The following is a 110,944-nucleotide window of genomic DNA, read 5'->3' as shown; positions in this document are numbered from 1 at the left end:
CTCCCATCTATGGTTGTTCTTATATGAAACATAGCATATTTGCTTAGTTTTGTCAAGATAATCTAAGCAAATTTATTTAACAATATTTCTTCTAAAAGGCTTGAACTAAGCTTATATGTATAGTATTATAAGAATACTAAGCGGATAAGTTTAGATAATATAGCAAATCAAATGGCCCGTCAGATTTTTGGTTGCGAAACCGAGAAAAAGTGGCGGACATAAGTAAGGAGGCATTTATGAAACACGAAAACCACAGGCAGCAGTCACCAACAACGAAGAAAGGAAGGTATTTACCATGGCAAACCAGATTTTTATGCGCGTCAATGAAGTGGCCGAGGAGCTGGGCGTATCCGTGCCTTATGCCTATAAGCTCATCCGGCAGATGAATGAGGAACTGGCGAAAACCGGCTGCATCACGATTTCCGGCCGGATCGACCGCAAGTTCTTCCACGAGAAGTTCTACGGCACGAGAACCGAGACGGCGAGAAAGGGGGAGTAATCATGGCAGCGTTTAAGAACAAGGACAACGGCACCTGGTATGTGCAGTTTCGCTACACCGACTGGAAGGGTGAGCGCCAGCAGAAGCTCAAAAGGGGCTTTGCAACTAAGCGAGAGGCGCTGGAATGGGAACGGGAGTTCCTGATGGAGAAACAGGCCGATGTAAACATGACCTTTGAGAGCTTCGTTGCTCTTTATGAGAGGGATATTAAACCCAAGCTGAAGCTCAATACCTGGCTTACCAAGGAGAGCATCATAAAAAAGAAGATCCTGCCCTATTTTGCCAAGCGGAAGCTGTCGGAGATCGCGGCCAAGGACATTATGCGCTGGCAGAACGAGATTCGGGAGATGCGGGACTGTCACGGCAAGCCCCTGTCCAAAACTTACCTTAAAACCGTTCACAATCAACTTAGCGCCATTTTCAACCATGCTGCCCGATTTTACGGTCTGAATATCAACCCGGCCCGGCAGGCGGGCAACATGGGGGCGGAGGAACGAAAGGAGATGCTGTTCTGGACCCGTGAAGAGTATACCAAGTTTTCCGAGGCCATGATGGATAAGCCGCTGTCTTTCTACGCCTTTGAGGTTCTGTACTGGTGCGGCATCCGGGAGGGAGAGCTGCTGGCCCTGACCCCGGCAGACTTCGACTTTGAGAAGCGTACCCTCACCATCAACAAGTCGTACCAGCGGATCAACAAACAGGATGTCATTACCACGCCCAAGACGCCCAAGAGCAATCGAGTGATTCAGATGCCCCAGTTTCTGTGTGACGAGTTGCAGGACTACCTCAAGCAGCTCTACGGCGTGGAGCCGGACAGCCGGATGTTTCCCATCAGCAAAAGCTATCTTCACCGGGAAATGGACCGTGGCTGCAAGCAAACAGGGGTGAAAAGGATTCGCATACACGATTTGAGACATAGCCACATCAGTTTGTTGATCGACATGGGCTTTACCGCTCTGGCCATCGCGGAGCGTGTGGGGCATGAGAGTATCGACATCACCTACCGCTACGCTCATTTGTTCCCCACCCGTCAGGTGGAAATGGCCGACAAGCTGGATTCACTGAAAAATGAGAAGGGAGTGTAAGAAAATGTCCAAGAAGAACTATGACAACCACAACCGTTGGAGGAACAAGACGGTGGCCTTCCGGGTGTCGGCGGAGGAAGATCTCCAGCTGGAAACCCTAGTGAAGCTCACCGGCCTGACCAAGCAGGACTACATCATCCGGCGGCTGCTGGAACGGGATGTGGTGGTCCAGGGCAATCCCAGGGTCTACAAGGCCCTGCGGGATCAGCTGGCCGCCGTGCTGGACGAACTGCGCCGGATCGAGGCTGGGCAGGGCGTGAACGATGAGCTGCTGGACACCATCCGTATGATTGCAACCATTATGAACGGGATGCAGCAGGAGGATTTTGCCTATGACCGATGAGAAAAAGAAAATGACCGCCCATGGCTCATCTGTTGGCGCAGATGATGGGCAGTCAATCTCTCAAAATTACAAGATTACTATACCAGACCCGGACGAAAAAAGCAATTCCCCCGAAAGAGATTTGGAGGAACTTTACCGGAAAATGCGCCGCATGAGCGACCCGGCTTACCTGCATACTATGACCTTGGACGAGCTGATGGACAATGTGTTCGAGGGCAAGTCTGCGGTGATTGAGAACTTGCTCTACACGGGAGCGTACATCCTTGCCGGAGCGCCCAAAATCGGTAAGTCCTTTCTGGTGGCGCAGATCGCCCACCATGTCAGTACCGGGCAGGACTTGTGGGGCTACAAAGTCCACCAAGGAACCGTCCTTTATCTTGCTCTGGAAGATGACGAGAGCCGCTTACAGCGCCGGATGTTCCGAATGTTCGGAGTGGAGGGGACAAGCTCCCTCCACTTCGCCACCAACGCTAAAATGATCGGCGGTGGCCTGGATGAACAGCTGGAAAAGTTCGTCCGGGAACACAGTGACACCAAACTGATTATTGTGGATACCCTGCAAAAAGTTCGGGAAGCGGTGAGCGACAGCTACAGCTATTCCAGCGACTATGAGGTAATCGGCAAGCTGAAACAATTTGCTGACCGATATGGCATCTGCGTCCTGATCGTTCACCACACCAGAAAGCAGCCTGCAGGAGACAGCTTTGAGATGATCTCGGGCACCACCGGCTTGCTGGGCTGTGCGGATGGTGCGCTCCTGATGCAGAAGGAGAAACGGACGGATAGCAAGGCCACTCTGGAGGTGGTGGGCAGAGACCAGCCGGATCAGCGGCTGTATCTGAGCAAGGAGCAGGAGAACCTAATTTGGAGCCTCGACCATGCAGAGAATGAGCTTTGGAAGCAGCCCAAGGACCCGGTACTGGAAGCCGTGGCAAAGATCGTATCCTCCGAGAACCGCGAATGGGAAGGGAGTCCTACGGAGCTGGCCCAAGCGATTCAGACTGATATGGCGGTAAACCGGCTCACCAAGCATCTGAATGTGAATGCCAGCCGCCTGTTGGAAGAACATCAGGTAAAGTATGAGAACAAAACCAAGCACGCCGGGCGGCGTATCCGGCTGACCTACATGGTGGTGGAAGCACCTGCGTTTGAAGTAATCGAGTAAAGCGCGACGCTCGCAACGGTCGCGACGGTGTTTTGAGGGGTACTCTCAGCACCGTTGCGACCGTCGCCACCGTCGCGGAACGAAAAAACTGGGGTGGTATTTTACCACCCCATCTTCCAGGAGGTGCCCCATTTTAGGGCACTCTAAAAGCAACTACCATGTCGCGTTTCACGACACCCTATGCCCCGAAACAGGGTACCGGGTACAGGGGCAAAAAGCGTTCGGAGAACGCGCAGCCACAGAATGAAATTCTGTGTTCAAAAGGGGCTTGGGGGCGCTGCCCTCAACAAGCAGACGGCAGGAAATGTGAGTGTGTATTAACACTCGCATTGCTTGCCGGATTTGTGTGTGGCTATCCACACGCATTGCTTGCCTGTATCTAAAACAACCGAAACGGCCCTTATGCCGCTGCGGAAAATCAACTGAAATACAAGTATTGGGAGGTAATGAGTATGAGAAAAATTTTGTCCTGTGAGTTCAACCCGGACACTGCCTGCGTGGAGCTGTGCATGGAAGATGGAACCCTGTTGTCCATCGACTGCACCGCCGTGGAGAACGAGGTGGCAAACAGTATGTACCAGCGGTCAGAACTGGACTGGCTGATCTATAATGATCCACTGTCCTATGCCGAACTGATTTTGAATGGGGACCCTGAATTATATCTAAAAGCAGTAACACAGAAAACTCCGTTAGATTGATGGCAAAGAAAATCCGCCAGAAGCAGCACTCTAAAGAGTGCGTCTCTGACGGATTTTTTACATCTTATCGATCAAAGCAAATACAACAGCCTGCTGTTCTTCACTTAGCCTTGACCAGCGTTCCAGAAGCTTTTTCTGCGCCTCAGTCAAGGAAACAGGTGCATCTTCTTCGGCAAATAGTTGAGATAGCGTAATGCCAAAGGCTGTGCAGATTTTCTCCAGGGATGGAATAGTCGGAACCATGTTCTTGCGATACCATGAGGAGATCGTGGATTGCGGCAAACCAGAGCGTTCTGCAAGCTGATACTCTGTCCAGCCCCGCTCCTCTCGATACGCGGTTATAACCGAGAGAATATCCTTCACCTGCATCACTCCTTTGCTTGTGTTCTTCGTAAATTATACTTTGATAAATCGTTGTGATTTAATCATTTATATCGTATAATTTTAACGATAAACACAACTACAAAGGAGGGAAAACTTTGGAAGGAAAAAGCTGTTTTTTCATCGGGCACAGAGAGGCTTCAGAAGAGATTTATCCGGCATTATATGCTGCTGTGGAGCAGCACATTTTGGAATATGGCGTCACAGAATTTATCGTTGGTCACTACGGCGGATTTGACCACCTTGCAGCATCGGCAGTCAAAGAAGCCAAGCGTTTTTACCCAGAGGTAAGGCTCACTTTACTGTTGCCATATCATCCGGCAGAGCAGCCGATACCGACACCCAATGGATTTAATGGAACATTCTATCCGCCAGGGATGGAAAGCGTTCCGCGCAAGGCTGCAATTATAAGAGCAAACCGCTATGTTGTGGATCATGTAGACTACCTCATCGCCTATGCCTGGCATCCCGCGAGTAATGCAAGAGATTTAGTAGAGTATGCACGGACGAAAGCCTCGCAGAGAAAATTGCAAATATTCCTACTTTGAGAGATGTTCTTATGATTAAGCGAAACTTTATTGTGATAGATGCCGAAATATGGTATAATAACACAATACTACTCTATGCGGAGGTGAAGCTTGTGAGTGTTTCATATAGTAAACTTTGGAAAGTGTTAATTGATAAGAAAATGAGTAAAGCAGACTTACGAAAAGCGGCAGGTCTTGCGCCAAATACTATGACCAAATTACGAAGAGATGAAGAAGTGAAACTAAGTATTCTTTGCCGTATTTGTGCTGTGCTCCATGTAAACTTTGGAGATATTATTGATTTTGTACCATCTGATGCTGAGAAAGAAAACCGCGATATTATTGCGGAACAGAGTGAGGCTTAAAAGTATATGACACAAAACTTTTACTGTAACTTTTTGGAGTATCTAAGTCCAAAAGAAAAGTCCGTCTTACTTGGACATATTCAAAAACATAAGGTCAGAATTGATGGTTTTCGTACTATAAAAGATGTTCCTTCTAGGTTGCTTGCGTTACATTTTTCCAAAAATGAGAAAGTACTTTTTGACATATTAAAGGAATGTTATTCTACAACATACGTTGATGAAGAAGATGCAATTAATAATTTTTCGCCGGATTCAGCGGTTACCTGCTTTGCATATTTAATCCAAGTAAACAAAGCAGATGAAACTAAATTGATGCCATTAATGGAAAGCAATCAAATTGAAATACCGACAAAAAATATAGTTATAGCTGATGGGAAAAGTAAAAAGAAATCTGATGAATTCCGAAAAAAATACCTTACAACGTATAAAGAATTGGAACAGGCAAAAGAGCAACTAAGAGATTTAAACAAAGAAAATCAAAGCCTACGTATAGAATTAGAATCACAAAAGCAGAAGGTAACTTTACTAGAAAAAGATGTGGAACGTAGCGATAAAGAGCACAAAGAAATAGTATCTTCTATGCAGGAAAAAATAGATAAGTTAGAAACAGAATGTAGCAGACTGAGCCGTATAACCTATATGCAAAGCAGAAAAATTTTAGTCATTTCTAATTCGCTCCAACAGTCCTTTGCAGGGGTTATGGTATTGCCATATGACCAGATCACGGAATTGAATCACATGGTCGGTGATTATTCTGAAATTTTATATGTACCAAATGATATGCCATTTCCAAGTAGAAGATATATTCAAAAGTTAGACTATATTCAAGAAAAACTGCACGTATTCTGTACTCATGCAGAACTAATAGATTATCTGGAAAATGGGAGGTAACGATTATGCCTATTGAATTTAAACATATAGAAATGGTTGGTCGTTTGGCCAAAGATGAAGAAATTAAAGGATTTGAGGACTACGGAAGAACAGCAGTTTTTATTAACAAGCCTGGCGATATTCAATATAAGATAAAATCTCTTTCAACTAAAAACGATGTAGCTGAGGAGCAGTTCACAGGATATATTAGTTCGATTCGTAATTTAGAATTCGTCGATGATCAGTATAGTGCGCCGGAAGATCGTGTAAAGGCTTTTTCTGATTTCTATTCAAAATCCTTATTTGTATTCTCTCATAAGATTGATTCAATGGGGAATGTAAAGGTAGATGTTGCAGATGTACTTACTCGGCCATTGGTGATTGATGAAAATACGAAATTTGTTGCAATTCCTTGTTTTTCTGGGAAAACGCAGTGTGATAAAATCGATGCAAATGGTAGCTGGCCCTTATTTAGAGAATATGATAACTTTGGGGAGTTCTTTCAGCGTTTAGTAGAGAACAAAACAGTTGGACGCATCTATAATTTCCAGATTAATGATGCTACCAGCTTCCCTGAATTTATTGTGTGGAGCGACAGCCGAAAGATGTGTGCAATTGGTCCTATAAAGTCAGCATCTCGCACTGCTATGGACAGTTTAATGATTCAAATTAACATTGAGAATTACTGCGAGATTAATTTGGATGATGAAGATGATGACATACTTGAATATATCGTTCAAAGTCCAAGTAACCCATCTGTTATTCACATTGCTGAGAAAAAATATCTTGATATTATTAATAGAATAGCTCAAAAAGTAGAAGAAAATAATGCTGCCCATGTAGCGCAAGAAGCTTCAACTGCAAATTTACCTAAGCAGGAAGAAAGCGATAGCGATCAACAAAATAAAGTTTCTCAAGGTGCACCTGTTGCGCAAGAACCACCGAGTGACGATCTTCGCGAGCTGCCTACTGAAAAGTCTGAGACTGCAATCTTTAAATTTTTCCGCTATCATAGCCAAAAGAATAAGTTGTTCTATTCCCCAAAGGATATAGTTAATTTTCACACAGCAATTAAGACGGGAAATTTAGTTATACTTTCTGGCATGAGTGGAACAGGAAAATCTGCGCTTGTAGATACCTATGCCAAAGCGTTAGGTATTGGTAAAAGCAATGTGTTAATAATCCCAGTTCGTCCTTCTTGGAATGATGATTCCGATCTGCTGGGGTATGTTGACTTAGTTCATATGGTGTATAGACCTAGTGACACAGGGTTTATTAATAAAATTGTTGAAGCATCAAGGCCTGAAAATAAAGATAAACTATACCTTATTTGCTTGGATGAAATGAATCTCGCGCGAGTAGAGCACTATTTTAGCCAGTTCTTATCAATTCTTGAGAGACCCGTTGGCGCGAGAGAACTTGTACTTTATGATGAACAATATGCAAACCAACTTTACAACTCTTCAAAGTACCCGCAACAGGTTTCAATAGGTGATAATGTAAAATTTGTTGGAACTGTAAATATTGATGAATCTACATATCATTTTTCAGATAAGGTATTAGACCGCGCAAATGTCATTTCTTTGGAGGTATTGGATTACTCTCAACCCAATAATTGGAAAGAAGATAAATATCGTGCAGCCAATACCCCAGAGTGGTCAAATGAGGACTTTGGAAAGCTTATCAAGAAAGATGATGCTCAGCTCCAAAATCAGACTAGAATCCGCGAATTCTTATGGGAAATGCATACGCTTTTGCATGGAACCAATGCAAATTTAGGCGTAGGACCACGTATTGTCAAAAGTATTGAGATGTATTTAAGAAATTTACCTGAAGGCGATACAGAATATGTACTTTCTGAAGCTGAAGGGCTGGACTACCAAGTTGCACAAAGAATCTTAACGAAGATCAGAGGGCCTGAAGAACAACTCAAAGAATTGTTTCAAACGCAGGAGCAAAAGAATGCATTAATTACGCTTCTTGATAAGTTTGATGATATTTCAAAGTTTGAACGTTGTAGGCAAGCAATTACTCAGAAAGAAAAAGAGTTGAAGGTATATGGATACTGCTTATAATCTGCCATTTCAGGCATATCTTATTGTAAATCCTAATACAAGCGCCCAAAAAATTGATTTTGGTCCATGGGGTGACATACAATTATCCCATGAACCTGAGGAAGATTGTGCTACAATTAAAGAAAATGATGAAATGGATCTGTACTTTAATAGCACAGATAAAGAGGCTCGCCTGTATCTGGATGCACTAGAGTGCTGTCCCTCATCGAATAGGATAATGGTTGATGATGAGGGATTCGTTTACTGCACGCCTGGAGAAGAGGTTATCAAGCTTTATAGAAGTGACTCTAGTTATGATGCGCTTCGGGTTGATGTGCTTCAAATATCTGTAATGTGCGGCTTAAATTCCTACTTTTCATTTCTGAAAATTGCACCAAAGCAATTATCACTTGAAGAGTGGAAAATTATGCGTGATGATCTTGAAACAGAAATTCAAGGATTAGCACAAGATATTGTTAGAAGAAACATTGGATTAGGAGATGAAGTTAAAGGCCTACTTCCACCAGATGACTTGTATGCATTTCTAATCATTAACAAAAATGCTCATGCAATTATGAGTGCCTTGCTAGATATAAAAGATAAGCCGAAATACAAACTAAAAAAAAGATATGAAGAAGTAGACGAATCCAAAAACAGAGAAATTGATACCGAAACAGTAAAGAAATATTTGCAGAGAGGAGCATTAAACCATACACTATTGGTTCCGCGGCGTGATATTGTGTATGATATTCAAGAGAACAGGCTACTAAAAAAAATCGTAAAGGCGTACGATGAAAAACTCGCTCACTTTATTGATGTAATATACTCTACTTTAAATTATCGCAAACAGAGGCTTACAAGGTACCCTAAACATAGTTTATATGATGAAAAATATATCCAAGGACTTGAATCTTATTTGGCAACCGCCGAGAAATTAAAGAAAATAACTAATATTATTAAAAGCGCAGAGTGGTTCCAAACAGTGAAAAATCCAGAAGATATGTTTATACCACATTCTTTTGCTGTGGATTCCAGATATGGTAGCCTATATAGAATGTACTCAGAGATGAACAAGCGCAATTTTTCTGTACAACTGGATCCTCAATACTCTTATTCGTGGAAGAAGAGTAGCTCGCTTTATGAAATGTGGTGCTATATTTGTATATGCAGATCCTTTTTGCAGGAATACACAGAAGTGGGGTTGAGGGTTCAAGACATTTTTATGAAAGATCATTTGTTCCCGTTTTTAAAATCAGGAACAAAGATATTGTTGGAGAACGAAGATAGTGCTGTTGAAATTATATATGATTCTGTCCTACCCAAAAAATCCGAGCAAGTGAAGCTTTATGGACATCCTTTATATATTACAGGAAAGCATACACGTCCTGATATATGTATTAATATGTATTCTAAAAAATCGGGATGGTATGTAGGATCGTTTATAATAGAATGCAAATATCGAAGTTTGAAGGCATTTTGGTATGGCAATACATGGTCAAGCCGTGAACAAATAAAAGCATATCATAATGATTCTAAATCCCCACTGTTTTTTAATGGATTTTTGGATCTATTTACCTCAAGTCGGCCAGTACTTCATGTCTTTACTTTTACGCCTGATATATTTGATGAAAGAGAATATTCTGATGATCAAGTAACCCTCTTGACATTTAGACCGACGAGAGATAGAAATATAGTTGAGAAAGTATGTGAAAGGTTGATCGATGAGGTAAGTAATGCAGTTAAACTTGCAGATCAATTTTACATTAAAATTAATCCGGGCCCTTAATTTTTAATTGCAGAATCTGTTGAGGAGTAAATTTATTTGTGTTATAATACTCCTAAGCCACCCAATCGTCCGTCTCAAGTAAAACCCCTGATAGGATGGCCTGGATAGATTTTTGATAGCAAAAGTCCGAATAGACCTTATGATAAGGATAATCTGCATCAAATAAAACCACGTCGAATCAAATCCTCTATACAAAAAAGTTTAGAAATGGATTTAACTCGGCGAGTGGGAATGATTTCAGAGACCCGGAAAAGTTTGATATAACTGGGTTTTGAGGGGTTAAGGCCCTTCGTGGCAACGATTTGGCAACGCTTTTTCATTATTCATAAAAAGAGAGCTAACTGATTTTGATTCGTCAGTTAGCTCTCTTTTTCTTTTTATTATTCTGTGCAACAAACGGCCTCTCCTATGGCCCACAAGTGAGAGAATCAAAAGAGATCCTGGGGCGGCGCCTTCAAGTCTTCTGCCAGTACCGCGCGCCGCCAGGCAGCCTGGTACCCCGTCATTCAGAACCGGCAGCGCAGCAATCAAATTTTCACGCGGCTATTGACAAATCAGCCGTCTCTTCATATACTATTTATGTCAAAAGTTTTTGATATGAGGTGAACCAATGGGATCCCATCAAGAAGATGCCAGGGTGTTCAAAGCGCTGTGTGACCCAAAGCGCCTTGCCATTTTGGAGCAATTACGCAGCGGAGAGAAATGTGCCTGCGTTTTGCTGGAGCCGATGGATCTGACACAATCCGGACTTTCCTACCACATGAAAATCTTGTGTGATTCCGGTATTGTGACCAGCCGGCAGGAGGGCAAATGGACTCATTACCGCTTGAGCGCAGCCGGAGGCGCATGGGCGCTGGATCGACTGCGGGCCATCCTTACACCCAACGCTGAACAAGATGATCCCTGCCCTTCCTGCGGCAGATAAACGCCATCGATACGAGATGGCGTTTATTCCGGTGGAAAACATCAAAATTTTTTGATATGTTCTCTACTTTATACAAAGAGAGGTCTCTGTTATGGGTATATGGCAATTTGTCCAGGAACAGGTCTTAGGGATGCAATGGTTGAACGGGCTTATCGGCAAAGCGCTGTCTAAGTTCGGATTGGATACAAGCGAACCGCTAGGCGGCAGTGTTCAGTTCTTTCTCTATGATGTCATCAAAATCACGATCCTCCTTTGTATCCTGATTTTTGCGATTTCTTATATCCAAAGTTACTTTCCTCCCGAGCGCAGCAGGAAGATTTTAGGACGGTTCCACGGGATCGGCGCAAACACCATTTCGGCTCTGCTGGGGACGGTGACGCCGTTTTGCTCCTGTTCCTCCATCCCGCTGTTCATCGGCTTCACCAGTGCAGGACTTCCCTTGGGGGTGACGTTCTCATTCTTGATCTCCTCTCCCATGGTGGATTTGGGGAGCCTGGTGCTGCTGATGAGCATTTTCGGAGCAAAGGTCGCAGTGATCTATGTGCTGGTGGGATTGGTGATTGCTGTTGCGGGCGGCACTATTATTGAAAGGCTGCACATGGAGAAGTATGTGGAGCGGTTTATTCTGTCTGCCCGCAGCGCAGACATCGATGCGCCTGCCTTGAGCAAGATAGAACGTCTGAGGTACGCAAAGGAGCAGGTCTCCTCCACATTCAAAAAAGTATTCCCCTATATTCTGGTGGGCGTGGGGATCGGTGCGGTGATCCACAACTGGATCCCGGAAAGCTGGATCGAGACACTCCTCGGCAGCAGCAATCCCTTCGGGGTGGTGCTGGCAGTGCTGGTCGGTGTTCCCATGTATGCCGATATCTTCGGAACGATCCCGGTGGCGGAGGCCCTGCTGGCAAAAGGCGCGCAGCTCGGTACGATCCTGGCCTTCATGATGGCGGTTACAACGCTGAGTCTGCCGTCTATGATCATGCTGCGCAAGGCCGTCAAACCCAAGTTGCTGGCTCTGTTTATCGGTATCTGCATAGTCGGTATCATCTTGGTAGGCTACCTGTTCAATGCATTTCAATTTTTCTTGATTTAATTCAGGAGGTATGAACCATAGGACTTTTCAGCAGAAACAAGAAAGAGAAAACGGCTTCCTGCTGCTGCGGCAGCTGCACACCTGAGGCCATGGCCCGGGCGGAGGCCGGTAAGACCTCTGGCGGAGTCAAAGTGCTGGGCTCCGGCTGCGCCAAATGCAGCGCCCTGGAACAGGCAGCCCGGGAGGCGCTGGCAGAGCTGGGCATGGAGACTGCGATCGACCATGTGACAGATTTTACACAGATTGCCGCTTACGGGGTGATGACGACTCCCGCACTGGTGGTGGACGGCAAAGTCGTGTCCTACGGCAAGGTTTTGAAAAAAGAAGAGGTCAAGGCGCTGATTCAAAAAGTGCGGGGATAACCCGCGTCTCCCCCCTGACAAAGCAACCCTGTGTGTCCGCAATTTCTGCCGCAGTCAGATGGCGGCCGCTCTCAGCAAACCGTCTCCCATATGCCTTTTCCGCAGGGATCAGACCGCATCCCATACTCTTTTGCGGAGAACTTCAAAGCGGCTGACCGCTTTATGGTCAGCCGTTTTTCCTTTTGTGCAGGCGCTCGGCCCCGGCCGGAAGCCTTGACAACACAAGCCTCCTTTGTTATCATCCTTACGTTATTACATAGTCTGCACGCCTGCTGGAAAGCGTACCGGCAGGCGCATACCTTTTCCTGGGAAAGCGGCGAAAACAGCGTGAAACAGCAGGTGAGATCCTATGCAGTGCTGATGCTGGGCGTGATTGCCCTGTCCACATCAGCAATTTTTGTCAAGCTGGCTGACGCTCCATCCGCTGTGACTGCCTTTTACCGGCTGCTGTTCACCGCCTTGGCGCTGGCTCCGTTCTTGGCGCTTGACCGGAAAAAGCGGGAGCAGCTGTATGCTCTGCGGTACAAACAGGCTGCCCTCATCATATTGTCCGGCCTGCTGCTGGCCATCCATTATGTGATGTGGTTTGAATCCCTACGCTACACCTCTGTGTCCAGCTCCACGGTGCTGGTGGCCCTTCAGCCCCTGTTTTCCCTGCTCTTCAGTTTTCTCTTTTTCCATGAGCGGCCTCAAAAAAGTGCAGTGGCCGGATGTTTTATTGCCTTCGCCGGCAGCGCCATAATCGGATGGGGCGATTTTCAGATCAGCGCAGGCGCACTGCTGGGGGATACCCTGGCGTTGGCTGCCGCCGGAGTAATCAGCCTGTACTTTTTGATCGGACAGGTGGTACGAAAAGAGATCGATGCCGTTACTTACTCCGTACCCGGATATTTCAGCAGTGCTGCGTTTCTGCTGGTCTACGCGCTGATAAAAGGCGACCCGCTGGGCGGATATTCCAATGCAACCTGGGGCGCCTTCCTGGGCCTGGCCTTCATCTCCACCATCGGGGGACAGTTTATCTTCAATCTGCTGTTAAAGAATATCTCCGCCACGGCGGTCACCATGGGTATTCTGGGCGAACCGGTGGGAACCTGTATCCTGGCTTACTTTATTCTGGGGGAGCGGATTGCTTCGCAGCAGTTCCTGGGAATTGCTGTGATTCTGCTGGGCTTATCTGTGTTCTTTTTCTTTCCCATTTGGGCGGCACGGCAACCTCCCCGGGATACCGCCCCCTAAGCGCGGCTGCCTGCATTTCCTTTCGCAAAAGAGGACGGACTGATTTACCATCAGTCCGTCCTCTTTTCATTTTCCCAGGAATGCACCTATAAACCATTTCGTTCAAGCAGATGCGGCCGCAGACAGCAGCGCCCATATATGCTGAACTTTTGCAGAAAACGTCAGAACCTTTGTGTTCCAAAATCCAGGCGACGGCAAGCAAAAAAGCAGTTCTCTCACGCCTCCGCCGGAGGCCCTGAAAACCAGGCCAGGCTCATAGGCCGGTCTGCCACCAACTCCATATCCGGGCAGCTCGCCGGCACGAAAAACTGGTCTCCCGGTGAAACCGGAAAATACTGATTCCCACAACAGATTTCTCCCTGCCCCGCCAACGCAAACAATCCATAAAACTGCTCCGGGGCAGGCAGCTTCAGCCGCGTGGTCACTTCTATCCGCTCCAACTGGAAATAGGAGCAGAACTTCCTATCAATCAGCCGCTCTATGTAACCGCCGGCATTTTCCACACATCTTCGGGGCGGGACAGTATATTTCTGAAGAGTATCCTCTCTGGTAAGCCCCTCATACCGGACCATTGAGAACATCGCATCATAGCCAATCCCCATATGACAGATATCGTCGGGGACTTCACTGCCGGAAGCCGTCCTTCGTTCTAAGCGCAGGGTCAGGTCACTGGGCTCCTGAATCTCGAGGGCAAAGCAGCCGGCGCCCAGTGCATGCGGCACACCGCTGTCCACCAGGATCATCCGGCCGGGTTCCGCATCAAATGCATGCATGCACGCCAGCAGCTGTGCGGAATCTCCGCTTTCAAAAGCTGTCCGCAAAATGGACGGCGTCACGTATTCTTTCAGCCCCAGGTAAAATACCGGCTTGCAGTCCGGCCTTTTACTGGGCAGGAAATACCACCCCTCCGTCTTTCCATACGGACTATTCCACAAACGCCTTGCTGCAAGGCGGTCAGGATGCACCTGCACATTCAATCGTTCTGCGGCGTCCAACAGCTTCAGCAATACTCCGGGGTCGCTCCCGCGCGTTCGGCAGAAGGCGCGGCCCAAAAACTGCTCCGGCGCAGCGGCAATCAGATCCCGCAGGAAACAGTGCGGATCTCCGGCAGCCCGACTCAGGCCCGCGCCGGCAACCGCCCCCATGCCGGCAGCCGGCGTCACAGAGGCGATCCACTCCTCAGGATAGTGATTATCCTCTGTGCCGGTTATGCCGCGCAGAGCCCGGATCTGGCTGCCGCCCAAATAGACACGCCAGGCCCCCGCATGATCCAATCGGATCGGATATCCGCTCATGACACACCGTCCCCCATCATTTTTCCCTATCATAACATTCTCCTCAGTTGATTACAATTTGCCAAACGCGACAATTTTTTGTTTTCATTTTATGCAATTAATCAAAATTTGATTTTTTAATCATCTTTATATTGATTGTAAAGTCACTTTGTGATAACTTGTCTTTGCCAAATCATTTCAAATCAACTACGAAGGATGGTAATTTTCATGGCACTAGCAACGTTGCATGAAGTTCTTGCGACTGCGGTAAAAACCAATACCGCAATTCCGGGCTTCAACATTGATAACATTGAGGGAACAGAAGCCATTATGGATGCGGCAGAAGCGGAGCAGTGCCCTGTTATCCTGACTGTGGGACAAGGTGCAATCAAGGCCGGGCAGCTGCGTCATCTGGCAGACCTGGTAAAGCGGATCGCACAGGAGAGCACCGTACCGGTGGTTCTGCATCTGGACCACGGCATCAGTTATGAGCAGACGATTCAGTGCCTGCGGCTGGGTTTTACTTCAGTGATGTATGACGGGTCCCATTTCCCCTTGGAGGAAAACATTCGGGAAAGCCGCTCTGTGGTCCGGAGCGCACATGCAGTTGGTGTATCTGTCGAGTGCGAATTGGGGGCTATTTCCGGCGTAGAAGACGGAATATCTCACAAAAATGTAAATTTGGTGGACGTGGAGGAGGTCCGTCGCTTTATCGGCGAAGTGGATTGTGACGCTCTGGCAATCGGCATCGGAAATGCCCACGGCATGTATCAGGGAACTCCACACTTCGACTTTGACCGCTTGCGGGCCTGTAAAAATTTAGGAACACCTCCTCTGGTCCTTCACGGCGGTTCCGGCACGCCGGACGAGATGATCCGTCAGGCCATCCAGCTGGGTATCCGGAAAGTCAATGTAGCAACAGAGCTTCGTATGGCATTTATGGCCGGATTGGAACGCACGGTTGGGCAGCGTGATTTCTATGAGATGTACCGGACCGCCAAGGAAAATGTCACCGCGCTTGCCCGACACAAAATCCAGCTGTTCCAGGGAAAGCTCTGAGACAGCTTCCATCATTGTGATTGTAATTGTTAAAAACAACAAAAACGTTGTTTTTTGTTTGTTATTGTTTATAATTTACAAGCAAAAATGATTGTATTATAATATGTAAAAAATCATTTTACAATCATTTTATGATTATTTGTTGAGGCTTTACACAGGAACAGGAGATTGCTGATGGGAAAGATACTTTGTGTGGGCGAGATGATGGCGGACCTGGTGGCATATCCAATCGGCCAGGTTCTGCTGGAAAGCGACTATCATCCCATGGACAGTTTCTGGGTCAAAACCGGAGGCGACGCCCATAACAACGCCGTAGACATGGCTCGGCTGGGAAATGATGTCATCTATATTGGACGGATCGGCAATGACTTGTTTGCACAGAACTGTCTGAACTCTCTTCGGCAGGCAGGGGTAAATACGGATTACGTGATATTTTCCCAAACCGCGGAACAGGCCAAATCCCTGATTCTCATGGGAGAGGGCGGTACGCGGACATTCTATCAGAACTTCGGCAGCAGCGCGGAACTGTGCTTCGAGGACATTGACCTCAATGTACTGGATGAGGTCTCCCTCCTTCAGATCGGCGGAACCTTCCACATGGAGCGCTTTGACGGCGACGGCGCGGTACGCCTGCTGCGCGAAGCCAAAAGCCGCGGGATCACAACTTCTCTGGATGTGACCATGGACCGGACCGGCCGGTGGAACAGCCTGCTGGAACCGTATTACCCGTATCTGGACTATTTCATGCCCAGTATTGAACAGGCAGTCGAAATCACAAAGGAGACGGATTTCTCCCGCATGGCGGACTTCCTGCTGGACCGCGGCGTGAAAAATGTAATCATCAAGGCCGGCAGTGACGGCGCTTATTTCAAAAACCGGGACGAATCGCTTTCCTGCGGTTGCTACAAAGTCCCCGTGGTAGATACCACCGGTGCCGGAGATGCCTTTGTTTCCGGCTTTCTGTCCGCCAGAGAGCGGGGATTTTCTCCTGAGCAGTGCATGGAATTTGCCACCGCCTGCTCGGCTCAAGTGATCCAGCAAGTTGGGGCCGCCGCAGGGCTGAAGAGCTTCCAACAGGTCTTGGACTTCATCGCCCAGGCTCCCAAGCTGACAATTCAGCGCGTCTGATTGCCGTGCATTCCTCCCAGGAGGGAGAAACAAATATCCAACACGAATGCTAGAAAGGAAGATCCACATGAAAAAGCAACTGACCTCTCTGTTATTGGCAGCCCTGATGGTCTGCGGAAGCCTTACCGGCTGCGGCGGAAATACCGCGGCAGAGGAGGACACTGCCGAGTCTTCCGGTGAGGGCGCAGAAGTCGTCACCGAGAGCTCCTACCCCGAAAAGGACATTACCGCACTGGTCTATTGGGCTGCGGGCGGCACCACGGATACCTGCGTGCGCAGTGCCATCAATGCCATCCCCGACGACATGCTCTCCAAAAACATCATCGTTTCCAACGTGGCAGGCGGCTCTGGTCTGGTCGGTGCAACGCAGTTCGTCAACAGCACCGCCGACGGCTATACCATCGGTGTTCTCAACTGTGACCTGGTGCTCAACCATGCGCTGGGCAATACCGATATCAGCTCCGATCAGTTCATTCCTCTGGCCTGCATCGAGCAGGACCCCTATCTGTTCCTGGTCCCGGCTGATGCTCCCTATGACACCTTTGAGGAGTTTGTGGATTATGTGAAGGCCAACCCCGGCACCCTCTCCGTGGGTGATACCGGCAGCGGCGCCGTTCCTCATCTGGTTTACACGGTCCTCAATAAGCAGCTGGGTCTGGATCTGAAGACAGTGGCTTATGACTCCTCCGCGGACAGCGTGATCGCGACCGTCAGCGGTGAGTGCGACGCCACCATCACCGCCCCCGGCGCCGCGGCGGGCCAGCTGGAGGCCGGAACGCTCAAGGCCATCGCCTGCTCCGGCGCTGAGCGCCTCACCGCCTATCCCGATGTCCCCTGCATGAGCGAGAGCTATGAGGAGCTGGCGGACATGAACATCCTCAGCTGGATCATGGTCGTGGCGCTGAAGGATACGCCCGCTGACGCCGTTGCTTATCTGCAGGAGATCTTTACGGCCGCCGCCACCTCTGATGAGTACCGTGAGACGCTGGAGAGCCTCAGCTTCCAGGCTGTTCCCGCTATGAACAACGACGAAATGCTGCAGTTTGTTGCGGATCAGGCGGAGTATTACGCCAGCGTTCTGGCCTAACCGGCACCTTTTGCGCATAATCAGCTATTGGAGCCTCCATGAATAGCTCATGGAGGCTCCCTTGATAAAACCAATCCACCGAATGTAGAGATGAAGAGGATCCTATGAAAAAGTATGATATTACCATTTCCGCGATCTTAATGGTGGCTGCGGCAGCACTTTTTCTATCCGCCTCCAATTTGCCGGAGGTAGAGGGCGCGATCGGCGCCGGCACATGGCCGCAAGTTCTGGCAGTCCTTCTGTTCTTATTGTCCGCTCTGCTGATGGGACAGGCCCTTACCGGCCATTCTTCCAAGGAGGAACCCTTTGATATCCACTCCCCTGGATTCAAGCGGGTCCTGATCGGCGGCGGGATCATTGTGGTGTTCTGCGTGCTGCTGAAATTCCTCGGTTTCATACTGGCATCCGCCTTTATGATCCCTGCGATCATGCGCCTGATGGGTGAAAAGCGCATCAAGGTGCTGGTTGGCCTCACCGTAGGAGTTCTTGTGGCCGTCTACCTGATTTTCACTGTGGCGCTGCGCCTGCCTCTGCTGCAGGGAAGCCTGTTCTGAGCGTAAGGAGGGATCATAATGATGGAAAGTCTGCTGGCTGCTTTGATGACTGTCGTGCAGCCATATAACATCGCTGTCATGTTTTTCGGCACCCTGATCGGTATACTGGTGGGCGCCATGCCCGGTTTGTCCTCCGTAATGGGACTGAGCATCATGATGCCTCTGACGCTTTCCATGGAAGGCAACTCCGGCATGCTGATGCTGCTGGGCATCTTCTGCGGCGCTATCTACGGCGGCTCAATCACGGCCATTCTGATCAAAACCCCGGGAACCGCCAACTCCGCCGCCACCTGCCTGGACGGATACCCCATGGCCACCAAACTGGGCCAGCCTGGCCGGGCTCTGAGCATTTCCACCATGGCCTCCACTTTTGGCGGACTGTTCAGCGCCGTGATGCTCTTGTGGACCGCGCCTATGCTCAGCAAAGTCGCCCTGAAATTCGGGGCAGCGGAATACTTTGCCTTGGCGATCTTCGGATTGAGCATGGTCACCAGCATCTCCGGAAAAAGCGTCGTCAAGGGCCTGATCGGCGCAGTTTTGGGCCTGATCATGGCGACCATCGGCATGAATGCTCTCACCGGCTCTCCCCGATTCACTTTCGGCACGGTCTACCTGATGGGCGGCATCGCCATGATTCCCACCCTCATTGCCCTGTACGCATTTTCTCAGGGTCTGAACAACATTGAGGGCGGCGGTGGAACCAGCAGCCTTCACTCCAAGGCAAAGCTGGAACGTGTGCTGCCCACCTGGCAGGATGTCAAAACGACCTTCCCCACCATGCTCCGCTCCAGCATCATCGGCACCATCATCGGCGCCATTCCCGGCACAGGCGGAGACATTGCTTCCTGGGTGGGATATAACGAAGCCAAACGCTGGTCCAAGCATCCTGAAAAATTCGGAGAGGGCGCGCCGGAGGGTATCGCCGCTCCGGAATCCGCCAATAACGCCATTTCCGGCGGCGCACTGATCCCGCTGCTGACCCTGGGCATCCCCGGCGACGCAGGCACCGCTGTTATGCTCAGCGCATTGATGATGCAGGGCGTTGTTCCGGGCCCCATGCTGTTCACAGAGCAGACCGGAACGGTGTATACCATTATTGTCGGCCTGTTTTTCGCCAACCTCTGGATGTGCCTGCTGGGATACAGCGCCATCCGCGGTTTTGCCAAAATCGGAAATGTCTCCAACACGTATCTCACACCCATTGTGTTTGTTTTCTGTGTTGTGGGCACTTATGCGCTGAACAATAACATTCTCGACATTTTCATGATGATGATTTTCGGCGTGATCGCGTATATTCTCATCAAATGCGACTTCCCCATGCCGCCGATCATCCTGGGATTGATCCTCGGTTCCCTGGCTGAGAAGAACCTTCAAAGAGCCCTGATCATATCCGACGGCAGCATCTCCGTATTCTTTACCCGTCCCATTTCCCTGGTGCTCATCGTGATCTCTGTCCTGTCCCTGCTGTGGCCCGTGGTAGGTCCTGTGATCAAAAAGCGCCGGGCAAAGTAATTATTTTATGCGCCAAGCGTCTAAAAATGATTGTAAGTGTTTGGAAAGACGAGTATAATTATCTTCAATCACCGAGAGTTTCGAAAGAAATGGGAGGATCGACTTGAAAGGACTTGAACGCCAACAAATCATTTTAGAAACGCTGAGCACGCGCAGCAGCATTGAAGTTAAAGAACTTTTAGCGACCATTCCTGCTTCTCCCGCAACCATTCGGCGTGACCTGACAGAATTGGAGACCGCCGGAAAAATCCGCAAAGCGCGGGGGCGGATCTTCTCAGTCAATGGGCGAAAGCTGCCCGCGTTTGAGTTCCGCAATACCATGCATGACGAGGAAAAAAAGCGGATCGGACGCGCTGCGGTGGAATTGATCAATGACGGGGACACCATTATTCTGGACTCCGGCACCACGATCCAGGCCATGGCTGAAAATCTGCGCAATTTTCAAAAGCTCACTGTTATCACAAACTCCATCTCCATCGCGTACATCCTCAACGGCACTTCTGTAAATGTGTTTCTCACCGGCGGATTTCTTGACGACATGGGCCTGGTGGGAGAGGACGCCGCGCAATTCATTGAGAAGCATCCGGTCGAAAAGGCGTTCATCAGCGCCAGCAGTACCCGCGGCACCGTTGGTCTGACAGTGATCTCCCCCTTGCAGCTTCCCATTAAACGGCAGATGGTCACATCTGCAAAGGAAGTCTATGCGTTGCTGGACGAGAGCAAGTTCCACAGCATGGGCGTGAGCTTATTTGCTGATTTTAAGGATTTGACAGGTTTGATCACTTCAAAGCCCATTACCGACCCCGATCTTTTGAAGCGTTTGGAAGAGGAGCATGTGCGCGTGATTTACGCAGAAGAGGAAAAAAAGCCCACGGAATAACTGCCCTTTCTCCGTTGAAAAGAGGCTGGCAAGCATCTGCTGCCAGCCTCTTCTCTATCAGCAGCACTCCCTCCCTTGCTATTTTTCCGGTGCTGTGCTATGCTTTTCCCAAAGGACCCGCCGGCGGGCGGGTCCTGCGGTTTTCCGGAAAGGAGGTGCCGCTGTGGGCACCCTTGCAAAATTTATCGCCGCCATGCTGATCTTCGGCACCAACGGCCTGCTGGCCCGGCGGATCTCCCTGGGTGGCGCGGAGATCGTGCTGCTGCGGACGCTGCTGGGCTCCTGCTTCCTCATCGGACTGGGCCTGCTGCGGCGGGACCTCCGCCTCGTCGGCCTGCGGGCGGACAAGGTGCCCGCCACCCTGGGCGGCGCGGCCCTGGGGCTCAACTGGGTGTGTCTGTTCATCGCCTACCAGACCGCAGGCGTGAGCCTTTCCACTCTGGTCTACTACTGCGGGCCCATGCTGGTGCTGGCCCTGTCTCCCCTCCTGTTCCGGGAAAAACTCACCTGGAACAAGATCGCCGCTATCGCCGCGGTGGCCCTGGGCATGGTCTTTATCAGCGGGGAGATCGACCGTGGGTCCGATTTGGCCGTGGGGCTGCTGTGGGCCGCCGGGGCGGCGGGCTTCTACGCTCTGGTCATCATCGCCAACAAGCGGGTACAGCACCTCTCCGGCATCCACTGCGCCATGTACGAGCTGATCGTCTCCTTCTTCGTGGTGCTGGCCTTCCTGGCCGTTACCGGGGCCCGGCTGCCTGTGATCCCCGCCGGAAGCGAGCTGCCCTGGGTGCTGGTCCTGGGCCTGGTCAACACGGGCCTTGCCTACTACCTCTACTTCTCCGCCATGCAGTGCCTGTCTGGCCAGACGGTGGCGCTGCTGTGCTACATCGATCCCCTGACAGCGCTGGTTCTGTCGGCGCTGGTCCTGCACGAGCGTCTGCTGCCCCTCCAGATCGCCGGGGCGGCGCTGATCCTGGGCGGCGCCTGCCTGGGCGAGCTGCGGCTGCGGCGGCGCGGCACCTGAAACCAAAGGAGGTCCTCTCATGGAAACCGTCTATATGCAGTTCTTCCTGACCGTCAACGAGGGCAAGTGGCTCATCGCCCGGGCGGTGGCGGGGATGGAGCGGGTCCAGCGGGCCCTGCGCTCCGGCAAGGTCATCCTCAAGGGCGGCACCACCGTCTCCTGCATCTCAGAGCTGCTGGTGGGCTATCCTCTGAAGATCTCCGGCCGGATGACCCCGGAGGGGGCCATGCCCAACCGGACCTACACGGAGCAGGCCTACGGCATCCTCATCGAAAACGGGCAGATCCGGGGCATCGACGCCGAGGTGGACACCCTGATGCCCGACATGGGGCCCGGGGACGTGGTGATTGCCGGTGCCAACCTCTTCGACGTCCACGGCGCCGCCGCCATCCTGGCCGGCAGCCCCGGGGGCTTCCGCTGGGGCCGGGCCACCGCCGCCATGATCTCCGAGGGCGCCGACGTCATCATCCCCGTGGGCCTGGAGAAGCTGATCCCGGGTTCCGTGAACGAGGCCATGAAAACCGCCCGGCGCCAGGGCATCCGCTACCATGACGGCATGGCCTGCGGCCTGTTCCCCCTGGTGGGGGACATCGTCACGGAGATCGAAGCGGTTAAGCTCCTGGCGGATGTGGAGCCCTGCGTCATCGGCCGGGGCGGCATCCAGGGGGCCGAGGGCGGCACCCTCTTCCAGGTCTCCGGACCGGAGGCGGAGGTGGAGCGCCTGCGGGAGATCGTCTCCCTTTGCAAAAACCAGAAGATCGGCGGCGATCCCGCCTCCTTGCAGTGATTGGAGGATTCTATGGAACATCCTTACAGCGACGCCCTGGTGCGCTTCATCCAGGACCATCCCAGCGTCTACCATGTGATTGAAGGCCAGCGCCGGCAGCTGCAGGCGGCGGGCTATGAGCAGCTGCTGGAGAGCCGCCCCTGGCGGCTCCGGCCCGGCGGGCGGTACTTCGTCACCCGGAACGGCTCCGCCCTCATCGCCTTCCGCATCCCGGAGGGGGACTTCCGGGGCTTTATGATGATGGCCAGCCACAGCGACTCCCCGGCGCTGAAGATCAAGGAGCAGCCGGAGATCACCGTGGAGGGCGCGTACAAGAAGCTGAATGTGGAGGTCTACGGCGGCGCCCTGCTGGCCCCCTGGTTCGACCGGCCGCTGTCCGTGGCGGGCCGCCTCTACCTCCGGGAGGGCGGCGCGGTCCGGATGCAGCTGGTGGACTTCCGGCGGGACCTGGTGCTGATCCCGAGCCTTGCCATCCACATGGAGCCCGCCGCCAACAAGGGCCTGGAATGGAAGGCCCAGCGGGACCTGCTGCCCCTGTACGGCCTGGCCGACGCCCAGGACCTGCTGGCCCTGGCGGCCCGGGAGGCAGGGGCAGAACCGGACGCCGCGGCGGGCCATGACCTCTTCGTCTACAACCGGCAGGCCCACAGCGTCTGGGGCGAAGGCGGCGTGTTTCTCTCCAGCCCCCGGCTGGACGACCTCCAGTGTGCCTTCGCCTCCCTCCAGGGCTTTCTGGAGAGCGGGGAGAGCGCCAGCATCCCGGTCCACGTGGTCTTTGACAACGAGGAGATCGGCTCCTCCACCCGGCAGGGGGCGGCCTCGCCCTTCCTGCGGGACACCCTGCGGCGGCTGACGGAGAGCCTGGGCCTCTCCGAGAGCGAGTACCTGGCAAAGCTGCCCCAGAGCTTCCTGCTGTCGGCAGACAACGTCCACGCCCTGCACCCCAACCGGCCGGACAAGAGCGACCCGGTGAACCGGCCCCGGCTGGGCGGCGGCGTGGTGGTCAAGTACAGCGGCAGCCAGAAGTACACCACCGACGCCGCCTCCGCCGCCATCGTGTCCGTGCTGGCGGAACGGGCGGGCATCTCCCTCCAGACCTTTGCCAACCACTCCGACATCCCCGGCGGGTCCACCCTGGGCAACCTCTCCGCCCGGCAGGTGGCAGTGAAGGCCGCCGACGTGGGCGTGGCCCAGCTGGCCATGCACTCCCCCTACGAGACCTGCGGCAGCGGCGACACGGAGGATCTGGTGGCCCTGGCCCGGGCGCTGTTCTCCGCCTCTTTGGAGGAGACAGGAAGCGACTGCTGGGCGGTGCGCTGAGCGTTTCGTAGAAAAAGAGCGTCCCGGCACCTTTTGGTGCTGGGACGCTCTTCCATTTTTTCAGGGTCTCAGCAGGGCGCCCAGCAGGGCGTAGTAGCTCTCGCAGGCCTGCTCCAGCTGGCTCAGCTCCACGTACTCGTCCACAGTGTGGGCCAGGTCCTCCCGGGAGGGGCCCAGTCCCACGGTGGGGATGCCCGCCTCTCCGGCGTAATGGCTGCCGTTGGTGCAGAAGCTGTACTGGGTCACCGCCGGGGTCAGCCCCGCGGCCTCCAGGCCGGCGAGGATGTCCCGGATGAAGGGCTCCTCCCGGTCCCGGAGCCAGCCGGGGAAGAACCGCTGGGCCTGGATGGGATTGCCCGTGTAGCAGCGGGCCTCGCCCCGGGCGAAGGATACCCGGGCCCGGAAGGACGGGTCCTCCGCCGCCAGGCGGTCCAGCTCCGCCTGGATGGGGGCCAGGACGCTCTCCGGCGTCTCCCCCACCAGCAGACGCCGGTCGTAGGTGGCCCGGCAATAGGCCGGCACCACCGAGGCGCCGGGATAGGGCTCCGAGCGGATGTCCGTCAGCTCCAGGATGCCCCGGCCCAGGACCGGCTGCTCCGGCGGCGGCAGGTGCCGCAAGGCCTCGGTCACCTTCCCCATGGCGTACACGGCGTTGACGCCCTTGTCGGGGTTGGCGGAGTGGGCGGGAACGCCGAAGGTCTCCACCACGATCTCCGCCCGGCCCCGCTGGCCGATCTTCAGATCGCACTGGGAGGCCTCGCCGATGACCACGTAGTCCGGCCGGACGGCCCGGCTGACGGCCCGGGCGGCCACACCCTCGAAGCACTCCTCCTGGACCACGCCGGCCACCCAGATCTCCCCGGGAAAGTCCCCGCCCCGGTCGGCGGCATAAAAGCCCGCGGCGGCGGTGAAGGCCGCCACGGCGGCCTTCATGTCGGAGGCGCCCCGGCCGTAGAGCCGCCCGCCGTCGATCTCTCCGCCGAAGGGGTCATGGCTCCAGGCGGAGCGGTCCCCCACCGGAACGGTGTCGATGTGTCCGTCCAGCAGCACCCGCTTTCCCGGGCGGCCGCCCCGCAGACAGCCCAGCACATTCCCGTATTCGTCCGCTGTCACCTGGGTGAAGCCCGCACCCTCCATGTACCGCCGCAGCACACCGGCGGCGCCGTCCTCCTGTCCGGACTCGCTGCTCTGGGCGATCAGGGCCCGCGTCAGCTCCACCACCGTCTCCATCCGCTCCCGGCTCAGCATAGGATCCTCCCCCTTTCGTTTCTGCTCTCATTATAGGCCCGGCGGCAGAGGCCGTCAACCGCCCCGAAGCACAGAGAGACCGGGACTCCGCGGAAACCCGCGAAGCCCCGGTCCGCGCCCTTCGGGCGTTTTCCAATGGCCGTATGGAAGATCGTCAGAGCGTTTCCAGGCACCGCCCCGGCAGCACCGCCGCCAGGGCCCGGGCGGCCTCCTCCGCCTCCCGGGCGGTGAGGTCCAGGCCCAGTGCCGGAAGCCGCAGGGCCAGCAGACGGACGCAGTCCAGCTGCCGGCGGGCCAGGGCGGCGCCCCGATCCGTCAGGGCCAGCTTTCCGTAGCGCTCCTTGGTGACCAGATCCTTTTCCGCCAGGATGCCCAACATCCGGGTGACGGAGGGGCGGGACACGCCCAGCGCGCCCGCCACGGCGGCGGAGCTGATCTCCGGCCGGACCCGCGAGAGCTGATAGATGGTCAGCAGATACCGAAGGTGCGTGCTGGTCAGTTCCATGGTGCCTCCTCCTTCTGCCCGGGCCGCTCACCGGCGGGACGCCGGGTCCTTGTGCCCGCCGCAGCTGCCGCAGTGGGCGCAGTCGCCGCTGCAGTGTCCGCCGGACTTGCGGCTTTTCCAGATGGAGCGGACGGCCAGCCCCACCACCAGCGCCAGAACGGCGCAGACGATCACATACCCCCAGATGTCAGACATCAGCGGCCTCCTTTCCTGTTTCGGGTCACTTCATGGCCGCCGCAGAGACGGAGGTCAGGTGACGGATCTCGCCCTCGGGCTGGTAGCCCTTGCGCAGCAGCAAATACACGATCCCCACCAGCGCGGCAGCGGCCACCACAGTGAACACACCGAAAGTTGCCTCGCCAGTGAAGAGGCCGCCCAACTGGTAGACGATCATGGCGAGCACATAGGCAAAGCCGCACATATAGGCGATGGCGCCCACGGCCCACTTGGGATTGTTCATCTCCCGCTTGATGGCACCCATAGCGGCGAAACAGGGGGCGCACAGCAGATTGAAGATCATGAAGGAATAGGCGCTGAGAGCGGTGAAGTCCGCCGCCACCAGGGCCCAGATGGGGCTGGAGTCATCCATCAGATCCGTTTCCCCGGCGTAGTGGTACAGCACGCCGAAGGTGTTGACCACTTCCTCCTTGGCGATCAGGCCGGTAAAGGTAGCCACGGCGGCCTTCCAGGCCGTGCCGCTGTGCCAGCCCAGGGGATAGAAGATCCAGGCGATGGCGTTGCCGATGGCGGCCAGCAGGGAGTCGTTGTTGTCCTCCACAGCCTGGAATACGCCGTCCACGAAGCCATAGCCCTGAAGGAACCACAGCACAATGGAGCTCAGCAGGATCACCGTGCCGGCCCGCTTGATGAAGCTCCAGCCCCGCTCCCAGGTGGCCCGCAGCACGTTGCCGGGTGCGGGTGCGTGGTATGCGGGCAGCTCCATAACAAAGGGCGCGGGCTCCCCGGCAAAGGCCTTGAACTTCTTGAGCATGATGCCGGAAATCACCACGGCGGCCACACCGATGAAGTAGGCGGAGGTCGCCACCCAGGCGGAGGAGCCGAACACGGCGCCGGCGAAAAGGCCGATGATGGGCATTTTTGCGCCGCAGGGAATGAAACCGGTGGTCATGACGGTCATCTTCCGGTCCCGGTCCTGCTCAATGGTCCGGGAGGCCATGATACCGGGCACGCCGCAGCCGGTAGCCACCAGCATGGGGATGAAGCTCTTGCCGGAGAGGCCGAAGCGGCGGAAGATCCGATCCATGATGAAGGCAATGCGGGCCATATAGCCCACGTCCTCCAGGATCGCCAGCAGCACAAACAGCACCAGCATCTGGGGCACAAAGCCCAGCACCGCGCCTACGCCGGCCACGATACCGTCCTGAATCAGCCCGTACAGCCAGCTGCCCTCAGCGATATGCAGCGCCCCCAGAATGCTGCCGAACACTCCCGGCACCCATTCGCCAAAGAGGACGTCATTGGTCCAATCGGTGGCCCGGGTACCGATGGAGACCGGCCAACCGCCCATGGCAATGGCGTACACCAGGAACATGATGCCCGCGAAAATGGGCAGGGCCAGGATGCGGTTGGTAACGATCCGGTCGATCTTGTCGGAGACGGAGAGGCTGCCTCTGACCGCCTTTTTCTTCACAGCCTTCCCCACCACACCGCTGATGTAGGCATAGCGCTGGTTGGTGATGATGCTCTCGGCGTCGTCGTCCAGCTCCCGCTCACAGTCGGCGATGTGCTCTTCCAGATGGGTCCTCAGGGCTTCGTCCAGCGCCAGGGCCTCCAGCACCTTCTCGTCCCGCTCAAAGATCTTGATGGCGTACCAGCGCAGATACTGGCTCTCCACCTTGCCCTGGATGGACTCCTCGATGTGGGCGATGGCGTGCTCTACGCTGCCGGTAAACACGTGGGGCAGCTCTCCGACCTTGAGGGACCGAGCCGCGGCCATGGCCTGCTCGGCGGCCGCCATGCCGCCCTCGCCCTTCAGAGCGCTCATCTCCACCACCTGGCAGCCCAGGGCCTGCCCCAGCTTGGAAAGGTCAATCTGATCGCCGTTGCGGCGGACCAGGTCGATCATATTGACCGCCACCACCACCGGCAGCCCCAGCTCGATCAGCTGGGTGGTGAGGTACAGGTTCCGTTCGATGTTGGTGCCGTCCACGATGTTCAAGATGGCGTCCGGCTTTTCATGGACCAGATAATTCCGGGCCACCACTTCCTCCAATGTGTAGGGGGACAGGGAGTAGATGCCGGGCAGGTCCTGAATGACCACATCCCTGTGGCCCTTGAGCCGGCCCTCCTTCTTTTCCACGGTAACGCCGGGCCAGTTGCCTACATACTGATTGGAGCCGGTCAGGGCGTTGAACAGCGTGGTCTTGCCGCAGTTCGGGTTGCCGGCCAGTGCGATCTTGATGTCCATTGCGCTCTCCTTCCTAAAATGTTAGCAAAGACTAACTCTTGTTCTGAAAAACAGCGGCTGCCGCCGCTTCCACTGCATGTCTCTCAGTTCACCTCGATCTGCCCGGCGTCGGACTTGCGGACGCTGAGCTCATACCCCCGGACATTCAGTTCCATGGGGTCCCCCAAAGGCGCCACCTTCCGCACGTAGACCTCCACGCCGCGGGTCAATCCCATATCCATGATACGGCGCTTGACGGCGCCCTCGCCGTGGAGTTTCACCACAACAGCGGTCTGTCCGACCTTAACATCTTTCAAGGTCTTCATCGTCTCTCCTCCTTCAAATCATGATCCGGTTCGCCATGGTCTTGTCCAGAGCTACCCGGCAGTCCTTCACCTGAATGATGAGATTTCCGGCCATCTGGCTGACCACTGTTACATCACTGTCCACCACAAACCCCAATTCCGCCAGATGCTGGCGGATCTCATCCTTTCCGGTGATCTTGCGGATCGTGACCGTCTCGCCGGCCCTTGCCATTGTCAGCGGCATCATCGGATTGTCCTCCTTGCTCTTGGACTCCCATTGAAAACGCGATGGTTAGTAAAAGCTAACCCTTTTCGGTTTCGTAGTTTACCATGACTAACCAGTACTGTCAACCCCTTTTTCCAAAATTTTAACAGGAGTAGGCCCCCGTGCGGAAGGCAGTCCGCACGGGGGCCGGTTGAGGGGAAAAAAGGAGATAAGTATCAAAGAAAAACTTTGATAAACAGAGTAAAATGCCTCAGGCGGCGATCAGTTCCAGGATCGTCGCGCCCTGGCGGAACCGGCGGCTGCACATCTCGGTACAGCGGCGGTACTGGGCAAAGCGGCGGCGGGCGGCAGCCGGATCGCCGTAGGCCTTCCAATAGCCGCAGAAGGTGTAGTTCCGGCCTCGATTTTCGATAAAGCCCACCACATCCTCCAGCGGATAGCCCAGAAAGAGTCCAATCTCATGGGGATAGTCCTGCTCCAGGCACAGCCGCTCCGACAGCCGCTCCAGCAGCTGCGGCAGATCCACGTCCGCCGGATATCCCTGCTGTTCCAAAAAACGGCGGTTGGAGCGCTCTGCCAGAATCCGGCGGAGCCAGTCCTCCCGATACAGCAGGAGCATACAGGCCCCGGTCACCCGGCAGGTCTTGAGGACCCGCAGCGTCAGACCCCGGGGGGCCAACTGCCGGGCCCAGCACTCCGCCAGACGGCGGGCCTCACCGGGCACCCTTCCCTGGTAGCGAAAGAGGCTGGCCGGCTTCATCCCAGTCAGAGTCGGCGCGCACTGGTTCACCAGCAGCGCTTCAAATGTCCGTTCCATCGCGGTCCCTCCATCGGCTGCGCTCACAGTTAGTTTCCGCTAACCATCGAGTCAAAAGAAGCGGCCGGCCCCGGCCTCTGTTCGATAGTTAGTTTTCGCTAACCATGAACAAAATATACCACGTCTCTGCCGGTCTGTCAAGCCCTGTTCTAAAATTTTTTCTCCGGTTGCCAAATTCACCCGGGCAGGGTATACTGTCCCTATGAAATGAGAGGACGTGGATCGATGAAGATATTGGTGCTTTCCGACTCCCACGGAGCCATAGAGCCCATGGAGCACGCCGTGGAGCGCACACAGCCCCGGATGATCTTCCACCTGGGAGACTGCTGGCGGGACGCTGAGCGGCTCCAGGGCCGCTTTCCCCAGATCCCGCTGCAGCAGGTGCCCGGCAACTGCGATTTCCGCTCCCAGGAGCCGGCGGAACGGCTGCTCTGCATCGAGGATTTCCGCATCCTCCTATGCCACGGGCACACCTACGGCGTCAAACAATCCCTGACCGCCGCCGGCTTTGCTGCCGAGGAGAAAAATCTGGATCTGTTTCTCTTCGGCCACACCCACCGTCCCCTGGTGGACCGGCGGGGCAAGACGCTGTTTCTCAATCCCGGCAGCATCGGCGACTGGCGGCGGCCCACCTATGGGGTGGTCACCATCGCCGGCGGTAAGCTGGACGGGAGCATCTGTTTGCCGGAGTGATCTGCGCAGAAAAAGGCCGCCCTTACGGGCGGCCTTTGCACATCTTGTCAATCCTTCCAGGCGGCGGGGTTCACCAGCGGGCGGCTGGCGGACGAGGCGGTTTCTCCGGCCGCGCCCCCTTCCGCCGGGGCAGCCGCCTTCCCTGCGGTCTGCGCATCGGCAGCACTCTCTGTTTCGGCAGGGGGCAGAGACTGGAGATATTCCTCCAGACACAGGCCGCTCTTGTGAATGGCCTCCGCCGTCTCCCGGCCCACATAGCGGTAATGCCAGGGCTCATAGCCAATGCCGGTGATCTCCGTCTTGTCCTCCGGGAAACGGAGGATGAAGCCGAACTCCCAGCAGTGCTCCATGAGCCACTTCTGCTCCGCCGTGTCCTCCTGGGCCTCGTCCAGCAGCTGGTAGCCGGCGGACACGATGTCCAGAGCCAGGCCGGTCTGGTGCTCGCTGGTACCGGGCACCGCCACCCAGCGGGCAGCCTCCTGCAAAAGCGTGGCGCTGTCCCACCCAGCGGAACGGAGACGGGCGATCTTTTTGTTGTACAGCCGCACCTGGGTGGCCTCCGTCCGGTAGGCGGAGCAGACGATGGGCCGCAGCCCGTCCTCGCGGCAGGCGGAGAGCATGGCGTTCAGATCTCCATAGATCCGCGCATCCACCTTCATCCCGTTGGAGAGCGTGGCCAGCTTCATCTCATAGTCCTCCGGCAGGGCATTCCAGGGGTTCACCAGCAGCAGCCGCCAGTCCTCCGTCCGCTGGGCGGCGGGCTGTATGTAAGGCTGCGCCGCGGCCTTCCCGCTCTCGGGTGCCGCAGTCTCCGTCGAAATCCCCTCCGCCTCTTCGGCGTGAGGCGCTGTGTATTCACCGCCGACGGCGGCGGATGCCGCGATTTCCGCTGCACCAGACGCATCTCCGGCCCCTTGCTCTGCCGCCAAGACCCCAGAGGTCAGCAACAGGGCTGCCGCCAGAGCCGCAGCAGCAAAACGCGTGTACTTCCAGTCGTTTTTCATAGGTTCCTTTCCGGCCGGCAGGCGGCCTGTCCTGTTTTCTTGGTTTGATGGTACGCCTATCCCGCCGCGAAAGCAAGGGAGAAATTGTAAACAAAGAAAAACAAAAAGAAACAGGGCCGCCCAGTAGGGCGGCCCTGCGGCTTGCAGGAACGATCTTACTTGTACAGCTCGGGCTTCTCCATGGTCTCCACCTTCAGGAACTGGGAGGTGCCGCGGGAGGCGTTCAGCGCGTCGCCGGCCACGCAGGCCACGTAGCCGTCCCAGCTGGAGGGACCGGTGAGCTTGCCGGCGTGGACGGACTCCACCCACTTGCAGAACTCGATGTCATAGGCCTCGATGAAGCGCTCCTTCCAGTCGGTCATGATGGGCATGGACTCGGCGGGCTTCACGCTGTCCCAGCCGGCCGGACGGGAGCGGCAGACCACGGCGTAGGGGTCGGGCAGCTTCACGGTGCCGTTCTCGCAGACCACCTCGCACTGGATGTCGTAGCCGTAGCCGTCGGCCACCTGGACCTCCACGTCGATGAAGCAGCCCTTCTTGGTGCGCATCAGCATGACCTGGGGATTGTCGTAGCCCTTGTCGGAGTTGGAGGACTGGCGGACCTTGACGCACTGGACGTCCTCATACTCGTCGTCCAGCAGCCAGCGGCAGATGTCCAGCTCGTGGATGGCCACGTTGGTGACGCCGTTCTCGGTCTTGAAGCCCGGGCCCTGGGAGACGTTGCGGTGGCAGGCCTTGATCAGCAGGGGCTTGCCGATCTCGCCGGAGTCGATGATGCGCTTCATCTCGGCGTAGCCGCGGTCATAGTGGCGCATGAAGCCCACCTGGACCAGGCGCTTGCCGATCTCCAGCTCGCGGTTGATGATCTCCTCGCAGTCCTTGGCGTTCTGGCTCAGGGGCTTCTCGCAGAAGCACCACTTCTCCTCGGCCAGGGTCTTCATGACGTAGTCATGATGGGTGGGATCGATGGAGGTGATGACCACGGCCTCGACCTCGGGATCCTTGATCATGCCGTCGCAGTCGTTGCCGTAGGAGCGGATACCGTACTTGGCTGCGGTGTCGTCGGCAGCGGCGGCCACATAGTCGCTGACAGCCACGACGGTGGCGCCGGGGACGGTCTCGATGATGCGGCGGCAGTGATCCTTGCCGATGGCGCCGCAGCCGATGATGCCGATTTTCAGAACCTTATCCATAATAATGACCTTCCTTTATTGTAGTATGGTAGGATTTTTAGTAAGCAACGATAATCTTCCTGCACACGGTGCAGCGGAGGGCGGGAGCGGAGAAGCCATGAATCCAGTCGTGTTCTCCAATAATATCAGGGTTCAACAAAGTGGAGAACGCCTTTGGCTTCTCCGTCCAGAAGACGGCTCCGCCACCTGTGCTCTGGAGAAAGCCTGCTTCCATTTCTTGACCGCAGAAAGGGCATTCCATAATGAACCTCCCAAATTTCACCCCGGCCCCCCTTACGCCCGCTTGTTCCAGACAGGCAGCGCCTGCCGGAACTCCGCTGGCCGCAGCCCCTCGCTATGCGGGGAAGGGACATATTGGCCTCGCTATGCTGCCGGTGGTGGTAACGGTGAGTCCATATCCAGACGATGGAATCCCCCCTGGAGGCATTTTTTAATATTTGCGCGCGTCCTTCACGTGAGCCAGGTGGCTCTTGTAGGCCTCCAGGTTCTCCTTGCGCTCGGAGACCTCGGTGTCGCCCACGCGCCACCAGGAGCCGTAGCCATCGGTCATGGTCTTGGGCAGGACCTTGATGTCGAACAGCACGGGGCGGTTCTTCACCTTCTTGGCGTCCTCAAAGGCAGCCACCAGCTCCTCCATGGTGCGAACGTGGTAGGCCTTGCAGCCGTAGGCCTCGGCCACCTTGGCGTAGTCGATGTCCATAAAGTCGCCGAAGAGGCCGTCGCGGTTGCGGTAGCGCAGCTCGGTGCACAGCGTCACGTTGCCGTGGCCCACCTGGAGGTTGTTGATGCAGCCGAAGCTGGCGTTGTCGAACAGGCAGATGTTGATCTTCTTGTGCTCCTGGCAGGCGGTGACCAGCTCGCCATGGAGCATGTTGAAGCTGCCGTCGCCGCAGAAGGCATAGACCTCCCGCTTGTCGCCGATGGCCAGCTTCACGCCCAGGGCGCCGGCCACCTCATAGCCCATGGTGGAGTAGCCGTACTCCATGTTGTAGGTATCCACGGCACGGGGGCGCCACATGCGCTGCATATCGCCGGGCAGAGAGCCGGCGGCGCCGATGGCCACATCCTCGTCGGCCATCATGGCGTTGATGGCACCCAGAACGGTGGTCTGGCACAGGCCCGCCTTCAGATCGGCGGCAAAGCGCTTGGCGGAGTCGGCGTTGGCGTCGTTGATGATGGGCTTCCAGGACTTCTTGTCCTCGAAGGTGATGCCGTCCAGACGCTCCAGCTCCTTGAGCCACTTGTCCTTGGCGGCCTGGATCTCGGTGGTGTAGCCGCTCTTGTAGCCCTCCAGCAGCTTCTCAAGGCGCGGCAGGGCGTCCTTGGCGTCAGCCACCACGGGGATGGCGTCCAGCTTCAGGGCCTGGAACTCGGAGACATTGATGTTGACGAACTTGCAGGTGTCCTTGAACAGCCACTTGGAGGAGGTGGTGAAGTCGGTGTAGCGGGTGCCCACGCCGATGACCAGGTCCGCCTTCTTGGCGATGTCGTTGGCGGCGGAGCAGCCGGTGACGCCCAGGCCGCCCAGGTTCAGGGGATGGGTCCAGACGACGGCGCTCTTGCCGGCCTGGGTCTCGCCGAAGGGGATGTTCAACGCCTCAGCGAAGTGCTTGAACTCCTCGTGGGCCTCGGAGTAGCGGACACCGCCGCCGCACACCAGCATGGGGTGCTTGGCCTTGCGGATGGCCTCCGCCGCGTCGGCGAGAGCCGCCTCGGTGGCAGGGCGGCGCTCCAGGCGCCACACGCGCTTGGCGAAGAAGCTCACGGGGTAGTCATAGGCCTCGCCCTCCACGTCCTGGGGCATGGCCAGGCACACGGCGCCGGTGTTGGCCGGGTCGGTCAGAGTCCGGAAGGCGGAGATGCAGGCGCTCATCAGCTGCTCGGGACGGACGATGCGGTCCCAGTAGCGGCACACGGCCTTGAAGGCGTCGTTGGTGGAGATGGAGAGGTTGTGGGTCTGCTCCACCTGCTGCAGCACGGGGTCGGGCTGGCGGCAGGCGTACACGTCGCCGGGCAGAACCAGCACGGGGATGTTGTTGGCGGTGGCGGTGCCGCAGGCGGTGACCATGTTGGCGGCGCCGGGGCCCACGGAGGAGGTGACCGCGAAGATCTGCTTGCGCTTCATCTGCTTGGCAAAGGCCACGGCCGCCTGGGCCATGCCCTGCTCGTTCTTGCCCTGGTAGACCTCCAGGTGCTTGGCCTCCTGGCTCAGCGCCTGGCCAAGGCCCACCACGTTGCCGTGGCCGGGGATGATGAACATGCCGCGGACAAAGCGGGTCTGGACGCCGTCCACCTCGATGAACTGGTTCTCCAGAAAGCGGACCAGGGCCTGGGCCATGGTCAAACGAACGGTTTTCATATGACGGTTACCTCCTGTCAGTGATTGGGATAGATGTGGTCGTTGGCGTCGGCCTTCCACAGCCAGGCGTGCTCGGGATCGTCAATGCGGGTCTTGTCCCAGGGATCGCCGTCCAGATGCCGGATGCCCCAGGCATAGCACATGGCGTAGCCCGGCGCGGCGGTCTGGGAGTGGAAGCCGTGGTTGATGACGGCGCAGCCATTGTGGCCGGTCTTGAAGATCTCACCGTTGGCAAAGCCCGCGCCGAAGCCGTCGGGATAGTCGAAGCGGTAGAAGTAGACCTCCGGCTGGGGATGATGGTGGGGCGGATAGGAGGACCACTTGCCGGGCAGGTTCAGCACCTCGCCCAGGACCATGTTGGAGAAGGGGGCGTTGTCCAGATCGAAGAAGGTCTTGATCTCCCGGGACATGCAGCCCATCAGCTCGCCGGCGAAGCCCTTGTGCTCCACCTGGACCTTGTCGGGGCTGTACATGACGGCCTCGTAGTCCTTTTCATTGATGGTTTTCTGAATATACAGCTCACTGTGCCCCTGAGCCGTCAGGACAATCTTGGTCTTGCGGGGGGCCAGCAGGCAGTAGGCGTCGTGATGGAAGCAGTCGGGGCGGTCGGCCTCCACGGTCTCGCCGTTCCACTGGAAGGTGACCTTGCCGGCAAACAGCAGCACGGCGCTCTCCTTCTCCGGCTCCTCGATGGTGTAGGTGTCGCCGGCCTCCATCAGCAGCAGGCCAATGTCCATCTGGGTGCCCATGTCGTCCACGGCGGAGTCGATATAGGCGTTGTAGCCGTTTTTCAGTTCTGCGTTCTTATTAAAATAGGTCATCGGAAACATCTCCTAATTAAATAGTCTGAACGCGTGCATGGGTACGCGGGACCTTACAGGCCGGTGTGCTCCCGGATGTACTTGCGGCCCTTCATGGCATACTCCAGGGGGTTGGCCTTGGCAGGATCCTGCTCGGCCTCCACCAGCAGCCAGCCGGTGTAGCCGGCGTCCGCCAGGACCTTGAACACGGGGTCGAAGTCCACGTCGCCGTCGCCGGGGACGGTGAAGGCGCCGTTGCGGACGGCCTGGAGGAAGGACCAGTTGTTCTTCTTCACTTCTTCCACCACCGGCAGGCGCATATCCTTCAGATGGACGTGGCCCACCCGGTCGGCGTACTTCTTCAGCATGGCCAGGGGATCCTCGCCGGCGAAGGTGAAGTGGCCGGTGTCATAGCACAGGAACACATACCGGGGATCGGTGTTGGCCATCATGCGGTCCGTCTCCTCGCTGGTCTGGACCACGGTGCCCATGTGATGGTGGAAGCACAGCTTGAAGCCACGGTCCGCGGCGATCTTGCCCAGCTTGTTCAGCCCGTCGCAGAAGCGGTCCCACTCGGCGTCGTCCATGACGTGCTTGTGGCCGCCGGTGAGGACGGGGGTGTCCATCTGGCCCTGGATGGAGTAGCTCTGCTCGCTGACGTTGATGCGGTTGGCGCCCACGGCGGCCAGGAAGTCCAGGTTGGCGATGAAGTCCTTTTCCTCCTCTTCAAAGGGACGGGTCAGAATAAAGGAGGAATACCAACGGCTGGCAATGCGCATGCCCCGCAGATCCAGGGCCTTTTTCAGCTCAACGGGGTCCTTGGGATACTTGTTGCCGATCTCGCAGCCGGTGAAGCCCGCCAGGGCCATCTCGCTGACGATCTGCTGGAAGGTGTTTTCCCCGCCCAGCTCCGGCATATCGTCGTTGCACCAGCCGATGGGCGCGATGCCCAGGAACACGCGATTGGGATCAAACATGAAGAACGTCCTCCTTAATAATTAATAGCACTCTACCACATCTCCCCGGCGGCAGCTGAAGCCTCCGCCTCAAAACATTAAAACGTTGCATCTGTGTTCGTTCACAGAACCACATACAACAAGTCTGGGAGCATGTTTTTACCTCTTTAACCTATCATCGTTTGGAAAAAAAATCAACGGTTTTTCCAGGTCTGTTTGGATTTTTTCCGATTTAGCCAAAGGGGCCCCTGCATTTTCTGCGGAAGTGACAACGCCCTTTACAGGCGGCAGCGGAGGGGGTGTTTTCCTCCCCGGGAACCGCCCGCGAAGGGCAATGTAAAATCCATGTAAAATCTCTCCCTCTTTTTTTGTCGGCGCCGAAAATTGTTTTCATATTATTCACAAACCAAACTGCATATTTTTTGGGAAAACAACGGTTTTTCTTCCATGTTATTGACGGCGGACAGTCTCCGTGCTACACTTTGTTTGCGTTTACCGGGACTTTTGTTAATCGATTTTACCGTTAACAGGTTCCGGAATTTTCAAGTCGGCGAAAGTCGAAACAAACGCGAAAAGGAGAAAAGAAGCATGAAAAAACTCTTTGCACTGTTCCTGGCTCTGATCATGGCTCTGTCCCTGGTGGCCTGCGGCGGCGGCGACACCGCTACCGAGGAGACCACTGATGACACCGCTGCTGAAGAGACCACTGACGACGCCGCCGCTGCCAGCGACGTGGAGATCGCCGTCGTCCTGAAGACCCTGTCCTCCGAGTACTGGAGCTATGTGAAGGCCGGCTGCGACGCTGCCGCCGCTGACCTGGGCGTCAAGGTGACCGTTGTCGGCCCCGGCGCTGAGAGCGAGATCGAGCAGCAGGTCGCTATGATCGAGCAGCAGATCGGCGCCGGCTGCGACGCCATCATCGTTGCCCCCAATGACGCCGGCGCCGCTTCCGGTGCTCTGGCCAGCTCCATCGGCGTGATCCCCGTTCTGTCCGTCGACACCAACGTTGGCATCGAGGGTCAGACCTCCTTCGTCGGCACCTCCAACGTGGACGCCGCCAAGCAGGGTGGCCTGTGGGCCGCTGAGCAGGCCGGCGAGGGCGCCAAGGCCGTCATCATCTACGGCCAGGAGGGCGACAACACCTCCAACATGCGCCGCGAGGGCTATGAGGCCGCCTGCGCTGAGGCCGGCATCGAGGTTCTGGAGGCTCTGTCCGGCCAGAACACCACTGACGGCGCCACCAAGACCATGGAGGACCTGCTCAACGCCTATCCCGATCAGATCGACATCGTCCTGTGCCACAACGACGACACCGCTATCGGCGCTATGAACGCCTGCAAGTCCGCCGGTGTTGAGGACATGATCATTGTCGGCTTCGACGGCAACCAGTCCGCCGTGGACCTGATCCTGGCCGGCGAGATGGTCAAGGCCACCGTCGCCCAGCAGCCCTATCAGATGGGCTATCAGGCTGTTGAGGCCGCTCTGAAGGCCATCAACGGCGAGACCGTGGACGAGGTCATCAACGCCCCCGTCGAGGTCGTCACCGCCGAGAACGGCCAGGAGTACCTGGACAGCCTGGCCGCCATGAAGGGCTAAGCCTTTCGGCAAATCAGTACATCTGAACAGAACTGTGGAATTTGGCGGCAGCGATGTCTGCCGCCAAATTCCCGTTCCGCGCAAACTCTTTTCTCCTCCCGCGGCGGCGGGAACCGAAGAAATCAGGAAAGGAACGAGGTAATCGCATGAGTGAGTATGTGGTCGAGCTAAAAAACATTACCAAACGTTTTCCTGGTGTCGTCGCATTGAAAAACATGTCCATTGGTATCCGGCCTGGAGAGATCCACGGCCTGATCGGTGAGAACGGCGCCGGCAAGTCCACCCTCATCAAGGTGCTCACCGGCGTCCATACGCCTGAGGAGGGCGAGATCTTCGTGGATGGCCAGAAAAAGGTCTTCCGCAATCCCGTCCAATCCCGCGAAGCCGGTATCGCCTGTGTCTACCAGGAGCTGAACATCGTCAAGCAGCTGTCTGTGACGGATAACGTTTTTATGGGACGCGCCATCAAGAAAAACGGCCTTCTGGACTATCCCAGGATGCACGCGGAGGCAGAGGCCGCCCTGAAGACGCTGGGCCATCCGGAAATCAATGTCAGAATGGAAAGCGGCAAGCTGGGCGTGGGCCAGCAGCAGATGGTGGAGATCGCCAAGGCTGTGTCCCTGGACGCCAGGCTGATCATCATGGACGAACCCACCTCCTCTCTGGGCAAGGAAGAGATCGCCCAGTTGGTGGAGACTGTCCGGGGCCTCAAGGCCAAGGGCGTGGCCATTTTGTTCGTCTCTCATAAACTGGAGGAGCTCTTCGAGCTGTGCGACCGTGTCACCGTCATGCGGGACGGCGAGCACATCGTCACCGAGGACATCGGCAACATGACCGAGGACTCCCTGATCAACGCCATGGTGGGCCGGACTCTGGACAACCTCTATCCCAAGGAGTTCGGCGTCAAGGGCGACGTGTGGCTGGAGGGCCGGAATCTCAACGAGGCCGGTGTGCTCCACGACGTCTCCTTCCAGGCCCACGCGGGCCAGATCACCGGCTTTGCCGGCCTGGTGGGCGCCGGGCGGACGGAGACCATGCGGGCCGTGTTCGGCGCCGATAAGCTGGACAGCGGCGAGGTCTACGTCAAGGGCGAGAAGGTACATATCCGCTCTCCCAAAGACGCCATCCAGAAAAAGATTGCGTTCCTCACCGAGGATCGCAAGGGCCAGGGCCTGGTGCTGTCCCTGGACGTGCGCACCAACCTGATCCTGGCCAACATGAAGGGCTTTTCCAACGGCCCCTTCCTGAACAAGAGCAAGATCGAGGCCTCCGGCCGGGAAAACGTGGAGGCTCTGAAGATCAAGACCCCGTCTCTGGACGAGGTGACGGCCCAGCTCTCCGGCGGCAACCAGCAGAAGGTGGTCATCGGCAAGTGGGTCAACACCGACGCGGACATCTTCATCTTCGACGAGCCCACCCGCGGCATCGACGTGGGTGCCAAAATCGAGGTTTACCGCGTCATGAACGACCTGGTCAAGGCCGGCAAATGCGTCATCATGGTCTCCTCCGAGCTTCCGGAGATCCTGGCCATGAGCGACCATGTGGTGGTCATGCGGGGCGGCCGCGTCATGGCCAACATCGACCGTGACACCCCGCACTTCAACTCTGAGGATATCATGAAAGCGGCCTGGGGAGGAGAGTTAGACTGATATGAAAAAGAATTCTGGGAAAGAGCTTCTGCAAAAGCTGGGCACTCTGCTGGCCCTGGTCATTCTGATCATCATCTTCTGTGCCCTGATGCCGGATAAGTTCCCGAAGCTCAGCAACATTATGAACATCCTGAAGCAGGCGTCCATCAACTGCCTGATCGCCGCCGGTATGCTGTGCGCCCTGATCACCGCCGGCATCGACCTGTCCGTGGGCTCCAACTGCGTGCTGTGCACCTGCACCATCGGCGTCATGGTCCAGAACTTCGGCATCACCAACCCCGTGGCTCTGATCGTGGTTGGCCTGGCCGTGAGCACCTTCGCCGGCTTCATGAACGGCACGCTGCTCACCCGCCTGGATCTGCCCCATCCCTTCGTTTCCACTCTGGGTATGAAGAACGTGCTGTGGGGCATTGCCCTGGTCATCACCGGCTCCAAGTCCATCGCCTTCACCAACACCGGCGTGGACGGCCTGATGTGGATTGGCAGCGGCTCCGTGCTCAAGTTCGGCAGCTTCCCCGGCATCCCCTTCAGCTTCATTCTGGTGCTGGTGGTGTTCGCTATCTTCCACGTGTTCCTGACCCGGTCTGCTCTGGGCCGTCAGATCTACTGCGTGGGCGGCAACCCCGAGGCTGCCCGGCTGTCCGGTATCCCCTCCAAGAACGTGCTGACCTTCGTGTATGCCCTCTCCGGCTTCACCGCGGGTCTCGCCGGTGTGGTGTCCGTGGGCCGTCTGGCCTCCGCCAACGGCAATGCCGGCTCCACCTATGATACCGACGCCATCGCGGCCTGCATCATCGGCGGCGCCTCCTTCACCGGCGGCAAGGGCACCATCTGGGGCACCCTGATCGGCGCTCTGCTGATGGCCGTTATCCGCAACGGCCTGAACCTGATGGGTGCTCAGACCAACGTGCAGTACATCGTCATCGGCGCCGTCATCATCCTGGCGGTCACCATCGACGTGTTCCGCAACAAGGCTGAGGCCAAGGCCCGGAAGATGGCTGCTCAGTAATCCCCTTCCGCACAGATGTTTCTATTGCAGCGGCCCCGCCTTTTGGCGGGGCCGCTTTTTCCATGCTTTTTACCGGACGGTATCTTTCTGCCGGAGGAATCAGGAATGGCCTGTGAGGGATACTTGATTTATTCACACTTTTCCTGTATCATGAATTTCAATTTTTAAAAGAAGAGAAAGGAGCGACTTCATGCCGATCCAATTCAATTTCGGCGGATTCGACTTCGGGAATTTTGGTGCGGGCGCCCAGAACAATCAGGGCGGCTTCACGCCCCCACCCAAAAAGCCCCGCAAATCCCGCAAGGCCGTGGGCAGCCCCGCCGGGCGCATCGCCATCAACCTGCTGGTCACGCTGGTATTCGCCCTGGGCTATTTCTATATCGAGCTGCCCGCTCTGAACTTCCACGCCGAGGAGCTGTATGTGTTCCTCTTCCTGGTCTGCGCGGTGTACTGCGTGTGCGCCGTGTTCACCTCCGGCTTTCAGGGAGACGGCGCCAAGGGCTATTTCCACTTTGTGAAAAAGCAGTGCACCATCCCCTTCTTCGCCGTGGCGGCACTGATCGCCGTGATCCTGGTGGGCGCTGCCAGCTCCTGGGTGGTGATCCGGGCCGGCAGCTACGCTGAGCTCCTCACGGTCGAGTCCGGCGATTTCGCCGCCGAGGTGGAGGAGATCTCCTATGACCAGATCCCCATGGTGGACAAGGACTCCGCCGAGCGTCTGGCTACCCGGAAACTGGGTGAGCTGGCGGACATGGTGTCCCAGTTTGAGGTCCAGGAGGGCTTCACCCAGATCAACTATCAGGGCCGGCCTGTGCGGGTGGCGACGTTGGAATACGCCGACCTTATCAAGTGGTTCACCAACCGCTCCGAGGGTCTGCCGGCCTACCTGATTGTGGACATGGTGACCCAGGACGTGGAGGTGGTGCGCCTGGAGGAGGGCATCCGCTACACCACCGCCGAGCACTTCGGCCGAAACCTCCAGCGGCACCTGCGGTTCCATTACCCCACCTATATGTTCGCCAACCCCGTCTTTGAAATCGACGAGGAGGGCACGCCCTTCTGGGTCTGCCCCCGGATGGTCAAAACCATCGGCCTCTTCGGCGGCACCGACATCCACGGCGCCGTGCTGGTCAACGCCGTCACCGGCGAGAGCCAGTACTATGAGGAGGTCCCCTCCTGGGTGGACCAGGTGTACGTGGCGGACCTCATTATGGAGCAGTACGACTACTACGGCATGTACGCCAACGGCTTTTTGAACTCCATCTTCGGCCAGCGGGACGTGAAGGTCACCACCGACGGCTATAACTATATCGCCATCGGAGACGACGTGTATATGTACACCGGCGTCACCTCCGTCACCACCGATCAGTCCAATATCGGCTTCCTGCTGAGCAACCAGCGGACCAAGGAGACCAAGTTCTACACGGTGGCCGGTGCCACGGAGTCCTCCGCCCAGGCCAGCGCCCAGAGCCAGGTCCAGCAGATGCGCTATATCGCCACCTTCCCCCTGCTGCTGAACGTGGCGGACCAGCCCACCTACTTCATGGCCCTCAAGGGCGAGGACGGCCTGGTGAAGATGTATGCCATGGTCAACGTCCAGCAGTACTCCATCGTCTCCACCGGCGCCACCGTGGCCGCCTGCGAGACCAGCTACCGCCAAGCCCTGGCGGACAACGGCATTATCAAACAGGAGGAGGCCGGGGTGGATCAGTCCGGTGACAGAGACCTGGGGCCCGCCCAGTTTGAGATCACGGATATCCGCACGGCGGTCATTGGCGGCAGCACCCAGTATTTCCTGGGCGCCGGTGAAAACGCGGAGCATGGCGCGGTCTACTACCAGATCAGCGCGGCGGACGATCCCAGGGTGGCCATGCTGCAGGTGGGAGACGGTGTGCTCATCAGCTTTGACCGGAACCAGACCCCGCAGGAGCTGACCGTTGGGAGCGGCGGAGACAAGGTGGTGCTGTACACCATTTTCCGTGCCGAGAGCCTGGGCGACTACTACGGCTCATCAGCCCCAACAGACACGTCCCCCGACCAGACGGCAGAGAACGCCGCCTGAGAACAGAAAGAAGGAATTTTTATCAGCGCACTTCAGGAATTTGTCTCCCTGCTGACCGGCACCTTTAATAACCGGGACCAGCTGGCGGCCTTCCAGGCCCAGGGCGTGGAGGGCTACCCCGCCGCACGCCACGTGAACACCGTCCTCAACGACCGCATCGACGGCCTGCCGGAGAACTTTGACGGCGTCTTTATGCTGGAGGAGAGCGACTACACCGTGAACGGCCGCACCAACCCCATGCCCCACCTGTTCCTCTTCACCCTGGAGCCGGGCGGCCGGGTGAAGCTGACCAGCTACGACATGCCCGCCCCCTACACCAAGGAGACCTTCCGGGCGGAGAGCCTGGGCCGTCTGAACTACGCCGACCTGACCCCCTCCGCCAAGTTCACCCCCGCCCTGTACGAGTACAGGGACGGCGGCTGGGAGGGCGGCAGCGAGAGCATGTTCACCCCCGTGCTGAAATTCAAGCTGTGGGAGCGGTTCACCCCCGAGGTTCTGGTGGTTTCCGAGTCCATGGAGATGAACGGCAAGCGGACCTTCGGCTATGACCAGCCCCTGGAATACCGCCGCTGCCGGTAATGCATCCGCCGAAAAGGCCGCCCTGACGGGCGGCCTTTTTCTGTTCCGCGGAAGAGAAAAATTGTTTTGAAGTCGTTGACATCCCTTTTTCCGGCGCATATACTGGAATTCATTAGAAAAAGGAGCGTGAAACCCATGGACCTGAGACTCAATGACGCGGTCATGAACGTGGAGCTGTCCGGCATCCGCCGGTTCACCTTTCTGGTGCGGGACACCCCCGGCGCCTGCGCCCTGACCATCGGGGAGCCGGATCTGAACACCCCGGACCCCATCAAGGAGGCCGCCAAGGCCGCCCTGGACGCCAACGACACCCACTATCCGCCCGGAAACGGCTTCCCCTACCTGCTGGAGGCCATCTCCAAGTTTGAGGCGGAGCGCCACGGCCTGCACTACGGCCCCGACGAGATCCTGGTGACCGTGGGCGCCACGGAGGCGCTGTCCGCCACCTTCAACACCCTCCTCAACCCCGGCGACGAGGTCATCATCCCCACCCCCGCCTTCGGCCTGTACGAGTCCATCACCCGCCTGTGCCGGGGCGTGCCGGTGTTCCTGCCCACGGAGGACAACGGCTTCCAGATCGACCCCGCAGCCCTGGCGGCGGCCCTGACCCCCCGGACCAAGGCCATCATCCTGACCTCCCCCAACAACCCCACCGGCTGCATGTACAGCAAGGAGACCCTGGACGCCATCCACGAGGTGCTCAAGGACCGGCCCGTGTTCGTGATCTGCGACGACGTGTACCGGACGCTGACCTATGTGGACGGCTACCACAGCTTTGCCGAGTACCAGGACATGCGGGACCGGATCGTGGTGGTCCAGAGCTTCTCCAAGCCCTATGCCATGACCGGCTGGCGCGTGGGCTACCTGCTGGCGGACAAGGCCGTGAAGAGCCGGCTGGAGGTGTTCCACCAGTACGCCGTCACCTCCGTCCCCGCCTTCATCCAGCCTGCCTGCGTCAAGGCCCTGGAGAGCGACACCGCCCCCATGGTGGAGATCTTCCGCAAGCGGCGGGATTACATCTACCGGCGCCTGACCGATATGGGCTTCGCCATCCAGGAGCCCCAGGGCGCCTTCTATGTGTTCGTGGACGTGCGCAAGTACGGTATGGACTCCATCACCTTCTGTGAGCGGATGCTCAGAGAGAGCCTGGTGGGCGCCATCCCCGGCATCTATTTCGGGACCGAGGGGTACATCCGGCTGTCCTACTGCTACTCCGACGCAGACCTGAAAGAGGGCCTGGACCGGATCGAGCGGTTCATCAAGAGCCTGTAAAAAAGAGAAGCGGCGCCGTGCGTTTGCACGGCGCCGCCTTTTATTCCCGATATTCCAGCAGGTCCTCCACCCGGCAGCCCAGGACGAAGCAGAACCGGGCCAGCACATCCGCGTCGATCTTCTCCACATCGTCCCGGAACCATTTGTCCACCACTTCAAACCGGGTGTTGGCGGCCTTGGCCAGCGCGTTGCGCTTCATCTGCCGCTGTTCCAGAACTTCCCGCAGGCGGACATGGACCCGGCCGTATTCCCGTATCGCCATGACAGACTGGTTCTTCTCCATATCCTCACCTCACACAGTCAACTTGTCCGGAGCGCAGCGGATCGCTGCTCTCATGAAATATAGTTACTATATTTGGAGTAATTTGTAAAGAGGCGTATGGATTTTTGCAAAGATCTGTATGGCAGACGACACGCACCGGTGAAAGCGCGCTCCGGGCGCTGGAGCGGCAGGATTTCGGAACGGCCCGGAGCATTTTGATCTCCGCACAGCAGGCGGCGGAGGAGCGGTACCTGGAACAGGAGGAGGCAGAAGCATCAGGCTTGTTCGAGGCACAAGCATTGCCGCCTGCGGGGAATCCGCCCCCATTTTCTTTTGTCTTGACAAAAGAAAACGGCCGCGGCCGGTCAAGAGAAAACCGCTTTGGACGAAAGGACGGCCCAAGGGCCGTCCTTTCGTGATGGCGGGGGCCGTGCGAATCGGTCCCCCGGCGGCGTCGGTCTGCCGTCCCTGCGCTATCCCCCTTCCGCGCACAACCTTGTCCCCGCATAACAACTGCGCCGCTCAACGGGGTGTATGTCGAATCGATCAGCTTCTCTTTCCGCTGCCGCTCACCAGGCGCTCATCGAAAGCCGGGGCAGCGGCAGCGGTAAGAGGAGCAGGCCAAATCGTTGATCACCCCCCATTCATCCGCTGCACGGTCTATGCGGCTCCAGGGTCTTTCGACCGCCGGGGTAAAGCGCAGGGACGGCGGGGCTATCGACACCCTCCGCACCGATTCGCGCGACCCCCGCATACACGAAGAGGCGGCCCTTTTAGGCCGCCTCTTCGTCCGGGCGTCTTTTCTTTTGGACCGTGCACGGCCCGTTTTCTTTTCGTCTTGCCGAAAAGAAAATGGGGGGTGCATTCCCCGGGAACCTCCCGGTCCCCGCCGCCCTGCCGCACCGGCAAAAAAGGGCCGCCCCCTGCGGGACGGCCCTGCGCGTATGGGAAGATCGCCGTCTCAGTTCAGAGACACCGCGGTACCGCTGACGGTGACCATCAGCATCCCGTTGTCCGCGCCCAGCACCTCGTAGTCCACGTCGATGCCAACCACAGCGTCGGCGCCCAGGATCTGCGCCCGCTGTTCCAGCTCCGCCAGCGCCTGGGTGCGGGCCTTCATCAGCTCGTCCTCATAGGTGTTGGAGCGCCCGCCGAAGAAGTTGGATAATCCCGCGGCAAAGTCCTTGAGGACATTGACGCCGGAGATCACCTCTCCGAACACGACGCCGTGGTACGCGGTGATGGTGCGGCCCTCCACGGAGGGGGTGGTGGTGAGAATCATGAAAGTTCCTCCTTTTGTCATCCGGTGGTCAATCCAGCATCAGCAGCTTCTGCAAAAACGCCACGCCCTGGGGCAGCACCGCCTCGTCGTCAAAGGCGAACTCCGGCGCGTGGAGCTGGGGCGTATCCCCCACGCCCAGCAGGAAGAACACACCGGGGGTGTACTGCTGGTAGAAGGAGAAATCCTCCGCCGCCAGCATCGGCGCCTCCAGAAGAAGGGGCGCGTCAGCCCCCAGCTTGGCGGAAACGTCGGCGTACAGCTCCTCGTGGTTCCACACCGCCGGATACCCCTCGCTGAGGTGGACGGTAACGGTACAGCCGGTCTCCGCCTCCAGTGCCTTGCCGATGTCCTGGAGCTGGCGGCGGCAGAAGCGGAAAGTCTCCTCCCGGTAGGTCCTCAGGCTCCCCTCCAGCACCGTGCGGCCGCTGATGGCGTTGCGGACCGTGCCGGAGACCATCTTGCCGAAGCGCAGCACCCGGGGCTCCGCCGGGGGCAGGGAGTCCATCATGGCGTATGCCCGCTGGAGATAGGCGATGCCCGCGGTCAGGGCATCCCGGCCCTCGCTGGCCCGGCTCATGTGGACGCTGCGGCCCTCCACGGTGACGGTGACCTCGTTGGACCGGGCCATGAGGGGACCGGGGCGGGAGGCGATCACGCCCTGCTCCAGTCCCGGCCACAGGTGCAGGCCGAAGATGTGCCGGACACGGTAGCGCTCCAGCACGCCGGCCTGGCAGAGCTTGCCGGCACCGCCGGTGGTCTCCTCCGAGGGCTGGAAGATCAGCAGCACGTTCCGGGGCAGCTCAGAGAGGTGGGCGGCCACATATTCCGCCAGGGCCAGCACCATGGCGGTGTGGCCGTCGTGGCCGCAGGCGTGCATGACGCCGGGGTGGGCCGAGGCATAGGGCAATCCCGTCCGCTCCGGCACCGGCAGGGCGTCCAGATCCGCCCGGAAGGCCACGCTCTCATGGCGTCCGGCGTCGAACCAGGCGCACACGCTGCCGGTGATAGGCGTAAACACCTTGCACCCCAGCGGCTCCAATACAGAGCGGACATATGCCGTCGTCTCCGGCAGCTGATTGTCCAGCTCCGGGATCCGGTGGAGCTGGCGGCGGTATTCGACCACGGACATGGGCAGGACCTCCTTGCAAGCGCGTATCATTCTTGCTATCAATATACCATTCCCCGCCCCGGGGAACAAGGGGCGGGGGCGAATTTGGCGCTTTCCACAAGAGAGGATCCGGAATCGCTGGGGAATTTTTGAATTTTTCTCTTGCAACCGCCGCCTGATGGTGTTATGATGTCTCAAAATGAGATAGAGGCGCGGATGCGACGATGTCATGGGAGCCGACGGGCAAGGATCATGGCAAAAGCAAGTCCGCCGAACTTTCCGCTCAGGTATGAACGGGAGGTGGGCCCGTGGGGAATACCTGCGGGACTGTCCGCGGGCGTCCCCGCGGGGGCGCTATCCGCTAACAGGTCACTCCGTGCATGGGCGCGGGAGCTGTCGGTAGGGGCGTGTCTCTACCGACTTTTTGTTTTTCTCCCTCAGGGGAGAGCTGGTCCCCGTGACCGAAAAAAAGAAAAGTATGGAGGGCACACAGTATGAAGTTCGAACATTTGCAGGGATCCATCGTCGCTATGGTCACCCCGTTCCACGAGGACGGCAGCGTCAATTTCGAGGTGCTGACCGAGCTGCTGGAGCGCCAGATCGCCGAAGGCACCGACGCCATTTTGACCCTGGGCACCACCGGCGAGTACTCCACCATGACCCATGAGGAGGACGCCGCCGTGGTGGCCCACACCATCAAGGTCGTGAACGGCCGGGTGCCGGTCATCGTTGGCAGCGGCTCCAACTGCACCGCCACCCAGGTGGAAAAGAGCATCGAGTACCAGAACATGGGCGCCGACGCCCTGCTGCTGATCGCGCCCTACTACAACAAGGCCAACCCCGAGGGCATGTACCGCCACTTCGCCGAGACGGCGGACGCGGTCCACATCCCCTGCATCCTCTACAACGTCCCCGGCCGCACCGGCTGCTCCATCCCCGTCTCCGTGGTGGAGAAGCTCAGCAAGCACCCCAACATCGCCGGCATCAAGGAGGCCAGCGGCGATATGTCCTACGCCATGAAGGTCGCCCACTGCATCGGGCCGGACTTCGCATTGTACTCCGGCAACGACGACATCACCGTGCCTCTCATGAGCATCGGCGGCAGCGGCGTCATCTCCGTCTACGCCAACGTCATGCCCCGGATGTGCCATGAGATCGTGGCGGACTACCTGGGCGGCAACCAGGCCCGGGCCGTTGAAAATCACCTGAAGTACTTAAAGCTCATGAACGACCTGTTCATGGAGGTGAACCCCATCCCCGTCAAGGCCGCCATGAACCTGATGGGCCTGAACGTGGGTCCCATGCGGCTGCCCCTGTGCGAGATGACCCCGGAGCACACCGAGGCCCTGCGCCGCACCCTGGAGGAGGCGGGACTGCTGTGAGATACATCCTCATCGGACGGGGCAAAATGGGCAAACTGATCCGGGAGACGGCCACCGCCGCCGGAGACGAGATCCAGGCCGCCTTCGGCCACGACGATCTGGACCAGCTGGGACAGCTGGGGAAGGCGGCCGACGTGGTCATCGACTTCTCCCGGCCGGAGGCCCTGCCGGAGATCGCCGCCTACGTCCGCCGGACCGGCACGCCCCTGCTCTCCGGCACCACCGGCTACTCCCCCCGGGACCTGGAGCTGCTCCGGTCCCTGGGCACCGCGGCCCCCGTCCTCTGGAGCGCCAACTTCTCCCTGGGCGTGGCGGTGCTGTACCGGGCCTTGCAGACCGTCTCCGGCGTGCTGAAGCCGGACTTTGACATCGAGATCACTGAGACCCACCACAACCAGAAGGCCGACGCCCCCAGCGGCACAGCAAAGCTGCTGGTGGAGGCCCTGGACCCCCAGCACGCCCTGCGGCCGGTGTACGGCCGGGAGGGCAATTGCGGCAAGCGGTCCCGGGAGGAGATCGGCATTCACGCCCTGCGGGGCGGCACCGTGGCCGGGACCCACACGGTCCACTTCTTCGGCCCCGACGAGGAGCTGGAGTTCACCCACCGGGCCGCCAGCCGCCAGATCTTTGCGGGCGGCGCGCTGCACATGGCCCGGCTGCTGCCGGGAAAGCCCTGCGGGGTCTATGACCTGCAAAAAATCTTGTTTGGAGAGTGACTATGAACGCCCAGGAGATCATTGATTACATTGCAAATTCCGAGAAAAAGACCCCGGTGAAGGTCTATGTCAACACCACCGGCCCCGTGGACTTCGGCACCGCCAAGGTCTTCGGCGGCGCCAACGCCCAGGGGGTTGGCAGCTACGTGGTGTTCGGCGACTGGAAGGACCTGGCCCCCATCCTGGAGGCCAACGCCGCCAAGATCACCGACACCGTAGTGGAGAACGACCGCCGCAACTCCGGCGTGCCCCTGCTGGACATGAAGGGCATCCCCGCCCGGATCGAGCCCGGCGCCATCATCCGGGAGAAGGTGGAGATCGGCGAGGGCGCCGTCATCATGATGGGCGCCGTCATCAACATCGGTGCCGTCATCGGCAAGGGCACCATGATCGACATGGGCACCATCCTGGGCGGCCGGGCCATGGTGGGCGACCGGTGCCACATCGGCGCGGGCACCGTGCTGGCCGGCGTGGTGGAGCCCGCCTCTGCCACCCCCGTGGTCATTGAGGACGACGTGGTCATCGGCGCCAACGCCGTGGTCATCGAGGGCGTCCGGGTGGGCCGGGGCGCTGTGGTGGCCGCCGGCGCCGTGGTCATTGAGGACGTGCCCGCCGGCGCCGTGGTGGCCGGCAGCCCCGCCCGGATCGTGAAGATGAAGGACGAAAAGACTGAGGGCAAGACCGCCCTGGTGGATGCTCTGCGCAAGCTGTGAGAATTGACAAACCGCCCTGCTGAACAGCAGGGCGGTTTTTTGCAGTTTGACAAAATTCGCAGGGTTTTTTTGGCAGAAAGCGTTTGCGGTTTTGATTGCCTCCGCCGGGAAAGTATGCTATCCTTAATACCAACCATTCAACTGAACAAGCGAAGGGGGCCTGGGGATGCTGGCATTGGACTTCATCAACGTAGGCAACGGCGACTCCATTCTGATCCGGGAGCTGGACGCAGGACGGCAGACATTCGCCATGCTGGTGGACTGCGGCCATGACAACCTGGTGCGGGACGACCACCCGCCGCTGGAGGACGACCGCTCCCGCCGCATCTACGCCGGAGACTTCCTGCGCAAAAACGGCGTGACCCGGCTGGATCTGCTGCTGGTGACCCACTTCCACCGGGACCACATCGGCGGCCTGGGCCGGGTGCTGGACGCAGTGGAGGTGGACGAGCTGGTATGCACCTACCTGCCTCCGCTGGATGCGCCGCCCCTGGAGCCGGACCGGGATATGACCATGCCCCGGGCCGCCCGGAACCTGATGCGCTGTGTGGAGATCTACGCCTCCGCCCTGCGGACCCACCCGGGGCGGATCAAGCGCGTGACGGTGCTGCCCGGCGACCGGACGGAGCGCCGCCAGCTGACGGAGGCACTGTCCATGGACATCCTCTGCGGCGAGCCGGCCCTGTATCCCCGCCAGAAGGTGGTCTACGACGCCGCTTTCCAGCGCCGGGAGAACGCCTATGACCTGATCCACTGGGGCAAGTCCATGAACGTGTCCAGCCTGCGCCAGCGGCTGTACTACCACGGGAAGGAGATCGTCCTGGGCGGCGACGCCTACGCCCACGTCTGGGAGACCGCCAGCTCCACCCCCTGCGACATCCTGAAGGTCCCCCACCACGCCTCGCTGTCCTCCACCACCCGGAAGCTGCTGCATATGCTGCGGCCCCAGACGGCGGTGGTCTGCGTGGCCGCCGGCCGCCCCGACGAGCGGCCCCACCCCTACATCGTCTCCCTGCTGAAAGAAGAGGTTCCGGAGGTGTACTTCACCGACGCCGTGGACATCCCCGGCCTGGTGGAGCCCGCCTACCACGAGTCCGTCCATCTGGAAGTAGAGTAAACCTGATCAGGCCGCCCCGCCGGGCGGCCTTTTTCCAAAACTGAGAAAAAACGGGAGGAATACACCATGGATACCCTGCGCATCGGCATCGTGGGCCTGGGCCGCCTGGGCCGGGTCCACGCGGAGAACATCGCCTGCAAGATCCCCGGCGCCCGGCTGACCGCCGCCTGCACCACCCGGCCGGAGACGGTGGAATTTGCCCGGCAGCTGGGAGTCACGGCCCTGTACACGGACTTCGACCAGATGCTGTCAGAGGCGGAGATGGACGCCGTGGCGGTGATCTCCACCTCCTCGGAGCACTGCCGGCAGATTGCCGCCGCCCTGGACGCCGGCAAGCACGTCTTTTCCGAAAAGCCCCTGGGCGTGGACCTGGAGCAGTGTCTTCAGGCCCAGGCAGCGGTGGAGCGGCACCCGGAGCTGACCTTCATGCTGGGCTTCATGCGGCGCTACGACCCCTCTTACGCTTACGCCAAGCAGCAGGTGGATGCAGGCGTCATCGGCACGCCCTATCTGGTCAAGGCCACTGGCCTGGACCCGGAGGCGGTGGTGGAGGACGCCATCCGCTTCTGCAAGAACTCCGGCGGCATCTTCCTGGACGCCGGCATCCACGACATCGACCTGATGCGCTGGTTCCTGGGCAGCGAGGCGGAGGAGGTCTACGCCCTGGGCGCCACCTTCAAGCACCCGGAGTTCCGGCAGGCCGGGGACGACGAGACTGGTCTCGCGGTATTCCGCTTTGCAAACGGCGCCATGGGCACCATCCACGTGGGCCGCACCTGCCCCTACGGCTATCATGTGGAGACGGAGATCGTGGGCACTGAGGGCACGCTGCGGATCTCCGCCGTGCCGGAGAAGAACCTGGCCCGGGTCTACAGTCCCGGCGGCGTCCGGGCCGAGTGTGTGGCCTCCTTCCCGGAGCGATTCCGGGAGGCGTACCTGCTGGAGATGCAGGAGTTCGTGGACTGCGTCCGCACGGGCCGGAGGCCCGGCACCACCGTCTATGACGGCGTCCGCTCCACCGCCGTGGGCTACGCCACCACCGAGGCCTGGCGCACCGGCCGCCCGGTGAAGATCCATCTGCCGTGACAGAAAAAAGACCGCCGGAGGGCAAAGCCCTCCGGCGGTCTTTCGCGTGCGCGCCCGTCAGGCGCGGCGGGATATCACTTGGTCACCAGCAGCTTGTCGTCCTCCACGGTGAGGCGGGCGGTGTCGCCGCTGTGGAGCGTGCCGTCCAGCATCTTCTCGGCCACGGCGTCCTCCACCTTGCTCTGGATGGCCCGGCGCAGGGGTCTGGCGCCGTACTTGGGGTCGAAGCCCTCCTTGGCCAGCTCCGCCACGGCCTCGTCGCTGGCGTCCAGATGGATGCCCATGGCCTCCATCCGGGCGGAGACGGTCCGCAGCATCCGGCGGGCCACCTCTTCGATGTCCGCCTGGGTCAGGGGGCGGAAGACGATAATGTCGTCGATCCGGTTCAAAAACTCCGGACGGAAGGTCTGGCGCAGCTCCGCCAGGACGGCCTCCCGGGCCTGCTGGAACTTCTTCTCGGCGTCGGGGTCGGTGCCGTGCTCCTCGGCGGAGAAGCCCAGCTTCCCGCCGGCGGCGGTCAGGGTCTTGGCGCCGATGTTGCTGGTCATGACGATGACCGTGTTCTTGAAGTCCACGGTGCGGCCCTGGGAGTCGGTGATGCGGCCGTCGTCCAGGATCTGCAGCAGGATGTTCCACACGTCCTCATGGGCCTTCTCGATCTCGTCGAACAGCACCACGGAGTAGGGCTTGCGGCGGACCTTCTCGGTCAGCTGGCCGCCCTCCTCGTGGCCCACATAGCCCGGGGGAGAGCCGATCAGGCGGGACACCGTGTGCCGCTCCATGTACTCGGACATATCAATGCGGATCATGGCGTTCTCGTCGCCGAACATGGCCTCGGCCAAAGACTTGCACAGCTCCGTCTTGCCCACGCCTGTGGGACCCAGGAACAGGAAGGAGCCGATGGGTCGCTTGGGGTCCTTGAGGCCCACACGGCCGCGGCGGATGGCCCGGGCCACCGCCTTGACGGCCTCGTCCTGGCCCACTACCCGCTCGTGGAGGGTCTCCTCCATGTGCAGCAGCCGCTGCCCCTCGTCCTCGGTGAGGCGGGTGACGGGGATGCCGGTCCAGCCGGCCACCACGGCGGCGATGTCATCGGCGGTGACGGGGCGGTGCTGGGCATTGTTTTTGCGGCGCTTGTCCCGCTCGATCTCCACCTGCTCGCGGTAATCCTTCTCGATGTCCCGCAGCTGGGCGGCCTTCTCATAGTCCTGGGCGGCGATAGCGGCATCCTTGTCCTTGACCAGGGCGGCGATCTTCTCCTCCAGGCTCTTGAGCTCGGGAGAGATCTCCTCCGTCTCCATCCGCACCCGGCTGGCGGCCTCGTCCATCAGGTCGATGGCCTTGTCGGGCAGGAAGCGGTCGTTGATATACCGGGCGGACAGGGATACGGCGGCCTCCAGGGCCTCGTCGGTGATCTGGAGCTTGTGGTGCTTCTCATAGCGCTCCCGCAGGCCCTTGAGGATCTCCAGACTGGCCTCCTGGCTGGGCTCGCCCACCTGGACCGGCTGGAACCGGCGCTCCAGGGCGGCGTCCTTTTCGATATACTGGCGGTACTCATTGAGCGTGGTGGCGCCGACCACCTGGATCTCGCCCCGGCCCAGGGCCGGCTTGATGATGTTGGCGGCGTCCACAGCGCCCTCGGCGCTGCCGGCGCCCACGATGGTGTGGAGCTCGTCGATGAAAAGGATCACGTTGCCGGACTTCTTGACCTCCTCCAGCACCTTCTTGATCCGCTCTTCAAACTCGCCCCGGTACTTGGTGCCGGCCACCATGCCGCTCAGGTCCAGAGACAGCAGGCGCTTATCCAGCAGGTCGTCAGGCACGTCGCCCAGGACGATCTTCCGGGCCAGACCCTCGGCGATAGCGGTCTTGCCCACGCCGGGCTCGCCGATCAGGCAGGGGTTGTTCTTGGTCCGGCGGGAGAGGATCTGGATGACCCGCTGGATCTCATCGTCACGGCCGATGACCGGGTCCAGCTTGCCGGAGCGGGCGTCCGCGGTCAGGTCCCGGGTGAACTCCCGCAGGGTCTTGGTCTTGGCGGCGTCCTCCTTGGCCGGAGCGCTCTTGGCCTCGGCGGCCCGGCCCCGGGGGGTCTCACCCAGTTTTTGCATCAGGGCAGAGTACAGGTGCCGGGCGTCCACGCCGGCGGTGCGCAGGATACGGACGGCCATGTTGTTGCCCTCCCGCAGGATGCCGGCCAGCAGGTGCTCGGTGCCCACGTAGTTGTAGCCGCCCCGCACGGAGTCCTCCATAGCGATCTCCACCACCCGCTTGGCCCGGGGGGTCAGGCCCTGGGCCGGGTTGCCGCCGGGCAGCCCCGCGCCCACGCTCTTTTTCAGGATCTCCACGATCATCTCGTCGGTGAGGCCCGCCTCGGTCAGGACGGTGTGGGCCATGCCCTCGCCCTCCCGGATCAGGCCCAGCAGCAGGTGCTCGGTGCCCACGTACCCGTGGCCCAGATCCCCAGCCGCCTCCTGGGAAAGCCGCAGAGCCTCCTCGGCCCTGGGCGTGAATTTGTTCTCATTCATATGTCTTTACCTTCCTTTCCTTGGGAAAGTCCTTATTCCTTGTTCTCCTTGGACTCCTTGCGCTCCGCCTCCAGGGCCTTGATCTGGTCCCGGATCTCGGCGGCCCGCTCGAAGTTCTCCTGATGGACGGCCTTCTTCATCTCCATCCGCAGCGCATTCATCTGGCGCATCCGGGAGAAGCGGCTCTGCTCCTCCTTCTCCACCAGATCCTCCTTCTTCTCCTCCTGCTGACTGCTCTGCCGGGCGGGGGCGCCCAGGGCGGGCATGTCGCTGAAGAAGTCGTCGAAGGGATCGTCCAGCAGGTGGTTCATCCGGCTCATCAGGCTGGGCATGGGGGCGAAGAAATCGTCCAGCAGCCCGCCGCCGAAGAAGCCGTTGCCGAAGAAGTTCTGCATCATCCGCTGGTTGTGGGCGGTGATCCGCTGGGTGTAGCCCAGCTTCTCCGCGCAGTCGCTGCAAAGGTGCTTCTCCTCCACCTGGCCGTTGATGTTGCTCCGGTATACAAAGGTAACTTCATTCTTACCGCAATGTTCGCATTTCATAATCGATTCCTCCTATATTCACGGTTGATAGTTTATACAGTTTGATGATGTGCGATCCCTCCGGTCTACACCTGGAGGATCAGGACGTTGCGCAGGATGTCCGCCCGGACGGTGTCCCGGTTCTCCCGGGGCACTGCCGCCAGGGCCTTGTCGCCCACGGCGGCCAGGATGGATCGTCCCACGCTCTCCTCCAGCGCCCCGGCCTGGACCAGGTTGCTGAGGATGGCTCTGGCGGAGGGCAGGTCCATCTGCTCTCCCAGGGAGTTGATGACGTGCATCAGAAGCGTCTGCCGGTCCACCCGGACCCGGGTGATGCGGATATATCCGTTGCCGCCCCGGCGGCTCTCCACAATGTAGCCCCGCTCCGGGGAAAAGCGGGTGGACATGACGTAGTTGATCTGGCTGGGCACGCAGTTGAAGCGCTGGGCCAGGTCATTGCGCTGGACCTCCACCACGCCGTTCTCCGCCTCGTCCAGGCTCTCCTGCAGGAAGCTGGCGATCAGATCTGAAATACCCACCTGCATCACTCCTTTCTGAAAAAGCCTCTGTCTTTTTTGACTTTGACTTTCTTTAACCTTTCGTTCTGCACACAGTATACCACGGTGCCGTGAAATGTCAAGAGTTTATTTTTGACTTTCTTTGACCAATTTGAAAACAATTTGTGAACAGAGTTAGCTTTGACAAACCACAGTTTTTTGTCAATTTCCCAATTTTTTAACAGAAATATTTTGTGACGTTTTTCACAGCCCCCTTGCATTTTTTGATTTGTGTGGTAGAATGGCAATACAAATTCTTATGGAGGTGCTTCCCATGGCTTACAAGATTACTTCTGCCTGCGTGAGCTGCGGTGCCTGCGCGGATGCCTGCCCCGCCGGTGCCATCAGCCAGGGCGATGACCAGTACGTCATCGATGCTGCCGCCTGCCTGGACTGCGGTTCTTGCAGCGACACCTGCCCCAACGGCGCCATCGTCCCCGAGGAATAATCAAAGGGATACATAAACGCACCGCAAGCGCTGCTTGCGGTGCGTTTTGTTTTCCCCGGCCGGAAACGGCGCGTTTCGCCGCTTGTGCCGGGGGAGATTTTTCGGTATAATGGGGAAAATCAGTTCCGGCGGAGGGAGGCGAGGACCATGGAGCGCTGGGACCGGCTGCGGACCGGCGGATACCGCTTCGTCTACGACGACGCCCTGTTCCCGCCGGGGACGGACAGCTTTCTCCTCTCCGCTTTTCCAAATCTGCGGCCAGGGCTGCGGATCTGCGACCTGGGCTGCGGTACGGGCCTGCTGGGCCTGCTGCTGCTCCAGCGCCAGCCGGCAATGACGGCGACCGGGGTGGAGCTGCTGCCCCAGGCCGCGGCCCTGGCGGAGCGGACGGCCGCCGCCAACGGCCTGGAGGACCGCCTCACGGTCCGGACCGGCGACCTGCGGCAGATCCGCCAGCTGCTGCCCCCTGCCGCCTTTGACCTGGTGGTGTGCAATCCCCCCTACTACCCCGCCGGCTCCGGGCTTCTGCCGGAGTCCCGCGTCCTGCAAACCGCCCGGACGGAGCTGGGCTGCACCCTGGAGGAGATCTGCGCCGCGGCGGCGTACCTGCTGCCCTGGGGCGGGCGATTCTGCCTGGTCCACAAGCCGGAGCGGCTGGCGGATCTGTGCTGCGCCCTGCGGGGGGCGGGACTGGAGCTCAAGCGCCTGCGGGCCGTGTGCCCCAGGGCTGGGGATGCCCCTTCCCTGCTGCTGGCGGAGGGCCGCCGGGGCGGGCGGCCCGGCGTGGAGATCCTGCCGCCCCTGATACTCCGGGGGCCGGACGGGGCTCCCACGGCGGAGCTGAATACCATCTATTTTCGCACACAGGAGGAAACGCCATGAGCGGTACCTTATATCTGGTGGCCACCCCCATCGGCAATCTGGGGGACTTCTCCCCCCGGGCGGTGGAGACACTGGAGGCGGTGGACTTCATCGCCGCCGAGGACACCCGGGTGTCCGTGAAGCTGCTGAACCACTTCGAGATCAAAAAGCCCCTGGTCAGCTATCACCAGCACAACCATGTCACCGCCGGGCAGGCGATCCTCAGCCGGCTGCTGGGGGGCGAATCCTGCGCCCTGGTCACCGACGCCGGCACCCCTGCCATCTCCGACCCCGGAGAGGAGCTGGTGCGGCTGTGCGCGGACAACGGCGTGGAGGTACTGTCCATCCCCGGCTGCTGTGCGGCGGTGAACGCCCTGGCGGTCAGCGGCCTGCCCACGGGCCGCTTCACCTTCGAGGGCTTCCTCTCTGTCAACAAGAAGACCCGGCGGGAGCACCTGGCCGCGCTGGAAAACGAGGAGCGCACCATGATCTTTCACGAGGCGCCCCACAAGCTGCTCTCCACCCTGGAAGACCTCTCCGCCGCCTTCGGACCGGAGAGGCCGGTGGCATTGTGCCGGGAGCTGACCAAGCTCCACGAGGAGACCATCCGCACCACCCTGGGCCAGGCGGCAGACCATTGGCGGGACACCGCCCCCAAGGGGGAGTTCGTGCTGGTGGTGGCGGGCCGCCCGCCCCGGCAGGAGGCCGCCATGACGGTGGAGGAGGCCGTGGATCGGGTGCTGGTTCTCCGGGACGGCGGGATGCGTCTGAAGGACGCCGCCCGGGAGGTGGCCGACGCCACGGGCCTCTCCAAAAATGAGCTGTACGCCGCCGCTCTGGGGCGGTAAAGGCAAAATCGAAGCGCTTCCGCGGCTTTGCCGCGGAAGCGCTTTCATTCTATCTCCATGGATGAGCGGACTCTTACAGGCTCTTCAGCTCTTTCAGGCACTTGGGACAGACGTTCTTTCCCTTAAATACGGTGATATCCTTGGTCCCATCGCAGAAGATGCAGCTGGGCTTGTACTTTTTCAGAATGACGGACGAGCCCTCCACATAGATTTCCAATGCATCCTTTTCAGCGATGTCCAGGGTACGGCGCATCTCAATGGGGAGCACGATCCGACCCAGCTCATCCACTTTTCTCACGATACCAGTTGATTTCACAGCAGCACTCCTTCTCCGACCGTCCGAATCAGTTATTCGGACCGGATTCCAATATTTGATGTCCGATACACATGCACTGACCTTATCATAAATTCTTGCTGTGTGTCAATGACAGATCTGTCATATTCTGTAACATTTCGCCGCAATTCACAATAATTTTACAACTCTCCGCCGCAGGCTTCAGACGGCCGCCGGCGGGCACCTTTCAGGAGGGATCTGCATGGCAATGACTTGGGTCTGGGCCGGGATGGTCATTCTCTCCCTGGCCTTCGGCCTGGCCACCGGGAGTCTGGACGCCGTGGCCGCGGCGGCCATGGACGGCGCAGCCTCAGCGGTGGAGCTGAGTCTGTCTATGGCGGGGGTACTGTGCCTATGGAGCGGCGTCATGGAGGTCATGAAGGTCTGCGGCCTCTCCGACGCCCTGGCCCGGGCCTTTCGTCCGGTGCTGCGGCGGCTGCTGCCCCAGGCCAGCCGGGACAGTGAAACCCTGGCGGCGGTGTCGGCCAATGTCTCGGCCAATCTGCTGGGCCTGGGCAACGCCGCCACGCCCCTGGGCATCCGGGCGGCCCGGCGCATGGCCCGGGGCTGCGGCGGCATAGCCAGCGATGAGCTGTGCCTGCTGGTGGTGCTGAATACCGCCTCCATCCAGCTGCTGCCCGCCACGATTGCCTCCGTCCGCTCCGCCGCCGGGGCGGCGGCCCCCTTCGATATTCTGCCGTCGGTGTGGCTGTCCTCTGCATTGTCGGTGGCGGCGGGCCTCACTGCGGCAAAGCTGCTGGCGCACTGGGGGAGGTGGCGGCGGTGAACCTCAGCTCGCTGGTGATCCCGGTGCTGCTGGCCGGGGTGGCAGCCTGGGGCCTTGGGCGGCGGGTGGATGTCTATGCCGCCCTGACCCACGGGGCTGAGGAGGGCCTGGGGATGCTGCTGCGGATCGTGCCGGCCCTGGTGGGGCTGCTGACGGCGGTGGCCATGTTCCGGGCCAGCGGCGCCATGGACTGCCTCTCCGGTCTGCTGTCCCCGGCGCTGGAGGCCCTGGGCATCCCGGCCGAGACCGCGCCGCTGCTGCTGGTGCGGCCGGTGTCCGGCAGCGGCGCCCTGGCCGTGGGCACGGAGCTGATGACCACCTACGGTCCCGACAGCTACATCGGCCGGGTGGCGGCGGTGATGCTGGGCAGCACGGAGACCACTTTCTACACCGTCGCCGTGTACTTCGGCTCCGCCGGCATCCACCGCACCCGCCACGCGGTTCCGGCGGCGCTGATCGCGGACCTGACGGGTTTTGCTGCCTCCGCCCTGGCGGTACGGCTGTTTTTTGGAGCATAAAGCCGCGCGGACCCGATGGAACCGGGCCCGCGCTGCTTTTGCCTTTCTCAGACGATATAGGGATCCGCGATGGATGCGCCGCCGTACTCCGCGGCAAAGTCGCCATCCACCAGAAAGCGCACCTCCGACACCGTGTCCAAAGAGCACAGCGACAGAGCCAATGCCTGCAGGATCATCGGCATATCCGTCTCTTCCGGCAGAGTTTCCAGCTGGCTGGAGGACAGGTTCACATAGCACACATCCTCTTCCAGCCACACCGACTTCACCTGGAACTCCTCCGGCTGGACCAGGCGCAAAGACCGGTTCTCCGGTCCGAGTTCCAGAGCCCGCGCCACGGCGCTGACCTGGGTGTCACCCTCGTACAGGTCCAGCGTCCGCTCCTCCGGCGTCAGGCGGCCCTCCTCGTCCAGGAAGTACAGCGTCGCCGGCACCGTGCCGATCACATCCTCGTTGCTGCTGAGCAGTACGTCCCGGGCCGTAAAGGTCTGCGTATCCCGGTAGGCCAGATCCTGACCGCGGACCGTGATGCTCACAATGGCGATCTGGGGCAGCTGGGTCAGCGTCAGAGTGATGGCATAGTCCGCCAGGGTCAATGCCACGCCGGAGAGGGAGCGGTAATTGGAGGACAGGTCCACCTTGGCGTAGGCGCCGTTGAGTTCCAGAGACAGCAGGCTGGTCCCGGCGGGAATGGGGTTTTCCAGCGTAGCGTCGGAAGGCCCCTCCAGCAGCCGCTCCACCAGGGCCTCCGCCAAAGCCGTGGTCCCCAGGTCCTCCTCCAGATACACGGTCTCTGCCCGCAGGGCATCGCCGCCGGGGACGGACTCCAGGTCCGCCTCCAGGAAGTACAGGCTGTACGCCGTTCCCTGCTGGCTCTCTCCGCCGCGGGCGCAGCCGCTGAGCAGAGCCGCGGCGCACAGGAGCAGGGACACCAGCTTTCTCACAGGCTCTCCCCCTCCTTTCTCCAGGGCCAGCGAACGGTGAACACCGCGCCGCCGCCGGGCCGGTTGGCAGCCTCCACCGTGCCGCCCCGGCGCCTGACCGTGTCGCTGACGATGGACAGTCCCAGTCCGGTGCCGCCGGCGGCCCGGGACCGGGCCTTGTCCACCCGGTAGAACCGTTCGAAGATCCGAGGCAGGTCCTCCTCCGGAATACCGGCGCCGTTGTCCTCCACCATCAGCTTCACATTCTCCCCCTCCCGGGCCAGCGTCACCAGCACGGCGCTGTGGGGCGGGCTGTATTTGACGGCGTTGTCGGTGAGATTATAGATGATCTGGTGGATCTCGTCCTTGGTAGCCAGCACCGTGCAGCCCTCCGCCGCCCGGTAGGTCAGGTCGATCTCCTTTTCCTGGGCCACCAGGCTCATCATCCGCATGACCTGCTCCAGCACCGGCAGCACATCCACCACCGTTGGCGGCTCCAGGACTCCGCTGTCCAGCCGCGTCAGCCGCAGCAGGTCCTCGGTGATGCGGCTGAGCCGCTCCGCCTCGGCGCCGATATCCGCCACAAATTCCCGGGCAGTGGCCCGGTCGATGTTGTCCGTCTGCAAAATAGAGTCCGTCAGCAGCCGGATGGCCGCCAGAGGCGTTTTCAGCTCGTGGGAGGCGTCCGACACGAAGCGGCGCCGGGCGTTCTCCGTGGTCTGGAGCCGGTCCGTGAGGCTGTTGAACTCCTGGCCGATCTGGGCGATCTCGTCGTGGCCCCGGATCTGGGCCCGGTGGCTGTACGCGCCCTCCCGCACCTGTCGGATGGCGGTGAGCAGCAGGGCGATCTTCCGGGTCAGCGCCCGGGACAGCAGGCCGCTCAGGCACAGCACCGCCGCGCCGATCATGGCCGACAGCCGCAGCAGGTTGGACTGGAGCCCCTCCAGCAGCGCGCCCTGGGAGGGGTCGTACTCATAGGCGTACACCGCGCCGATGATCTGGTTCTGATACAGCACCGGCGAGGAGGCCCGGCTGCGGAACGCGCCGTCGTGGTAGCTGCATGTAAAGGCGTCATTTCCCCGCAGGGCCTGGACGACCTCTGTGTAAAAGCTGTACTCCCCCACGGCGCTGCCGGTCTCCCGGGTGTCGTAGAGGACCCGGCCGGCGTCGTCGGTGACCAGGATGCGGCTCAGCCCCGTCTCCTCCACCACCGCCATGGCCGCGGTCACGTTCTCCTCGTTGAGCTGGTCCAGGCCGGAGAGGGAGTACACCATCACGGACACGCTGCTCTGGAGGGAGGTCTCCTTGGAGTAGAACACCAGGTCCTCCGACACCAGCAGCGGGTAGCTGTTGAGCAGCAGCAGCACCGCAGCGATGATGAGGATGTAGCTGAGGACAAACTTGAACTGCAGGCTTCCGATGATCCCGCGTCTATCCCTTGAAATAGTACCCCACTCCCCACTTGGTCATGATATGGTCCGGCTCTGCCGGGTTCTCCTCCAGCTTCTCCCGCAGGCGCCGGATATGGACGTCCACGGTCCGGTAGTCTCCGGCGTAGGTATAGCCCCACACCACGTTCATCAGGTTCTCCCGGCTGTACACCCGCCGGGGATTGCGCATCAGCAGCTCGATCAGGTCGTACTCCTTGGCGGTGAGATCCACAGTCTCCCCGTTCCGAACGGCCACCCGCTCCTGTGTGTTCAGGGTGATGTTCCCCACCGTCAGCACCGCCCCCTTGTCCTGACGCAGGCCGGCCCGGCGCAGCAGGGCCCGGACCCGGGCCTTGAGCTCCAGGATATTGAAGGGCTTGGTCAGGTAGTCGTCGGCGCCGGACTCAAAGCCCATCAGCTTGTCCGCGTCCTCGCTTTTTGCGGTCAGCATGATGATGGGCACGTTGGAAAACTCCCGGATGCGCATGCAGGCCTCCAGCCCATCTACCTCCGGCATCATCACATCCAGCACGATCAGATCGAACCGGCCGTCCCGGGCCAATTCCACAGCGGCGGCGCCGTCGTAGGCGCACTCCACCTGATAGCCCTCGTTCTCCAGATTGAATTTCATGCCCTTGACCAAGAGCTTCTCATCGTCCACCACTAAGATCTTCGCCATGTGTTACTCCTTCGCTGTCGTTGTTTCTCCGCCATTCTCCGGCGGCTGTCCCACGGTGACCCAGCCCTCCAGCTCCGCCAGCTTGGCCTCGCCGATGCCGCTGACCTCCAGCAGCTCCTCCACGGCCGTGAAGGGGCCGTTTTCCTCCCGATAGGCCACGATCCGCCCCGCCAGCACCTCTCCGATGCCCGGCAGCTGGTCCAGCTCCTCCACGCCGGCGGTGTTGAGGTCGATGGGGCTCAGGTCCGGCGTCAGGGCCTCCTGGGGCACCTGCGTCTGCGCCTGCACCGTCATGCCCGGTCCCGCAGCGGCGCGGTCCTGCCAGAACAGGGCCAGCACCAGGCACAAAAAGACCCCCGTGATCCCCAAGAGGACCCATTCACTTTTGGATGGTTTTCCTGGTCTTGTCACTGTTGAACTCCCGCATTTTTTTTGGTATACTAAACAGTAGGATGTCGAATCCCGGCGAATGGCGTTCCCGTCGTGCGCCGATACAGAAAGATTATATCACAGATCACAGGAGTTGGACATGAAAACGAACCGCTTTTTTTCTGTTTTTTTGCTGATGGTCCTGCTGACCTCTTTGTTGATCACCCCACCGGCCCTGGCAGAGGAAACCGCATCCCAGGCGGCGCCGCAGCTGCACTCCAAGGCTGCGCTGCTGGTGGACGCCAACACCGGCGCCGTGGTATATGCGCTCAATGAGCATCAGGAGCTCTATCCCGCCAGCACCACCAAGATCATGACCGCCCTGCTGGTACTGGAGGCGGTGGACGAGGGGAAGCTGTCCATGGGCGATGAGCTGACCGCCTCCCGGGCCGCCATGACCACGGGCCTGTCCGAGGACGGCAGCACCGCCAACATCAAAGAGGGCGAGATCATGACGGTGGAGGAATACCTCACCTGCATGCTGGTGGTCTCCGCCAACGAGGCGTGCAACGTGCTGGCGGAGGCGGTCTCCGGTTCTGTGGAGGCCTTTGTGGACGCCATGAACGCCAAGGCGGAGGAGCTGGGCTGTGAGAACACCCACTTCGTCAATACCTCCGGCCTCCATGACAGCCAGCACTACACCTCCGCCTGGGACCTGTATCTCATCACCGCCGAGGCCATGAAGTATGACGCCTTCATGCGCATCTGCGACACGGCCACAGCCACCATCCCCGCCACCAACCTCTCCGAAGCCCGGACCCTCCACACCTCCAACTACCTCATCGGCGCCTGGTGGTCCCGGGGGTATCTCTATGACGACGCCCACGGCATCAAGACCGGCTCCACCTCCCAGGCGGGCCACTGTCTGGTCTCCTCCGCCACCCGGGGCAGTCTCAGCTTCATCAGCGTGGTGCTGGGCGCCGACCGGGTGACCCTGGACGACGGCGAGATCCGCACGTACAGCTTCTACGACACCCGGCTCCTGTTCGACTGGGCCTTCGACAACTTCTCCTACCAGACCGTACTGACCTCCGACGAGCTGATCCGTGACGTGGGCGTGGCCCTGTCCAAGACGGACCGGGTCAGCGTCCATCCGGCGGAGGATGTGGAGCTGCTGCTGCCCAACGGCACCGACCCGGCCGATCTGGAGCGGGCACTGGATCTCCAGGACCCGGTAGACGCTCCCATCTCCCAGGGGCAGAGCCTGGGGACCATGACCCTCTCTCTGGACGGCCGGGAGCTGGCCACCGTGGAGCTGCTGGCTATGGCGGATGTGGAGGCGGATGGTCTGCTGGTGTTCTGGCGGAATGTGAAGGATTTTTTCAGCAAGACTGCCGTGCGGGTGGTCCTCATCGTACTGGGCGTGCTGATCCTGGCGCTGGTGCTCTGGAAGCTGACTTTGGGCCGGCGCCGTTACCGGTACGGCCGCAGCGTTGGCCGACGGAGCCGGGGCGGCGGATACCGGGGCCGCCGCAGATAATCTGCAAAGCTGGAAAAAGCAGCGGGAACAAATGTGTTCCCGCTGCTTTTTTGCGCTTACAGATAAGTGACCAGCTCCTCCAGCGGCTTGCGGCTGGCGTGGAGCCGGGAGGGATGGGCTCCCTCCGCCGGATAGCCCAGGGGCAGCAGGGCGATGGGCACCAGACCCTTGAGCTGCTCCGGGAAGGCGGCGCAGAGCTTCTCCGGGTCGAACATGCCCACATAGGTGGTGCCCAGGCCCAGGTCCGCGGCCTCCAGCATCATCTGGGTGGCGGCAATGGCGGCGTCGATCTCGCCGTGGTTCTTGCCGTCCTCCTCCCGCTTCCAGGCCTCCTCCGGGTCGTAGGACACCACCAGCATCACCGGGGCGTGGAGGTGGCAGCTGGCGCAGCGGTCCGCCTTCTCCTGGGCCTCGGGGCTACGCAGCACCAGGATCCGCTGGGGCTGAAGGTTGTGGGCGGTGGGGGCGCTGCGGCCGCTCTCCAGAACGGCCTGGAGCTTCTCCTCCTCCACCGGGCGATCACTGAATTTCCGCAGAGAGTAGCGCTCCGCGGCCAAGGTTGCAAAATCCATGGGACTCTCCCTTTCTTTTGTGTAGATACCCGGATTTTACCACATTGCCCCGCAGCGCGCAACGGTTTTCTCAGGTCATGGGCTCCTGCCAGTTGCTCTGCATAATCCGGTCGCACATCTCTCTGCGCCGCGTGTCATAAAATTCAATGAATTTCAGGGAATAAATGTCCGAGACGATGTAGCGGTCCCGGCCCGCCTGGTAGATGGTCACATAGTCGTTCCCCACGTCGTACAAGATTCCTTCCCAGGAGACCGTGTTCTGGGTCCCCACCAGGAAGGACGCCACCACATAGGTGCCGATGTATTTTGCCAGCATGGCCTTTAAAGAACCCCGGTAGGCCTCTTCCACACTGATGGGCGAATTGATGACCTCGCTGGGCAAATGGTTGCGAAAGTCCGTGCGGGTCCCGTCCTCAGGGACGGAACTGCCGGCCGTCGACAATCCGGTCATGGGACGGCCGGTGCCCATCATCGCCTGGCGGTTGGGCGCGATCTCCGTGGAGACGGCCGGTCCCTGGGGAGAAGTCCTGCTGATCTCGCCGGACCAGTCTCCGCTCTGTGCGGCGGGTGTGGCCGCAGGTGCGTGATTTGGATAATACTGCATAGTGACACCTCTCAAGTCTTGTAATATGCATCGGTGGGATTGTAAAAGCAGTGGTCGCCGATCCGGGTCTGCCAGTAGCCCACCTCCGAGGGAAAAAAGGGCCGGCAGTTGGGGCCAAAGGGATTGTAGAACCAGAGAGATTCCGCCACATCCGGCAGACGGTTCCCGGCGATGGCCCAGTCGGCGATATCGTAGTGGATCTGCTCCGGGTGCATGTTGTAGATGTTCTGGGGGTTGTAGGCGCCATTTTCTGTCTCGCTGGCGCAGACGAACTGATAGGGCTGGAAAATGATGTTGCGGATACTGCCCTGGCCCACCCGGGCATACTCGCCGCCGGTGGCATTGACCCGGTTCATCACCACGCCCGCCACGGCCTTCATGCCGTTTTCTCCCTCTCCGCCCGCCTCGCACTGGATCAGACGCGCCAGCAGCTCCCGGTCGGAATATGCCATGTGTCATCCCCTCACTTTGGTTGCTGTTCCATGGTATGCAGCGGCGCCCTTGCCGGTGAACGGCATAAAAAAGCCCCCGGCTTCTGCCGGGGGCTTTTGGTCACGCTCTTTTTTGTTCCTCGATGGCCTGACGGAACATCTCCTCCGTCTGGAAGATGGAATTGCGCAGGCTGTACTGCCCGGCATGGACGGCGTAGCGCCGCTCCATCCCCGCCCGCTCCTGCGGGTGGTCGATCCAGTAGTCGATCCGCTCCGCCAGGGCATCCACGTCCCCGGCGGGAAACAGGCTCCGTTCATCCAATGCGAACTGGGGCGTGGCAGACCGGGGAGAGTCGGCAATCACCGGCACCAGGCCGCAGGCAAAGGCCTCCATACAGCTCATGGCCTCGATCTCCGCGTCGGAGGTGTGTACGTACAGGTCCGCCATGTGGAGGATCTCCAGCAGGCGGGCAGGCTCATAAAAGCCCATGACGACGGGGTTGGGCAGCTTTTCCGCCAGGCGGCGGTACTTCTTCTCCAGAGGCCCCTTTCCCGCCAGAATCACCTGGATCTGCTGCGCGTGGCGGCACCGGGCCGCCGCCTCGATCAACTCGTCCTGGCGCTTCTCTCCGGCGTACCGACCCACCATCAGCACGTTGAAAAAGCCCTCCATCCACGGCTCCTTTGGCCGCTTGCCGTAGGTGTACTCCGGGCTGATGCCGTTGGAGATCACATGGAGCTGGGCGGTGTAGCCGTGGCTGCGCAGCTGGTCCGCGATCATATTGCTGGGGCAGTGGATGTGGGTGAAGCGGTTGAAAAAGGTGTCCCGGAAGCGGTTATAGACAAAGTCGTTGGCTCGCTTGCTGTTGCCCATGTGGAGCGTGAAGGTGATGTTCTCCGGCTGGCAGTGGAAGGCCGCCGTGTGGGGGATGCCCAGTTTTTCCACATGCCGCAGGCCCATGATCCCCAGGGGGGAGGGCATCATAAAGTGCACCACGTCCGCCCAGGCCGCCGCCTTCTCGAACACGTGGCGGTTGGGGATGGCCAGACGCATCCCCTGGCTGGTGATCAGGTGCTCCACCACCGGAAAAAAGCGCATCTGCCGCACAGCATATTTATAATCCGCAGGCTTGCCGGTGGCAATGACCCGGACCTCGTTGCCGTGGTCCCGGAGGGCCTGGGCAAAGCGGCGGGCGCTGATGGTGGTTCCGTTATTGGCGTCGTCAAACTGGTCGATGACCAATACGATCTTCATACGATTCTACCGTCTTTCTTGTGGGTTTGGCCGGGAAGGCGGAGGACCCCGGCGGGTGCCCCATTGTACCACTTTTTTGTGCCGCTGTCCACTGCCGCAGCCGTGAAAAAGCGAAAAGTGCTTTCTTTCGGCAAAAAAAAGAGACCGCTTTTCAGCGGTCTCCCCGGCAGTTTTATCAGCCCTTGCGGCTCAGCGCCGCCTCAAGGCCCCGGGCGAACTGATCCGGACAGGAGGTGTCCTTGGGGCCGCAGTGGATCCCTTTCAGCCGGGCGATGGCCTCCTGGGCCGGCATCCCCTTCACCAGGGAGGAAATGCCCTGGAGGTTGCCGCTGCACCCGCCCAGGACCTCCAGCCGCTGGATGATGCCCTGGTCGTCCACCTCCACCCGCATCTCCTGGGAACAAACACCCCGGGGACGGAAGGAATAAGTCATGGTCGTCTCTCCTCTTTTTCTGGTCTCGCCGTTCAGAATAGCACACCGCGCGGCAAATAGCAAGGAAAACCGCGTCCGCACTTGACAATATCGATATTCGACTATATACTGAGGGCAAGGAGAAATAACGATATTCGATATAGCGGAGGTGAGATCGTGGCCAGGGAGAAATTCCAAACCCTGACGGAGCAGATGTTCTATATCCTGCTGTGTCTGCGGCGGGAGTGCTGCGGCGCCGACATCATGACCCAGGTCCAGCAGCGCACCGGAGGCCGGGTCAATGTGGGCCCTGGAACGCTGTACAACCTGCTGGAACAGTTCCTCTCCGCCGGCATGATCGCCGAGACCAAGGTGGAGGGCCGCAAGCGCAGCTATCTCATCACTGAAGCGGGTAAAACCGCCCTGGCGGAGGAATACCGCCGGCTACAGCTGCTGGCCGCGGACTATGAGGCCTGCATGAGAGAGGAGGACGCCACATGAAGGACACCAAGCGGGAACTGAACCTGTACCAGCTTTTTGACTACCAGGGCGTGGAACGCCATCTGGAGGCCATGGCTGCCAAGGGCTGGCGTCTGGAGCGCATCGGAAACGCCTTTTGGAGATACCGCCGGTCAGCGCCGGCACAGGTGTCCTACGCCGTCACCTACGTCTCCGACGGCTCCATGTTCAACCCACGGCCCACGGACAGCCAGAACCGTCTGGATGAGCTGTGCGCCGCCGCCGGATGGGAGAAGGTCGGCGACTGGGCCCAAATGCAGATCTTCGTCTCAGAGCAGCCGGACCCGGTGCCGCTGGAGACGGAGGACGCCGTCCGCATCGAGGCCATCCACCGCTCCATGAAGAAAAACTTCCTGCCCAGCAATTATGCTCTGCTGGCGATGCCGCTGCTGTGGCTGTTCATCGCCTTCAGCAATTTCCGGCGGGATCCGCTGGACTTCTTCTCCAGCTCCAACGACTTTTTCCTGATCCTGCTGAGCACCCTGCTGCTGGTTCTCCAGGGGGTGAATCTGTCCGCCTACTACCGCTGGCGGAGGCGGTCGCTGACATCAGTGGCCCACGGGGGAGGCTGCGCCGCCACCGGCGGCTACCGCCGGTTCAATCTGGCGGCTCTGGGAGCGCTGGCAGCCATTACAGCGGCCTATCTGTTGTCCCTGATGCGGTGGCAGCGGTCCTCTATTGCCGCCTTTCTGCTGATTCTGCTGGCCTATGGCGGGATCCTCTTTCTGGTGCTCCGCACCCGGGATGGTCTGAAACGGGCTGGGGCCTCCAGGCGTCTCAACATCGCTCTGACGCTGCTGATGGATGTGGTGCTGGCAGTGGGGCTGGTGAGTCTGCTGACCTTCGGCATACTGCGGCTGGGCTGGTTCACCGGGGAGGGAGACACCTACCTCTATCAGGGACAGGAATGGCAGACGGACCCGCCGGCCATCCCCCTGACGGCGGAGGAGCTGACCGGCATCTCCTATGCGCACATCCGCCGGTGGGATTTGGGGGACGGCTCCTTTCTCATGAGCCGGCACACGTACTCGGAGACCGCCCGGCAGGACGCCGCATCCGGAGACACCCGTTACCACCTCAGCTACACCATCACCCGCACCGGCATCGCCCGGCTCTATGACCTGGTCCTGGAGGATACCATGGCCAACGACGACCCGGAGTTCTGGGAGATCACCTGGCAGAAAACCGATCCGATGCCCTGGGGCGCGGAGGCTGTCTGGCGGCGGTATCTGGACGGTGCGCCCACGGACACGTGGCTGCTGTGCTGGCCGGGGCAGATCGCGGAGCTGGAGCTGGACGGAGAGCCGGACGAGGCCCAGATGGCCGTCGCCGGAGCGGCCCTGGCGCCGGAGCGCTGACGGCCTGCAACGTCCATTTGCTCCCAAAAGAGGACCGGCGGGAATACAGATCGTTATTTATCTTGCATTTTATACCAAAAGGCCGCCCGACCGGGCGGCCTTTTGGCTGGGAGGGGGAAACAGAAAGGGCTATGTCCTCAAGCCTGCTGGGCGCGCTTCTGGGTCTTTTGCTCCAGCACCAGCCGGTCGGCGATCATAGCGATGAATTCACTGTTGGTAGGCTTGCCCTTGGCATTGGAGACCGTGTAGCCGAAGTACTTTTGCAGCGTCTCCAGATCGCCCCGGTCCCAGGCTACCTCGATGGCATGGCGGATGGCCCGCTCCACCCGGGAGGCGGTGGTACCGAACCGCTTGGCCACCTCGGGGTACAGGACCTTGGTGACGGCGTTGATCACATCCATGTCGTCCACGGCGATCATGATGGCCTCCCGCAGGTACTGGTAGCCCTTGATGTGGGCGGGAACGCCGATCTCGTGGATCACGGCGGTCACCAGGTTCTTCAGCTCCGCCGGGTGCTCCACCGCCGCCGGGGCCGGGCCGAAGGCCGCCCGCATCCGGTCCATCAGGGCCTCCGGATCACAGGGCTTGGGCAGGAAGTAACAGGCACCCAGTTCCCGGGCCTCCGCCACCACCTGGTCGCTGCAAAAGGCGGACAGCAGCACCACCTTGGGGTTGCCCAGCTCCTTGAGTTGCTTCATGACGCTCAGTCCATCCACCACCGGCAGCACCACGTCCATCACCACCAGGTCCGGCCGGCACTGCTCCGCCAGCCGCAGGGCCTCCGCGCCGTCTCCGGCGGAGGCCGCGACGCTGAACTCCCCCGCTTGTTCCATAGCCTCCCGCAGCATGGCGCGGAATTCCTCATTGGCATCTGCCAGTAGTACGGTTCTTCTGATGTCCATGTTCTCCCAGTCCTTTTTTCAGAATTTTTCAGCAATCAAACCTGCTTTTCAGCGGGGCTCCGCGCCGTTTTTCCATCCACGGCGCCCCTCGCCCCCTTTGCGACGGATTCGCAGAGCTTGGAATCACGTTTTCTATAAATTACCATAAACTTACAGTCTTTGCAAGCGCGAACTGTAAATAAATCCCAAAAATCATTCGACGGTTTCTGCCACCTCCCGCGCGGCGCTCTTCCCTTTCCCGCCGCTTTGTGCTAAAATCGGGACATCTGAACGAAAAAGGCGGCGGTGAAATGGAGCTATTGGAGCAGATCAGGGCCTTTCAGCCCTGGAACCCCCAGGAGGAGCAGGACCGGGCGGAGCTGCTGCGGCGGCTGGGCAGCGGCGAGGCGCTGTATACCCGGGACAATGCCTCCGCTCACCTGACAGCCTCGGCCTGGGTGGTGAGTCCGGACCGGCGGCAGGTGCTGATGGCGTATCACAATCTGTACGGGTCCTGGGCCTGGCTGGGCGGCCACGCCGACGGGGAGCGGGACCTGCTGGCAGTGGCCCTGCGGGAGGTCCGGGAGGAGAGCGGCCTTGTGAACGTGCGGCCGGTGTCGCCGGAGATCTACTCCCTGGAGATCCTGACCGTGGACGGCCACGAGAAGCGGGGCGTGTACGTCTCCTCCCACCTGCACCTCAACGTCACCTATCTGCTGGAGGCAGACCCGGCGGACCCGGTGCGCCGCAAGCCCGATGAGAACAGCGCCGTGGGCTGGTTCGGCCTGGAGGAGGCGGCGGCCGCCTCCACAGAGCCCTGGTTCCGGGAGCGGATCTACAAAAAGCTCAACGCCAAGCTGGCCTTGGTATGAGCCGCGGCTCGTCCGTATCCTTCATCTCATGATATGGAAAATTGTTCTCCTCGTCAAGTACCCGTGACACAGGCCCGCCGGTGATCCGGCGGGCCTGCTGCGTGAGCGGCCGGTCAGGCGGCCTGCCCCGCTTTGAGCATAGTTTCCATCAAAATTCCATATCCTTTGGTTGGGTCATTCAGCAGCACATGGGTCACGGCGCCCACAAATTTTCCGTTCTGCAAAATGGGGCTGCCGCTCATGCCCTGGACGATGCCGCCGGTGGCGGCGATCAGTTCCGGGTCCGTCACGGAGATCACCAGGTCCCGCCCGTCTGCGGAACCCTCTACGATCTGTAAAATTTCCACATCATATTCCGCCACGTGATCGCCCTCCACGTTGGAGAGGATCACCGCCGGGCCGGTCTGGACCTCCGAGGCCGCCGCCACCGGCAGCGCACCGGTCAGGCTCTCGGTAAAATCGCTCTCTTCCACTGTGCCGAACACGCCGGAGGCGGTGTTGGCAGACAACGTACCCAGATCCCGGGTCAGGTCAAAATCTCCCCGCAGCTCCCCGGCCGCGCCGGAGGCGCCCTTTTTCACCGCCTTGACGGTGGAGGGCAGGATGGAGCCGGAGGAGAAGGGCATCAGCTGGGCCGTGTCCACGTCGGTGATGCCGTGGCCCAGAGCGCCGAACGCACCGGTAGCCGGGTCATAATAGGTCATGGTGCCGATGCCGGCCATGCTGTCCCGGATCCAGGCACCGATGGCATACTGGCCCTGGTCGTTGGGACGGGGCTCCACCTCCAATGTCATGCTCTCGCCGCCCCGGCGGATCTGGAGGTCCGTGGCGTCGCCGCCGTTCTCCTGGAGCAGGGTCTGGAACTGCTCCGTGGAGGTGACGGACACGCCGCCGCACTTGACGATGACGTCGCCGGTCTGGAGGCCGCAGTCCTTGGCGGGGGTCCCGCCGTCGGAGAGCTTCACCACCAGCACGCCTCTTGCGAACAGCTTGATGCCGATGGTGTGGCCCACGGGCACCAGCATCCGGGCGGAGGATTCACTGCCGGCGGCCGAGGCCGTCACACCGGCGCCGAAGGGCGCCGTGCACAGCAGCAATGCCAGAAGGAGTGCCGCGCCGCCCCGCAGCACACCGTTCGCTTTTTGAAATGGTCCATACAAATGAAATCACCCCTTTCTCAAACGCAGCCGGCAAACGTCGAAATTTGCCGGCACCGTTATCATCTGCCGCAGAGGTGAAATCAGCCCATGCAAAAACCGCCAGCGCCGCCATGGCAGCATTCGGAAACCGGGACGGCGCCAAGATATACAAAGGACCCGCAGGCAAACTCCTGCGGGTCCTTCCAAAAATATTCAATCCCGTTTGTTGAAAATTTTGAAAATATCGTCGAAGGGATCTTCCTCCGGCTCCTGGGGCTTGGGCACATCCTCCTCCTGAAGGGGCACCGGAGCCGGAGCGGCGTTGGAAGCGGGCTGCTGGGACGCGGCCATCTTGGGCAGGTCGCCCGGCGCCTTGTCGAAGCCGGTGGCGATAACGGTGACGCGGATCTCGTCGTCCAGCGTCTCATCGAAGGTGGCGCCGAAGATGGTGAGGGCGTCGGGATGGACGGCGGCCTGGACCAAGCTGGCGGCCTGCTCCACTTCCTCCAGTCCGATGTCCATGGAGCCGGTGACATTGATGAGGACGCCCTTGGCCCCCTCGATGGAGGTCTCCAGCAGGGGGCTGGAAATGGCCATCTTGGCGGCCTCCTCGGCCTTGCCCTTGCCGGCGGCCCGGCCCACGCCCATGTGGGCCATGCCGGCGTTTTTCATGATGGCGGTGACGTCCGCGAAGTCCAGGTTGATGAAGCCGGTGTCCCGAATCAGGTCGGAGATGGACTGCACTGCCTGGCGCAGCACATCGTCGGCGATTTCGAAGGCGTTGGCAAAGGTGATCTTCTGGTCCGTGGCGTGCTTGAGCCGCTCGTTGGGGATGATGACCAGGGAGTCCACCTTCCCCTCCAGCTCGGCGATGCCGGCCTCGGCCTGCTGCATCCGGCGGCGCCCCTCAAAGCCGAAGGGCTTGGTGACCACCGCCACGGTGAGGATATCCATTTCCTTGGCGATCTCCGCCACAATGGGCGCACCGCCGGTGCCGGTGCCGCCGCCCATGCCGGCGGTGATGAACACCATGTCGGTGTCCTCCAGCGCCTTGGCGATCTGGTTGCGGCTCTCCTCGGCGCTTTTGCGGCCCACCTCGGGATCGGAACCGGCGCCCTGGCCGTGGGTCAGCTTTTCGCCGATCTGAATTTTATAGTTGGCGCTGGAGACGTTCAGCGCCTGCTTGTCGGTGTTGACTGCCACGAAGTCCACGCCCTTGGTGCCGCTGCGGACCATGCGGTTGACCACATTGTTGCCGCCGCCGCCCACGCCGATGACCTTGATATTGACAACGGTATCGGGACCGGTCTCCAATCCAAATGCCATAGTGGTGCCTCCTACTATCATTTGTAGAAAAGGGGAAAAACTCCCTCTTGATCTCACAATATCCTGTGGTTTCGATATTTAGTTTATTGTATGACACTTTCCCCTTCCGGTCAAGTGCCTCTCTTCCTTTTCCCCAGGTTTTTTCCCGGCGGATCCGGGAATTTTCCGTCGGATCCCGGCGCCGCCCGCTCAGGAGGGGATGAAATTCACCTTGCCGTCGTCGCCGGTGAGCTGGATGGTGCCGCCCTGGTTGTTCTGAATGGAAGTCTCTTCCAGACTGACCGTCAAAAACCGCAGCTTGTAATCGTAGTCCGCCCCATAGGGCAGTTCCACCACGAAGCGGCCGGCGTAGTCCATCCGCAGCACCGCCAGGTCCTCCAGGTGGATGGCGTCCACCTGGTCCAGCAGGTCCGCCTCCTCCAGCGCCGAGAGCAGGTCCAGCAGGCTCTGCTGTTGGGAGGCGTACTCCGTGGCCAGAGCCAGCGGCGTGCCCACGGAGGGCGCCAGCAGCTCGCAGCCGTCGATGACGGCGTACTGCTCCGCGGCGGAGGGCTCTGCCTGCTCCACGATCTTTCCGGCAGGGCTCACCAGCCAGGCGCTGCCGTCCTGGACCACCGCCAGGGGCGTGCTGCACTCCGTCACCTGGATCACCAGGGTGTCCGGCAGGCTGCGGCTGATCCGCAGCTCCTGGACATAGGGCAGCGCCGCCTTGATGCTCTGGTCCACGCTGTATTTGTTCAGCAGAAAGAGGTTGTCGCCGGTGCTGACGCCGGAGGCGTCGATGATCTCCTGAGCGGAGTAGCGCACCGTGCCGCTGACCTCGATGGTGTCCACCCGGAAAAACAGCGTCAGAGCCGCCACCACCACGGCGCAGATGGCCAGCGTGGACAAGAGCTTATAGAGGAAGCCGAAGCTTCCCCTTCTCCGCCGGCGATTGGAATTCCTGCGTCTGGCCATAGTCCTGCTCCTAGCGTTCTTCTGTCTCCACGCGGACGATGTCCGCCCCCAGGGCCCGCAGGTCCCGGGCAATGTCCTCATAGCCCCGGTCGATGTGGCAGATCTCGGAGACCTGGGTCTCCCCCTCCGCCCCCAGGGCCGCTACGCACAGCGCCGCCCCGCCCCGCAGGTCCGTGCATCGGACCGGCGCGCCGTGGAGGGTCTCCACGCCGGTGACCACCGCCGTCCGGCCGGACACCCGGATCCGGGCGCCCATGCGGGTCAGCTCATCCACATGGCGGTAGCGGTTTTCAAAGATGTTCTCCTCAAACACCGTGGTCCCCCGGCTGCGCAGCAGCGCTGCCATCAGCACCGCCTGGGCGTCGGTGGGGAATCCCGGATAGGGCGCCGTCCGCACCGCCCGGACAGCCCGGAGCCGCTGGCGGCACACGGCGGTCAGCCCGCCCTCGTCGGAGGCGATGGCGCAGCCCGCCTCCCGCAGCGCAGCGGTGACGGTGGCCAGGTGCCGCTCCCGGGCGCCCAGCAGCCGCACGCTGCCTCCGGCGGAGGCCAGGGCACACAGGTAAGTAGACGCCACGATCCGGTCCGGCATACAGGCGTAGGTGCAGCCGTGGAAGGTCCGCCCGCCCTCCACCGTGACGGAGGAGGAGCCCGCGCCCTGAACCTTCGCGCCGCAGGCGTTGAGGAACATCTGCAAATCCACGATCTCCGGCTCCCGGGCGGCGTTGGAGATCACAGTGGTTCCCTCCGCCCCGCAGGCAGCCAGCATCAGATTCTCCGTGGCGCCCACGGAGGGCATGCTCAAAATCAGCTCCCGCCCCACCAGCCGGGGCGCCCGGCACCGAAGGACGCCGCCCTCCTCCCGGATCTCCGCCCCCAGGTCCCGCAGGCCGCTGAGGTGCAGGTCGATGGGCCGGGGGCCCAGCTCGCATCCGCCGGGGTAGCTCAGGTCCGCCTGGCCGCAGCGGGCCAGGATCGCCCCCAGAAAGATGGCGGAAGAGCGCATTTCCCGCATTAGTATATCAGAAATCTCGCACCGGTTCAACCCGGCGGTGTCCACCACCAGGCTGCTCCCCTCCCACCGGGCGTCGCAGCCCAGGTGCCGCAGGATGCGCACGGAGGCGTCCACGTCCCGCAGCCGGGGACAGCCCAGCAGCTCCACCGGCCCCTGGGCAAGCAGCGTGGCCGCCAGAATGGGCAGCACGCTGTTCTTGGCCCCCTGGACCGTCACCTCGCCCCGCAGAGCGCGGCCTCCTGTGATCGTCAGCTGACTCATACACGTTCCCCTCCGTATCCAGAATGGTTCAACAGTCCATCCTATGGAAGGCGGGGAAAAGAGGTTACTTGCAGATCTCCAGGACCGTCTGATAGATCCGCTCCGCGGCGTCCCGGATGCCAAGCGACGCCATGGCCGCCGCCATAGCGGTCCGGCGGGACTCGTCGTGGAGGATGCCGCAGGCGGCCTGGAACAGGGCCTGGCCGGAGCTGTCCTGCTCCAGCACCACGACCGCGGCGCCGGCGGCCTCCAGCACCCGGGCGTTCTTCTCCTGGTGGTTGTTGGTCACATAGGGGGAGGGCACGATCACCGCCGGGACCCCCAGGGCCGTCAGCTCGCTGATGGTGGAGGCGCCGGCCCGGCACAGCACCAGGTCCGCCGCCCGCAGCACCGGGGCCATATCGTAGATGTACTCCCGCACCTGGAGCGCCGGGTGGGCCTCCAGGTCCACGCCCTTCTCCCGCAGCTGCGCCAGGAGCACCGGATAGCCGGCCTTCCCGGCGCCGTGGATGTGGTGGAAGGGCTCCTTGGCCGCCTCAAGGGCCAGGAAATCCGCCATCTCGCGGTTCATGCCGGAGGCCCCCAGGGACCCCCAGAAGGACACGATCAGCGGCCGGCCGTCGTCCACGCCCAGCTGGCGCTTGGCCTCCTCCCTGGTGATGCGGAAAAAGTCCTCCCGCACCGGCGTGCCGGTGACCACCACCTTCTCCGGGCGGCGGTAGTGCTCCCGGCAGGCCTCAAAGCCCACCATGACCCGGTCGGCATAGTTCGCCAGCACCTCCGTGGTCAGGCCCGGCACCATGTTGGACTCGTGAATGGCCGTGGGGATGCCGGCCCTGGCCGCCGCCTGGACCATGGGGTAGCTGGCGTAGCCGCCGGTGCCGATCACCACGTCCGGCCGGAACTGGCGCAGGATGGCCCGGGCCTCCCGGGGCGAGCGCACCAGGTTCACGGCGGAGATGAGATTGTGACGCAGCTCGGCCGGCCGCAGGGAGCGGTGGAAGCTGGAGATGTGGACCGTCCGGAAGGGATAGCCCGCCTTGGGCACCAGGTCCTTCTCCAGTCCCCGGTCCGCTCCCACGAACAGCACCTCCCGCTCCCGGTCCCGCTCCTGCATCAGCTGAGCCAGGGCGATGGCCGGGTTCACGTGTCCCGCGGTGCCGCCGCAGGTGAATAGGATCCGTTTGAGCGTATGTTCCATGGTCCGTACCTCTGTTTCTGACGGAGATCGCGGCGCGCGGCGGGAAAACTTTTCCGGCGGCGGGCGCGTCTTTACAGTGTGGAAAAGCGGGGCCGGCAGCGCGCCTACCCCGCTCTGGTGGGCTTCATCTGCCGGGACACCGACAGCACGATGCCCATCTCCGCAAGTTGGACGGAGAGGGCGGTGCCGCCGTAGCTGAAAAAGGGCAGGGAGATGCCGGTGGTGGGCAGCAGGCCCGTGACCACGCCGATGTTCAAAAAGGTCTGGACGCCCATGAGGGTGATGATACCTACCACCAGGAGGCTGCCGAAGCGGTCCCGGGCGTGGAGGGCGATCCAGAAGCCCCGGAGGATCAGCGCCGCGAAGATGGCCATGATGATGGCCGCGCCGATGAGGCCCAGCTCCTCACAGACGATGGCAAAGATAAAGTCGTTGTGCTCCTCCGGCAGGTAGTAGAACTTCTGCTGGCTCTTGCCAAGCCCCACGCCCAGCAGACCGCCGGAGCCGATGGCAATGAGGCTCTGGGTCAGCTGGTAGCCGCTGCCCTGGGCGTCGGCCCAGGGATCCAGCCAGGAGGTCATGCGGGTCTTGTTGTACCCCACGACGAACAGCACCAGATACAGCAGGAGCCCCGCGGCGCCTCCCGCGGCGCCCACCCAGGCCCAGTTGATGCCGCCCACCAGCATAACAGCGGCACCGGCGCCCAGGATCAAAATGGCGCCGGAGAGGTGGGGCTCCAGCAGCACCAGCCCCGCCACCACCGCCAGGATCAGGGCGTAGGGCAGGATGCCGTAGCGGAAGGAGCGCATCTGGTCCTTCTTTTTGGAGATGCTGTCGGCAAAGTACAGCACCACCGCCGCCTTGGCGATCTCCGAGGGCTGGAACTGGAAGGAGGTGCCGGGGATGCCCAGCCAGCGGGTGGCGTTGTAGTGGGTGAGGCCCACGCCGGGGACCAGCACCAGCACCAGCAGGATCACGGACAGGTACAGCAGCGGCTTTCCCAATGCCCGGAACCGCTGGTAGTTGATCTTGCCGATGAAGATCATGGCGGCCACGCCCATAACGGCGAACACCGCCTGATGGCTGAAATAGTACAGGGGATTTTCCCCATCGGTCTCCGCGTAGGCAGAGGGAAAGCTGGCGGACAGCAGCATCACCAATCCGATGCCCAGCAGCAGCATCACCAGCACGAAGAAGGGCAGGTCGATGGGGCCCCGGGCCAGCTCCCGGCTCTCCTCCTCCAGCTCCTTCTGCCGCTGGCGCCGCTCCTGACGGGCCAGGGCCTCCTCCCGGCTCATGGGCCGGCGGCGGCGCTGGGGCCGGTCCTGCGGACGGGGTTGGGGCCGGCTGTGGAATTGGGGCCGGGCCTGGGGGCGCGGATATGACATGACCTTCCCTCCTCTCCCTCAAAATATCAAATGGTTCAATAGCGGCCCGCGGCGCCGAAGTACGCCAGCACGCAGCACACCACCGTCACCAGGGAAAATACCGTCACCAGCTTCGCCTCGCTCCAGCCGGACAGCTCCAGATGGTGGTGCAGCGGCGCCATCTTGAAAAAGCGCTTGCCGTGGGTGGCCTTGAAATAGCCCACCTGGATGATGTCGGACAGGGTCTCCAGAATGTAGATGATGCCCACAGGAATCAGGATCAGGGGCATATCCATGGAGAAGGCCAGGGCCGCCACGGCGCCGCCCAGAAAGAGGCTGCCGGTATCGCCCATAAAGACCTTGGCGGGGTGGTGGTTGTAGACAAAGAAGGCCGCCAGGCCTCCGGCCATGGCCGCCGGGAACAGCGCCCCGGCACCGCCCGCGCTCCAAAGGTATCCGGTCACAGCGAAGAACACCATCACCACAAAGGTGACGCTGCACGCCAGGCCGTCGATGCCGTCCGTCAGGTTCACGGCGTTGACGCAGCCCACGATCACGAAGGCGGCGAACACCAGATACACGATCCAGTTGATCTCCACGCTGACGTTCAGGAAGGGGATGTACAGGTGGTTGCTCAGCAGCCCCTCATAGCGCATCAGGCACAGGAACAAGATCGCCGCCGCCAGCTGCAGCACGAATTTCTGCTTGGCGGTGAGGCCCTCGTTCTGGTGCTGGCGGACCTTGCGGTAGTCGTCCACAAAGCCGATCAGGCCGAAGATCAGGGCGAACAGGTAGACGTACAGGTGCACGAACACCCCGTCCAGCATGTTCCCCCAGCCCAGAATGAATACGATCACCCCGGCGCCCAGAATGAACATGATGCCGCCCATGGTGGGCGTGCCCGCCTTAGACATATGCCAGGTGGGACCGTCGGCGCGGATCTCCTGCCCGGCCTTGAGCTTGCGCAGCTCCGGGATCAGAAAGCGGCCGATCACCAGCGTCAGCACGAAGGCCAACCCTGCCGCGATGATGGATTGTGTCATAGTTCTCTCCCTCTCCTTGCCGGGCACACCCCCGGCGCTTTTGTACGGGCGGATGCCCGGCGGTCGCTTTCCCGCCAGGTACTCCGCCACGATCTCCCGCTCATCCATGTGGTGCTTCACATGGTTGATGCCCCACAAACTCTCCGATTTTGCGGGGGCCCCGCATGGGACGCAAATCGGCCGAAGTGAATCCGGCCGATTTCAAGGGTTTGCCTCCGGCAAACCGCTTGACGCCGGACTTCCGGCGCTCAGGCCTTTTGCAGGTACTCCGCCACGATCTCCCGCTCATCCATGTGATGCTTCACATGGTTGATGCCCCACAAAATCTCCGATTTTGCAGGGACCCCGCATTGGACTCAAATCGGCCGAAGTGAATTCGGCCGATTTCAAGGGTTTGCCTCCGGCAAACCGCTTGACGCCGGACTTCCGGCGCTCAGGCCTTTTGCAGGTACTCCGCCACGATCTCCCGCTCATCCATGTGATGCTTCACATGGTTGATCTCCTGGTAGGTCTCGTGGCCCTTGCCGCACAGGGCGATCACATCGCCGGGCAGAGCGTGGTCCATGATCCAGTGGATGGCCTCGATCCGGTCCTCGATGACCACGTGGGGCGTATCGCTGCCCTCCAGGCCCGGCAGGATGTCGGCGATGATGTCGCCGGGCTTCTCGGTCCGGGGGTTGTCGGAGGTCACCACCACGAAGTCGGCGATGTCCGCGGCGATCTTTCCCATCTTGGGCCGCTTGGTCCGATCCCGGTCGCCGCCGCAGCCGAACAGGGCCACGGTGCGGCCCTTGGCGAAGCCCTTCACGGCGGTGAGGACGTTTTCAAGACCGTCGGGGCTGTGGGCGTAGTCGATGAGGATGGTGTAGTCCTTGCCGGGGGTGGGGACCACCTCCACACGCCCCTTCACGTGGGGCACCCGGCTGAGAGCGTCGGCGCTCTTCTCCAGGGGGATCCCCAGGGCCAGGGCCGCGCCCAGCACATCCAGCGTATTATATACCATAAATCCGCCGGGAATGCCAACGGAAATGGGGACGCGCTCCGTTTTCGTCACGGCGTCGAAGGCGATGCCCTCGGCCCCCAGGACGATGTTCTCCGCCCGCAGGTCCGCCGGGGCCTTCTCGGCGTAGGTGACGAGGCGGCAGGTGGCCTCCGCCGTCAGCCGTCCGGTCCAGGGGTCGTCGGCGTTGACCACACCCACGGCGCAGTGCCGGAACAAGATGGCCTTGGCGTCGCAGTAGGCCTCCATGGTCTTGTGGAAATCCAGGTGGTCCTGAGTCAGGTTGGTGAACACACCCACGTCGTAATGCACCCCGTAGACCCGGTCCAGGGCCAGGGCGTGGGAGGAGACCTCCATGACCACGTGGGTGCAGCCGGCGTCCCGCATCTGGGCGAAGAGCCGCTGGACCTCGAAGGACTCCGGCGTGGTGCGCTCCGTGGGGATCACCTCCGCGCCGATCATGTTCTGGTTGGTGCCGATCAGCCCCACCTTGGCCCCGGCCTCCTGCTCCAGAATGGCCTTGAGGAGGTAGGTGGTGCTGGTCTTGCCGTTGGTGCCGGTGACGGCTGCCATGGTCATGGATGCGGCCGGGTGGCCGAAGAAGTTGGCGCCGATCACCGCCAGGCTCCGGCGGGAGTTCTCCACCTGGACATAGGGGATGGCCCCGTCCGCCGGGGGCTCCTCACAGACCACCGCGGCGGCACCGGCGGCGGCCGCCTTCCCGATGAAGGCGTGGCCGTCCACGGCAAAGCCCCGCATGGCCACAAACAGGTCGCCGGGCTTTGTGGCGCGGGAGTCGTAGCTGACGTTGGGGATCTCCAGATCCAGGTCTGCCGTGGCGGAGAGGACCGGAATGTCCTTCAATAGCTCTCTGAGTTTCATGATGCAGCGCCCCTTCTCTCTCGTTTCGGCGCCCCGCCGGGTGAAGCCGGGGCTGCCGCATCCATTATAGACAGTGTGTTTTGGATTGTATACGGCGGAAAGTGCCAAAAAATATGCAGAAACTGCCCCTCAGTCCAGCACGGAATTGTCGCCGAACTGAACGGTGACCACGGTGCCCGCATCCACCTCCGTGCCGGCAGCGATGTCCTGGGAGATGGCGTGGACATTGCCGGAGCTGGTGGAGGTGGCGCCGGCCACCTTCATGATGAGTCCCGCGTTGGCAATGGCCTTGTTGGCCTCGGAGGCGGACTTGCCGATGACATTGGGCACAGTACAGGGATCGTCCGGCTTCTCCTGGCCCAGATACAAAATGATGGTGGCGTTGTTGGGAACGATGGCGCCGCCGGCCGGGGTCTGGTCGGTGACGGTGTCGCCGTCTCCCACAGTGCGGCAGGAAAAGCCTGCCTTCTCCAGCGTCTCCTTGGCAGCGGAGGCCGCCTTGCCAACCACATTGGGCACGGAGGCGTCAGCGCCCACCAGTTCATCGGCGCTATACTCCGGCTCCACGCCCAGGTACGGCAGAATATCGCTCATGATGGAGCTGGCAATGGGGGCCACCATGGTGCCGCCGAACACGGCGGTGCCGGTGGTACGGCTGGGGGTGTCCATGGTCAGCAGCATGATGACCTGAGGATCGTTCGCCGGGGCAAAGCACATAAAGGAGACCACCACGTCGTTGGTACCGGTCTTGTCGGCGGTGCCGGTCTTGCCGCCGATACGGTAGCCGGCCACCTGGCCGTTGCGGCCGCCGCCGCTGGCCACCACGTACTCCAGGCACTCCCGCACCGTGGCGGAGGTCTCCTCACTGATCACCTGGCGGGTGGGCGTGGCCTGATGCTGCTGGATGACGTTGCCGTCCTGGTCCAGGATCTGCTTTACCACGTAGGGCGTGTAGAGATAGCCGCCGTTGATGCAGGCGGACTGGGCCCGGATCAGCTGCAGAGGCGAGATGTTGAAGGTCTGGCCGAAGGAATAGGAGGCCAGGGACACCACGCCGGTATTGAAGGTCTTTTCACTGGCGAAGAGGCCCGTCTCGATCTCGGCGGGCAGGTCCACGCCGGTGGACTCCATGAAGCCGAAAGACTTGAGGTACTCGTAATAAGTCTTGGTGCCGATCTTCAAACCCATGGAGATGAAGGCCGGGTTGCAGGAGTTTCCGGTGGCCTCCTTCAGGGTCTGGACCCCATGGCCGCTGTGGTTGGAGCAGTAGATGGGCTTATACCAGCCCTCCACACGGGTGGATCCGGTGCAGGTGAAGGTGCTGGACAGGCTCACCAGTCCCTCCTCCAGGGCCGTGGCCAGTGTCACGGGCTTGAAGGTGGAGCCGGGCTCGTAGGTGTCCTGATAGCACTTGTTGCGCCACTGTTTGTACTGGGCGGAAATCTTGGCGTCAGACACAGCCGCCTTGTAGGCATCCTCGTCGGCGTAGGTATCGCGTTTGCTCTCCAGCTCCGCCAGCGTAGCGTCCAGATTCTCCTGAAGGGTCTGGTCATAGATGGTGCTGTAGCTGTTCAGATCGTAGTTGGGATAAGAGGCCATGGCCAATACGGCCCCATCCCGGGGGTCCATGACGATGCCGGTGGCGCCGTTGGCAGGATCGAACTTGGCGATCATGCTCTCCAGGCCCTTTTCCAGATAATACTGGATGTTGCGGTCCAACGTCAGCACCAGGTCGCCGCCGTCCTCGGCGTCGTAATACTGCTCGTACTGGAACAGCAAGGGCTGGTTATAGTTGTCCTTGGCGGTGACCGTCAGGCCGGTGGTGCCCTGGAGGACGCTGTCGTACTTGGCCTCCAGTCCGTAGGCACCCACGTTGTCGGCGTTGATGAAGCCGATGACGTTGGAGGCCAGGGTCCCGTAGGGATAGTACCGTTTGGTGTCCGAGCGCAGGTAGATGCCCCGCAGCTTGGTGGGGCTCTGGGTGGGATTGGAGATGAGGACGGTCTTGCCGTCGTCGTTGACGGTGGTCAGCTGGTTGCCCTCGTCGTCGATCTCGCCGTTGATGAAGCGGCGGACCTCGTCGGCCACGTCCTGCTCCGCCTTCTCGGCCACCACCTTGTACTGGGACTTCACATCCTCCATCTTCTCCAGCAGCGTGGATTCGTCCACCCCCAGGATCCGGCTGAGTCCCCGGGCGATGTAGGACTGGTCCAGCACCGCCGGCGCCGTGTAGCTCACACCGTCTTCGGCAGCCTTCTCGGCAGCCTCCTTGATGGCATCCTCCTGGGCTGTCACAAAGGCGTCGATGTCCAGGGGCGAGAGGAAGATGGTCTCCGCCGTGGCGGAAACCGCCAGCACGTTGCCGTTGGTGTCGTAAATGGTGCCCCGGGAGGCACTGATGACGGTGCTGTCTGTCTGCTGGTTGATGGCGGTGGCCCGGAGGGTCTCGTGCTGATTGATCTGGATGTCATAGAGCTTGAAAAACAGCACCACAAAGGCCGCCACGCCCAGCAGCACCATGATCAACATGGTACGGCCCCGGATGACCTGATTGGCCCGCCGGGCAGCGTCGCTTTTTCTTCTGGGTGAATGTGCCATAGAAACGGTCTCCTCCCGCTCCGGCGGCTGCTCCGCCGGTCCGCAATACCAAAGCAAGGAGTAAGAAGTCCGCCTTCTTACTCCTCACTGACTGATCCATTATAGTGCGCGGCTCAATCGAAATATTCCACCACGGCATAGATCCCGTGGTTCAGGGACGTCAGCAGGCGGCTGAGGACGCCCGGCTCCTCCTGCTGGTAGACCACCGCGCTGTCCCCGTCGGACAGGTCCACATAGTAGATCTGGCTGTTGCTGGGCTTACTCATGCCGGCGGCCTCCGCCGCCTCCTTCACGGTATCCAGGTCGAACATCTCCTCATGCTGAGCGGTCAGGGAGACATTCTCCGTTTTCAGCTGGCTCAGCTGGCTCTGGAGGGACACCATGTCTGCCGACAGGGCGGTGAGCTGGATGTAGCTCATCAGCACCAGCACCGCCAGCGCCGCCACGGCGCCGAAGCCCACCACGGACAGAAGGGACAGATGCTGCCGCTGACGGACACGGGTCTGAGCAATCCTGCGGACCTGGGGCTTTTCCGCCGCCTGGGCGGCCGTCTGATGCCGCGGTGTCTCGCCGGCATGACGGAGGGCACGCTCCCGGACTTCCAGGTCCAGATTATAGGCCAGATCGCCATAGACGGCATTCCGGCTGTTATAGCGCAATTCACGGGCCGCAGATGCCACGGCAGCTCCTCCTCTCCCAGCTCTTCACACACAGACGGGGCTCGTCCCCGGTCAAAGATCGAATGGGTCGCATTTCTCCGCCACGCGCAGCTTGGCGCTGCGGGCGCGGGGGTTGTCCGCCAGCTCGGTTCCGTCGGCCACAATGGGCTTGCGGGTCACCAGACGGATTTTGGGCTTGTTGCCGCACACGCACACCGGGAACTCCGGCGGGCAGGTGCAGCCCTTTGCCAGATCCCGCAGGGTCTGCTTGACGATGCGGTCCTCCAGGGAGTGGAAGGTGATCACCGCCAGCCGTCCGCCGGGATTGAGCCCGTCCACCGCCGATTGGAGCATGGGCGGCAGGGCGTCCAGCTCGCCGTTGACGGCGATGCGGATGGCCTGGAAGCTGCGCTTGGCCGGGTGCTGCTTTTCCCGCAGCGCCGCCGGCGGCATGGCGCTCTTGATGATCTCCACCAGCTCCAGCGTGGTGGCGACGGGCGCGGTCTCCCGGGCCCGGACGATGGCTCTTGCAACGGCGGGGGCGTAGCGCTCCTCGCCATACTCCCACAGGATCCGCCGCAGCTCCTCGCCGCTCCAGGTGTTCACCACCTCATAGGCGGTCAGGGGGGCGGAGGTGTCCATCCGCATATCCAGCGGGGCGTCCTGCATGTAGGAAAAGCCCCGGGCCCCGTCGTCCAGCTGCGGGGAGGAGACGCCCAGATCGAACAGCATTCCGTCGGCGCCGGCGACGCCTGCCTCGCGCAGGACGCCGCCCAGCTCCGAAAAGTTGCTGTGGACCAGCGTCACCCGGTCCAGGTACGGCGCCAGACGCTCCTTGGCCGCGTCAATGGCCGCCATATCCCGGTCGATACAGATGAGGCGGCCGGTGGTAAGCCTTCGGGCGATCTCCATGGAGTGCCCAGCGCGCCCCAGCGTACCGTCCACATAGACCCCGTCGGGTCGGATACGCAGTGCTTCGATACACGGTGCCAGCAGCACCGGCTTGTGGGTGTATTCCATACCGCGTCACCCGCGGCTGCGGCGGCTGCGGACCAGGGCGTCCATGGCGGCGGCCATGTCCTCGCTCTCCAGCATCCGCTGCTCCCGCTCGGTCCAGGCGGCCTCGTCCCAGATCTCCGCGAAGGAGTTGAGGCCCACGATGGTGGCGGTCTTTTTCAGTCCCGCGTGCTTGCGGAGATTGGCGGGGATCAGCACCCGGCCCTGGGCGTCCGGCTCACACTGGACGGCGTTGGCGTACAGCAGCGTCAGGGCCCGGACCTCACTGTAAGAGAGGTCGTCGGTATCCTCGGACATCTGCTCCCACTTGGCCTGGGGATAAATACTCAGGCAGTGCTCGGCGCCGATGGTGATGAAGAAGGTGTCTCCCAGCGCCTCCCGCATGGAGGCAGGGATGACCAGGCGGCCCTTGGAATCGATGCTGTTGTTGGACTTTCCCAGCAGTCTTGCCACGGCGGCCGCCCCCCTTTTCCCCGTTTTTTGGGCGGGGTCTGCACCTCTTTGGCACAAGGGCACACTAATTACCCACTTTTCCCCACCGCATGGTTTGAGTATAAGCGAAAAAAGCGGGGATTGCAAGCAGTTTTTTCCGACGGAAATCCCAGCAAACCCGTTGTTTTTACCTATTTTTGGCCTAAAAAGCCTCATTTGAAACAGGTGTTCGACGAGTGTTCGGAAGTTTACGTAAAATTAAAGGCGTCCGCAGGCACAACATCTTGTGCCTGCGGACGCCTTCTTTAGAAGATCGCCGCAAAATCTAGGTTTTAAGAAAAAAGTTTCAAGAAAACCTTCGTCGTTTTTTACAAAATTTTCAGGATTATGGTCGACCTGGCTCAGCCGTCCGTCTCCTCCTGCTCAGGAGCGCGGCCCTCCAGCTTTTCCCGCTGCTCCTGCATTTTGGCGGCGGAGGCGCTGCGGAAGCGGACGCGGGACTGCTGAACCTCCTCCAGGGCGGCCCGGACGGCCTCCTCCGTGCGGGCCAGGGCGTCCTCGGCGTACTCATTGGCCACCTGATAGAGCTGGCGGGAGCGGTCCTCGGCCTTGGCCACGATCTGCCGGGCCTTCTCCTTGGCAGCGTAGAGCACCTCGCTGTCAGAGACCTTGGCCTTGGCGTCCAGCTCAGCCTGGCGCATCATGCGGTCCACATCCCGCTTGGCCTCCTCCACGAACTTCTCCCGGGCGGTGAGCAGCTCCTGGGCCCGCTTGATCTCCACCGGCAGCTGTGCCCGCAGCTCGTCCAGCAGGTCCAGCAGCTCGTCCCGGTCCACCATGCTCAGGTGGGGCTTCAGGGGCGGCGCCTTGGCATCCTCGATCCGCTCGTAGATCATATCGATCAGGCGATTGACGTCATTGGCCATGTGGCTCATCCTTTCTTATCGATCATTTCCTGCACCAGGGGGATGATGGAGGCGGGCAGATACCGCTCCAGAGGCTGGCGGTAGCGGATCATCTCCCGGGCCATGGAGGAGCTGAAGTGCTGGTAGGCCGGACTGGCCGGCAGCAGCATGGTCTCCAGCTGGGGGTAGAGCCCGCGGTTAATCAGGGCCAGCTGATACTCCACATCAAAATCAGAGGTGTTGCGCACACCCCGCACGATGACGGCGGCGCCCCGGTCCACGGCGTAGTCCGCCAGCAGGCCCGGCCACAGCTCCGCCTCCACATTGGGCAGCTCCGCCACGGCGGCGCGGACCAGCCGCAGCTTTTCCTCGGGGGTGAACATCTGGTTTTTCTTCTCGGCATTGGGGCTGACGCAGACCCAGACCTTGTCAAAGCAGGCGGCGGAGCGCCGGATCAGGTCCAGGTGGCCCAGGGTGATGGGATCGAAGCTGCCGGAGCAGACGGCTGTTCTCATGGGCGTTGTTCCTCGTTCTCTTGGTCTGGCTCCCGGCGGTACAGACTGACGGCGATCTTGCCGTACCGGTACGTACGCCGGAGGCGGTAGGGCGGCGGCAGCGGCGGCAGGCGCCGGTCCGCCGGGTGTTCCGCCACAATTATACCATGTGGGTTGAGAATGTCAAACCTTGTCAGGGTGTCCAGGGCCTGTTCCAGCAGTCCGGACTGATAAGGCGGGTCCAGGAACACCAGGTCGAACTTCTCCCGGCCCTCCAGAAAGGCCATGGCCTCCCCGGCCACCACCCGGGCCCGGTCCTGGAGCTCCGTGGTCCGCAGGTTGTCCCGGATCAGCTGCACCGCGTCCGGACGCCGCTCCACGAACACGGCGGAGGTCGCGCCGCGGCTGAGACACTCGATGCCCAGCTGACCCGTACCGGCGAACAGATCCAGGACCCGCCGCCCCTCGATGTCGAATTGCAGGGCGCTGAACAATCCCTCCTTCACCCGGTCCGTGGTGGGACGGGTCTCCATCCCCTCCAGCTCCTTGAGCCGGCGGCCCCGGGCGGAGCCGGTGATCACGCGCATGGGACATCCTCCTTCCGATGGCGGCGCCGCTCCAGGGCCCCGGCGGCCAGATACAGCACCAGACCCGTCCAAACGAAGCCGAACAAAATAGCGTGAGTGGCGGTGAACGCCTCCCGGTACAGCAGCACCGACAGCAGCAGCTGCAGCGTGGGGTTGATATACATTAAAATACCGGACAGACTCATAGGTGTGGTCTTCATCCCGGCGGCGTAGAACAGCAGCGGCACAGTGGTCACCGCACCGGATGCCGGCAGCAGCAGCCACTGCCAGCCCTCCAGCACCCCCACGGCGCCGGCGCCCCGGGCGTCCATCCAGAAAATGGCAATCAGCGCCAGGGGTGACACCGTCAGCGTCTCCATGAAGGTGGATACCGCCGCATCGGACTTTACCTTCTTTTTCAGCGCCCCGTAGACCGCGAAGCTGCCGCCCACCACCAGGGCGATCCAGGGCAGCTGGCCCCAGCGGACCACCGCGATCACCAGGCCCGTCAGCGTCACCGCCGCCGCCAGCCATTGCAGGGCCGTCAGCTTCTCCCGGAACACCACCGTTCCCAGCAAAATGGCCAGGATGGGGTTCATATAATAGGCCAGGCTGGCATCCAGCATGTGGCCGTGACCCGCCGCCCAGATGTAGACACCCCAGTTGACGGTGATGGCGCACCCCGCCGCCGCCAGCAGCAGCCACTCCCGCTTTTCCCGCAGCACCGCCCGCACGCCTGCCAGCCGGTCCCTGCGCCAGAGCAGCGCGCCGCCGGTGAGCACCATGGACCACACGATCCGGGTGGCCAGGACGTACAGAGAGTCCACATCCGCCAGCAGCTTCCAAAACGCCGGCATCACGCCCCACAGCACATAGCAGGCCAACACGCACAGCGGCCCTCTCTTTTCCACGGCAGTGCACCTCCTCCCCGCTGAAGCGGGAAATCCTTTGTAGTCGGAAGTCTATTTTACGGCAAACTCTCTCTCATTTCAATAGAAATCCGCCGGAAGGTCCGTCATCTCTTTTTTATACTTGTACTTTGCGGCTGAATCGTATATAATAAAGTTCCAAAAATACGGACGCCCGGCTCCGTTTCGGGGCGGGCCATCCTTCTCCGCCACTTAAGGGGAAAGAAAGGACGTTCTCATGATTCAATTCCATTCTGAACAAGGTGAGATCTCCGTCAGCAGCGCCGTGTTCTCCAACATCACCGGCATGGCGGCTACCAACTGCTACGGCGTCAAGGGCATGGCATACCGCTCCATGACCGACGGTCTGGTCCATCTGCTGCGCCGGGAGGCCATGAGCAAGGGCGTCAGCATCACCTATCACGACGACAACTCCATCTCCATCGAGCTCCACATCATCGTGGAGAACGGCGTCAATCTCCCCGCGGTGTGCCGTTCCATCATGAACGAGGTCCGCTACGTCGTCACCAAGAACACCGGCGTGCCCGTCAAGGCAGTGGACGTGTGCGTCGACTCCATGACCCTGTGAGGGAGGAACGAGAGGAATGAACGAACTGATCACCGGCGCGCTGTTCAAGCAGATGGTGCTCCACGGCGCCGCCGCCATCACCGCGCAAAAGCAGGCCATCAATGACCTGAACGTTTTCCCGGTGCCCGACGGGGACACCGGAACCAATATGTCCATGACCATCGGCGCCGCCGTGACGGAGCTGCGCAAATCCTCCCCCTCCTCGGTGGACCAGGCTGCTTCCATCACTGCCTCCGCCCTGCTGCGGGGTGCCCGGGGCAACTCCGGTGTCATTCTGTCCCTGCTGTTCCGGGGCCTCTCCAAGAGCCTCAAGGGCCGGGAATCCGCCGATGCGGCCAGCTTCGCCGCCGCCATGCAGGAGGGCGTGTCCTCCGCATACAAGGCCGTCATGAAGCCCGCCGAGGGCACCGTCCTCACGGTCTCCCGTCTGGCGGCGAAACGGGCCGTGGATGTGGCGGCGGAGGAAAAGGATGTGGAAAAGGTGCTGGAAGAGGCCATTCGGGAGGGCTATGACGCCCTGGCTCAGACGGTGGAGATGAACCCCGTGCTGAAAAAGGCCGGCGTGGTGGACGCCGGCGGCAAGGGCTACCTGCTGATCCTGGAGGGCATGCTCTCCGAGCTGCGGGGCGAGCCCATGCCGGAGCAGACGGAGGAGAGCGAGGAGACCAAGGAGAAGGCCGACTTCGCCTACATGGCGGCGGAGGAGATCACCTTCGCCTTCGACACCGTGTTCATCGTCCGCAAGGCGTCCCCGGACATCTCTCTGGAGCCCCTGCGGACCTACCTCAACAGCATCGGCGACAGCCTGGTCATCGGCGAGGACGACGAGTCCTTCAAGGTCCACGTCCACACCAACATCCCAGGCAGCGCCCTGACCGAGTCTCAGAAGTACGGCACCCTGGAGCTGGCCAAGATCGAGAACATGCGCACCCAGGCCGAGGCCCTGGCCCAGGGCAAGGAGGCCCAGAGCACCGACGATCTGGAGGCCGTGGAGGCGGAGCTGGAGGCCGGCGAGGGCTGCGCGCCCGCCGCTCCCGCGGAGCCGGAGAAGCCCTATGGCTTCCTGGCGGTGTGCGCCGGCGGCGGCCTTGCCGCGGTGTTCCAGGACCTGGGCGCCGACGGCGTGGTCTCCGGCGGTCAGACCATGAACCCCTCCACCGAGAGCATCCTGGAGGGCGTGGAGAAGATCCCTGCCGAGACGGTGTTCATCCTGCCCAACAACTCCAACATCATCATGGCCGCCCAGCAGTGCGCCGCCCTGACGGAGAAGAACGTGGTGGTGATCCCCACCAAGACCGTGCCCCAGGGCATCACCGCCATGATGAACGTGGACTTCGAGGCCCCGGACGCCGAATCCATCACCCAGGCCATGACGGAGGCCCTCGCCACCGTCACCACCGCCCAGATCACCTACGCTGCCCGGAACTCCGACTTCGACGGCTTCGACATCAAGGAGGGCGACTACCTGGCCCTGGAGGAGGGCCGCCTCTTCGGCACCGACAGCGATCTCAACGCCCTGCTGGAGCGGCTGGCGGCGGAGGCTGTGGAAAAGGGCGCCTCCTTCATCTCCCTCTACTTCGGCGAGGACGTGTCTGAGGATGACGCCCAGGCGGCCGGCAAGCTCTTCGAGGAACGCTGCCCCCAGGCCGAGGTGGCCGTGCTCTCCGGCGGTCAGCCCGTGTACTACTATATCATCTCCATGGAGTAAGACCGCGTGCAATGCGTGCTCATCTCCCGGGCCTTCCGGCCCGGGAGATTTTTTTGTTCAAATCCGGCGACAGCTCTTGACAAAATACGGAAGCAATGCGTATGATGAAAAAAGCGTCTGTCGCATAAAGACGGCGTTAAGAATTTTCAACAAACGGGAGGTCGCCCGCCATGTTCTCCTGGTTCCCCTTTCTCACCTACGCTGTGGTCACCACGTCCACCCCAGGCCCCAACACCCTGATGTCCATGTCCAACGGCACCCAGCTGGGCTTCCGCCGGGCCCTGCCCTTCAACTTCGGCATCCTGGCCGGGTTCTCCCTGGTGATGGTCCTGTGCACCCTGCTGTGCAGCACCCTGTCCGCCATGCTGCCGGTGGTGAAGAAGCCCATGCTGGTGATCGGGGCGGCGTATCTGCTGTACCTGGCCTGGCGGACCTGGCGCCGCAGCGGCGTGGCGGATACCGCCGCCGTCCACAGCGGCTTTCTCTCCGGCTTCCTGCTCCAGTTCATCAACCCCAAGATCTACATCTACTGCATCGTGGCCATGGAGGGTTACGTGCTGCCGGTGTACGCCGGACAGCCCGTGGCGCTGCTGCTGTTCGCCCTGCTGCTGGCGGTGATCGGCTTCTCCTTCACCCTGTGCTGGTCCGCCTTCGGCTCGCTGCTGCGGCAGCTGTTCTCCACCCACGCCCGGGTCATCAACACCTGCATGGCCCTGGCCCTGGTGTGGTGCGCGGTGAAGCTGTTCCGCTGAGCCCCTGCAGCAAAAAAGCCGCCCGGCTGTGCCGGGCGGCTTTTTCACAGTTTTTACAGGGCCTTCATGGCGTCGGCGATGGCGTCCTCGCTGGCACGCATGGCCTGAAGGGTCTTGTCCATCAGCTCCTCCAGGGGCCAGCCCAACCGCTCGGCGCCCTCCCGGATCACGTCCCGGGAGCAGCCGGCGGCGAACTTCTTGTCCTTGAACTTCTTTTTCAGGGAGCTGACCTCCATATCCTGGCAGCTCTTGCTGGGCCGCATCAGCGCCGCGGCGCCGATGAGCCCCGTCAGCTCGTCGGCGGCGAAGAGGACCTTCTCCATCTCCTCCGTGGGCTCCACATCGGAGCACAGGCCGTAGCCGTGGCTGCACACCGCGTGGATGAAGTCCTCGCCGCAGCCGATCTCCGAGAGCAGCTCCGGGGCCTTCTTGCAGTGTTCCTCCGGCCACTGCTCAAAGTCCACGTCGTGGAGCAGTCCCACCGTGGCCCAGAAGTCCGCCTCGTCCCCGTGGCCCAGGTTCTCGGCGTACCAGCGCATGACGGCCTCCACCGTCAGGGCGTGCTGGATATGGAAATGCTCTTGGTTGTACTTGCGCAGCAGCGCCAGGGCCGCCGCCCGGTCAGGACATGCTCTCATGGTGATCCGCTCCTTTTTCCCAATCATTTTTTGTCAGTATAGCCGCTTTTTCCCGGCTTTGCAACCCCGCCTCACAGCTCCCTGGGGTCCGGGTCCCCCTCCAGGGTAACGAAGTAATCGTAGTAGGGCAGCAAAAACCCATACCCCTCCTTCAGCCGCTCCGCGATGGCCCGGGAGAACAGCTCCTCCGTCAGCTTCTCCTCATGGCAGATGGAAAAGCTCTTCATCCGGTACCAGGGCTCCAGCAGCGGCGAGGGCGCCGCGGAGCGGGGGCGCTTGTAGTCCTCCGTCTCCAGTGCGAACTCCGTCTGCCGTGCCAGCTTCCGGGTCAGCGCCTCCATGGTTTTGGGGTCCCGGTCGATCCGGGCGCGGAGCTTGGCCATGGTCAGGGGACGGGGCATATAGTACCCCATGCCGTAGGTCCAGTCCTCCGGCCCCAGCTCGAACCAGAAGGTGGGCCGGGCGGTCCATTGCTCCGAGGGCTGCTCCACGCAGAACCACAGGTGGTCCTTGTAGGGGCCCCGGCCGTGGAGCCGCCGGGCGTCCCGATAGATGCGGGTGGTCTTGGCGATGAGCCCGTACTCCGGGCGCCTGTCCGCCAAAAAGTCCCGCAGCTCCTCCCCCAGGGCCCGCATGGGCTGGTAGAAGCTGCGGAGATACGTCTCCTTGTGGGCCTCGAACCAGGGCTTCTCATTGTTGAAGCGGATGCCCCACATGAAGTCCACGGTCTCGTCGGTAAATCCGGTAAACATGCCGTTCCTCCCGTTGGATCTGAAAATTCGGCATTCAGTATACCACACTTTTCTCCGCAGGAAAAGAGGGTGGAGGCCGCTTTGGACGGTCCCCACCCTCTCTGCCCCTCACAGGCTCTTTTGCAGCAGGCACAGCAGGGCGTCCGCCTGCCGGTAGGACGCCTCCCCCAGCTCCGTCAGCAATCGCTCCAGGCAGGGGTCCGTGGTGCTCTCCGCCGCCCGCAGGTAGTTCATACCGTTGCAGGCTTCGGCGTGATACCGCTCCCGCACCGCCGCACACCAGCGGCCCAGGCAGATCCGGCCGCACTCCACCGCAGGCCGGTAGCACTCCCCGGTGATGAGATAACAGGCCGCCATCAGCTGCCTTGCGGCGCAGCCGGCCTCCTCCGCCAGCTGGCGGACCTGCTGGCGGGCAAAGGCCGGGGCCTGCCGGCTGAGGGCCAGATAGTGCCGCCGGTCCGCCAGCTCCACCTCGATGAAGCCCTCCAGCACCTCCAGCAGTTCCTCCGCGGCGGTGCCCATGCAGCAGGGGTCCGGCTCCGCGCCGGGCAGCTGCCCCTCCGGTGCTTCCGGAAGGGGCGTGCTCTCCATGGCGGGCACCGCCGGACCCTGGGCCGTCCGCAGCTCCGCCAGGCGCTTTTCCGTCTCCTTCATATCCGGGTAGGGTTCCAGTCCCGGCGCCACCCGCTGCCACACCCGGTCGTACTGCCGGTAGTCGTAAGACGCAGGGGTATGTAGATTCTGTTCCATAGGGGTCCCTCCTTTTCCCTTTAGCATATGCATCGGAAAACATTTGGTGACTATTGCAAATGCAACCGATATCCTTTCCCCCTCCGGGTTAAAATAGCATTGGAAAAAAGCGGCCCCTCGTTGCTTTTTCCAATTCCTTCTGGTAAACTAGAGTAGTTACGACCATATACGCCAGCAAAGGAGGTTCCAAACGATGCTGGAACTGAAACATATCAGCTACACCGTCCGGGAAGGTGAGGAGGAGCTGGGCATCCTCCGGGATATCTCCCTGACTCTGGACGACCACAAACTGGTGGTCTTTACCGGCCCCAACGGCGGCGGCAAGACCACCCTGGCCAAGATCATCATGGGCCTGGTGAAGCCCACCTCCGGCCGGATCCTCTGGAACGGCCAGGACATCACGGACCTGGGCATCACGGAGCGGGCGCGGCTGGGCATCAGCTACGGCTTCCAGCAGCCCCCCCGCTTCAAGGGCATCACCGTCCGCAAGCTGCTCAACGTGGCGGCGGGCAGCCAGAAGCTGACCAAAGACCAGTGCTGCCAGTACCTGACCAAGGTGGGCCTGTGCGCCAACGACTATCTGGACCGGGAGGTGGACGTGTCCCTCTCCGGCGGCGAGGTCAAGCGCATCGAGATCGCCACCATCCTGGCCCGGGGCAGCCAGCTGATGATCTTCGACGAGCCGGAGGCGGGCATCGACCTGTGGTCCTTCGCCCGGCTGACGGAGACCTTTGAGCAGATCCACGCCGCCGGCACCGCCACCATGATCATCATTTCCCACCAGGAGCGAATCATCTCCCTGGCCGACGAGGTCATCGTGGTGGGCGACGGCGAGCTGCGCCACCGGGGCACGCCGGAGGAGATCCTGCCCCAGATCCTGTCGGACACCCTGTCCGGGTGCCCTGTTCTCACGAAAGAAGGTGTTTTGAGATGATGGATACACAGGTGGACCGGGAGCTTCTGGAGAAGATCGCCGACCTGCTGGGCAAGCCCGTGGGCGCGTTCAACATCCGCAAGGACTGCGGCTGCGACGGCCGGGAGTCCACGGAGCACATCAAGATCGACAACCGGACCGACGGAAAGAGCGGTATCGATATCCGCGTGCTGGACGGCACCGTGGGCGAGACGTGCCACATCCCCGTCATCATCACCCAGCCCGGCATCCAGGAGACGGTGTACAACGATTTCTACATCGGGGAGAACTGCGACGTGGAGATCGTGGCCGGCTGCGGCATCCACAACTGCGGCGACCAGGAGTCCCGCCACGACGGCATCCACACCTTCCACGTGGGCAAAAACTCCAGGGTCCATTACAGCGAGAAGCACTACGGCGAGGGCGACGGCAAGGGCGGCAAGGTGTTCAATCCCCGGACCGTCGTGTACCTGGAGGAGGGCGCCTCCATTCAGATGGACACGGTCCAGATCCGGGGCGTGGACTCCACCAAGCGGGACACCAAGATCGTCTGCGCCGCCGGCAGCGAGGCGGTCATCACCGAGCGGCTGCTGACCCACGGCGACCAGGTGGCCGAGAGCAACATGGAGATCGACCTGGAGGGTGAGGACGCCAAGTGCCGGGTGATCTCCCGGTCCGTGGCCCAGGACCACTCCTCCCAGGTGTTCTACCCCCGGGTGGTGGGCGACGCCAAGTGCTTCGGCCACGTCCAGTGCGACTCCATCATCATGGGCGAGGCCAAGATCCGCTCCATTCCGGAGATCACCGCCAACTGCACCGAGGCCCAGCTGATCCACGAGGCCGCCATCGGCAAGATCGCCGGGGACCAGCTTTTGAAGCTGGAGACCCTGGGCCTGACCGAGGAGGAGGCCGAGGACTGCATCCTCAAGGGCTTCTTGGCATAAAAGAGCACGACGAAGCGGCAAAAAAGGAGACCCGAACGGGTCTCCTTTTTTATGATGCCGGGGCAGTCAGCGCCGTCCTTCCGCGCCCTCTGCCTCGCCGGGTGCCGGAGGAGGCAGGATGCGAAGTGTGGACCCTGTATCCTGCAAGTACATCTCCTCGCATTTTTGCTGACCTTCCTCCAAGATCCGAATGGCTTTTTCTGTGTCCCGCATCAAAGACAAATACATCGCTTTCCAATCGGGCATAGGTGTCCCCTCCCCACAAAATATACCGGAATATGCAATTTATAGATTATACAATCTTGGGGGCTGTATGTAAAGAGTAGTATTTACATATTATCGAATCAATAGATCACCTAATGGGGAGATAGTATATGATTCGATTCAATATCCTGGCTCTGTTGGAGCAGAAGAAAAAGACCCGCTACTGGCTCGCAAAACAGATGGGCATGAGCCATCAAAACCTGAGCAGGATCGTCAACAACGAGACAAATTCTATCCACCTGGAAACGCTGGAGACGCTATGTCAGGTCCTGGAATGTACGCCCAGTGACCTTTTCGTCATCGACCCGGATCTTCCGGAGGGGACCGTATCGTCCACTCCACCCGCGCCCGAGGAGAAGAGCAGTACCGACCAACCCCTCTGACCGCCCCGCCTGTCCCCCGCCCCACTTGCCTTTTTTCCCCATCTGTGCTATGGTCTTTCCATGGAAATCTACGAATTGATCCGCTCAGACCGCCGGACCCTGGCGGTGGAGATCACCCGGGACGGCCGGGTGCTGGTCCGCGCGCCCCGGCGGCTGTCCCAGGCGGCCATCGACGGCTTTTTATCCCGGCATGAGGCCTGGATCGCCCGGCAGCTGGAAAAGCGCCGGGCTGCCCCGCCCCCGCCGGAGCCCACGGCAGCGGAGATCGCGGCCCTGAAGGACAGAGCCCGGGCGGTGCTGCCGGAAAAAGTGGCCCTCTGGGCCCGGCGGATGGGCGTGACGCCCACGGGAGTGAAGATCACCTCCGCCCGGAAGCGGTACGGCAGCTGCAGCGGCAAAAACAGCCTCTGCTTTTCCTGCTTTCTGATGAACTGCCCGGAACCCGCCATCGACCTGGTGGTGGTCCACGAGCTGTGTCACATCCGGGTGAAGAACCACGGCCCGGCCTTCTACGCCCTGCTGGAGCGGTATCTGCCGGATTACCGGGAACGAAAAAAACTTTTGAGATAAGGAGAACCGCCCATGGACATCCAGAACCTCTCTCAGCTGCTCAAAGCCAACGCCTACCCCGGCCGGGGCATCCTGCTGGGCCGCAGCGCCGACGGCCGGTACGCCGTGGCGGCCTACTTCATCATGGGCCGCAGCGCCAACTCCCGGAACCGGGTGTTCGTCCCCACGGAGGACGGCATCCGCACCCAGGCCTTCGACCCCTCCAAGATGACGGACCCCAGCCTCATCATCTACCACCCCGTCCGAAAGGTGGGCCGGGGGCTTGTGGTCACCAACGGCGACCAGACCGACACCGTCCGGGACGGGCTGCTGGCGGGCCGGACCTTCGCCTCCGCCCTGCACACCCGGACCTTTGAGCCGGACGCGCCCAACTACACCCCCCGCATCTCCGGCCTGCTGTCCCCCGACGGCAGCTTCAAGCTGTCCATTCTGAAATCCGCCGACGGGGACCCCAGCTGCTGCCAGCGGTTCTTCTACACCTATGACCATCCCCTGGCCGGAGAGGGCCGCTTCATCCACACCTACAAGGGCGACGGCGAGCCCCTGCCCTCCTTCGAGGGGGAGCCGGTGCGGGTGGCCCTGACGGCCCCGGACCCGGAGGCCCTGGCCGACGAGCTGTGGACGGCTCTGAATGAGGATAACAAGGTGTCCCTCTTCGTCCGCTACATCGACTGTGCCGACGGCACCCACCGGGACGCGATCCGCAACAAGCACCAATAAATCAAAAAACGAGGACGCGCATAACGCGTCCTCGTTTTTGCACTTTTCAGCGGAACAGCACCGCCGCCGCGGCCAGCAGGATCACAAGGCCCGCTGCGTTGGCCAGGGTGAACACCGCCAGGAACCGGCCCGGCCGGGCCTCCCGGGACCGCAGATACAGCTTCAGCGTGATGAGGCTGGCCAGGGAGGCGATGGGCGTGCCCAGGCCGCCGATGTCCACCCCCAGCAGCAGGTCCCGCCAGTTGTCCGTAAACCCGGACAGCAGCACCGCCGCCGGCACGTTGCTGATGATCTGGCTGGTGAGGACGCCGGTCAGCAGCGTGGACCGCTCCAGCAGGGACTGGAGCAGGTCATGGACCGCCGGCAGGCGGCCCAGGTTGCCGGAGACGATGAAAAAGCACACGAAGGTGGCAAGCAGGCCGTAGTCCAGCTTTTTCAGCAGCACCGGCTCCGCCAGGGCCAGGGCCGCCACCACGATCACCGTCAAAATGCCGTAGGGCAGGACGCGGAACACCGTCAGCAGGCACAGCACGAACAGCACACCGTACAGAGCCAGCTTCCGGGGATTGCGCAGGGCCTGGCCGGTGAGCTCCGGCGCGGGCAGCGCTTTGGGCAGCACCGGCGCCGCGGCGGCTGCCAGGCACACCAGGGCAATGCCCGTCAGGGGCAGCACCACCGGGAAAAAGTCCCCCGGCGTCAGCTCATAGGCGGCGTATAAAAACAGATTCTGGGGATTGCCCACCGGCGTGGCCATGCTGCCCAGGTTGGCCGCCACGGTCTGGAGCACCAGCAGCGGCACCGCCGCCCGGCGGCAGCCCAGCTGCTCCAAAAGCAGCAGCGTGAAGGGCACGAAGGTGATCAGCGCCACGTCGTTGGTCACCGCCATGGACACGAAAAAGGGCAGAAGCACCAGGATGATCCCCAGGGCCCTTGGGCCCGGACGCCGCAGCAGCATCTGCTCCGCCAGATACTGGAAGGCCCCGCAGGACTGGACCCCCGCCACCACCGCCATCAGGCACAGCAGCAGGCACAGCACCCGCAGGTCGATGTAGCCGATATACGCCCCGTCCGGCGGCACCAGCGCCATGGTGATCACGGCGCACACCGCCGCCACACACAGTACCGCCTCCCCTTTCAAAAAGGCAGTGATCCGCGTTTTCATCGTTTTCTCCCCCATGTTCCGAAAATTTCCACGGACCACCATATCACATCCCGCCGGGGATTACAATTATAAAAACGCATAAAACGCGGCGCCGGACCGGGTCCGGCGCCGTCCTTTTGTTACTTCAGCCGATCCCGCAGCCGGCGGGACAGGGTCAGGGCCAAAGCCATCTTCACAAGGTCCGGGATCACAAAGGGGAGCACGCACATCCCCAGGGCCGCTCCCACGGTGATGGGGCCGCTGGAGCGGGTGTAGAGCACTACGAACCAGGCTGTGCCGAAGGCGTAGCACACCGCCAGGCCCAGCACCATGGCCGCCGCCGACACCGCCAGACGATCTCCCAGCAGGTCGGTCACCAGCCAGTATACCAGGGGCATGGCCAGAAACCCCAGGATATAGCCGCCGGTGGTACCCAGCAGCGCACCCAGGCCGCCACGGAAACCGGAGAACACCGGAAGGCCCACGGCCCCCAGCAGCAGGTACACTGCCACCGCCCAGGTGCTCCGGCGGCCGCCCAGGACCCCCATGGCCGCGCAGATGGCGAAGGTCTGAAGGGTGAAGGGCACCGGCAGCGGCACACTGATCCAGGCGCACACCGTCATCAGCACGGCGAACAGCGCCGTATAGGCCAGGTCCACCGTTCTCCATTTGCCCTTTACAGCCGTCGTATCTGCCATATTTTCTGCCCCCTGTTCGTCTATTCTGCTGGGCAGTATACCATGGGCGCCGCCTGTTGTCAACCATATTTCTTTTCATGGTTTACATCCGTCCGAAAACAGCGGGGAGGCGGCGCCTCCCCGTGTGCTTTACGGACCGTCGGGGCCGAACAGCTCCCGGACCTTGGCCTGGATGCTCTTGAGGTCCTCGAAGGTCTCCGGCCGCTTGTTCACATCCCGCAGCAGGGCCGCCGGGTGGTAGATGGCGGTCATCTGGACGCCGCCCCGGGTGAACCACTGGCCGTGCTGGCTGGTGATGCGGAAGTTCTCGTCGATGATGGCCTTGGCGGCGATGCGGCCCAGGCAGATGAGGATCTTGGGCCGCAGCAGGGCCGTCTGCCGCCGGAGAAAGCCGATGCAGGCGTCCTGCTCCACGTTCAGCGGGTCCCGGTTGCCCGGCGGGCGGCACTTGACGAGGTTGGCGATATAGACCTTGGTGCGGTCCAGGCCGATGATCTCCAGCATATCGTCCAGCAGCATGCCGGCCTTGCCTACGAAGGGCACGCCCTGCTCGTCCTCGTGCTGGCCGGGGCCCTCTCCCACCAGCAGGATCTTGGCGTCGGTGGCGCCGTCGCCAAAGACCACATTGGTCCGCGTCTGGGCCAGGGCGCAGCCCTGACAGGCCAGGCACTCCTGCCGCAGGCCCTCCCAGGTGTCCGCCATGGGACCGCCTCCCTTCCATCATGCTGATGCGATTATATCACCCCGCGCCCCGCCGCGCAATGGGGGTATGAAGCGCTCCCTTCCGGGAACACTGACGGGGAGAAACGGAGGAATGTGCGTGGGATACTGGCTGTGGGTGTTCTGGACATACAGCTTCCTGGGGTATCTGCTGGAAAAGGGCTATGCCGCCGCCACGGCGTCGCCCCGGCAGACCAGGAAGTGTTTTTTGCTGCTGCCCCTGTGCCCGGTGTACGGCCTGGGAGCCCTGGCCGTGCTGGCGCTGCCGCCGGGCCTCACCGGCACCTTTTGGTCCTTGGCCCTGTGGGGGGCGCTGACCGCCACGGCGGTGGAATATGTGGTCCACCTGCTGTACGACCGGCTGCTGGGAGTCCGGTTCTGGGACTACTCCCAGGTGCGCTGGAACCTCCGGGGGCGGGTATGCCTGCCCTTCACCCTGGCCTGGGGCTTTCTGACCGCGGCGGCCCTGTCGCCGCTCCAGGCCCTGCTGGCGCCGGCGCTGGCGGCCATGCCGCCCTGGCTCACCTATGTCCTGCTGCTGGTGATCACCGCCGACAGCGTGGTCTCCGCCGCGCTGCTGCGGCAGACCGGGGACCCGGAGTGCCTGCGGCTGGGGGCGGCCGCCTAGATCTCCTCCCGGCGGACACTGTACACCACATGAGGCATCTCCAGGCCGTAATAGTGCTTCACAAGGCCGCCCCGGACCGCCATGCCGTTGCGCTCCGCCACCCGGCGGGAGGGCCCATTGTTGTCCCGGATGATGGAGAATACCTCCGCCGCCCCCAGGACCAAGAAGGCGTAATCCCGGCAGGCCCGGGCGGCCTCCGCTGCATAGCCCTGGTGCCAGGCGGCGCGGCGGAAGAGGTATCCCACCTCTAAAACCCGGCGCTCTCCCCACTGCTGCCAGGTGAGGCCGCACTGGCCGATGACGGCGCCGTCGGACTTTCGCACCACGGCCCATAGCCCGAAGCCGTCCCGGCGGTAGCGATCCAGCTGGTTTTGGAGCCAGTCGTCCACTTCCCGGTCGGAGAAGGCGTGAGCGTAGGCGTACATCACCTCCGCATCCTGCAAAATGGCGCACAGGGCCGGGCGGTCCTCCGCCGTCAGCTCCCGCAGCCGCAAGCGCTCCGTCTCCAAAATGATCATATCACGCCTCCGGCAGCTTGCCGCAGAGCCATTGGTACAGGTCCTCACAGACCTGGGGCGCCTCCGCCTCCTGGAGGATCTCGTGGCGCAGCTGGGGGTACAGCTTCACCGTCACATCCCGAACACCGGCACGCCGGAAAGAGGCGGCGGCCCGCTCCACGCCCTTACTACAGTCGCCCACCGGGTCTTCCGCCCCGGAGATAAAAAGGACCGGGGTATTGAGATTCATCTTTTTCAGGTTGGCCTGCTTGCTGATGAAGGCGATGCCGGAGAGCATCTCCCGGAACAGCCCCACAGTGGGGTCTCCCCCGCACAGGGGGTCCGCCAGGTAGCGGTCCACGTTGCCGCCGTCCAGGCTCAGCCAGTCAAAGTCCGTGCGGTTGGGGGCGAAGCGCTTGTTGTAGGCGCCGAAGGCCAGCTGCATCACCACGGGGCTGGAGTGGTCCTCCCCCACCTTGCGGATCTCCCGGGCGGCAATGGCCCGGCCTGCCGCCACCAGGGCCGGGGGCATCTGGCCCGTGCCCATGAGGATGGCTCCCTGGACCGTGCCGGGATAGCGGATCAGGTACGTCCTGGCCAGGAAGGAGCCCATGGAGTGGCCCATCAGGAACACCGGCACGCCGGGAAACCGCCGCCCCGCCAGCTGCCGCCGCTCATACAGGTCCGCCACCACATCGTTCCAGCTGCCCTTCTTCCCGAAGTACAGCCGGGGACGGCCCTCCGCCACGGAGGTGCCGTGGCCCAGATGGTCGTGGCCCGCCACGGCGAAGCCCCGCTCCGTCAGGTACTCCGCCAGTCCCCTGTACCGCAGGATATACTCTGCCACGCCGTGGGACACCACCAGCACCGCCCGGACCGGGCCCTCCGGCACCCACTCCACCGCGTGGATGGCGGTGACACCGTCTGCAGAGGGGAAGGTAAATTCGTATCTCTCCATGGAAAACCGGACCTCCTTGTGATATACTGGGGAAAACGGCCGGGCCGCTCTCCCATTCTGCGCTCTTCTGCCCCTATTTTACCACGCCCCGGCGATTTACACCAGAGGAGGCTGACGCCATGGAGCCCTTTGTCATTGCCCTGGACCAGGGGACCACCAGTTCCCGGGCCATTTTGTTCCGCCGCAGCGGCGAGATCGCCGCCCGGGCCCAGCACCCCTTCCGCCAGATCTACCCCCGGCCCGGCTGGGTGGAGCACGATCCCATGGAGATCTGGACCACCACCGTCCGGGCCCTGACGGAGGCGGTGGACACCGCCCACATCGACCCCAAGGCCATCTCCGCCATCGGCATCACCAATCAGCGGGAGACCACCATCCTCTGGGACCGCCGTACCGGCACCCCGGTATACAATGCCATCGTCTGGCAGTGCCGCCGGACGGCGCCTCTGTGCGACCAGCTGAGCGCCCGGGGCCTGGGGGAGACGGTGCGGGAAAAGACGGGCCTTCTGATCGACGCCTACTTCTCCGGCACCAAGATCCGCTGGATCCTGGACAACGTGCCCGGCGTCCGGGAGCGGGCGGAGCGGGGAGAGCTGTGCGCCGGCACCGTGGACAGCTGGCTGATCTGGAACCTGACCGGCGGCAAGGCCCACGTGACGGACCACTCCAACGCCTCCCGCACCATGCTCTTCAACATCCACACCCTCCAGTGGGACGAGGACCTCTGCCGCGCTCTGGAGATCCCCATGGAGCTGCTGCCCCGTCCCTGCTCCAACAGTGAGATCTACGGCACCGTGGCGCCGGGTCTGCCGGGGCTGGAGGACCTGGCGGGCATCCCCATCTGCGGCAGCGCCGGAGACCAGGCGGCCGCCCTGTTCGGCCAGGGGTGCTTCGCCCCCGGCCAGGCCAAGAACACCTACGGCACCGGCTGCTTCACGCTGATGAACGTGGGAGCGGAGCCGGTGGTCTCCCGGGCGGGACTGGTGACCTCCGCCGCCTGGACCGTGGGAGGAAAAACCACGTACGCCCTGGAGGGCAGCGTGTTCAACGCCGGCAGCGCCATCCAGTGGCTCCGGGACGAGCTGGGGATCATCGCCTCCGCCCCGGAGTGCGACCGGCTGGCAGAGAGCGTGCCGGACGCCGGCGGCGTGGTGCTGGTGCCGGCCTTCACGGGCCTTGGCGCCCCCTACTGGGACATGTACGCCCGGGGCACCATCGTGGGCCTCACCCGGGGCTCCACCCGGGCCCACATCGCCCGGGCGGTGCTGGACGCCATCGCCTTCCAGGTGACGGACCTGGTCCGGGCCATGAACGCCGACGCCCCCTGCCCCATCACCACGCTGCGGGTGGACGGCGGCGCCAGCGTCAGCGACATCATGATGCAGACCCAGGCGGACCTGCTGCGGCTGCCGGTGGACCGGCCGGACCAGGTGGAGACCACCGCCTTCGGTGCGGCGGCGCTGGCGGGCCTGGCCGCCGGGGTGTGGAGCGACCTCAGCCAGCTGGAGGGGCTGCGCCGCAGCCAGCACGTGTTCCTGCCCCGGCGGGACGAGGCCGCCTGCGACGCCGATTACCGCCGCTGGCGCCGGGCGGTGGAGCGGTCCATGCGCTGGGAAGAAAACGAACTGTAAACAAGTTGGGATTTCAGTTGCGCAAAGCGTCAAAGTGGGGTATACTGATGGCAAGCGGCTGATCCCACTATACCGCCGGTCCCCGGCGGAGAGGAAAGGAGTTCTTCCATATGGATTTTGATGATCTGAGCAAAAAGACCATTGACATCGCCGCCGTGGCGGCGGACAAGGCCAAGGACGTGGCATTCCTGGCGGCGGACAAGGCCAAGGACGTGGCCAAGCTGACCAAGATCAGCGTTGCCATCGCCGGCGAACAGCGGGAGATCGACAAGACCTACCGTACCATCGGCGAGTGGTTCGTCAACGAGTACGAGGGCGAGATCCCCGAAGGCGTGCGGGAACTGGTGGAGGCGGTCAACGCCGCCAAGGCCCGCATCGCCGAGCTGGAGGCCAGCAAACCCGCCAAGAGCGACGAGGCCGGAGAGGCCGAGTTCGTGCAGGCGGAGGAGGGCCAGCGCACCTGCCCCATCTGCGGTGCCGCCTCTGACAGCAAGTTCTGCCCCCACTGCGGCGCCCCCATGGGCGAGTGATCTCCGCAGACCGCGCAGGAAAAGCGCCCGGCCGGATGGCCGGGCGCTTTGTCGTCCTCAGGGGCGCTGTTTCTCCTGTCCGGAAGTCTTGTTCCGTCGCTGTTCCAGGCGGCGATCCACCGCTTTCAGCCCTTTCCAGCAAATGTACCCGGCGGCCGCCAGCAGGGTCAGGCCCCCTGCGGCGCTGCGGCGCCTGCGCGGATCACCCATGTCCCTCTCCCCTTTCAAAAGGCCAGCCGCATGTCGTACCACTCCACGCCGCCGTGGGTGGAGGCGGAGCGGCCCTCGCTGACGTAGCCGAATTTCTCGTAGTAGTGGACCAGGGCGGCCTTGCAGGTGAGAACGCAGCCCTTGCGGCCCTGGGCCCGGGCATCGGCGATCACCCGCTCCATGAGCGTCCCGGCACAGCCCCGCCGCCGGCGGTCCGGCCGGGTGTTGACGCCGAAAATCATCTGCCAGGTGCCGCTCTCGTCGTGGAGGGCGGCGTTTTCGTACATTTCATCCCGGAGGGTCGGTTCGTCGGTCACCATACCATCGATGAAAGAGATCAGCTCCCCGTCCTCCTCCAGCAGCCAGAAATGGTCCGGATAGGCCGAGAGCCTTGCGGCAAAGTCCGCCTCCGTGGCAGCCTCGGCGGCGGGGAAGCAGGCAGCCTCCAGGTCCGTGACGGCCCGGAGATCGGTCATAGTCGCAGTGCGGATGGTCATGGGGCAAGTCTCCTTATTTCAAATAGCGGTATACCAGCAGCAGCCTGGCGCTGGCGCTGGTCTGGTTGGAGAAGCGGTAGGGCCGGTCTGCGGCGAACCGCAGGGCGTCCCGCTCCAGCAGCTGGAAGGTCTGCTCCTCCGCCTCCAGGCCCACAGTGCCGGAGAGCACCGTGGCGTGGCACAGGCACCCGGGCACCGAGGGCTCCGGGGCGTACTGGGCGCTGATGTACAGGTCCAGGAAAAAGCTCTCCTGCCGGGTCACATCGTCATAGGGGAAGGAGGGCCGCAGCACCGTCTTGCCGCCGTCCAGGCGGACGGGCTTGGTGTCCAGTTCCCGGGCCAGCAGCAGGGACTGAAAGTCGTCGTTTTCCAGCAGCACGTCGGCGGGCACCTTCAGCGCCGCCGCCAGCTTGCCCAGCAGGGCCACGGAAGGGTTGGCCTCTCCCCGCTCGATCTGGCCCAGCATGCTGCGGGAGACGCCGGCCTCCTGGGCCAGCCGCTCCATGCTGAGTTTTTTCGTCTTGCGGATACGCTTGATGTTCTCCGCCACCGCCCGGTTCAATTCCATGGGTTCCTCTCCCTCCGGCACATCCTTACAGTGACGTGCCACTATACTGCGCAATAGTGGTCCTATAATAGGAGAATTGTCGAATTTTGTCAAGGGAAAGCACCGCTTTTCCCCAAAAGCGCGAAAACTTTTTCCATTTGTTTCCCAAGGTCAAAAAAGGGACCGCGGGCATTTGCCCGCGGTCCTTTTTGATCTGGGATGGCAGCCGCTCATATCCGCTTCCAGCTGGCGCCGCCCTTGGTGTCGATGATCTCGATGCCCTGGGCCTTCAGCTCATCCCGGATGCGGTCCGCCTCGGCGAAGTTCTTGGCCTTCTTGGCCTCGTACCGCTGGAGGACCAGCGCGTCGATGGCCGGGTCGCCCTCGCCGGTGACGGTATAGCCGCCCGAAGCCTGGGTGGTGGTGGCCTTGGCGGCCTCCGCCCGCTTGGCCGCCGCCTTTTCCAGAAGGCTCAGGGACAGCACGGTGTCATAGTCGCCGATCAGAGCCAGACGGGTGGCGTCATTGGTCTTTGCCTTCAATGCGTCGTACACGGCGGTGACACCCATGGAGGTGTTGAGGTCGTTGCCCATCTGCTGAAGGAACTTGGCCTTGTACTCATCGAACACGGCCTGGTCCACGGGGCCGTCCTCGGGCTTGAGAGCGGCGATCCGGGCGATCAGCTTGTCGTAGGCCGCCACGGCATTGTCCAGGTTCTCCCAGGTGAACACCAGAGCCTTGCGGTAGTGGCTCTGGAGGCAGAAGAACCGGTAGGCCAGGGGATCGTAACCCTTCTCCTCCAGGAGGGAAACGGTCAAAAACTCGCCCTTGGACTTGCTCATCTTGCCGTCGCTGGTATTCAGGTGGTGGACGTGGAACCACTGCTTGCACCAGGGGTGGCCCAGGTAGCTCTCGGACTGGGCGATCTCATTGGTGTGGTGGGGGAAGGCGTTGTCCACGCCGCCGCAGTGGAGGTCCAGATACTCGCCGTTGTACTTCATGGAGATGCCGGAGCACTCGATGTGCCAGCCGGGGTAGCCCACGCCCCAGGGGGAGTCCCACTTGAGGGCCTGGTCCTCGAACTTGGACTTGGTGAACCAGAGGACGAAGTCGTTCTTGTTGCGCTTGTTGGTGTCCTCCTCCACACCCTCCCGGACGCCCACGGCCAGATCCTCCTCGTCGTGGTCGTTGAACACGTAGTAATGGTCCAGCTTGGAGGTGTCAAAATACACGTTGCCGCCGGCGAGGTAGGCATAGCCGGTGTCCACCAGCTTGGAGACGATCTTGATATACTCGTCGATGCAGCCGGTGGCGGGCTGAACGGTGTCCGGCGTCTTGATGTTCAGCTTGGCGCAGTCGGAGAAGAAGGCGTCGGTGTAGAACTGGGCGATCTCCATGACGGTCTTGTGCTCCCGCCGGGCGCCCTTGAGCATCTTGTCCTCGCCCTCGTCGGCGTCGGAGGTCAGGTGGCCCACGTCGGTGATGTTCATGACCCGGTTCACATCGTACCCGGCGTAGCGCAGGTACTTCTCCAGCACGTCCTCCATGATATAGCTGCGAAGGTTCCCGATGTGGGCGAAGTGGTACACCGTGGGGCCGCAGGTGTACATCTCCACATGGCCGGGGGTGTGGGTCTTAAATTCCTCTTTCTTATGGGTGGCTGAATTGTACAGATACATCTCAGGCAGTCCTCTCTTTCGTATTGGTCAGCTTTTGCACTTCCTGTTCCAGTTCCTCGATCCGCCGGGACATTGCCACCAGCTCCTCCAGAACCGGGTCCGCCATGTGGATCTGGTCCACGTCGTCGGCGAAGTATACGGGCTTTCCGGCGCAGCGGACGATCCGGGCGGGCACGCCCACGGCGGTGCAGTTGGGCGGGACTTCCCCCAGCACCACGGCGCCGGCGGCGATGCGGGCGTTGTCGCCCACCATGAAGGGACCCAGCACCTTGGCGCCGGAGCCCACCAGCACGTTGTCGCCCAGGGTGGGGTGTCGCTTGCCCTTATCCTTTCCCGTTCCCCCCAGGGTCACGCCCTGGTAGAGCAGGCAGTCGTCTCCGATCTCGGCGGTCTCGCCGATGATGATGCCCATACCGTGGTCGATGACCAGCCGGTGGCCGATGGTGGCGCCGGGGTGGATCTCGATGCCGGTCCAGAACCGGCTCCACTGGGACACGCACCGGGCCAGGAAGAACCGGCGGTGGACATACAGCCAGTGAGCCAGGCGGTGGTAGAGGATGGCGTGGACGCCGGGGTAGAGCAGGAAGATCTCCAGCTTGCTGCGGGCCGCGGGGTCGCGGCGCTGATAGGCGGCCAGAAGGCCGCCCAGACGGGTGACGCGTTTTGCCATAGTTGCATTTCTCCTTGTGCCGGCCGGGGGGCAAACAAAAGCGCCTCCCGTACCAAAGTACGAGAGGCGACGAATCGCGGTTCCACTCTCTTTTATCACTCAAGGAGGCCCTGTGACGGGGGCCGGTCGGGGGGCTTCCACATCCCCCGCGCTCCCGGGCGCACTTTCACAGCTCCCTCCGCAGGCACGCTTGCAGCCGGTGACGCGCCCTCTCTGTTCTTTGGGTATGCCGATACTCTTCCCGATCATCGCGCTATTCAATTTACCTTAGCATATTATCAGGATTTGTCCGGTGTGTCAAGGGGCCGGGGGATTTTTCCCTGCCGGAGGGCTTGTCAACAGAGGGTTGACAGGATGTTTTTCCCGGTCGCTTGTCAGGAAACGAGCTTTTTGCTATGATGGAAGCGAAACGAGAGGGAGGGAATTGCCAATGGAACTGAAGGACCGGATCGCCGCGGTGCGCAAGGCCGCGGGATTGACCCAGGAACAGCTGGGGGAGCTGGTGGGCGTCACCCGGCAGGCGGTGAGCAAATGGGAGAGCGGCCAGACCGCGCCGGACGCCGCCACCATCGCGGCGCTGTGTGAGGCGCTGCACGTGTCCGCGGACTACGTGCTGCTGGGCAGAGAGCCCGAAGAGGCCCCGCCGGCAGCCCCGGTCTACACGCCGCCGGATACCTGTCCCTGCTGCGGGCGCAGCGTGGACGGAACCGTCTGCCCGGTCTGCGGCTGTCCCCTTCCCACGGTGCCGCCCCGGGGACGGCGGTACGCTGTGGTGGCCGGCAGCCAGTATTACGCCGACAAGCGGAGCGCGGACCAGCTGGTCCGCTTCTGCGGCATGACCCGGGAGCAGGCCCAGATGCTGCTGCAGGTGGGGAGCGCCACCACGGTTCTGCTGCGGCGGAACCTGACGGACAGCGCCGCCCAGTATCTGACCGCCCATCTGGACCGGGACCTGTTCCCCTCCCTGCGCATCGTGGAGGACGGCGGGGACTCCGAGGACGCCCTGCGGGCCAAGCCCTCCGCCATGGAGCTGCCGCCTGCGGACAAAAAGGACGGCATCGGCTTCTGGGGCGTGGTGGGCGCCGTGATCGTGGCGCTGCTGATTTTATCGTTCCTGTGATGGGGCGGCGGTATCTGGTGCCCATGGGGGCCATCGGCATCCTCTACACGCTCAACCGCTTCGCCCTGGCGCCTCTCACCGGCAACCGCCTGCTGGCCTGGCACTTCGCGGACTTTTTGGCCGGGGCGCTGATGCTGTGCTTTTTGAACGGGCTTTTGGAACTGACAGGGCGAAAGCCGATGCGGGGCCTGTTCCCGGTCAGCGCCTTCGCCCTGGGCTGCGGTCTCTTCTGGGAAGTCGTGACGCCGCTGTACCTGCCCCGGTCCGTGGGGGATCCCCGGGACGTGCTTGCGGTATGGCTGGGGGCCATGGCCATGCTGGGAAGCCGGCGTTTTGCGGAGCGCCGGTTCCGCTCCCGGACAAAGGACTGAACGCAGAGCACCCCCGGCGCGGTAAACCGCGCCGGGGGTGGTTTTTTGATCGCGGGCCTCAGGCGGAGGCGATCACGTCCTTGTTCTGGACGAAGTACTCCACGCCGGAGTACAGGGTGGTCAGGGTGATGACCCAGACGCAGATGGTGTTCACCACCGCCGGGATGGGCAGGAACATGATGACGATGCACACCATGGTGGAGGCGGTCTTGACCTTGCCGGACCAGCCGGCGGCGATGACCCGGCCCTTGTCGCTGGCGATCATCCGCAGGCCGCTGACGGCGAACTCCCGGACAATGACAATCAGCAGCATCCAGGCCGCCATCTTCCCCGTCTCCACGAACCACAGCATGGCTGCCGTCACCAGCATCTTGTCGGCCAGGGGGTCGGCGAACTTGCCGAAGTCCGTCACCAGGTTGTACTTCCGGGCGATCTTGCCGTCCAGCAGGTCCGTGAAGCTGGCCACGATGAAGATGGCCAGGGCCACATAATTGGCGCCGGGAAAGCCCCAATACAGCACCACCATAAAAACAGGGATCAATATAATACGCAAAAGAGTCAATTTATTCGGCAAATTCATGGTTGTTCTCCTTCCTTCGCCGGCGGGTAGGGCCGGTCCTTCCAGTACCACCACTTCAGCTTTTCCGCCTCCGGGGCCGGGTGTTCGGCGTAGTAGACCGCCGTCCGCCA

Annotated in this window: 120 protein-coding genes and 1 riboswitch (1 of these 121 running past the window's edge); of the genes, 57 read left to right on the top strand and 63 right to left on the bottom strand. The window is 61.2% G+C overall.

The annotated features are described in order from the left end of the window. The first annotated feature begins 295 nt into the window (after positions 1-295). The 5 genes from ACVDHE_RS09910 (at position 296) to ACVDHE_RS09890 (ending at position 3,790) form a co-directional block, all read left to right on the top strand. A complete protein-coding gene (locus ACVDHE_RS09910; protein ID WP_087236778.1) occupies positions 296-499 on the top strand; it encodes a MerR family transcriptional regulator in 204 nt (67 codons plus the stop codon). Between the two features lie 2 nt (positions 500-501). Further along, positions 502-1,584, top strand: coding sequence for a site-specific integrase (locus tag ACVDHE_RS09905; protein ID WP_458884469.1), 1,083 nt, complete (start codon positions 502-504; stop codon positions 1,582-1,584). 4 nt (positions 1,585-1,588) lie between these two features. Next, positions 1,589-1,927: a plasmid mobilization protein gene (locus tag ACVDHE_RS09900; RefSeq protein WP_458884468.1), complete on the top strand. Its 339-nt coding sequence runs from the start codon at positions 1,589-1,591 to the stop codon at positions 1,925-1,927. Further along, the gene (locus tag ACVDHE_RS09895; protein WP_458884467.1) at positions 1,917-3,092 is read left to right on the top strand and encodes an AAA family ATPase; all 1,176 of its coding nucleotides are present in this window, start codon (positions 1,917-1,919) and stop codon (positions 3,090-3,092) included. Before ACVDHE_RS09900 ends, ACVDHE_RS09895 begins: the two co-directional genes overlap by 11 nt. A gap of 452 nt (positions 3,093-3,544) precedes the next feature. After that, positions 3,545-3,790, top strand: coding sequence for a DUF6061 family protein (locus tag ACVDHE_RS09890; RefSeq protein WP_458884466.1), 246 nt, complete (start codon positions 3,545-3,547; stop codon positions 3,788-3,790). A 57-nt stretch (positions 3,791-3,847) separates the two neighbouring features. Here ACVDHE_RS09890 and ACVDHE_RS09885 read toward each other — a convergent pair whose 3' ends face one another. After that, positions 3,848-4,159: a helix-turn-helix domain-containing protein gene (locus ACVDHE_RS09885; protein ID WP_050624078.1), complete on the bottom strand. Its 312-nt coding sequence runs from the start codon at positions 4,157-4,159 to the stop codon at positions 3,848-3,850. A gap of 110 nt (positions 4,160-4,269) precedes the next feature. Between ACVDHE_RS09885 and ACVDHE_RS09880 the strand changes: the two genes are divergently transcribed. The 9 genes from ACVDHE_RS09880 (at position 4,270) to ACVDHE_RS09840 (ending at position 13,389) form a co-directional block, all read left to right on the top strand. After that, a complete protein-coding gene (locus ACVDHE_RS09880; RefSeq protein ID WP_458884465.1) occupies positions 4,270-4,719 on the top strand; it encodes a hypothetical protein in 450 nt (149 codons plus the stop codon). 11 nt (positions 4,720-4,730) lie between these two features. Continuing rightward, positions 4,731-5,063: a helix-turn-helix domain-containing protein gene (locus ACVDHE_RS09875; RefSeq protein WP_458884464.1), complete on the top strand. Its 333-nt coding sequence runs from the start codon at positions 4,731-4,733 to the stop codon at positions 5,061-5,063. Between the two features lie 6 nt (positions 5,064-5,069). Then, on the top strand, positions 5,070-5,954 hold the full coding sequence (locus ACVDHE_RS09870) for a coiled-coil domain-containing protein (RefSeq protein ID WP_458884463.1): 885 nt from the start codon (positions 5,070-5,072) through the stop codon (positions 5,952-5,954). Between the two features lie 5 nt (positions 5,955-5,959). Next, positions 5,960-8,008: an McrB family protein gene (locus ACVDHE_RS09865; protein WP_458884462.1), complete on the top strand. Its 2,049-nt coding sequence runs from the start codon at positions 5,960-5,962 to the stop codon at positions 8,006-8,008. After that, positions 7,992-9,773, top strand: coding sequence for a DUF2357 domain-containing protein (locus ACVDHE_RS09860; protein WP_458884461.1), 1,782 nt, complete (start codon positions 7,992-7,994; stop codon positions 9,771-9,773). Before ACVDHE_RS09865 ends, ACVDHE_RS09860 begins: the two co-directional genes overlap by 17 nt. A 610-nt stretch (positions 9,774-10,383) precedes the next feature. Next, entirely contained in the window at positions 10,384-10,698 is a 315-nt protein-coding gene (locus ACVDHE_RS09855) for an ArsR/SmtB family transcription factor (protein WP_458884460.1), read from the top strand. A gap of 91 nt (positions 10,699-10,789) precedes the next feature. Next, positions 10,790-11,791, top strand: coding sequence for a permease (locus ACVDHE_RS09850; protein WP_458884459.1), 1,002 nt, complete (start codon positions 10,790-10,792; stop codon positions 11,789-11,791). A gap of 17 nt (positions 11,792-11,808) precedes the next feature. Further along, positions 11,809-12,153 (top strand): thioredoxin family protein, encoded by a 345-nt coding sequence (locus ACVDHE_RS09845; protein WP_213037905.1) that lies wholly within the window; start codon positions 11,809-11,811, stop codon positions 12,151-12,153. A gap of 90 nt (positions 12,154-12,243) precedes the next feature. Next, positions 12,244-13,389 (top strand): DMT family transporter, encoded by a 1,146-nt coding sequence (locus ACVDHE_RS09840; RefSeq protein WP_458884458.1) that lies wholly within the window; start codon positions 12,244-12,246, stop codon positions 13,387-13,389. A gap of 215 nt (positions 13,390-13,604) precedes the next feature. Here the strand turns inward: ACVDHE_RS09840 and ACVDHE_RS09835 are convergent, their stop codons facing one another. Then, a complete protein-coding gene (locus ACVDHE_RS09835; RefSeq protein ID WP_458884457.1) occupies positions 13,605-14,684 on the bottom strand; it encodes a class I mannose-6-phosphate isomerase in 1,080 nt (359 codons plus the stop codon). A gap of 207 nt (positions 14,685-14,891) precedes the next feature. Here ACVDHE_RS09835 and ACVDHE_RS09830 point away from each other — a divergent pair, with 207 nt between their 5' ends. The 9 genes from ACVDHE_RS09830 to ACVDHE_RS09790 all read left to right on the top strand — a co-directional run bounded on the left by ACVDHE_RS09830 (position 14,892) and on the right by ACVDHE_RS09790 (position 24,014). Beyond that, positions 14,892-15,722, top strand: a complete 831-nt coding sequence (locus tag ACVDHE_RS09830) for a class II fructose-bisphosphate aldolase (RefSeq protein WP_458884456.1) — start codon at positions 14,892-14,894, stop codon at positions 15,720-15,722. Between the two features lie 174 nt (positions 15,723-15,896). Then, complete coding sequence (locus tag ACVDHE_RS09825) at positions 15,897-16,850, top strand: carbohydrate kinase family protein (RefSeq protein WP_458886172.1); 954 nt, start codon at positions 15,897-15,899, stop codon at positions 16,848-16,850. 67 nt (positions 16,851-16,917) lie between these two features. Next, a complete protein-coding gene (locus ACVDHE_RS09820; RefSeq protein WP_458884455.1) occupies positions 16,918-17,937 on the top strand; it encodes a tripartite tricarboxylate transporter substrate binding protein in 1,020 nt (339 codons plus the stop codon). Positions 17,938-18,041: 104 nt separating this feature from the next. Next, positions 18,042-18,491 (top strand): tripartite tricarboxylate transporter TctB family protein, encoded by a 450-nt coding sequence (locus tag ACVDHE_RS09815; protein WP_458884454.1) that lies wholly within the window; start codon positions 18,042-18,044, stop codon positions 18,489-18,491. 18 nt (positions 18,492-18,509) lie between these two features. Next, positions 18,510-20,003, top strand: a complete 1,494-nt coding sequence (locus ACVDHE_RS09810; RefSeq protein WP_458884453.1) for a tripartite tricarboxylate transporter permease — start codon at positions 18,510-18,512, stop codon at positions 20,001-20,003. 103 nt (positions 20,004-20,106) lie between these two features. Next, positions 20,107-20,883 (top strand): DeoR/GlpR family DNA-binding transcription regulator, encoded by a 777-nt coding sequence (locus tag ACVDHE_RS09805; RefSeq protein WP_458884452.1) that lies wholly within the window; start codon positions 20,107-20,109, stop codon positions 20,881-20,883. 163 nt (positions 20,884-21,046) lie between these two features. Further along, positions 21,047-21,907, top strand: coding sequence for a DMT family transporter (locus ACVDHE_RS09800; protein ID WP_458884451.1), 861 nt, complete (start codon positions 21,047-21,049; stop codon positions 21,905-21,907). A gap of 19 nt (positions 21,908-21,926) precedes the next feature. Further along, entirely contained in the window at positions 21,927-22,694 is a 768-nt protein-coding gene (locus ACVDHE_RS09795) for a hypothetical protein (RefSeq protein ID WP_458884450.1), read from the top strand. A 12-nt stretch (positions 22,695-22,706) separates the two neighbouring features. Further along, complete coding sequence (locus ACVDHE_RS09790; RefSeq protein WP_458884449.1) at positions 22,707-24,014, top strand: M18 family aminopeptidase; 1,308 nt, start codon at positions 22,707-22,709, stop codon at positions 24,012-24,014. A 60-nt stretch (positions 24,015-24,074) separates the two neighbouring features. Here ACVDHE_RS09790 and ACVDHE_RS09785 read toward each other — a convergent pair whose 3' ends face one another. From ACVDHE_RS09785 to ACVDHE_RS09755, 7 genes are all read right to left on the bottom strand, one after another. Then, positions 24,075-25,262 (bottom strand): YgeY family selenium metabolism-linked hydrolase, encoded by a 1,188-nt coding sequence (locus ACVDHE_RS09785; RefSeq protein WP_458884448.1) that lies wholly within the window; start codon positions 25,260-25,262, stop codon positions 24,075-24,077. Positions 25,263-25,416: 154 nt separating this feature from the next. Then, positions 25,417-25,767 (bottom strand): metal-dependent transcriptional regulator, encoded by a 351-nt coding sequence (locus tag ACVDHE_RS09780; RefSeq protein ID WP_418726293.1) that lies wholly within the window; start codon positions 25,765-25,767, stop codon positions 25,417-25,419. 27 nt (positions 25,768-25,794) lie between these two features. Next, positions 25,795-25,962 carry a FeoB-associated Cys-rich membrane protein gene (locus ACVDHE_RS09775; protein ID WP_213037899.1) on the bottom strand — a complete coding sequence of 56 codons (168 nt, stop codon included), beginning with the start codon at positions 25,960-25,962 and terminating at the stop codon, positions 25,795-25,797. Positions 25,963-25,987: 25 nt separating this feature from the next. Continuing rightward, positions 25,988-28,195 carry a ferrous iron transport protein B gene (feoB, locus tag ACVDHE_RS09770; protein ID WP_418726292.1) on the bottom strand — a complete coding sequence of 736 codons (2,208 nt, stop codon included), beginning with the start codon at positions 28,193-28,195 and terminating at the stop codon, positions 25,988-25,990. Positions 28,196-28,278: 83 nt separating this feature from the next. After that, positions 28,279-28,500, bottom strand: coding sequence for a FeoA family protein (locus tag ACVDHE_RS09765; RefSeq protein ID WP_213037897.1), 222 nt, complete (start codon positions 28,498-28,500; stop codon positions 28,279-28,281). A gap of 13 nt (positions 28,501-28,513) precedes the next feature. Beyond that, the gene (locus tag ACVDHE_RS09760; protein ID WP_213037896.1) at positions 28,514-28,726 is read right to left on the bottom strand and encodes a FeoA family protein; all 213 of its coding nucleotides are present in this window, start codon (positions 28,724-28,726) and stop codon (positions 28,514-28,516) included. 229 nt (positions 28,727-28,955) lie between these two features. Further along, on the bottom strand, positions 28,956-29,522 hold the full coding sequence (locus ACVDHE_RS09755; RefSeq protein WP_458884447.1) for a DUF3793 family protein: 567 nt from the start codon (positions 29,520-29,522) through the stop codon (positions 28,956-28,958). A 225-nt stretch (positions 29,523-29,747) separates the two neighbouring features. Between ACVDHE_RS09755 and ACVDHE_RS09750 the strand changes: the two genes are divergently transcribed. Then, the gene (locus ACVDHE_RS09750) at positions 29,748-30,215 is read left to right on the top strand and encodes a metallophosphoesterase family protein (RefSeq protein ID WP_458884446.1); all 468 of its coding nucleotides are present in this window, start codon (positions 29,748-29,750) and stop codon (positions 30,213-30,215) included. Between the two features lie 47 nt (positions 30,216-30,262). On the opposite strand, the gene ACVDHE_RS09745 is transcribed toward ACVDHE_RS09750, so the two are convergent. From ACVDHE_RS09745 to iolE, 6 genes are all read right to left on the bottom strand, one after another. Beyond that, positions 30,263-31,219, bottom strand: coding sequence for a M15 family metallopeptidase (locus ACVDHE_RS09745; RefSeq protein ID WP_458884445.1), 957 nt, complete (start codon positions 31,217-31,219; stop codon positions 30,263-30,265). A 155-nt stretch (positions 31,220-31,374) separates the two neighbouring features. Further along, positions 31,375-32,412 (bottom strand): Gfo/Idh/MocA family protein, encoded by a 1,038-nt coding sequence (locus tag ACVDHE_RS09740; RefSeq protein WP_213037893.1) that lies wholly within the window; start codon positions 32,410-32,412, stop codon positions 31,375-31,377. A gap of 37 nt (positions 32,413-32,449) precedes the next feature. Continuing rightward, positions 32,450-32,653 (bottom strand): PF20097 family protein, encoded by a 204-nt coding sequence (locus ACVDHE_RS09735; RefSeq protein WP_213037892.1) that lies wholly within the window; start codon positions 32,651-32,653, stop codon positions 32,450-32,452. 189 nt (positions 32,654-32,842) lie between these two features. Next, positions 32,843-34,771 carry a 3D-(3,5/4)-trihydroxycyclohexane-1,2-dione acylhydrolase (decyclizing) gene (gene iolD, locus ACVDHE_RS09730; protein ID WP_213037891.1) on the bottom strand — a complete coding sequence of 643 codons (1,929 nt, stop codon included), beginning with the start codon at positions 34,769-34,771 and terminating at the stop codon, positions 32,843-32,845. A 17-nt stretch (positions 34,772-34,788) separates the two neighbouring features. Next, positions 34,789-35,592 (bottom strand): 5-deoxy-glucuronate isomerase, encoded by an 804-nt coding sequence (locus ACVDHE_RS09725; RefSeq protein ID WP_458884444.1) that lies wholly within the window; start codon positions 35,590-35,592, stop codon positions 34,789-34,791. A gap of 53 nt (positions 35,593-35,645) precedes the next feature. After that, entirely contained in the window at positions 35,646-36,548 is a 903-nt protein-coding gene (gene iolE, locus ACVDHE_RS09720; protein WP_213037889.1) for a myo-inosose-2 dehydratase, read from the bottom strand. A gap of 567 nt (positions 36,549-37,115) precedes the next feature. Between iolE and ACVDHE_RS09715 the strand changes: the two genes are divergently transcribed. The 6 genes from ACVDHE_RS09715 (at position 37,116) to ACVDHE_RS09690 (ending at position 44,694) form a co-directional block, all read left to right on the top strand. After that, complete coding sequence (locus tag ACVDHE_RS09715) at positions 37,116-38,123, top strand: sugar ABC transporter substrate-binding protein (RefSeq protein ID WP_458884443.1); 1,008 nt, start codon at positions 37,116-37,118, stop codon at positions 38,121-38,123. Between the two features lie 215 nt (positions 38,124-38,338). Next, positions 38,339-39,772: a sugar ABC transporter ATP-binding protein gene (locus ACVDHE_RS09710; RefSeq protein WP_458884442.1), complete on the top strand. Its 1,434-nt coding sequence runs from the start codon at positions 38,339-38,341 to the stop codon at positions 39,770-39,772. A 1-nt stretch (position 39,773) separates the two neighbouring features. Then, complete coding sequence (locus ACVDHE_RS09705) at positions 39,774-40,781, top strand: ABC transporter permease (RefSeq protein ID WP_458884441.1); 1,008 nt, start codon at positions 39,774-39,776, stop codon at positions 40,779-40,781. A 190-nt stretch (positions 40,782-40,971) separates the two neighbouring features. Beyond that, positions 40,972-42,843 (top strand): CvpA family protein, encoded by a 1,872-nt coding sequence (locus ACVDHE_RS09700; protein WP_458884440.1) that lies wholly within the window; start codon positions 40,972-40,974, stop codon positions 42,841-42,843. Between the two features lie 21 nt (positions 42,844-42,864). After that, a complete protein-coding gene (locus tag ACVDHE_RS09695; RefSeq protein WP_458886171.1) occupies positions 42,865-43,422 on the top strand; it encodes a hypothetical protein in 558 nt (185 codons plus the stop codon). Between the two features lie 135 nt (positions 43,423-43,557). Continuing rightward, positions 43,558-44,694, top strand: coding sequence for a pyridoxal phosphate-dependent aminotransferase (locus ACVDHE_RS09690; protein WP_213037885.1), 1,137 nt, complete (start codon positions 43,558-43,560; stop codon positions 44,692-44,694). A gap of 40 nt (positions 44,695-44,734) precedes the next feature. On the opposite strand, the gene ACVDHE_RS09685 is transcribed toward ACVDHE_RS09690, so the two are convergent. The 3 genes from ACVDHE_RS09685 to ACVDHE_RS09675 form a co-directional block, all read right to left on the bottom strand. Beyond that, positions 44,735-44,977: a helix-turn-helix domain-containing protein gene (locus tag ACVDHE_RS09685; RefSeq protein ID WP_213037884.1), complete on the bottom strand. Its 243-nt coding sequence runs from the start codon at positions 44,975-44,977 to the stop codon at positions 44,735-44,737. Between the two features lie 940 nt (positions 44,978-45,917). Beyond that, the gene (locus tag ACVDHE_RS09680; protein ID WP_325226884.1) at positions 45,918-46,238 is read right to left on the bottom strand and encodes a putative heavy metal-binding protein; all 321 of its coding nucleotides are present in this window, start codon (positions 46,236-46,238) and stop codon (positions 45,918-45,920) included. A gap of 28 nt (positions 46,239-46,266) precedes the next feature. Continuing rightward, on the bottom strand, positions 46,267-47,367 hold the full coding sequence (locus tag ACVDHE_RS09675; protein WP_458884439.1) for a M20 metallopeptidase family protein: 1,101 nt from the start codon (positions 47,365-47,367) through the stop codon (positions 46,267-46,269). A 176-nt stretch (positions 47,368-47,543) separates the two neighbouring features. Next, positions 47,544-47,711, top strand: a riboswitch (Lysine riboswitch). 129 nt (positions 47,712-47,840) lie between these two features. Between ACVDHE_RS09675 and dapA the strand changes: the two genes are divergently transcribed. From dapA to ACVDHE_RS09650, 5 genes are all read left to right on the top strand, one after another. After that, positions 47,841-48,728, top strand: coding sequence for a 4-hydroxy-tetrahydrodipicolinate synthase (gene dapA / locus ACVDHE_RS09670; protein WP_458884438.1), 888 nt, complete (start codon positions 47,841-47,843; stop codon positions 48,726-48,728). After that, the gene (gene dapB, locus ACVDHE_RS09665) at positions 48,725-49,444 is read left to right on the top strand and encodes a 4-hydroxy-tetrahydrodipicolinate reductase (protein WP_418724932.1); all 720 of its coding nucleotides are present in this window, start codon (positions 48,725-48,727) and stop codon (positions 49,442-49,444) included. The genes dapA and dapB overlap by 4 nt, the downstream gene beginning before the upstream one ends. Before the next feature lie 2 nt (positions 49,445-49,446). After that, positions 49,447-50,157 (top strand): 2,3,4,5-tetrahydropyridine-2,6-dicarboxylate N-acetyltransferase, encoded by a 711-nt coding sequence (gene dapD / locus ACVDHE_RS09660; protein WP_458884436.1) that lies wholly within the window; start codon positions 49,447-49,449, stop codon positions 50,155-50,157. 166 nt (positions 50,158-50,323) lie between these two features. Then, positions 50,324-51,274, top strand: a complete 951-nt coding sequence (locus ACVDHE_RS09655; protein WP_458884435.1) for a ComEC/Rec2 family competence protein — start codon at positions 50,324-50,326, stop codon at positions 51,272-51,274. A gap of 66 nt (positions 51,275-51,340) precedes the next feature. Then, positions 51,341-52,360: a Gfo/Idh/MocA family oxidoreductase gene (locus tag ACVDHE_RS09650; protein ID WP_458884434.1), complete on the top strand. Its 1,020-nt coding sequence runs from the start codon at positions 51,341-51,343 to the stop codon at positions 52,358-52,360. Positions 52,361-52,434: 74 nt separating this feature from the next. Here ACVDHE_RS09650 and ACVDHE_RS09645 read toward each other — a convergent pair whose 3' ends face one another. From ACVDHE_RS09645 to ACVDHE_RS09635, 3 genes are all read right to left on the bottom strand, one after another. After that, entirely contained in the window at positions 52,435-54,888 is a 2,454-nt protein-coding gene (locus tag ACVDHE_RS09645) for an ATP-dependent Clp protease ATP-binding subunit (RefSeq protein WP_458884433.1), read from the bottom strand. Between the two features lie 32 nt (positions 54,889-54,920). Then, positions 54,921-55,430 (bottom strand): UvrB/UvrC motif-containing protein, encoded by a 510-nt coding sequence (locus tag ACVDHE_RS09640; protein WP_213037874.1) that lies wholly within the window; start codon positions 55,428-55,430, stop codon positions 54,921-54,923. 65 nt (positions 55,431-55,495) lie between these two features. After that, positions 55,496-55,954, bottom strand: a complete 459-nt coding sequence (locus tag ACVDHE_RS09635; RefSeq protein WP_325224213.1) for a CtsR family transcriptional regulator — start codon at positions 55,952-55,954, stop codon at positions 55,496-55,498. A 286-nt stretch (positions 55,955-56,240) separates the two neighbouring features. Here ACVDHE_RS09635 and ACVDHE_RS09630 point away from each other — a divergent pair, with 286 nt between their 5' ends. The 3 genes from ACVDHE_RS09630 to rsmI all read left to right on the top strand — a co-directional run bounded on the left by ACVDHE_RS09630 (position 56,241) and on the right by rsmI (position 58,123). Beyond that, on the top strand, positions 56,241-56,414 hold the full coding sequence (locus ACVDHE_RS09630) for a DUF362 domain-containing protein (RefSeq protein ID WP_213037872.1): 174 nt from the start codon (positions 56,241-56,243) through the stop codon (positions 56,412-56,414). Between the two features lie 147 nt (positions 56,415-56,561). Next, positions 56,562-57,296: a tRNA1(Val) (adenine(37)-N6)-methyltransferase gene (locus ACVDHE_RS09625; protein ID WP_458884432.1), complete on the top strand. Its 735-nt coding sequence runs from the start codon at positions 56,562-56,564 to the stop codon at positions 57,294-57,296. Then, positions 57,293-58,123: a 16S rRNA (cytidine(1402)-2'-O)-methyltransferase gene (gene rsmI / locus ACVDHE_RS09620; protein ID WP_458884431.1), complete on the top strand. Its 831-nt coding sequence runs from the start codon at positions 57,293-57,295 to the stop codon at positions 58,121-58,123. Before ACVDHE_RS09625 ends, rsmI begins: the two co-directional genes overlap by 4 nt. Positions 58,124-58,196: 73 nt before the next feature. Here the strand turns inward: rsmI and ACVDHE_RS09615 are convergent, their stop codons facing one another. Then, positions 58,197-58,439: an AbrB/MazE/SpoVT family DNA-binding domain-containing protein gene (locus tag ACVDHE_RS09615; RefSeq protein ID WP_213037869.1), complete on the bottom strand. Its 243-nt coding sequence runs from the start codon at positions 58,437-58,439 to the stop codon at positions 58,197-58,199. A gap of 220 nt (positions 58,440-58,659) precedes the next feature. On the opposite strand from ACVDHE_RS09615, the gene ACVDHE_RS09610 reads away from it, so the two are divergent. Continuing rightward, the gene (locus ACVDHE_RS09610; RefSeq protein ID WP_213037868.1) at positions 58,660-59,244 is read left to right on the top strand and encodes a spore maturation protein A; all 585 of its coding nucleotides are present in this window, start codon (positions 58,660-58,662) and stop codon (positions 59,242-59,244) included. Then, entirely contained in the window at positions 59,241-59,762 is a 522-nt protein-coding gene (locus ACVDHE_RS09605) for a spore maturation protein (protein WP_213037867.1), read from the top strand. Before ACVDHE_RS09610 ends, ACVDHE_RS09605 begins: the two co-directional genes overlap by 4 nt. A gap of 47 nt (positions 59,763-59,809) precedes the next feature. On the opposite strand, the gene ACVDHE_RS09600 is transcribed toward ACVDHE_RS09605, so the two are convergent. The 4 genes from ACVDHE_RS09600 to ACVDHE_RS09585 all read right to left on the bottom strand — a co-directional run bounded on the left by ACVDHE_RS09600 (position 59,810) and on the right by ACVDHE_RS09585 (position 63,202). After that, complete coding sequence (locus ACVDHE_RS09600) at positions 59,810-60,703, bottom strand: GerMN domain-containing protein (protein WP_213037866.1); 894 nt, start codon at positions 60,701-60,703, stop codon at positions 59,810-59,812. Continuing rightward, positions 60,700-62,049, bottom strand: coding sequence for a sensor histidine kinase (locus ACVDHE_RS09595; RefSeq protein ID WP_418724801.1), 1,350 nt, complete (start codon positions 62,047-62,049; stop codon positions 60,700-60,702). Before ACVDHE_RS09595 ends, ACVDHE_RS09600 begins: the two co-directional genes overlap by 4 nt. A 64-nt stretch (positions 62,050-62,113) precedes the next feature. Then, a complete protein-coding gene (locus ACVDHE_RS09590) occupies positions 62,114-62,791 on the bottom strand; it encodes a response regulator transcription factor (protein ID WP_325224202.1) in 678 nt (225 codons plus the stop codon). A 3-nt stretch (positions 62,792-62,794) separates the two neighbouring features. Further along, positions 62,795-63,202, bottom strand: a complete 408-nt coding sequence (locus ACVDHE_RS09585; protein ID WP_458884430.1) for a ComEA family DNA-binding protein — start codon at positions 63,200-63,202, stop codon at positions 62,795-62,797. Between the two features lie 118 nt (positions 63,203-63,320). Between ACVDHE_RS09585 and ACVDHE_RS09580 the strand changes: the two genes are divergently transcribed. Next, complete coding sequence (locus ACVDHE_RS09580; protein WP_418724803.1) at positions 63,321-64,700, top strand: D-alanyl-D-alanine carboxypeptidase family protein; 1,380 nt, start codon at positions 63,321-63,323, stop codon at positions 64,698-64,700. 56 nt (positions 64,701-64,756) lie between these two features. Here the strand turns inward: ACVDHE_RS09580 and ACVDHE_RS09575 are convergent, their stop codons facing one another. The 5 genes from ACVDHE_RS09575 to ACVDHE_RS09555 all read right to left on the bottom strand — a co-directional run bounded on the left by ACVDHE_RS09575 (position 64,757) and on the right by ACVDHE_RS09555 (position 67,995). Then, on the bottom strand, positions 64,757-65,272 hold the full coding sequence (locus ACVDHE_RS09575; RefSeq protein ID WP_213037862.1) for a nitroreductase family protein: 516 nt from the start codon (positions 65,270-65,272) through the stop codon (positions 64,757-64,759). Between the two features lie 70 nt (positions 65,273-65,342). Further along, positions 65,343-65,876, bottom strand: a complete 534-nt coding sequence (locus ACVDHE_RS09570; RefSeq protein WP_325224194.1) for a hypothetical protein — start codon at positions 65,874-65,876, stop codon at positions 65,343-65,345. An 11-nt stretch (positions 65,877-65,887) separates the two neighbouring features. Then, positions 65,888-66,328, bottom strand: a complete 441-nt coding sequence (locus tag ACVDHE_RS09565; RefSeq protein ID WP_325224191.1) for a cell wall hydrolase — start codon at positions 66,326-66,328, stop codon at positions 65,888-65,890. A 100-nt stretch (positions 66,329-66,428) separates the two neighbouring features. After that, a complete protein-coding gene (locus tag ACVDHE_RS09560) occupies positions 66,429-67,562 on the bottom strand; it encodes a glycosyltransferase (protein ID WP_458884428.1) in 1,134 nt (377 codons plus the stop codon). Positions 67,563-67,737: 175 nt separating this feature from the next. Next, positions 67,738-67,995 (bottom strand): TIGR03905 family TSCPD domain-containing protein, encoded by a 258-nt coding sequence (locus tag ACVDHE_RS09555; protein WP_213037858.1) that lies wholly within the window; start codon positions 67,993-67,995, stop codon positions 67,738-67,740. 156 nt (positions 67,996-68,151) lie between these two features. Between ACVDHE_RS09555 and ACVDHE_RS09550 the strand changes: the two genes are divergently transcribed. Together ACVDHE_RS09550 and ACVDHE_RS09545 are read left to right on the top strand one after the other, a co-directional pair. Then, complete coding sequence (locus ACVDHE_RS09550) at positions 68,152-68,475, top strand: PadR family transcriptional regulator (protein ID WP_325224184.1); 324 nt, start codon at positions 68,152-68,154, stop codon at positions 68,473-68,475. Beyond that, positions 68,472-69,851: a DUF2812 domain-containing protein gene (locus ACVDHE_RS09545; protein WP_418724805.1), complete on the top strand. Its 1,380-nt coding sequence runs from the start codon at positions 68,472-68,474 to the stop codon at positions 69,849-69,851. Before ACVDHE_RS09550 ends, ACVDHE_RS09545 begins: the two co-directional genes overlap by 4 nt. A 137-nt stretch (positions 69,852-69,988) precedes the next feature. Here the strand turns inward: ACVDHE_RS09545 and spo0A are convergent, their stop codons facing one another. Continuing rightward, positions 69,989-70,753, bottom strand: a complete 765-nt coding sequence (gene spo0A / locus ACVDHE_RS09540) for a sporulation transcription factor Spo0A (RefSeq protein WP_458884427.1) — start codon at positions 70,751-70,753, stop codon at positions 69,989-69,991. A 290-nt stretch (positions 70,754-71,043) separates the two neighbouring features. Here spo0A and ACVDHE_RS09535 point away from each other — a divergent pair, with 290 nt between their 5' ends. Further along, the gene (locus ACVDHE_RS09535; protein WP_458884426.1) at positions 71,044-71,604 is read left to right on the top strand and encodes an NUDIX hydrolase; all 561 of its coding nucleotides are present in this window, start codon (positions 71,044-71,046) and stop codon (positions 71,602-71,604) included. A gap of 113 nt (positions 71,605-71,717) precedes the next feature. Here the strand turns inward: ACVDHE_RS09535 and spoIVB are convergent, their stop codons facing one another. The 16 genes from spoIVB to rarD all read right to left on the bottom strand — a co-directional run bounded on the left by spoIVB (position 71,718) and on the right by rarD (position 89,377). Continuing rightward, entirely contained in the window at positions 71,718-72,764 is a 1,047-nt protein-coding gene (gene spoIVB / locus ACVDHE_RS09530; protein WP_458884424.1) for a SpoIVB peptidase, read from the bottom strand. A gap of 192 nt (positions 72,765-72,956) precedes the next feature. Beyond that, positions 72,957-74,069 (bottom strand): cell division protein FtsZ, encoded by a 1,113-nt coding sequence (ftsZ, locus tag ACVDHE_RS09525; protein WP_458884423.1) that lies wholly within the window; start codon positions 74,067-74,069, stop codon positions 72,957-72,959. 189 nt (positions 74,070-74,258) lie between these two features. Further along, a complete protein-coding gene (locus ACVDHE_RS09520) occupies positions 74,259-75,026 on the bottom strand; it encodes a cell division protein FtsQ/DivIB (RefSeq protein ID WP_458884421.1) in 768 nt (255 codons plus the stop codon). Between the two features lie 10 nt (positions 75,027-75,036). Beyond that, positions 75,037-76,302: a UDP-N-acetylglucosamine 1-carboxyvinyltransferase gene (gene murA, locus ACVDHE_RS09515; protein WP_458884420.1), complete on the bottom strand. Its 1,266-nt coding sequence runs from the start codon at positions 76,300-76,302 to the stop codon at positions 75,037-75,039. Positions 76,303-76,366: 64 nt separating this feature from the next. Continuing rightward, on the bottom strand, positions 76,367-77,503 hold the full coding sequence (murG, locus tag ACVDHE_RS09510) for an undecaprenyldiphospho-muramoylpentapeptide beta-N-acetylglucosaminyltransferase (protein WP_458884419.1): 1,137 nt from the start codon (positions 77,501-77,503) through the stop codon (positions 76,367-76,369). A 104-nt stretch (positions 77,504-77,607) separates the two neighbouring features. Next, positions 77,608-78,891: a putative lipid II flippase FtsW gene (gene ftsW, locus ACVDHE_RS09505; RefSeq protein ID WP_458884418.1), complete on the bottom strand. Its 1,284-nt coding sequence runs from the start codon at positions 78,889-78,891 to the stop codon at positions 77,608-77,610. Between the two features lie 35 nt (positions 78,892-78,926). Then, the gene (gene mraY, locus ACVDHE_RS09500) at positions 78,927-79,913 is read right to left on the bottom strand and encodes a phospho-N-acetylmuramoyl-pentapeptide-transferase (RefSeq protein ID WP_213039914.1); all 987 of its coding nucleotides are present in this window, start codon (positions 79,911-79,913) and stop codon (positions 78,927-78,929) included. 433 nt (positions 79,914-80,346) lie between these two features. Further along, on the bottom strand, positions 80,347-81,795 hold the full coding sequence (locus ACVDHE_RS09495) for a UDP-N-acetylmuramoyl-L-alanyl-D-glutamate--2,6-diaminopimelate ligase (RefSeq protein WP_325225434.1): 1,449 nt from the start codon (positions 81,793-81,795) through the stop codon (positions 80,347-80,349). 129 nt (positions 81,796-81,924) lie between these two features. Further along, positions 81,925-84,393, bottom strand: coding sequence for a penicillin-binding transpeptidase domain-containing protein (locus ACVDHE_RS09490; RefSeq protein WP_325225436.1), 2,469 nt, complete (start codon positions 84,391-84,393; stop codon positions 81,925-81,927). Between the two features lie 113 nt (positions 84,394-84,506). Beyond that, positions 84,507-85,073, bottom strand: a complete 567-nt coding sequence (locus tag ACVDHE_RS09485; RefSeq protein WP_325225438.1) for a hypothetical protein — start codon at positions 85,071-85,073, stop codon at positions 84,507-84,509. A gap of 51 nt (positions 85,074-85,124) precedes the next feature. After that, positions 85,125-86,072, bottom strand: a complete 948-nt coding sequence (gene rsmH / locus ACVDHE_RS09480; RefSeq protein ID WP_458884417.1) for a 16S rRNA (cytosine(1402)-N(4))-methyltransferase RsmH — start codon at positions 86,070-86,072, stop codon at positions 85,125-85,127. 6 nt (positions 86,073-86,078) lie between these two features. Next, on the bottom strand, positions 86,079-86,522 hold the full coding sequence (gene mraZ, locus ACVDHE_RS09475; protein ID WP_213037844.1) for a division/cell wall cluster transcriptional repressor MraZ: 444 nt from the start codon (positions 86,520-86,522) through the stop codon (positions 86,079-86,081). Positions 86,523-86,902: 380 nt separating this feature from the next. Further along, the gene (locus tag ACVDHE_RS09470) at positions 86,903-87,427 is read right to left on the bottom strand and encodes a hypothetical protein (protein ID WP_325224069.1); all 525 of its coding nucleotides are present in this window, start codon (positions 87,425-87,427) and stop codon (positions 86,903-86,905) included. Between the two features lie 5 nt (positions 87,428-87,432). Then, a complete protein-coding gene (gene coaD / locus ACVDHE_RS09465) occupies positions 87,433-87,921 on the bottom strand; it encodes a pantetheine-phosphate adenylyltransferase (RefSeq protein WP_213037842.1) in 489 nt (162 codons plus the stop codon). Further along, positions 87,918-88,487, bottom strand: coding sequence for a 16S rRNA (guanine(966)-N(2))-methyltransferase RsmD (rsmD, locus tag ACVDHE_RS09460; protein WP_458884416.1), 570 nt, complete (start codon positions 88,485-88,487; stop codon positions 87,918-87,920). Before rsmD ends, coaD begins: the two co-directional genes overlap by 4 nt. Then, positions 88,478-89,377 carry an EamA family transporter RarD gene (gene rarD, locus ACVDHE_RS09455; protein ID WP_213037840.1) on the bottom strand — a complete coding sequence of 300 codons (900 nt, stop codon included), beginning with the start codon at positions 89,375-89,377 and terminating at the stop codon, positions 88,478-88,480. Before rarD ends, rsmD begins: the two co-directional genes overlap by 10 nt. 235 nt (positions 89,378-89,612) lie before the next feature. On the opposite strand from rarD, the gene ACVDHE_RS09450 reads away from it, so the two are divergent. From ACVDHE_RS09450 to ACVDHE_RS09440, 3 genes are all read left to right on the top strand, one after another. Then, complete coding sequence (locus ACVDHE_RS09450; protein WP_213037839.1) at positions 89,613-89,963, top strand: Asp23/Gls24 family envelope stress response protein; 351 nt, start codon at positions 89,613-89,615, stop codon at positions 89,961-89,963. A 16-nt stretch (positions 89,964-89,979) separates the two neighbouring features. Beyond that, entirely contained in the window at positions 89,980-91,671 is a 1,692-nt protein-coding gene (locus ACVDHE_RS09445; RefSeq protein ID WP_458884415.1) for a DAK2 domain-containing protein, read from the top strand. Between the two features lie 170 nt (positions 91,672-91,841). Beyond that, complete coding sequence (locus ACVDHE_RS09440; protein WP_213037837.1) at positions 91,842-92,423, top strand: LysE family transporter; 582 nt, start codon at positions 91,842-91,844, stop codon at positions 92,421-92,423. Between the two features lie 53 nt (positions 92,424-92,476). On the opposite strand, the gene ACVDHE_RS09435 is transcribed toward ACVDHE_RS09440, so the two are convergent. The 3 genes from ACVDHE_RS09435 to ACVDHE_RS09425 form a co-directional block, all read right to left on the bottom strand. Next, complete coding sequence (locus tag ACVDHE_RS09435; protein ID WP_325224078.1) at positions 92,477-93,061, bottom strand: hydrolase; 585 nt, start codon at positions 93,059-93,061, stop codon at positions 92,477-92,479. Between the two features lie 71 nt (positions 93,062-93,132). Then, the gene (locus ACVDHE_RS09430; RefSeq protein ID WP_213037836.1) at positions 93,133-93,813 is read right to left on the bottom strand and encodes a DUF2461 domain-containing protein; all 681 of its coding nucleotides are present in this window, start codon (positions 93,811-93,813) and stop codon (positions 93,133-93,135) included. Between the two features lie 108 nt (positions 93,814-93,921). After that, positions 93,922-94,563, bottom strand: coding sequence for a ferritin-like domain-containing protein (locus ACVDHE_RS09425; protein WP_418724816.1), 642 nt, complete (start codon positions 94,561-94,563; stop codon positions 93,922-93,924). 193 nt (positions 94,564-94,756) lie between these two features. Here ACVDHE_RS09425 and ACVDHE_RS09420 point away from each other — a divergent pair, with 193 nt between their 5' ends. Both ACVDHE_RS09420 and ACVDHE_RS09415 read left to right on the top strand, forming a co-directional pair. Continuing rightward, positions 94,757-95,497, top strand: coding sequence for an ABC transporter ATP-binding protein (locus ACVDHE_RS09420; protein ID WP_213037834.1), 741 nt, complete (start codon positions 94,757-94,759; stop codon positions 95,495-95,497). After that, positions 95,494-96,420 (top strand): SufB/SufD family protein, encoded by a 927-nt coding sequence (locus ACVDHE_RS09415; protein ID WP_442873266.1) that lies wholly within the window; start codon positions 95,494-95,496, stop codon positions 96,418-96,420. Before ACVDHE_RS09420 ends, ACVDHE_RS09415 begins: the two co-directional genes overlap by 4 nt. Before the next feature lie 66 nt (positions 96,421-96,486). Here ACVDHE_RS09415 and ACVDHE_RS09410 read toward each other — a convergent pair whose 3' ends face one another. Next, a complete protein-coding gene (locus ACVDHE_RS09410; protein WP_418724819.1) occupies positions 96,487-96,666 on the bottom strand; it encodes a hypothetical protein in 180 nt (59 codons plus the stop codon). Between the two features lie 128 nt (positions 96,667-96,794). Here ACVDHE_RS09410 and ACVDHE_RS09405 point away from each other — a divergent pair, with 128 nt between their 5' ends. The 3 genes from ACVDHE_RS09405 to ACVDHE_RS09395 are packed head-to-tail and all read left to right on the top strand — an operon-like array spanning position 96,795 to position 98,357. Further along, positions 96,795-97,067: a helix-turn-helix domain-containing protein gene (locus ACVDHE_RS09405; RefSeq protein ID WP_325224091.1), complete on the top strand. Its 273-nt coding sequence runs from the start codon at positions 96,795-96,797 to the stop codon at positions 97,065-97,067. Between the two features lie 60 nt (positions 97,068-97,127). Next, positions 97,128-97,637 carry a M48 family metallopeptidase gene (locus ACVDHE_RS09400; protein WP_458884414.1) on the top strand — a complete coding sequence of 170 codons (510 nt, stop codon included), beginning with the start codon at positions 97,128-97,130 and terminating at the stop codon, positions 97,635-97,637. Between the two features lie 12 nt (positions 97,638-97,649). Next, a complete protein-coding gene (locus tag ACVDHE_RS09395) occupies positions 97,650-98,357 on the top strand; it encodes an IMP cyclohydrolase (RefSeq protein WP_458884413.1) in 708 nt (235 codons plus the stop codon). A 46-nt stretch (positions 98,358-98,403) separates the two neighbouring features. Here the strand turns inward: ACVDHE_RS09395 and ACVDHE_RS09390 are convergent, their stop codons facing one another. The 3 genes from ACVDHE_RS09390 to ACVDHE_RS09380 all read right to left on the bottom strand — a co-directional run bounded on the left by ACVDHE_RS09390 (position 98,404) and on the right by ACVDHE_RS09380 (position 100,898). Beyond that, positions 98,404-99,519, bottom strand: a complete 1,116-nt coding sequence (locus ACVDHE_RS09390) for an SLC13 family permease (protein ID WP_213037829.1) — start codon at positions 99,517-99,519, stop codon at positions 98,404-98,406. A 119-nt stretch (positions 99,520-99,638) separates the two neighbouring features. Then, entirely contained in the window at positions 99,639-100,196 is a 558-nt protein-coding gene (locus ACVDHE_RS09385) for a biotin transporter BioY (RefSeq protein WP_325224100.1), read from the bottom strand. A gap of 129 nt (positions 100,197-100,325) precedes the next feature. After that, positions 100,326-100,898, bottom strand: coding sequence for a uracil-DNA glycosylase (locus tag ACVDHE_RS09380; RefSeq protein WP_458884412.1), 573 nt, complete (start codon positions 100,896-100,898; stop codon positions 100,326-100,328). 112 nt (positions 100,899-101,010) lie between these two features. Between ACVDHE_RS09380 and ACVDHE_RS09375 the strand changes: the two genes are divergently transcribed. Next, a complete protein-coding gene (locus tag ACVDHE_RS09375) occupies positions 101,011-101,544 on the top strand; it encodes a putative ABC transporter permease (protein ID WP_458884411.1) in 534 nt (177 codons plus the stop codon). On the opposite strand, the gene ACVDHE_RS09370 is transcribed toward ACVDHE_RS09375, so the two are convergent. Beyond that, positions 101,541-102,059 (bottom strand): GNAT family N-acetyltransferase, encoded by a 519-nt coding sequence (locus ACVDHE_RS09370; protein WP_458886170.1) that lies wholly within the window; start codon positions 102,057-102,059, stop codon positions 101,541-101,543. The two genes, ACVDHE_RS09375 and ACVDHE_RS09370, sit on opposite strands and share 4 nt — an antisense overlap. A 4-nt stretch (positions 102,060-102,063) precedes the next feature. Continuing rightward, positions 102,064-102,999: an alpha/beta hydrolase gene (locus ACVDHE_RS09365; protein WP_418725214.1), complete on the bottom strand. Its 936-nt coding sequence runs from the start codon at positions 102,997-102,999 to the stop codon at positions 102,064-102,066. Between the two features lie 119 nt (positions 103,000-103,118). Here ACVDHE_RS09365 and glpK point away from each other — a divergent pair, with 119 nt between their 5' ends. Together glpK and ACVDHE_RS09355 are read left to right on the top strand one after the other, a co-directional pair. Next, complete coding sequence (glpK, locus tag ACVDHE_RS09360; RefSeq protein ID WP_458884410.1) at positions 103,119-104,630, top strand: glycerol kinase GlpK; 1,512 nt, start codon at positions 103,119-103,121, stop codon at positions 104,628-104,630. Positions 104,631-104,740: 110 nt separating this feature from the next. Then, on the top strand, positions 104,741-105,160 hold the full coding sequence (locus ACVDHE_RS09355) for a zinc ribbon domain-containing protein (RefSeq protein ID WP_458884409.1): 420 nt from the start codon (positions 104,741-104,743) through the stop codon (positions 105,158-105,160). 224 nt (positions 105,161-105,384) lie between these two features. On the opposite strand, the gene ACVDHE_RS09350 is transcribed toward ACVDHE_RS09355, so the two are convergent. The 4 genes from ACVDHE_RS09350 to epsC form a co-directional block, all read right to left on the bottom strand. After that, positions 105,385-105,867 (bottom strand): GNAT family N-acetyltransferase, encoded by a 483-nt coding sequence (locus tag ACVDHE_RS09350; RefSeq protein WP_458884407.1) that lies wholly within the window; start codon positions 105,865-105,867, stop codon positions 105,385-105,387. A gap of 13 nt (positions 105,868-105,880) precedes the next feature. Beyond that, positions 105,881-106,435, bottom strand: coding sequence for a helix-turn-helix domain-containing protein (locus tag ACVDHE_RS09345; protein WP_458884406.1), 555 nt, complete (start codon positions 106,433-106,435; stop codon positions 105,881-105,883). 209 nt (positions 106,436-106,644) lie between these two features. Beyond that, entirely contained in the window at positions 106,645-108,093 is a 1,449-nt protein-coding gene (gene cysS, locus ACVDHE_RS09340) for a cysteine--tRNA ligase (protein WP_458884405.1), read from the bottom strand. A 1-nt stretch (position 108,094) separates the two neighbouring features. After that, complete coding sequence (epsC, locus tag ACVDHE_RS09335) at positions 108,095-108,763, bottom strand: serine O-acetyltransferase EpsC (RefSeq protein ID WP_213037818.1); 669 nt, start codon at positions 108,761-108,763, stop codon at positions 108,095-108,097. A gap of 430 nt (positions 108,764-109,193) precedes the next feature. Between epsC and ACVDHE_RS09330 the strand changes: the two genes are divergently transcribed. After that, positions 109,194-109,883, top strand: a complete 690-nt coding sequence (locus tag ACVDHE_RS09330; protein WP_213037817.1) for a helix-turn-helix domain-containing protein — start codon at positions 109,194-109,196, stop codon at positions 109,881-109,883. Beyond that, complete coding sequence (locus ACVDHE_RS09325; RefSeq protein ID WP_458884404.1) at positions 109,883-110,254, top strand: hypothetical protein; 372 nt, start codon at positions 109,883-109,885, stop codon at positions 110,252-110,254. Before ACVDHE_RS09330 ends, ACVDHE_RS09325 begins: the two co-directional genes overlap by 1 nt. A gap of 58 nt (positions 110,255-110,312) precedes the next feature. On the opposite strand, the gene pgsA is transcribed toward ACVDHE_RS09325, so the two are convergent. Together pgsA and ACVDHE_RS09315 are read right to left on the bottom strand one after the other, a co-directional pair. Next, complete coding sequence (gene pgsA / locus ACVDHE_RS09320; protein WP_325226345.1) at positions 110,313-110,834, bottom strand: CDP-diacylglycerol--glycerol-3-phosphate 3-phosphatidyltransferase; 522 nt, start codon at positions 110,832-110,834, stop codon at positions 110,313-110,315. Continuing rightward, on the bottom strand, positions 110,831-110,944 hold the end of the coding sequence (locus tag ACVDHE_RS09315) for a helix-hairpin-helix domain-containing protein (RefSeq protein ID WP_458884403.1). The gene runs 141 nt beyond the window's last position; 114 of the gene's 255 nt are visible here — the last part of the coding sequence; its start codon lies beyond the right edge, outside the window; its stop codon occupies positions 110,831-110,833. The genes pgsA and ACVDHE_RS09315 overlap by 4 nt, the downstream gene beginning before the upstream one ends.

The organism is Dysosmobacter sp. Phy (assembly GCF_054476235.1).
The sequence above is the reverse complement of the archived record's forward strand: the minus strand, read 5'-3'. Positions and strand labels throughout refer to the sequence as shown.

Coding starts and splice junctions, on each gene's coding strand:
- ACVDHE_RS09910 (WP_087236778.1), top strand. CDS start 296: ATGGCAAACCAGATTTTTATGCGCGTCAATGAAGTGGCCGAGGAGCTG.
- ACVDHE_RS09905 (WP_458884469.1), top strand. CDS start 502: ATGGCAGCGTTTAAGAACAAGGACAACGGCACCTGGTATGTGCAGTTT.
- ACVDHE_RS09900 (WP_458884468.1), top strand. CDS start 1,589: ATGTCCAAGAAGAACTATGACAACCACAACCGTTGGAGGAACAAGACG.
- ACVDHE_RS09895 (WP_458884467.1), top strand. CDS start 1,917: ATGACCGATGAGAAAAAGAAAATGACCGCCCATGGCTCATCTGTTGGC.
- ACVDHE_RS09890 (WP_458884466.1), top strand. CDS start 3,545: ATGAGAAAAATTTTGTCCTGTGAGTTCAACCCGGACACTGCCTGCGTG.
- ACVDHE_RS09885 (WP_050624078.1), bottom strand. CDS start 4,159: ATGCAGGTGAAGGATATTCTCTCGGTTATAACCGCGTATCGAGAGGAG.
- ACVDHE_RS09875 (WP_458884464.1), top strand. CDS start 4,731: ATGATTAAGCGAAACTTTATTGTGATAGATGCCGAAATATGGTATAAT.
- ACVDHE_RS09870 (WP_458884463.1), top strand. CDS start 5,070: ATGACACAAAACTTTTACTGTAACTTTTTGGAGTATCTAAGTCCAAAA.
- ACVDHE_RS09865 (WP_458884462.1), top strand. CDS start 5,960: ATGCCTATTGAATTTAAACATATAGAAATGGTTGGTCGTTTGGCCAAA.
- ACVDHE_RS09860 (WP_458884461.1), top strand. CDS start 7,992: ATGGATACTGCTTATAATCTGCCATTTCAGGCATATCTTATTGTAAAT.
- ACVDHE_RS09855 (WP_458884460.1), top strand. CDS start 10,384: ATGGGATCCCATCAAGAAGATGCCAGGGTGTTCAAAGCGCTGTGTGAC.
- ACVDHE_RS09850 (WP_458884459.1), top strand. CDS start 10,790: ATGGGTATATGGCAATTTGTCCAGGAACAGGTCTTAGGGATGCAATGG.
- ACVDHE_RS09840 (WP_458884458.1), top strand. CDS start 12,244: ATGCCTTTTCCGCAGGGATCAGACCGCATCCCATACTCTTTTGCGGAG.
- ACVDHE_RS09835 (WP_458884457.1), bottom strand. CDS start 14,684: ATGAGCGGATATCCGATCCGATTGGATCATGCGGGGGCCTGGCGTGTC.
- ACVDHE_RS09830 (WP_458884456.1), top strand. CDS start 14,892: ATGGCACTAGCAACGTTGCATGAAGTTCTTGCGACTGCGGTAAAAACC.
- ACVDHE_RS09825 (WP_458886172.1), top strand. CDS start 15,897: ATGGGAAAGATACTTTGTGTGGGCGAGATGATGGCGGACCTGGTGGCA.
- ACVDHE_RS09820 (WP_458884455.1), top strand. CDS start 16,918: ATGAAAAAGCAACTGACCTCTCTGTTATTGGCAGCCCTGATGGTCTGC.
- ACVDHE_RS09815 (WP_458884454.1), top strand. CDS start 18,042: ATGAAAAAGTATGATATTACCATTTCCGCGATCTTAATGGTGGCTGCG.
- ACVDHE_RS09810 (WP_458884453.1), top strand. CDS start 18,510: ATGATGGAAAGTCTGCTGGCTGCTTTGATGACTGTCGTGCAGCCATAT.
- ACVDHE_RS09795 (WP_458884450.1), top strand. CDS start 21,927: ATGGAAACCGTCTATATGCAGTTCTTCCTGACCGTCAACGAGGGCAAG.
- ACVDHE_RS09790 (WP_458884449.1), top strand. CDS start 22,707: ATGGAACATCCTTACAGCGACGCCCTGGTGCGCTTCATCCAGGACCAT.
- ACVDHE_RS09785 (WP_458884448.1), bottom strand. CDS start 25,262: ATGCTGAGCCGGGAGCGGATGGAGACGGTGGTGGAGCTGACGCGGGCC.
- ACVDHE_RS09780 (WP_418726293.1), bottom strand. CDS start 25,767: ATGGAACTGACCAGCACGCACCTTCGGTATCTGCTGACCATCTATCAG.
- ACVDHE_RS09775 (WP_213037899.1), bottom strand. CDS start 25,962: ATGTCTGACATCTGGGGGTATGTGATCGTCTGCGCCGTTCTGGCGCTG.
- feoB (WP_418726292.1), bottom strand. CDS start 28,195: ATGGACATCAAGATCGCACTGGCCGGCAACCCGAACTGCGGCAAGACC.
- ACVDHE_RS09765 (WP_213037897.1), bottom strand. CDS start 28,500: ATGAAGACCTTGAAAGATGTTAAGGTCGGACAGACCGCTGTTGTGGTG.
- ACVDHE_RS09760 (WP_213037896.1), bottom strand. CDS start 28,726: ATGATGCCGCTGACAATGGCAAGGGCCGGCGAGACGGTCACGATCCGC.
- ACVDHE_RS09755 (WP_458884447.1), bottom strand. CDS start 29,522: ATGGAACGGACATTTGAAGCGCTGCTGGTGAACCAGTGCGCGCCGACT.
- ACVDHE_RS09750 (WP_458884446.1), top strand. CDS start 29,748: ATGAAGATATTGGTGCTTTCCGACTCCCACGGAGCCATAGAGCCCATG.
- ACVDHE_RS09745 (WP_458884445.1), bottom strand. CDS start 31,219: ATGAAAAACGACTGGAAGTACACGCGTTTTGCTGCTGCGGCTCTGGCG.
- ACVDHE_RS09740 (WP_213037893.1), bottom strand. CDS start 32,412: ATGGATAAGGTTCTGAAAATCGGCATCATCGGCTGCGGCGCCATCGGC.
- ACVDHE_RS09735 (WP_213037892.1), bottom strand. CDS start 32,653: ATGGAATGCCCTTTCTGCGGTCAAGAAATGGAAGCAGGCTTTCTCCAG.
- iolD (WP_213037891.1), bottom strand. CDS start 34,771: ATGAAAACCGTTCGTTTGACCATGGCCCAGGCCCTGGTCCGCTTTCTG.
- ACVDHE_RS09725 (WP_458884444.1), bottom strand. CDS start 35,592: ATGACCTATTTTAATAAGAACGCAGAACTGAAAAACGGCTACAACGCC.
- iolE (WP_213037889.1), bottom strand. CDS start 36,548: ATGTTTGATCCCAATCGCGTGTTCCTGGGCATCGCGCCCATCGGCTGG.
- ACVDHE_RS09715 (WP_458884443.1), top strand. CDS start 37,116: ATGAAAAAACTCTTTGCACTGTTCCTGGCTCTGATCATGGCTCTGTCC.
- ACVDHE_RS09710 (WP_458884442.1), top strand. CDS start 38,339: ATGTCCATTGGTATCCGGCCTGGAGAGATCCACGGCCTGATCGGTGAG.
- ACVDHE_RS09705 (WP_458884441.1), top strand. CDS start 39,774: ATGAAAAAGAATTCTGGGAAAGAGCTTCTGCAAAAGCTGGGCACTCTG.
- ACVDHE_RS09700 (WP_458884440.1), top strand. CDS start 40,972: ATGCCGATCCAATTCAATTTCGGCGGATTCGACTTCGGGAATTTTGGT.
- ACVDHE_RS09690 (WP_213037885.1), top strand. CDS start 43,558: ATGGACCTGAGACTCAATGACGCGGTCATGAACGTGGAGCTGTCCGGC.
- ACVDHE_RS09685 (WP_213037884.1), bottom strand. CDS start 44,977: ATGGAGAAGAACCAGTCTGTCATGGCGATACGGGAATACGGCCGGGTC.
- ACVDHE_RS09680 (WP_325226884.1), bottom strand. CDS start 46,238: ATGATTCTCACCACCACCCCCTCCGTGGAGGGCCGCACCATCACCGCG.
- ACVDHE_RS09675 (WP_458884439.1), bottom strand. CDS start 47,367: ATGTCCGTGGTCGAATACCGCCGCCAGCTCCACCGGATCCCGGAGCTG.
- dapA (WP_458884438.1), top strand. CDS start 47,841: ATGAAGTTCGAACATTTGCAGGGATCCATCGTCGCTATGGTCACCCCG.
- dapD (WP_458884436.1), top strand. CDS start 49,447: ATGAACGCCCAGGAGATCATTGATTACATTGCAAATTCCGAGAAAAAG.
- ACVDHE_RS09655 (WP_458884435.1), top strand. CDS start 50,324: ATGCTGGCATTGGACTTCATCAACGTAGGCAACGGCGACTCCATTCTG.
- ACVDHE_RS09650 (WP_458884434.1), top strand. CDS start 51,341: ATGGATACCCTGCGCATCGGCATCGTGGGCCTGGGCCGCCTGGGCCGG.
- ACVDHE_RS09645 (WP_458884433.1), bottom strand. CDS start 54,888: ATGAATGAGAACAAATTCACGCCCAGGGCCGAGGAGGCTCTGCGGCTT.
- ACVDHE_RS09640 (WP_213037874.1), bottom strand. CDS start 55,430: ATGAAATGCGAACATTGCGGTAAGAATGAAGTTACCTTTGTATACCGG.
- ACVDHE_RS09635 (WP_325224213.1), bottom strand. CDS start 55,954: ATGCAGGTGGGTATTTCAGATCTGATCGCCAGCTTCCTGCAGGAGAGC.
- ACVDHE_RS09630 (WP_213037872.1), top strand. CDS start 56,241: ATGGCTTACAAGATTACTTCTGCCTGCGTGAGCTGCGGTGCCTGCGCG.
- ACVDHE_RS09625 (WP_458884432.1), top strand. CDS start 56,562: ATGGAGCGCTGGGACCGGCTGCGGACCGGCGGATACCGCTTCGTCTAC.
- rsmI (WP_458884431.1), top strand. CDS start 57,293: ATGAGCGGTACCTTATATCTGGTGGCCACCCCCATCGGCAATCTGGGG.
- ACVDHE_RS09610 (WP_213037868.1), top strand. CDS start 58,660: ATGGCAATGACTTGGGTCTGGGCCGGGATGGTCATTCTCTCCCTGGCC.
- ACVDHE_RS09590 (WP_325224202.1), bottom strand. CDS start 62,791: ATGGCGAAGATCTTAGTGGTGGACGATGAGAAGCTCTTGGTCAAGGGC.
- ACVDHE_RS09580 (WP_418724803.1), top strand. CDS start 63,321: ATGAAAACGAACCGCTTTTTTTCTGTTTTTTTGCTGATGGTCCTGCTG.
- ACVDHE_RS09575 (WP_213037862.1), bottom strand. CDS start 65,272: ATGGATTTTGCAACCTTGGCCGCGGAGCGCTACTCTCTGCGGAAATTC.
- ACVDHE_RS09570 (WP_325224194.1), bottom strand. CDS start 65,876: ATGCAGTATTATCCAAATCACGCACCTGCGGCCACACCCGCCGCACAG.
- ACVDHE_RS09565 (WP_325224191.1), bottom strand. CDS start 66,328: ATGGCATATTCCGACCGGGAGCTGCTGGCGCGTCTGATCCAGTGCGAG.
- ACVDHE_RS09560 (WP_458884428.1), bottom strand. CDS start 67,562: ATGAAGATCGTATTGGTCATCGACCAGTTTGACGACGCCAATAACGGA.
- ACVDHE_RS09555 (WP_213037858.1), bottom strand. CDS start 67,995: ATGACTTATTCCTTCCGTCCCCGGGGTGTTTGTTCCCAGGAGATGCGG.
- ACVDHE_RS09545 (WP_418724805.1), top strand. CDS start 68,472: ATGAAGGACACCAAGCGGGAACTGAACCTGTACCAGCTTTTTGACTAC.
- spo0A (WP_458884427.1), bottom strand. CDS start 70,753: ATGGACATCAGAAGAACCGTACTACTGGCAGATGCCAATGAGGAATTC.
- ACVDHE_RS09535 (WP_458884426.1), top strand. CDS start 71,044: ATGGAGCTATTGGAGCAGATCAGGGCCTTTCAGCCCTGGAACCCCCAG.
- ftsZ (WP_458884423.1), bottom strand. CDS start 74,069: ATGGCATTTGGATTGGAGACCGGTCCCGATACCGTTGTCAATATCAAG.
- ACVDHE_RS09520 (WP_458884421.1), bottom strand. CDS start 75,026: ATGGCCAGACGCAGGAATTCCAATCGCCGGCGGAGAAGGGGAAGCTTC.
- murA (WP_458884420.1), bottom strand. CDS start 76,302: ATGAGTCAGCTGACGATCACAGGAGGCCGCGCTCTGCGGGGCGAGGTG.
- murG (WP_458884419.1), bottom strand. CDS start 77,503: ATGGAACATACGCTCAAACGGATCCTATTCACCTGCGGCGGCACCGCG.
- ftsW (WP_458884418.1), bottom strand. CDS start 78,891: ATGTCATATCCGCGCCCCCAGGCCCGGCCCCAATTCCACAGCCGGCCC.
- mraY (WP_213039914.1), bottom strand. CDS start 79,913: ATGACACAATCCATCATCGCGGCAGGGTTGGCCTTCGTGCTGACGCTG.
- ACVDHE_RS09495 (WP_325225434.1), bottom strand. CDS start 81,795: ATGAAACTCAGAGAGCTATTGAAGGACATTCCGGTCCTCTCCGCCACG.
- ACVDHE_RS09490 (WP_325225436.1), bottom strand. CDS start 84,393: ATGGCACATTCACCCAGAAGAAAAAGCGACGCTGCCCGGCGGGCCAAT.
- rsmH (WP_458884417.1), bottom strand. CDS start 86,072: ATGGAATACACCCACAAGCCGGTGCTGCTGGCACCGTGTATCGAAGCA.
- ACVDHE_RS09470 (WP_325224069.1), bottom strand. CDS start 87,427: ATGGCCAATGACGTCAATCGCCTGATCGATATGATCTACGAGCGGATC.
- coaD (WP_213037842.1), bottom strand. CDS start 87,921: ATGAGAACAGCCGTCTGCTCCGGCAGCTTCGATCCCATCACCCTGGGC.
- rsmD (WP_458884416.1), bottom strand. CDS start 88,487: ATGCGCGTGATCACCGGCTCCGCCCGGGGCCGCCGGCTCAAGGAGCTG.
- ACVDHE_RS09450 (WP_213037839.1), top strand. CDS start 89,613: ATGATTCAATTCCATTCTGAACAAGGTGAGATCTCCGTCAGCAGCGCC.
- ACVDHE_RS09445 (WP_458884415.1), top strand. CDS start 89,980: ATGAACGAACTGATCACCGGCGCGCTGTTCAAGCAGATGGTGCTCCAC.
- ACVDHE_RS09440 (WP_213037837.1), top strand. CDS start 91,842: ATGTTCTCCTGGTTCCCCTTTCTCACCTACGCTGTGGTCACCACGTCC.
- ACVDHE_RS09435 (WP_325224078.1), bottom strand. CDS start 93,061: ATGAGAGCATGTCCTGACCGGGCGGCGGCCCTGGCGCTGCTGCGCAAG.
- ACVDHE_RS09430 (WP_213037836.1), bottom strand. CDS start 93,813: ATGTTTACCGGATTTACCGACGAGACCGTGGACTTCATGTGGGGCATC.
- ACVDHE_RS09425 (WP_418724816.1), bottom strand. CDS start 94,563: ATGGAACAGAATCTACATACCCCTGCGTCTTACGACTACCGGCAGTAC.
- ACVDHE_RS09420 (WP_213037834.1), top strand. CDS start 94,757: ATGCTGGAACTGAAACATATCAGCTACACCGTCCGGGAAGGTGAGGAG.
- ACVDHE_RS09415 (WP_442873266.1), top strand. CDS start 95,494: ATGATGGATACACAGGTGGACCGGGAGCTTCTGGAGAAGATCGCCGAC.
- ACVDHE_RS09410 (WP_418724819.1), bottom strand. CDS start 96,666: ATGCCCGATTGGAAAGCGATGTATTTGTCTTTGATGCGGGACACAGAA.
- ACVDHE_RS09405 (WP_325224091.1), top strand. CDS start 96,795: ATGATTCGATTCAATATCCTGGCTCTGTTGGAGCAGAAGAAAAAGACC.
- ACVDHE_RS09400 (WP_458884414.1), top strand. CDS start 97,128: ATGGAAATCTACGAATTGATCCGCTCAGACCGCCGGACCCTGGCGGTG.
- ACVDHE_RS09395 (WP_458884413.1), top strand. CDS start 97,650: ATGGACATCCAGAACCTCTCTCAGCTGCTCAAAGCCAACGCCTACCCC.
- ACVDHE_RS09390 (WP_213037829.1), bottom strand. CDS start 99,519: ATGAAAACGCGGATCACTGCCTTTTTGAAAGGGGAGGCGGTACTGTGT.
- ACVDHE_RS09385 (WP_325224100.1), bottom strand. CDS start 100,196: ATGGCAGATACGACGGCTGTAAAGGGCAAATGGAGAACGGTGGACCTG.
- ACVDHE_RS09380 (WP_458884412.1), bottom strand. CDS start 100,898: ATGGCGGACACCTGGGAGGGCCTGCGGCAGGAGTGCCTGGCCTGTCAG.
- ACVDHE_RS09375 (WP_458884411.1), top strand. CDS start 101,011: ATGTGCGTGGGATACTGGCTGTGGGTGTTCTGGACATACAGCTTCCTG.
- ACVDHE_RS09365 (WP_418725214.1), bottom strand. CDS start 102,999: ATGGAGAGATACGAATTTACCTTCCCCTCTGCAGACGGTGTCACCGCC.
- glpK (WP_458884410.1), top strand. CDS start 103,119: ATGGAGCCCTTTGTCATTGCCCTGGACCAGGGGACCACCAGTTCCCGG.
- ACVDHE_RS09355 (WP_458884409.1), top strand. CDS start 104,741: ATGGATTTTGATGATCTGAGCAAAAAGACCATTGACATCGCCGCCGTG.
- ACVDHE_RS09350 (WP_458884407.1), bottom strand. CDS start 105,867: ATGACCATCCGCACTGCGACTATGACCGATCTCCGGGCCGTCACGGAC.
- ACVDHE_RS09345 (WP_458884406.1), bottom strand. CDS start 106,435: ATGGAATTGAACCGGGCGGTGGCGGAGAACATCAAGCGTATCCGCAAG.
- cysS (WP_458884405.1), bottom strand. CDS start 108,093: ATGTATCTGTACAATTCAGCCACCCATAAGAAAGAGGAATTTAAGACC.
- epsC (WP_213037818.1), bottom strand. CDS start 108,763: ATGGCAAAACGCGTCACCCGTCTGGGCGGCCTTCTGGCCGCCTATCAG.
- ACVDHE_RS09330 (WP_213037817.1), top strand. CDS start 109,194: ATGGAACTGAAGGACCGGATCGCCGCGGTGCGCAAGGCCGCGGGATTG.
- ACVDHE_RS09325 (WP_458884404.1), top strand. CDS start 109,883: ATGGGGCGGCGGTATCTGGTGCCCATGGGGGCCATCGGCATCCTCTAC.
- pgsA (WP_325226345.1), bottom strand. CDS start 110,834: ATGAATTTGCCGAATAAATTGACTCTTTTGCGTATTATATTGATCCCT.